The 115,343-nt window shown below is 68.2% G+C and carries 87 protein-coding genes and 2 pseudogenes (1 of these 89 running past the window's edge); 55 read left to right on the top strand and 34 right to left on the bottom strand.

The features are described from left to right. The 13 genes from VGB75_11710 to VGB75_11650 form a co-directional block, all read left to right on the top strand. Positions 1 to 917: the end of a CHAT domain-containing protein gene (locus VGB75_11710; protein ID HEY0167697.1), read on the top strand. It extends 2,785 nt beyond the left edge of the window; the window shows 917 of its 3,702 coding nt (coding positions 2,786–3,702); the start codon falls outside the window, past its left edge; the stop codon is at positions 915 to 917. A gap of 25 nt (positions 918 to 942) precedes the next feature. Then, the gene (locus VGB75_11705; GenBank protein ID HEY0167696.1) at positions 943 to 1,680 is read left to right on the top strand and encodes a hypothetical protein; all 738 of its coding nucleotides are present in this window, start codon (positions 943 to 945) and stop codon (positions 1,678 to 1,680) included. Between the two features lie 1,017 nt (positions 1,681 to 2,697). Further along, positions 2,698 to 3,174, top strand: a complete 477-nt coding sequence (locus VGB75_11700; protein ID HEY0167695.1) for an NUDIX domain-containing protein — start codon at positions 2,698 to 2,700, stop codon at positions 3,172 to 3,174. 223 nt (positions 3,175 to 3,397) lie between these two features. Further along, complete coding sequence (locus tag VGB75_11695; GenBank protein HEY0167694.1) at positions 3,398 to 4,105, top strand: class I SAM-dependent methyltransferase; 708 nt, start codon at positions 3,398 to 3,400, stop codon at positions 4,103 to 4,105. 102 nt (positions 4,106 to 4,207) lie between these two features. Next, positions 4,208 to 5,104, top strand: a complete 897-nt coding sequence (locus tag VGB75_11690; GenBank protein ID HEY0167693.1) for a sulfotransferase domain-containing protein — start codon at positions 4,208 to 4,210, stop codon at positions 5,102 to 5,104. Positions 5,105 to 5,117: 13 nt separating this feature from the next. Next, entirely contained in the window at positions 5,118 to 6,008 is an 891-nt protein-coding gene (locus tag VGB75_11685; GenBank protein ID HEY0167692.1) for an isocitrate lyase/phosphoenolpyruvate mutase family protein, read from the top strand. Then, positions 6,005 to 7,147 (top strand): phosphonopyruvate decarboxylase, encoded by a 1,143-nt coding sequence (aepY, locus tag VGB75_11680; GenBank protein HEY0167691.1) that lies wholly within the window; start codon positions 6,005 to 6,007, stop codon positions 7,145 to 7,147. Before VGB75_11685 ends, aepY begins: the two co-directional genes overlap by 4 nt. Before the next feature lie 17 nt (positions 7,148 to 7,164). After that, positions 7,165 to 8,235, top strand: coding sequence for a phosphonoacetaldehyde reductase (locus VGB75_11675; protein HEY0167690.1), 1,071 nt, complete (start codon positions 7,165 to 7,167; stop codon positions 8,233 to 8,235). Beyond that, a complete protein-coding gene (locus VGB75_11670; GenBank protein ID HEY0167689.1) occupies positions 8,235 to 8,966 on the top strand; it encodes a phosphocholine cytidylyltransferase family protein in 732 nt (243 codons plus the stop codon). Before VGB75_11675 ends, VGB75_11670 begins: the two co-directional genes overlap by 1 nt. Further along, positions 8,963 to 10,855, top strand: coding sequence for an MFS transporter (locus tag VGB75_11665; protein ID HEY0167688.1), 1,893 nt, complete (start codon positions 8,963 to 8,965; stop codon positions 10,853 to 10,855). Before VGB75_11670 ends, VGB75_11665 begins: the two co-directional genes overlap by 4 nt. Continuing rightward, positions 10,852 to 11,403: an adenylyl-sulfate kinase gene (locus tag VGB75_11660; GenBank protein HEY0167687.1), complete on the top strand. Its 552-nt coding sequence runs from the start codon at positions 10,852 to 10,854 to the stop codon at positions 11,401 to 11,403. Before VGB75_11665 ends, VGB75_11660 begins: the two co-directional genes overlap by 4 nt. Before the next feature lie 6 nt (positions 11,404 to 11,409). Beyond that, positions 11,410 to 12,279, top strand: a complete 870-nt coding sequence (locus VGB75_11655; GenBank protein HEY0167686.1) for a TauD/TfdA family dioxygenase — start codon at positions 11,410 to 11,412, stop codon at positions 12,277 to 12,279. Next, the gene (locus VGB75_11650; GenBank protein HEY0167685.1) at positions 12,276 to 13,139 is read left to right on the top strand and encodes an endonuclease/exonuclease/phosphatase family protein; all 864 of its coding nucleotides are present in this window, start codon (positions 12,276 to 12,278) and stop codon (positions 13,137 to 13,139) included. Before VGB75_11655 ends, VGB75_11650 begins: the two co-directional genes overlap by 4 nt. 181 nt (positions 13,140 to 13,320) lie before the next feature. Here VGB75_11650 and VGB75_11645 read toward each other — a convergent pair whose 3' ends face one another. From VGB75_11645 to VGB75_11630, 4 genes are all read right to left on the bottom strand, one after another. Further along, positions 13,321 to 13,572 carry a hypothetical protein gene (locus VGB75_11645; GenBank protein ID HEY0167684.1) on the bottom strand — a complete coding sequence of 84 codons (252 nt, stop codon included), beginning with the start codon at positions 13,570 to 13,572 and terminating at the stop codon, positions 13,321 to 13,323. A gap of 198 nt (positions 13,573 to 13,770) precedes the next feature. Beyond that, positions 13,771 to 15,000 (bottom strand): globin domain-containing protein, encoded by a 1,230-nt coding sequence (locus VGB75_11640; GenBank protein HEY0167683.1) that lies wholly within the window; start codon positions 14,998 to 15,000, stop codon positions 13,771 to 13,773. A gap of 143 nt (positions 15,001 to 15,143) precedes the next feature. Next, positions 15,144 to 15,344, bottom strand: coding sequence for a hypothetical protein (locus VGB75_11635; protein ID HEY0167682.1), 201 nt, complete (start codon positions 15,342 to 15,344; stop codon positions 15,144 to 15,146). A gap of 70 nt (positions 15,345 to 15,414) precedes the next feature. Continuing rightward, positions 15,415 to 16,416, bottom strand: a complete 1,002-nt coding sequence (locus VGB75_11630) for a universal stress protein (GenBank protein HEY0167681.1) — start codon at positions 16,414 to 16,416, stop codon at positions 15,415 to 15,417. 495 nt (positions 16,417 to 16,911) lie between these two features. On the opposite strand from VGB75_11630, the gene VGB75_11625 reads away from it, so the two are divergent. After that, positions 16,912 to 17,790 (top strand): universal stress protein, encoded by an 879-nt coding sequence (locus VGB75_11625; GenBank protein HEY0167680.1) that lies wholly within the window; start codon positions 16,912 to 16,914, stop codon positions 17,788 to 17,790. 455 nt (positions 17,791 to 18,245) lie between these two features. On the opposite strand, the gene VGB75_11620 is transcribed toward VGB75_11625, so the two are convergent. Beyond that, entirely contained in the window at positions 18,246 to 19,886 is a 1,641-nt protein-coding gene (locus tag VGB75_11620) for an MFS transporter (protein ID HEY0167679.1), read from the bottom strand. A 109-nt stretch (positions 19,887 to 19,995) separates the two neighbouring features. Next, on the bottom strand, positions 19,996 to 22,746 hold the full coding sequence (locus VGB75_11615) for an AAA family ATPase (protein HEY0167678.1): 2,751 nt from the start codon (positions 22,744 to 22,746) through the stop codon (positions 19,996 to 19,998). A 183-nt stretch (positions 22,747 to 22,929) separates the two neighbouring features. On the opposite strand from VGB75_11615, the gene VGB75_11610 reads away from it, so the two are divergent. From VGB75_11610 to VGB75_11590, 5 genes are all read left to right on the top strand, one after another. Continuing rightward, positions 22,930 to 24,339 (top strand): alpha/beta fold hydrolase, encoded by a 1,410-nt coding sequence (locus VGB75_11610; protein HEY0167677.1) that lies wholly within the window; start codon positions 22,930 to 22,932, stop codon positions 24,337 to 24,339. Positions 24,340 to 24,631: 292 nt separating this feature from the next. Then, complete coding sequence (locus tag VGB75_11605; protein HEY0167676.1) at positions 24,632 to 25,381, top strand: SDR family NAD(P)-dependent oxidoreductase; 750 nt, start codon at positions 24,632 to 24,634, stop codon at positions 25,379 to 25,381. Between the two features lie 51 nt (positions 25,382 to 25,432). Continuing rightward, on the top strand, positions 25,433 to 26,524 hold the full coding sequence (locus VGB75_11600) for an SIS domain-containing protein (protein ID HEY0167675.1): 1,092 nt from the start codon (positions 25,433 to 25,435) through the stop codon (positions 26,522 to 26,524). A gap of 63 nt (positions 26,525 to 26,587) precedes the next feature. Further along, positions 26,588 to 33,832, top strand: coding sequence for an amino acid adenylation domain-containing protein (locus tag VGB75_11595; protein HEY0167674.1), 7,245 nt, complete (start codon positions 26,588 to 26,590; stop codon positions 33,830 to 33,832). Next, the gene (locus VGB75_11590) at positions 33,829 to 35,025 is read left to right on the top strand and encodes an FAD-dependent monooxygenase (protein ID HEY0167673.1); all 1,197 of its coding nucleotides are present in this window, start codon (positions 33,829 to 33,831) and stop codon (positions 35,023 to 35,025) included. The genes VGB75_11595 and VGB75_11590 overlap by 4 nt, the downstream gene beginning before the upstream one ends. A gap of 340 nt (positions 35,026 to 35,365) precedes the next feature. On the opposite strand, the gene VGB75_11585 is transcribed toward VGB75_11590, so the two are convergent. From VGB75_11585 to VGB75_11575, 3 genes are all read right to left on the bottom strand, one after another. Next, positions 35,366 to 36,019 (bottom strand): ATP-dependent Clp protease proteolytic subunit, encoded by a 654-nt coding sequence (locus VGB75_11585; protein ID HEY0167672.1) that lies wholly within the window; start codon positions 36,017 to 36,019, stop codon positions 35,366 to 35,368. A 2-nt stretch (positions 36,020 to 36,021) separates the two neighbouring features. Then, a complete protein-coding gene (locus VGB75_11580) occupies positions 36,022 to 36,603 on the bottom strand; it encodes an ATP-dependent Clp protease proteolytic subunit (GenBank protein ID HEY0167671.1) in 582 nt (193 codons plus the stop codon). A gap of 366 nt (positions 36,604 to 36,969) precedes the next feature. Beyond that, positions 36,970 to 37,998, bottom strand: a complete 1,029-nt coding sequence (locus tag VGB75_11575; GenBank protein ID HEY0167670.1) for a methyltransferase — start codon at positions 37,996 to 37,998, stop codon at positions 36,970 to 36,972. A 282-nt stretch (positions 37,999 to 38,280) separates the two neighbouring features. Between VGB75_11575 and VGB75_11570 the strand changes: the two genes are divergently transcribed. Further along, positions 38,281 to 39,552, top strand: coding sequence for a cytochrome P450 (locus VGB75_11570; protein ID HEY0167669.1), 1,272 nt, complete (start codon positions 38,281 to 38,283; stop codon positions 39,550 to 39,552). 109 nt (positions 39,553 to 39,661) lie between these two features. Here VGB75_11570 and VGB75_11565 read toward each other — a convergent pair whose 3' ends face one another. Both VGB75_11565 and VGB75_11560 read right to left on the bottom strand, forming a co-directional pair. Beyond that, positions 39,662 to 41,053 (bottom strand): serine hydrolase domain-containing protein, encoded by a 1,392-nt coding sequence (locus VGB75_11565; protein HEY0167668.1) that lies wholly within the window; start codon positions 41,051 to 41,053, stop codon positions 39,662 to 39,664. Positions 41,054 to 41,139: 86 nt separating this feature from the next. Continuing rightward, on the bottom strand, positions 41,140 to 41,817 hold the full coding sequence (locus VGB75_11560; GenBank protein HEY0167667.1) for a hypothetical protein: 678 nt from the start codon (positions 41,815 to 41,817) through the stop codon (positions 41,140 to 41,142). Between VGB75_11560 and VGB75_11555 the strand changes: the two genes are divergently transcribed. Together VGB75_11555 and VGB75_11550 are read left to right on the top strand one after the other, a co-directional pair. Further along, positions 41,807 to 42,721 carry a beta-propeller fold lactonase family protein gene (locus VGB75_11555; GenBank protein HEY0167666.1) on the top strand — a complete coding sequence of 305 codons (915 nt, stop codon included), beginning with the start codon at positions 41,807 to 41,809 and terminating at the stop codon, positions 42,719 to 42,721. The genes VGB75_11560 and VGB75_11555 overlap by 11 nt on opposite strands. Before the next feature lie 288 nt (positions 42,722 to 43,009). After that, complete coding sequence (locus tag VGB75_11550) at positions 43,010 to 43,501, top strand: DUF3253 domain-containing protein (protein HEY0167665.1); 492 nt, start codon at positions 43,010 to 43,012, stop codon at positions 43,499 to 43,501. Positions 43,502 to 43,673: 172 nt separating this feature from the next. Here the strand turns inward: VGB75_11550 and VGB75_11545 are convergent, their stop codons facing one another. The 4 genes from VGB75_11545 to VGB75_11530 all read right to left on the bottom strand — a co-directional run bounded on the left by VGB75_11545 (position 43,674) and on the right by VGB75_11530 (position 49,052). Next, the gene (locus VGB75_11545) at positions 43,674 to 44,993 is read right to left on the bottom strand and encodes a hypothetical protein (GenBank protein ID HEY0167664.1); all 1,320 of its coding nucleotides are present in this window, start codon (positions 44,991 to 44,993) and stop codon (positions 43,674 to 43,676) included. Further along, a complete protein-coding gene (locus tag VGB75_11540; protein HEY0167663.1) occupies positions 44,990 to 46,357 on the bottom strand; it encodes a hypothetical protein in 1,368 nt (455 codons plus the stop codon). The genes VGB75_11545 and VGB75_11540 overlap by 4 nt, the downstream gene beginning before the upstream one ends. Beyond that, positions 46,354 to 47,655, bottom strand: coding sequence for an MFS transporter (locus VGB75_11535; GenBank protein ID HEY0167662.1), 1,302 nt, complete (start codon positions 47,653 to 47,655; stop codon positions 46,354 to 46,356). Before VGB75_11535 ends, VGB75_11540 begins: the two co-directional genes overlap by 4 nt. A gap of 143 nt (positions 47,656 to 47,798) precedes the next feature. Beyond that, on the bottom strand, positions 47,799 to 49,052 hold the full coding sequence (locus tag VGB75_11530) for an ATP-grasp domain-containing protein (GenBank protein ID HEY0167661.1): 1,254 nt from the start codon (positions 49,050 to 49,052) through the stop codon (positions 47,799 to 47,801). 626 nt (positions 49,053 to 49,678) lie between these two features. Here VGB75_11530 and VGB75_11525 point away from each other — a divergent pair. From VGB75_11525 to VGB75_11485, 9 genes are read left to right on the top strand one after another with little or no spacing between them, the layout of a single operon-like run. Beyond that, the gene (locus VGB75_11525; GenBank protein HEY0167660.1) at positions 49,679 to 50,671 is read left to right on the top strand and encodes an N-acetylneuraminate synthase family protein; all 993 of its coding nucleotides are present in this window, start codon (positions 49,679 to 49,681) and stop codon (positions 50,669 to 50,671) included. Next, positions 50,668 to 51,474 (top strand): SDR family oxidoreductase, encoded by an 807-nt coding sequence (locus VGB75_11520; protein HEY0167659.1) that lies wholly within the window; start codon positions 50,668 to 50,670, stop codon positions 51,472 to 51,474. Before VGB75_11525 ends, VGB75_11520 begins: the two co-directional genes overlap by 4 nt. A 25-nt stretch (positions 51,475 to 51,499) precedes the next feature. After that, complete coding sequence (locus VGB75_11515; protein HEY0167658.1) at positions 51,500 to 53,389, top strand: 1-deoxy-D-xylulose-5-phosphate synthase N-terminal domain-containing protein; 1,890 nt, start codon at positions 51,500 to 51,502, stop codon at positions 53,387 to 53,389. Positions 53,390 to 53,400: 11 nt separating this feature from the next. Next, positions 53,401 to 54,075 (top strand): hypothetical protein, encoded by a 675-nt coding sequence (locus VGB75_11510; GenBank protein ID HEY0167657.1) that lies wholly within the window; start codon positions 53,401 to 53,403, stop codon positions 54,073 to 54,075. Further along, positions 54,072 to 54,953 (top strand): dTDP-4-dehydrorhamnose reductase, encoded by an 882-nt coding sequence (gene rfbD, locus VGB75_11505; GenBank protein ID HEY0167656.1) that lies wholly within the window; start codon positions 54,072 to 54,074, stop codon positions 54,951 to 54,953. Before VGB75_11510 ends, rfbD begins: the two co-directional genes overlap by 4 nt. Next, positions 54,950 to 56,266 (top strand): D-arabinono-1,4-lactone oxidase, encoded by a 1,317-nt coding sequence (locus VGB75_11500; protein ID HEY0167655.1) that lies wholly within the window; start codon positions 54,950 to 54,952, stop codon positions 56,264 to 56,266. The genes rfbD and VGB75_11500 overlap by 4 nt, the downstream gene beginning before the upstream one ends. Beyond that, positions 56,263 to 56,988, top strand: a complete 726-nt coding sequence (locus VGB75_11495) for an HAD-IA family hydrolase (protein HEY0167654.1) — start codon at positions 56,263 to 56,265, stop codon at positions 56,986 to 56,988. The genes VGB75_11500 and VGB75_11495 overlap by 4 nt, the downstream gene beginning before the upstream one ends. Continuing rightward, positions 56,985 to 58,046: a branched-chain-amino-acid transaminase gene (ilvE, locus tag VGB75_11490; protein ID HEY0167653.1), complete on the top strand. Its 1,062-nt coding sequence runs from the start codon at positions 56,985 to 56,987 to the stop codon at positions 58,044 to 58,046. The genes VGB75_11495 and ilvE overlap by 4 nt, the downstream gene beginning before the upstream one ends. 1 nt (position 58,047) lies before the next feature. Beyond that, entirely contained in the window at positions 58,048 to 58,884 is an 837-nt protein-coding gene (locus tag VGB75_11485; GenBank protein ID HEY0167652.1) for an aldo/keto reductase, read from the top strand. Here the strand turns inward: VGB75_11485 and VGB75_11480 are convergent. Then, positions 58,854 to 59,798 carry a LysR substrate-binding domain-containing protein gene (locus VGB75_11480; protein ID HEY0167651.1) on the bottom strand — a complete coding sequence of 315 codons (945 nt, stop codon included), beginning with the start codon at positions 59,796 to 59,798 and terminating at the stop codon, positions 58,854 to 58,856. The genes VGB75_11485 and VGB75_11480 overlap by 31 nt on opposite strands. Before the next feature lie 1,228 nt (positions 59,799 to 61,026). On the opposite strand from VGB75_11480, the gene VGB75_11475 reads away from it, so the two are divergent. The 7 genes from VGB75_11475 (at position 61,027) to VGB75_11445 (ending at position 70,401) form a co-directional block, all read left to right on the top strand. Then, positions 61,027 to 61,845 carry a BTAD domain-containing putative transcriptional regulator gene (locus VGB75_11475; protein HEY0167650.1) on the top strand — a complete coding sequence of 273 codons (819 nt, stop codon included), beginning with the start codon at positions 61,027 to 61,029 and terminating at the stop codon, positions 61,843 to 61,845. Between the two features lie 381 nt (positions 61,846 to 62,226). Continuing rightward, a complete protein-coding gene (locus tag VGB75_11470; protein ID HEY0167649.1) occupies positions 62,227 to 64,686 on the top strand; it encodes a hypothetical protein in 2,460 nt (819 codons plus the stop codon). After that, entirely contained in the window at positions 64,679 to 65,929 is a 1,251-nt protein-coding gene (locus tag VGB75_11465; protein HEY0167648.1) for a hypothetical protein, read from the top strand. Before VGB75_11470 ends, VGB75_11465 begins: the two co-directional genes overlap by 8 nt. A 16-nt stretch (positions 65,930 to 65,945) precedes the next feature. Next, positions 65,946 to 66,431, top strand: coding sequence for a hypothetical protein (locus tag VGB75_11460; protein HEY0167647.1), 486 nt, complete (start codon positions 65,946 to 65,948; stop codon positions 66,429 to 66,431). Between the two features lie 10 nt (positions 66,432 to 66,441). Next, complete coding sequence (locus tag VGB75_11455; protein ID HEY0167646.1) at positions 66,442 to 67,758, top strand: hypothetical protein; 1,317 nt, start codon at positions 66,442 to 66,444, stop codon at positions 67,756 to 67,758. Between the two features lie 25 nt (positions 67,759 to 67,783). Next, on the top strand, positions 67,784 to 69,751 hold the full coding sequence (locus VGB75_11450; GenBank protein ID HEY0167645.1) for a hypothetical protein: 1,968 nt from the start codon (positions 67,784 to 67,786) through the stop codon (positions 69,749 to 69,751). Beyond that, complete coding sequence (locus VGB75_11445) at positions 69,637 to 70,401, top strand: glucosaminidase domain-containing protein (GenBank protein HEY0167644.1); 765 nt, start codon at positions 69,637 to 69,639, stop codon at positions 70,399 to 70,401. Before VGB75_11450 ends, VGB75_11445 begins: the two co-directional genes overlap by 115 nt. A 101-nt stretch (positions 70,402 to 70,502) precedes the next feature. Here VGB75_11445 and VGB75_11440 read toward each other — a convergent pair whose 3' ends face one another. After that, positions 70,503 to 72,233 carry a hypothetical protein gene (locus VGB75_11440; GenBank protein ID HEY0167643.1) on the bottom strand — a complete coding sequence of 577 codons (1,731 nt, stop codon included), beginning with the start codon at positions 72,231 to 72,233 and terminating at the stop codon, positions 70,503 to 70,505. Positions 72,234 to 72,718: 485 nt separating this feature from the next. Between VGB75_11440 and VGB75_11435 the strand changes: the two genes are divergently transcribed. Continuing rightward, positions 72,719 to 74,431, top strand: a complete 1,713-nt coding sequence (locus VGB75_11435) for a tyrosinase family protein (protein ID HEY0167642.1) — start codon at positions 72,719 to 72,721, stop codon at positions 74,429 to 74,431. A gap of 81 nt (positions 74,432 to 74,512) precedes the next feature. Further along, a complete protein-coding gene (locus VGB75_11430; GenBank protein ID HEY0167641.1) occupies positions 74,513 to 75,229 on the top strand; it encodes a DUF2182 domain-containing protein in 717 nt (238 codons plus the stop codon). 8 nt (positions 75,230 to 75,237) lie between these two features. On the opposite strand, the gene VGB75_11425 is transcribed toward VGB75_11430, so the two are convergent. Together VGB75_11425 and VGB75_11420 are read right to left on the bottom strand one after the other, a co-directional pair. Next, positions 75,238 to 76,581, bottom strand: coding sequence for a hypothetical protein (locus VGB75_11425; GenBank protein HEY0167640.1), 1,344 nt, complete (start codon positions 76,579 to 76,581; stop codon positions 75,238 to 75,240). Continuing rightward, positions 76,578 to 78,512 carry a hypothetical protein gene (locus VGB75_11420; GenBank protein ID HEY0167639.1) on the bottom strand — a complete coding sequence of 645 codons (1,935 nt, stop codon included), beginning with the start codon at positions 78,510 to 78,512 and terminating at the stop codon, positions 76,578 to 76,580. Before VGB75_11420 ends, VGB75_11425 begins: the two co-directional genes overlap by 4 nt. Before the next feature lie 355 nt (positions 78,513 to 78,867). Between VGB75_11420 and VGB75_11415 the strand changes: the two genes are divergently transcribed. Then, the gene (locus tag VGB75_11415) at positions 78,868 to 79,209 is read left to right on the top strand and encodes a VOC family protein (GenBank protein ID HEY0167638.1); all 342 of its coding nucleotides are present in this window, start codon (positions 78,868 to 78,870) and stop codon (positions 79,207 to 79,209) included. 296 nt (positions 79,210 to 79,505) lie between these two features. On the opposite strand, the gene VGB75_11410 is transcribed toward VGB75_11415, so the two are convergent. The 9 genes from VGB75_11410 to VGB75_11370 all read right to left on the bottom strand — a co-directional run bounded on the left by VGB75_11410 (position 79,506) and on the right by VGB75_11370 (position 93,823). Then, positions 79,506 to 82,874 carry a tetratricopeptide repeat protein gene (locus VGB75_11410; protein HEY0167637.1) on the bottom strand — a complete coding sequence of 1,123 codons (3,369 nt, stop codon included), beginning with the start codon at positions 82,872 to 82,874 and terminating at the stop codon, positions 79,506 to 79,508. After that, entirely contained in the window at positions 82,874 to 84,313 is a 1,440-nt protein-coding gene (locus VGB75_11405) for a hypothetical protein (GenBank protein HEY0167636.1), read from the bottom strand. Before VGB75_11405 ends, VGB75_11410 begins: the two co-directional genes overlap by 1 nt. A 6-nt stretch (positions 84,314 to 84,319) precedes the next feature. Continuing rightward, a complete protein-coding gene (locus VGB75_11400; GenBank protein ID HEY0167635.1) occupies positions 84,320 to 85,525 on the bottom strand; it encodes a hypothetical protein in 1,206 nt (401 codons plus the stop codon). A 1-nt stretch (position 85,526) separates the two neighbouring features. Then, complete coding sequence (locus tag VGB75_11395) at positions 85,527 to 86,600, bottom strand: hypothetical protein (GenBank protein HEY0167634.1); 1,074 nt, start codon at positions 86,598 to 86,600, stop codon at positions 85,527 to 85,529. Between the two features lie 471 nt (positions 86,601 to 87,071). Then, entirely contained in the window at positions 87,072 to 88,211 is a 1,140-nt protein-coding gene (locus VGB75_11390) for a geranylgeranyl reductase family protein (GenBank protein ID HEY0167633.1), read from the bottom strand. A 165-nt stretch (positions 88,212 to 88,376) separates the two neighbouring features. Beyond that, a complete protein-coding gene (locus VGB75_11385) occupies positions 88,377 to 89,345 on the bottom strand; it encodes an NAD-dependent epimerase/dehydratase family protein (GenBank protein HEY0167632.1) in 969 nt (322 codons plus the stop codon). Continuing rightward, positions 89,342 to 92,155 carry an alpha/beta fold hydrolase gene (locus VGB75_11380; GenBank protein HEY0167631.1) on the bottom strand — a complete coding sequence of 938 codons (2,814 nt, stop codon included), beginning with the start codon at positions 92,153 to 92,155 and terminating at the stop codon, positions 89,342 to 89,344. Before VGB75_11380 ends, VGB75_11385 begins: the two co-directional genes overlap by 4 nt. Before the next feature lie 28 nt (positions 92,156 to 92,183). Then, positions 92,184 to 93,209, bottom strand: coding sequence for a 3-oxoacyl-ACP synthase III (locus tag VGB75_11375; GenBank protein ID HEY0167630.1), 1,026 nt, complete (start codon positions 93,207 to 93,209; stop codon positions 92,184 to 92,186). A gap of 140 nt (positions 93,210 to 93,349) precedes the next feature. After that, on the bottom strand, positions 93,350 to 93,823 hold the full coding sequence (locus tag VGB75_11370; GenBank protein ID HEY0167629.1) for an SRPBCC family protein: 474 nt from the start codon (positions 93,821 to 93,823) through the stop codon (positions 93,350 to 93,352). A gap of 369 nt (positions 93,824 to 94,192) precedes the next feature. Between VGB75_11370 and VGB75_11365 the strand changes: the two genes are divergently transcribed. Continuing rightward, on the top strand, positions 94,193 to 95,170 hold the full coding sequence (locus VGB75_11365; protein ID HEY0167628.1) for a YihY/virulence factor BrkB family protein: 978 nt from the start codon (positions 94,193 to 94,195) through the stop codon (positions 95,168 to 95,170). Positions 95,171 to 95,193: 23 nt separating this feature from the next. Here VGB75_11365 and VGB75_11360 read toward each other — a convergent pair whose 3' ends face one another. After that, positions 95,194 to 95,700, bottom strand: coding sequence for a carbonic anhydrase (locus VGB75_11360; protein HEY0167627.1), 507 nt, complete (start codon positions 95,698 to 95,700; stop codon positions 95,194 to 95,196). 152 nt (positions 95,701 to 95,852) lie between these two features. On the opposite strand from VGB75_11360, the gene VGB75_11355 reads away from it, so the two are divergent. The 11 genes from VGB75_11355 to VGB75_11305 all read left to right on the top strand — a co-directional run bounded on the left by VGB75_11355 (position 95,853) and on the right by VGB75_11305 (position 107,383). Next, positions 95,853 to 97,034 (top strand): substrate-binding domain-containing protein, encoded by a 1,182-nt coding sequence (locus VGB75_11355; protein ID HEY0167626.1) that lies wholly within the window; start codon positions 95,853 to 95,855, stop codon positions 97,032 to 97,034. Beyond that, on the top strand, positions 97,031 to 97,789 hold the full coding sequence (locus VGB75_11350) for an ABC transporter ATP-binding protein (GenBank protein HEY0167625.1): 759 nt from the start codon (positions 97,031 to 97,033) through the stop codon (positions 97,787 to 97,789). Before VGB75_11355 ends, VGB75_11350 begins: the two co-directional genes overlap by 4 nt. Further along, positions 97,789 to 98,568 (top strand): ABC transporter ATP-binding protein, encoded by a 780-nt coding sequence (locus VGB75_11345; protein HEY0167624.1) that lies wholly within the window; start codon positions 97,789 to 97,791, stop codon positions 98,566 to 98,568. The genes VGB75_11350 and VGB75_11345 overlap by 1 nt, the downstream gene beginning before the upstream one ends. Continuing rightward, the gene (locus VGB75_11340; GenBank protein ID HEY0167623.1) at positions 98,565 to 99,458 is read left to right on the top strand and encodes a branched-chain amino acid ABC transporter permease; all 894 of its coding nucleotides are present in this window, start codon (positions 98,565 to 98,567) and stop codon (positions 99,456 to 99,458) included. The genes VGB75_11345 and VGB75_11340 overlap by 4 nt, the downstream gene beginning before the upstream one ends. Continuing rightward, on the top strand, positions 99,455 to 100,585 hold the full coding sequence (locus VGB75_11335; protein HEY0167622.1) for a branched-chain amino acid ABC transporter permease: 1,131 nt from the start codon (positions 99,455 to 99,457) through the stop codon (positions 100,583 to 100,585). Before VGB75_11340 ends, VGB75_11335 begins: the two co-directional genes overlap by 4 nt. Beyond that, entirely contained in the window at positions 100,582 to 102,102 is a 1,521-nt protein-coding gene (locus VGB75_11330) for an AMP-binding protein (protein HEY0167621.1), read from the top strand. The genes VGB75_11335 and VGB75_11330 overlap by 4 nt, the downstream gene beginning before the upstream one ends. Continuing rightward, entirely contained in the window at positions 102,099 to 102,737 is a 639-nt protein-coding gene (locus tag VGB75_11325; GenBank protein HEY0167620.1) for a TetR/AcrR family transcriptional regulator, read from the top strand. The genes VGB75_11330 and VGB75_11325 overlap by 4 nt, the downstream gene beginning before the upstream one ends. 2 nt (positions 102,738 to 102,739) lie before the next feature. Then, positions 102,740 to 103,495 (top strand): SDR family oxidoreductase, encoded by a 756-nt coding sequence (locus VGB75_11320; protein ID HEY0167619.1) that lies wholly within the window; start codon positions 102,740 to 102,742, stop codon positions 103,493 to 103,495. Next, positions 103,492 to 104,424, top strand: coding sequence for an alpha/beta hydrolase (locus tag VGB75_11315; protein ID HEY0167618.1), 933 nt, complete (start codon positions 103,492 to 103,494; stop codon positions 104,422 to 104,424). Before VGB75_11320 ends, VGB75_11315 begins: the two co-directional genes overlap by 4 nt. Before the next feature lie 45 nt (positions 104,425 to 104,469). Next, on the top strand, positions 104,470 to 105,705 hold the full coding sequence (locus VGB75_11310) for a PHB depolymerase family esterase (GenBank protein HEY0167617.1): 1,236 nt from the start codon (positions 104,470 to 104,472) through the stop codon (positions 105,703 to 105,705). Between the two features lie 193 nt (positions 105,706 to 105,898). After that, the gene (locus VGB75_11305) at positions 105,899 to 107,383 is read left to right on the top strand and encodes a DHA2 family efflux MFS transporter permease subunit (GenBank protein ID HEY0167616.1); all 1,485 of its coding nucleotides are present in this window, start codon (positions 105,899 to 105,901) and stop codon (positions 107,381 to 107,383) included. Between the two features lie 19 nt (positions 107,384 to 107,402). On the opposite strand, the gene VGB75_11300 is transcribed toward VGB75_11305, so the two are convergent. After that, positions 107,403 to 108,179, bottom strand: a complete 777-nt coding sequence (locus VGB75_11300) for a GAF and ANTAR domain-containing protein (protein HEY0167615.1) — start codon at positions 108,177 to 108,179, stop codon at positions 107,403 to 107,405. A gap of 197 nt (positions 108,180 to 108,376) precedes the next feature. On the opposite strand from VGB75_11300, the gene VGB75_11295 reads away from it, so the two are divergent. Together VGB75_11295 and VGB75_11290 are read left to right on the top strand one after the other, a co-directional pair. Further along, positions 108,377 to 110,407 carry an EAL domain-containing protein gene (locus VGB75_11295; GenBank protein ID HEY0167614.1) on the top strand — a complete coding sequence of 677 codons (2,031 nt, stop codon included), beginning with the start codon at positions 108,377 to 108,379 and terminating at the stop codon, positions 110,405 to 110,407. Between the two features lie 83 nt (positions 110,408 to 110,490). Next, complete coding sequence (locus VGB75_11290) at positions 110,491 to 112,791, top strand: EAL domain-containing protein (protein ID HEY0167613.1); 2,301 nt, start codon at positions 110,491 to 110,493, stop codon at positions 112,789 to 112,791. Between the two features lie 72 nt (positions 112,792 to 112,863). On the opposite strand, the gene VGB75_11285 is transcribed toward VGB75_11290, so the two are convergent. From VGB75_11285 to VGB75_11270, 4 genes and pseudogenes are all read right to left on the bottom strand, one after another. Continuing rightward, positions 112,864 to 113,595 carry a hypothetical protein gene (locus VGB75_11285; protein HEY0167612.1) on the bottom strand — a complete coding sequence of 244 codons (732 nt, stop codon included), beginning with the start codon at positions 113,593 to 113,595 and terminating at the stop codon, positions 112,864 to 112,866. Positions 113,596 to 113,689: 94 nt separating this feature from the next. Next, positions 113,690 to 113,890 (bottom strand): annotated as a pseudogene (locus VGB75_11280) (integrase core domain-containing protein). A gap of 7 nt (positions 113,891 to 113,897) precedes the next feature. After that, positions 113,898 to 114,980: an IS110 family transposase gene (locus VGB75_11275; protein HEY0167611.1), complete on the bottom strand. Its 1,083-nt coding sequence runs from the start codon at positions 114,978 to 114,980 to the stop codon at positions 113,898 to 113,900. Positions 114,981 to 115,202: 222 nt separating this feature from the next. Next, positions 115,203 to 115,343 (bottom strand): annotated as a pseudogene (locus tag VGB75_11270) (DDE-type integrase/transposase/recombinase).

Genomic DNA, 115,343 nt, shown 5'->3' with positions numbered 1-115,343 from the left:
TGTTCGTGTTCAAGGCGGGCTGGCAGGCGCCGGTTGCTGTCGTAGAACACGTGACGTGCGCCCACTGGGAGGACGTGAGGGAGCGTTTCCTTCGCGAGGTCGTTGCCTTCGACGGCACCGGACGCCGGGGCGAGACTTGGCTGCGCATTCCATTGCGGCTGGTTCAGCAGGTCCGCACGCTCGCCGGCGACGCCAGCCGCGTCCTGCTGGCACCGGACGGCCTAGCCCACGCCCTGCCATGGATCGCAGTTCTCCGACGCGCTGGCTGGAAGGTAGCCGAGAATGGCGCACCCGCGCTGACGACGGTGCCAGCACTAGGGCTCGTTCGCTTCCTGGGGCGCGGCCGGGTGTCCTCGACGCAGGCACTCGTGGTCGGCGATCCCAGCGGCGACCTGCCGTGCGCGCGCACTGAGGCACGCGCCGTCGCGGCCCTGTTAGGTACGAAGCCTCTAGTCGGTTCCGCTGCCAGTTGCGAGGTGGTGGGTGCCCGCCTCAGGACCGCGGGTACCGTCCACCTCGCCGCCCACGCCATCTTCGATGAGCGGTCGCCCTTGGATTCTCACATCGTGCTCAGCAACGGAGTCCATTCCGCTCGTGCCGTCCTTGAGGGGCGGCTCAATGCCGACCTCGTGACGCTGTCGGCATGTCAGTCCGGCTTGTCCGGACCGCTAGCCGGCGAAGAACTGACGGGCCTGGCGCACGCCTTTCTGTATGCGGGAGCAAGGACGCTGCTGGTGAGCCTGTGGCAGGTCGACGACACGACGACCGAAATTCTGATGCTTAGCTTCTACACGGCCTGGCTCAGAACGGGTGACAGGAGTGCCGCTCTGCAGACGGCCATCGACGAGGTCCTGGCTGAGCCTGCTCATGACCACACCTACTTCTGGGGTGCTTTCACACTGATAGGAGCACCGTGAGGATGAGACGCATATGAGGATCCCGGTGCCCACCGACGTCACGAACGCCCTCTGGGAGGGCTCGCTGGAACTGCCCCCGGACCTAAATACACACCGCCTGCGCAACGTGCGCGGTGGGGCGACTTCGGAGGTCGCGCTCCCCAATCCGCGCCAGCTCCCCCACGCCAGCGTCGGAAGACCCGAGACGTGGCGCCTGCAGGACGTTTACCGTCGCGCAGAGATGCCCGCCACACTGATCAGCAAGCTAGACGAGGCCGATTTCTACCTCGTTCGATTCTCCTGCTCCTTCCGTCCGCGCAGCGATGACACAAGCATCGAGTGGGCGCGGTTCGTCGTCTCTCTCCTTGCCGACGATGGAGAAGCGGAGCAGCCCACCGTGGCGGACCTCCACCCGATGGAAGTTCACCACGAGATTAAGCGGCAATCCCGCGTCAGCCTCAGCCCGACACTGCACTTTTACAACGTTGAGGCAAGCCTCGGCGAGGCCGCCTTCGAACTGGAGTACGCCGAATTGCAGCCGATCGTCACAGCAGCCGGGGCCGGTGAGTCGACTGCGGACTGGAGCTACAACGAGGCCAAGGGCCTAAAGATCCGCGGGAGCAAGTGGATGCACATGCTGGTCCGCTCTCCCAAGTCCTCGGACTCATGCACCGCGAAGATTGATCTCGTCGGAGACCTGATGCACCATGGCTGGCGAATCCCTGTTGCGCGGCCGCGTCGCGTGCACGAGCGGGTGGACCAGCTCGTTGTGCGGCTTTGGTAACGAAGTCTTCGACCCCTGAATGCACGTCACCTAAGAAGGGCTGCTGCGGCAGCCCTCGTCCTGCGAGGACGCCGGGCCACGTGGCCATGTACTTGATGCTGGCCAGCGACGCAGTCGCAGTCGGCCTCTGAAGGCAGGGCCGCACGCCGCCGGGCCGTTGCGCCGGACCGTGTCAGCAGACGCCGGGATGCCGGTGGAGCTGGTAGCGATAGGTGTGACGCCTCCCGCGCGGGCGGAGGTCTATGTCGCCAGTTCGCGCAGCGGGTCGGCCTCGCGCGGCGCACGGTGTGTGGCGCTGCCGCGCAGGTTCGTCGCCGACGTCATCACAGCCTGACCGATTTGCTGGGGCATGACTGGCATCGACGCCTGTGCGACGCCTGCGTCGAGACCGTCGGTGGTGCCGCGTCGGCCCGGGGCATCGTCCGACTGCGGCGCAGGCCGAAAAGTACGCACGAGACAAGGCTGCGGCCAGTGGGTCGAGGGTGGATCGTGCCCCCAGCACCACGGCTTCCCTGGTCCCTATGCTCGCGCCAATCACGTCGTCGGGACCGCTGACCAGGGTGGAGATCAGCCCGGACCTGAATGCTCGGTCAACTACGCAGGCGACAGCTTCGGCGAGTTCTACGGCGACACGCCTGCGGCACTTCCTGCCCGTCGGAGGAGTCCTACACGGCCCGGCCAACATCTTCTAGCCCGACCGCGAGCAACACGTAGTTCCGCCATCCGTTCGTCGAAAAATTTTTTAAGAACCCATCATCGATGGAGGGTGCCCCCAAAACATTTTGTCTGTCCCCCCGCTTGTCGACCGGGTTCAGGGGTTAAGCCCGCTGCGTAGTCGGTGGTGTTGAATTCTTACATTTTCTACATAAGCCGCCCCGGGTGTGGCGGAGTTGTAAAGCCACGGGAAGGTTCATCGCTTGGGGGTTTAGCAGCTCGCTCTGTCGTCGCCGTTGCCGCGCCCTATTAGGCTGCGAGCCTTTATGCGGATCAATTGTTCGGTGCTGTTACGGTCAAGTCATGCCTGATGTGCGAAAGGCGGTTCGGGTCGTGCTGATCGAACCGGCGGATCGGGTGCTGTTGCTATGGCACTCCCGACCACACGACGACGACCACTGGGCACCGCCAGGTGGCGGCGTGGAGCCCGGAGAGGATCTTCACCAAACGGCCTGCCGCGAACTGCGGGAGGAGATCGGGCTCACCGACATCGTGCTGCGGCGTCCGGTCTGGACTTGGCTGCATCGCTTCTCCTACAACGGAACGCCCACGTTGCAACACGAAACCATCTACGCGGTTCGGCTCGCTCGCGCGGTGGAGCCGAGGGGCGCCCCCGGCGAACTCGTCGCCGACGGGATCGTCTCGGCCCGATGGTGGTCACTGCGCGACCTCGCTCGGTGCCGCGACGACGTCTGGCCGCATGGCTTGGTCGCCCTTCTGCCTCAGCTCCTCCGGGGTGATCTCGACCCCGAACAGCCGGCCGACCTCGGTTACGAATAAGCCGATGATTGACACAGGCTGTTACGGAGCCGGAATAATGGCGGAGGCCTTCCCATTAACGATCTGATTTCCTATGCTTGTTTCGCGTCATCACAGTCGCCGACCCAGCAAGGGAAGCGATTCGCACGGAAGGATCACCGTGCCAACAGATGCGATGAGGCGAGGCGACTTCACTGGTCTCGCAGAGGACTATTCGAGATACCGAACCGGCTACGCGCCTTCTGTGCTGGCGGCACTGTTGGGGTTGTTTAGCCGGCCGCCAGCGGAACTTGACGCCGTCGACGTCGGCGCCGGCACGGGAATCTGGACACGGTGTCTCGCTGACGCGGGCTTTCGGTCGGTCACCGCGGTCGAGCCTAATGCGGACATGCGCCGGGCAGGAATCCGCGACTCCGTCGGCAGGTCCATCGTGTGGCGGGAAGGATCCGGAGAACACACGGGGCTGCCCGACGTGTCAGCCGACGTGCTGTGTATGGCCTCGTCCTTCCACTGGGTTGACTTGGGCTTGGGCCTGCGTGAGTTTCACCGGGTACTGCGGCCTGACGGTTGGTTCGTAGCCTTGTGGAGTACCCGGCTGCTCGAATGCACTCCTGTTCTGCAGGCCCTGGAAGACGAACTCAGGAATCTGCAACCGGATCTACGGCGTTCGGCTTTCGGGCCCGCTAGTCGCACGGATGGATTGACTGACCGGCTCGCGGACGCATCAGGTTTCGACGACGTGATCGCACTCGAAGGACGCCACACCACCCTGCAGAGCCCAGATCACTATCTGGGCAACTGGCGTTCGACAAACGATGTCCGCCATCGGATGGGCGAGGCGAAGTTCGCCGCGTTCCTCCAGCGAGCCGAGACCAGGCTGGCCGGGTTCGACAGCCTTGAGGTCACCTATGCGACTCGTGCCTGGGCCGTGCGCAGAACTGCTGCTGACTGACCCACTGGCACGCTCACTCTTCTCGAGTGATCCCTACCCGAGAGAGATCTTCACCAACCCCTTGAGCTAACCACCCTCAAGTCTGATCGGGAGGTTACGTCCATGCTGGACCGTCCCCACACTCGCGATCCACGGGTCAGCTCGCTCTACGCACGTAACGTCGCCAGAACCGGCCCGCGGGACATCGTGGTCGCTGGATACGGAGGCGCAGGCCAGTCGATCGTCGCCAACACGCTGCTTGAACTCGACCTGAACTACGTGGACCCGTACACCGAGATCGTCCATGAGGACGGATCGTCGACGCCGGTGCCCGAACACGCTGGCTTCCGTGGTCGGATGGCTGCGGTGAGCCAACGGGATGGGCGGAACTCCTGCGCGTCGGCTTCATGCTGGCCACGGTTCTTCAAGAGCCACCTTCCGCCTGAGATATTCACCGGCCGGCCGTTGGCCGGCGTCTGGCTCATCGTGCGCGATCCGCGGGATGCTCTGTACTCCTGGTATCGCTGGCGCGTCGCGTTCGGCGAGGAGCCGTGGGATCGGGTAGATGCTGATTGGGCCGAATGGCTCGCCGCACCAGATTACGCCGGTCGTCGGCCGGTCGAGGACTGGACCTATTTCTACGCCACTTGGCTGGACTGGGCGGCCGTACACCCGAGATGGGCCTGTACCCGGTTCGAAGACATCAAGGCCAACCCGGTGCTGACATTCAAAGCTGCCTTGCGTGCGCTTGGGATTCCGGTCGACGAGGCGCGGCTGGCCGAGGCCGTCGAGGCGAGCAGTTTCGAGGCGATGCGTTCGCACGAGGACCAGGCGGCCGGACAGGAGCCACACTCGGAGCAGTCCCGAATGATGCGCCGGGGCAAGGTCAATGAGTGGCTTGAGTGGATGACGCCTCAACTGGCGGCCCACTTCACGGCCCCCGATCTGGTCAAGGTCGCGCATCGTCTCGGCTACCGACTTGCCAGCAGCCCGGCGAATGATCCGCTGTCCACGATGTGATTTGGAGTCAGGCATGCAGCGACCAACCCGAGACCTCGCTGGACTGGGTTCGACCACTGTCCCGTACATCACCGAGCTTTACGCGACCAAACATCCGGTCCGAGCGGTCGGGGCGCACAACGCCTTGGGGGCTGCGCTGATCGAGATCGCCGGCTTGGACGCCGTCTGGGCGTCGAGCTTCGAGATCTCCGCCGCCCGGTGTCTGCCGGATGCCAGCCTACTGACGATGACCGACTACCTGGAGGCGACGGCCCAGATGCGGCGGGCGTGCGGACTGCCCATCGTGGCCGACGTGGACACCGGCTTTGGCGGCGCCATGAATGTCGTGCACATGGTCCGTGAGTACGAGCGCGAAGGCATCGGCGCGGTATGCATGGAGGACAAGGTCTTTCCCAAGATGAACAGCTTCGTAGCGGCAGAGCACTGTCTGCTTCCGGTCGAGGAGTTCTGCCACAAGATCGAGGTGGCGAAGGCGGCCCAGGCCAGCCCGGATTTCCACATCATCGCCCGGACCGAAGCGCTCATCAGCGGGCTGGGCGTCGACGCCGCACTGGAACGCTGCCACGCCTACGCCGATGCCGGCGCCGACTCGGTGCTGGTGCATTCGAAGCAGAAGTCCAACGCGCAGGTCCTGGAGTTCCTGGCCGCCTGGCAGAGCCGTCGGCCGGCGGTGGTGGTACCGACCACCTATCCGGACTGGCAAGCGGCCGACGCCTATGCTGCCGGCGTCTCGATGGTGATCTATGCCAACCAGGGCCTGCGGGCGGCGATCCAGTCGATGTCCTCGACGTTGCGGACGATCCAGCGCGAGGGCAGCACCTGCTCGGTCGAGGATCGCATCGCCACGATAGGCGAGGTGTTCGAACTCCAACGGCTGCGCCAATGGATCGAGGCGTCCGAATGATCAAGACCGCCCGACTGCTGGAGGCGCTGGAGAGCTACGACTTCGGGTTCTTCACCGGCGTGCCATGCTCCTATCTGGGCGGCCCGATCGCCGCCTTGACCCGCGCCGGCCGTTACCTGCCTGCCGCCAACGAGGGAGCGGCGGTGGCCATGGCCGCGGGAGCGTGCACATCCGGTCGCCGCCCGGTCGTCTTCGCGCAGAACTCCGGTTTCGGTAATCTGGTCAACCCGCTTACCTCGTTACTCCTGCCGTACCGCCTGCCGGTGCTCATTGTCATGAGCCTTCGCGGCTGGCCGGATCCGCTGGGTGACGAGCCGCAGCACGCGGTGATGGGTGCGACCACACATGCGCTGCTGGACACGCTGGGCATTCGGCACTGGACGCTGACCGCGGAGTCAATCGAAGCCGACCTGCGTCCCGTGCTGGCTGGCGCCGACGCCGAACTGCGGGCCGGCAGGCCTGCCTTTCTCCTGGTGGGAAAGGGATGCTTCGAGCCGGCCACGACCGCTGGCCGGACCGTAGGCCGGGTCGATCAGCTGCCGTCCAACCGTCACCGGCGGCCCAGCTCTGCCGAAACGATCAGCGCTGGCCTGGCGCGCTTCCCCGACTCCCTTGTCGTGTCCACCACCGGCTACATCTCGCGTGGGCTCTTCGCGGTGCACGACTCACCGAGTGCCTTCTACATGCAAGGCTCAATGGGCCACGCCTCGGCCTTCGCCTTGGGCGTCGCGCTGGCCATCCACGACGAGCGCACGGTACTGCTGCTCGACGGTGACGGGGCGGCGCTGATGCACCTTGGCAGCATGGCAAGTGTGGCCGTGGCCGCCCCGCGATCCTTGGTGCACCTACTAATCGACAATGGGACGTACGAGTCGACCGGCGGTCAGCCGACCAGCTTGCGATCGATCGACTTCGACAAGGTCGGCGCGGCGTTGGGGTACGCCTATGTCGCTCGTTGCGAGGATGTGGCTGCCCTCGACGAGGCTCTTCACCGCGCAGCCAGCCGACCCGGACCGGCCCTGATCGTGGTGCGAACGACAGTTGACGCCGCGCCGCTGCCACCTCGCGCCACCTCGTCGGTGACGGCGCCGGAGATCGCGGCACGGTTCGCCCTCCAGGCATGCGGGGCGCGCGCGTGAGTACCAGTGCCGTGCCGATGAGACAACGTGCGCAGATGGTCGGCGCCGGCGTCCGGCGGCGGTTGCCGGACGTGCTGGCCAGCGCCGAGCGCGTCCTGCTGGTGATCAGCACCCGAGTGCTCCGGCAGAGCAAGGTGGTGCCTGACCTCGGTGACCGGACCATCGGCACGTTCACCGAGTGGTCGCCGAATCCGTCCCTGGAGCAGGCACTACTGGCCAGTCGGGTACGGGAAGCCTTCGCCCCGGACGCGATCGTAGCGGTCGGCGGAGGCAGTGCGATCGACGTGGCGAAGATGGCCCGGTCACTGCCCTCGAATCGAACCGACGCCATGGCTGTGCTGCGCGGCGAGCGTGATCCCCTGCCGGTGAACCAGCCCTTGATCGCCCTGCCCACCACGGCCGGCAGCGGCAGCGAGATGACCCGATTCGCCACCGTCTATGTCGACCGGATCAAGCACTCGCTCGACCACGCCTCGGTGCGTCCGGATACGGCGTTGATAGATCCGGAGCTACTCGCGACCTGCCCACTGGCGTTGCGCTACAGCTGCGCCTTCGACGCGCTTTGCCATGCCGTCGAATCATTCTGGAGTACCCGAGCGACGCCGGAATCACAGGATCTGGCGCTGCGCGCGCTGCGCGCGGTCATCAGCGTTCTCGACGGCAGCATCCGAGCGCCCGGGCCGTCGGACTATCTGCAGCTCGCGATCGGCGCGACCACCGCCGGTCGCGCTATCGACCTGACCCGTACGACGGCAGCGCATGCCTTCTCCTATCGCCTGACTGCTGACTTCGGTGTCCCGCACGGCGTGGCGTGCCTGCTGAACCTGCGGTGGTTGCTCGACTACAACCTCGCAAGGGGAGATTTCCCCGAGCTCAGCATGCTGTTCCCGAGCGACGGCGTCGGCGCCGGGCAGTTGGCAGGGTGGCTCGCGGACGGCGGATTCGGGGTGCGGTTGGGTGACTACGGGGTACGCGCGGCCGACTTGGCGGACCTGGTCGCCGCCGGCCTGGGCAGCGGTCGTGTCGCCGGTAACCCCCGCCCCTTGGACCCCGTCGAGGTGACGGCGCAGCTGCGGAGGCTGCTCTGATGAAGGTTGTCGTGCCGGCGGCGGGCTTGGGTGAGCGCCTGCGTCCCTATACCGAGCAGCGGCCCAAGTGCCTGGTGGAGATCGCCGGGGTACCGATCATCGAGCGGCTGCTGGCGCAGCTGTGCGATCTCGAGGTCGAACTCGTGGTGTGCGTGCTGGGATACCGGTCGGAGATGGTCGTCGACTTCGTCACGGCGCTGTCGCGCCGGCCGCCGGTGGCCTTCGTGCTCAATCAGAGTTATCGGACCAGCAACAGCATCGTTTCGCTGCAAGCCTCCTTCGAGCATTGGACGCATGGCTTGGCCGTCGTGGATTCCGACATCCTCGTTGCGCCGCGACTGTTGCGGATGCTGCTCGGCAGCGAGTCGGACGCCATGGTTATCGACCGGGAGCGGACTCCGGAGGAGATCGATATGGCGGTGGAGCTACGCGACGGACGGGTGTGGCATCTGGACAAGCAGCTGCCGCCGGACCGGGTTTCGGGCGAGTTTTTCGGCCTGTCACATTGGACGGCCGATGGCGCCGCAGCCTTTCGAGCTGTGATTGAGGATATGATCGCCCAAGGTCAGACAGACGTCTGGTACCAGTTCGCGATTCGCCGGCTGGCAAAGCTCCGGACGATCCGGCCGCTGTGCGCTCGCCGCGACGAGTGGACCGAGATCGACACCCCGCATGACCTGAAGGTGGCTGACGCGGCGCAGCTGGCCGGCGCGCCGTGGGGGTGGCGGTGACTGACTCCTGCGTCACCGGTGACGCGCGACTGACCGGTGCGGGCGCCTCGGATGATCCGCTTCCCGACCGCGCGGCGGCCCGGCCGCTCGCCTGTGCCGTGGTTCTCGGTTCCGGTTTGTTCCTGGTGGTCTTCGACAGCCTGTCGGTCGCGACGGCGCTGCCGGCTATCCGCCGGGATCTGGGGTTGCAGGCCGGCCAGCTTCAGTGGGTCATCAACATGTATTCGCTGTCCATCGCCGGACTGCTGCTGGCCGGTGGGCGTGCCGCTGACATCTTCGGCCGCCGGCGAATGCTGCTCGCCAGCCTGGCAGTGCTGGCAGCTGGCACGACGGTGGCCGGCCTGTCGGCCGACCTGACGACGCTGTTGATCGGACGTGCCCTGCAGGGCGCCGCTGCCGCGTGTGCGCTGCCGGCCGCGCTTGCCCTGACCGGTTCGTTGTTTCCGACGGAGCCTTGGCGCAGTCGGGCATTCTCCGTCATGTCGGTGTCCGGCGGCACGGCAGGCCTGGCGGGCGCGGTGTTCGGCGGCCTGCTGACCGACGCGTTGGGCTGGCATTGGATCTTTCTGATGACGATCCCGTTGAACGCAGCCGCTGTGGTGGCCGCCGGCCACTACTTGCCTTCCGATCCGCAAGGTATCCGGCGGGGCCGGCGCCTGGACCTGTCCGCCGCTGCCCTCGGCACCACCGGTCTGGTGGCCGTCGTGTACGCGTTCGGACATGTCGAAACCGCGGGTGGCATCAATGACTACGGCGTGCTCGGTCCGTTAGTCGTTGGATTGCTGCTGCTGACGGGCTTCATCGTCTGGGAACGCCACGCGCCCGACCCGCTGGTCGACGTGCACCTGCTGCGGTCCCGCCGGCTGGCCGGGTGTTGCATCGGTATAGCCGCGCAATCCTCGGTGCATACGGCCGTGGTGGTCATCGGCAGCCTGCATCTGCAGAGCGTGCACAAACTGTCGGCAGCAGGGGCCGGGGCCGCACTGGCACCTGCGCTGATCGCCACCAGCATCGGCAGCGTGGTCGCCGGACGGGCACTGCCGCGACTCGGCGCCCGCCGGATCGGGGTCGGCACGTTGCTGGTGGCCGCCTTGTCGATGCTCGGACTTGCACTCATGTCAGGTTGGTCGAACTACCTGATCGCAGTGCTGCCGTGGTTCGTGTTGCAAGGCCTGTTCAACAGCGCCACCTATGTCGCGCTGAGCAGTGAGGCGGTCGGTGAAGCAGCCGAGGAAGCCTCCGACCGGGCGGTGGACGAGGCGATCGACGAGGCCGTGAGTGAGGCTGTCGTGGCAACCGCGGCAACGGCCCCCGAGCCGGTGGACATCGAGGTTGCGGCCAGCGTGGTCAGCACGATCGAGCAGGCCATCGACGAGGCCGTGGTGGAGACGGTGGGCAGCCCTTCCCAGGAGGCGCCGGTCCCCGCAGCCGAGCCGGAGGTTGTGGCTTCGATGGTCGAGGCGGTGCAGGAGTCGGTGGAGGGACTCGCCGACCATCCCGGCCCGAGTCTGCGTCCGGAGACGTTGACGATGTTGCTGGACAATGCGGAACGCGCCGCCGAGTCGGCTGCCGCCCGGGCCCGGGAGGCCGACGTGGCACACGGGGTAGCCGCCGGCCTTTTCGAGACCTCAACGCATGTCGGCGGCGCATTCGCGGTGGCGGTGCTGGTCTCGCTGGCGGGCTCGGGCGCCGGCTTCGCCGGTGCCTACACCGCCGCCGGTTGTCTGGTTGTAGCGGCCTGGATCGCGGTCCTGGTCCTGATACCCGGGCAGCGGGACCGGCGCAGCCGAGTGCGGGTTTGGAGCCTGCTCGTCCTGCGGCGCCGACAGCTCGTGGTCCGAGCAGCAGGCCGATGGCAGGCGCGCACGAGGCGTGGTGGTGGGAGATGACTGACCAGCACACTGCTGCCACGGCGCCGGGCGAGATTGTCGGCAGCGGCTGCGTCATCTGGATCACCGGCATGTCGGGTGCCGGAAAGACCACTCTCGCCCGCGAGTTGCTGGTCCGATTACGCTCCCGCGGAGTCACACCGATCCTGCTGGATGGCGACGAGCTCCGGTCGGCGCTAGGAGTCGTGGGCAGCTTCGACTATGGCGGCCGCCATGAGCTAGCTTTCGTCTACGCCCGGCTGTGCGGATTGCTCGCCGTGCAGGGCCATGTCGTCCTCTGCTCAACCATCGCCCTGTTCCACGACGTACAGCGGTGGAACCGGATGAACCTTCGTAACTACTTCGAGGTCTTCTTGGACGTGCCGGCAGCTGAGCTGGCGCGCCGCAACTCCAAGGGGCTGTACGACGGAGCCGGGCAGGACGTGGTGGGGGTGGGCGTGCCGGCGGAGTACCCGCTACGACCAGATCTCCGGGTGGCCAACCACGGAACGACGACACCTGCCGACGTCGCCGACCGGATCGTGAGCCTCTGCGCCTCAAGGATGTGAATGTGGATGAGAAATCTGCTGGACCTGCCGATCGCGGACTCGATCACGTACCAGGTGTCAGACATCGAGGTGGCCGACCTGCTGGCCGGCCGCCGGACGGCTACGCTGGAACAGCGGGTGCACGAGCTGGCCACCGCGCACTTGGACGGCGAGCCGGGCGTCTTCTTGCTGACGAGCATGGCCGACCTAACCGTGGACGAAGCCGGCACGGTGAGCCTGGCCGTGAGCCAGCTACTCGGACGTCCGCTGTCCCAGGATGGCCACGGCGCATTGCTGCGTCAGGTCATGGACCGAGGGTTGCGGCTGGGCGAGGGCGCCACCGGGCGCTATTCCGACTCCCGGGATGGCGGCAACCTGCATACCGACGGGCCGCACTACCCGTCACCGGTGCCGGACTGCTTCGCATTGTTCTGCTTGCATCAGGCCAGGACTGGAGGGGAACTGCGCATCGTGCATGCCGAGGTGCTGTTGGAACGGCTACCCGTCTGGGTCATCGAGGAGCTGCGACATGAGTTCCACTTCGACCGGCGCGACGCTGATGCCGATCCGCCCACCGTCGCACGCCCGATCCTCTCGCTGGCGCCATTGCGGATTTGCTATCTCCGCGAGTACGTCGAGATCGGCCATCGACACCCACACGTTCCGGCGCTGACGCCGCGCCAGGTCGCGGCGCTGGACGCGCTGGACGCGCTGCTGGATGATCCGGAGGTGCAGTCGAGTATCCGCCTGGAGCCGGGCCAGTTGATCGTGATCAACAATCGGTCTCTGCTGCATGGCCGCACCGCCTTCGTCGATGCGCCCGACGGTGGACCTAGACGACTGATGCTGCGCACCTGGATCCAGCGAACTGAACGGGCTGGGGAGGCGGCGATGTGACGTCAAGGAACGACACGCCGACGCCGACGGAGCCACGCCTCCGCGTTCTGCAACTCAACGTCTACGGGCTGGCCGACCCCTGGCCCCAGCGCCGAGAGATCCTGCGGCAGGGATTGCGCAGGATGGATGCCGATCTCGTGACGCTGGTGGAGACCGTGGTGACCGACGACGTCGACCAGGCTCGAGACCTGCTGGGGCCGGAGTACACGATCTGGCACCAGCGCGATCGGGCCGCCGACGGAACCGGATTGACGCTGGCCAGCCGGTTGCCGATGAGCGAGGTCCGCGAACTCGATCTGGTCAGCATCGGCCGTCCGGCCCGGTTCCCGGTGGCGGCGATGATCGCGGAGGTAACGGCGTCGGAGCCGATCGGCACGGTGCTGTTCGTCGGCTACACCCCGGCATGGCAGCGCGACTACGAATACGAACGCGAGGTCCAAGCCCTTACCACCGCGCGGGAGTTGGAGAAGCTTGCCGCCCGCGGTGATCGACATGTTGTTGTGGCGGGTGACTTCAACGGGAGCCCCGAGTCGGCCAGCGTGCGATTTTGGACGGGCATGCAATCGCTCGACCAGACCAGCGTCATGTACCGGGACGCCTGGACTGCCGTGCACGGAACCGCTGACGGGCACACCTTCGACCCGCGCAACGAACTCGTCCGGACCGGCGACACGCCGCTCGAGCTAGGCCGACGGCTGGACTATGTGATGGTTCGGGCCGCCGACCGAGACCCGACCCTGCGGGTGCTCAGCTGCGCCGTGGTCTTTGACGAGCCGGTCCGCGGTATCTGGGCCAGTGATCACTTCGGCGTGCTCGCCGAACTGGCGCCGCATCCTGATCGGGACGGCACTTTGCTGTGACGGACCTGCTGCGCGTGGCAATCCGGGATGGCTCCTGCACTAGGTCCGGCGTCAGTACCGGCCGCTCTCAGCGGATGATCACCCCCCCATCGACACCAGGACGTAGCCACGCGCAAGCTAATCTGTGGCCGCGATCCGTGGCTGCCCGCACACTTACTGCGTGAGCACCGACCGGCCCGAATCATGGCCCCATCGGGGTAGAGATCGATACCGATGATGCGTCGGAATTCATGTCCCGTGCTGCCGGCAGTCCGGCGGGGCCGATCAGCCAGAACTGGTGGTAGCTCACCACAACGAGTCCGATCCAATCGGCAACCGTTTCGACCTCCAAGCCGGCCGCTTTACGGATCGATCCGGACGTAACCGGGTCTACCTCGAAGATCCGTACAGTGACATGAATTGCTGCGGGCTTCCGTGCGTTGATTCTGATCACTGTTGATCATGCAGACGCTGTCACCGTCGGTGTCGCCGGCACGGGCTTCAGCGATCCAGGAATAGGTGTCCGCGCCTGTCGCCCTAGGTGTCGCCAGAGCGTGTTGGCTCCGTCAGCGCTGGCGAGCAGGCCTGTGAGGTGCTCTGCGCTTTCGTGCGGTGATCGGTCGTGAACTGGCGCTGAGGCCTTTCGAGGTGGCTACTGCGCTGCCCACAGGTCAGGCCCGAAGACTTCATAGCGGATGTGGTCAGAGGGAATGCCTCTGTTGAGCAACGTGGTCCGGACTTGGCGCATGAACGGCAGGGGGCCGCAGGTGAATGCGTGGACGTTATCGGGGAGCGGCACGGCGCCGAGGTCCATGAGCCCGGCTTGGGAGCGGTGGTCGTCGATGTCAACGCTTTCGTACCAGGTGTAGTGGGTGAAGTCGTCGATCTGACTTCCGGCGTGCAGCACCGTCTCTCGAAGGGCGTGGTCGCTGGCCGTCCGGTCGGCGTGAGCGACGATCACTGGTCGCTGAGGCTGGGTCCGCGCGATGTGCTCGACGATGGGGAGCACGGTGGTGATGCCGGCGCCGGCGGTGGCGAGCAGAAGCGGTGAATCTGAGGATGGCACGACGAGGTCACCGGCGGGAGCGCTGACATCAACGACGTCCCCGGCAACGACGTGGTCGTGCAGGTAGGACGAGACGCGACCGTCCGGCGCCCCACCGGTCCCGAGGACCTTACGGATGGTGACCTGAAGGCGAGTACCGACCGCGGTAGAAGACACCGTGTATTGCCGGGGCTGGCGGTCACCGCCGGGCAGGTCGACGAACAGCGAGACGTACTGGCCCGGCTCGATGTCGGGGACCGGCGCGCCATCGGCCGGTTCGAGTACGAGTGACACAACGTTGTCGGTCTCCTCGATGCGTCGCGCCACCCGGAAGGGGCGGGTCGGTGTGCTCGGGTCGACCCCCGCCCGGGCATAGAGCCGCGACTCCTCGGCAATCAGCTGGGTGGCGAACAACCAATACACCTCGCTCCACGCGTCGGCGACTTCGGCGGTCACAGCGTCGCCGAGCACTTCACCGACCGCAGCGAGCAGGTGATGTCCGACGATCGTGTACTGCTCGGGCCGAATACCCAACGAGGTGTGCTTGTGCGCGATGCGCGTCATGACGTGGGCGAACGACGGTGCGGACGGGTCGATGAGCTGAACCGCGTAGGCCACCACAGACGCGGCGAGCGCACGGCTTTGCTCACCGGTCGCCTGATTGGACAGGCTAAATACTCGCAGCAGTTCTGGGCGCTCGGCGAACATGCGCGGGTAGAAGCGGGCGGTGATCTGCTCCGCGTGCGCAGCGACCAGGCCGGCGGTCGCGGCGATGACGGCCTCCGATCTCGGGGACAGTAGCTGGACGGCGGGGCGGGCGGTCGCGGTCAGGGTCATGGTCGGGTCCTCGGGCTCTCGTTGAAGGCTGGTCCGCCGCGTCGCCTGGTGCGAGCCGCGCGGGCACGTGCCGCAGATCTAGCGGGCGGGGTGATCTCGCCACGACGGTGGGCTGGTACCTGGTGTTGGGTGGTCGGAGCCGATCACCAAAGGGCAGCCGTCGCTGCTTGCTCCATCAGCACCGAGCGCGGCCGGCCCGCGATCGCCTCGCCGGTCACGTGAATGCCGGGGTGCAGCTGTGCTGCCCTGTCGATCGCGGCGGCTACCAGGGAATGTGCGCGACTCCGCTCCAGCCGCCAGGCGTCGGCGCCAATGATCCGAACGCGCATGCTCCTGTAGATCATCGACGGCCGCCGTAGGCATGCACGATGTGCAGCGGCAGACCGTGTCTCAACGCTTGCGCGCACGCCAACCTCATGCAGGCGTCGGGGTCTGGGGGACGATCGATGCCCAGCACCACTCGACCCGGGAGACCGCGGTCGCGCCGCCCGGCGTGGTCACGGCGTGCTCACCAACAACCGAAAGTTCTCGAGTGGGCAACCCTCCGGTGGTCACCGGAGGGTTGCCCACGATCACCACCGGGCACCGGCTGACATGGACCAATCGGGCGGCCGTCGGCCCGAGCGGCCCGCCGGGGTGCCGGCAGCCCAGCACCAGCATGCTCGATCCTTCACTCGCATCGGCCAAGCTCCTGGCCACGGGATCCCCGGACACGCAGAGCTCCACCGCGATGTCCGGGTACTTCTGGCGCAGCGGGACGAGGATTGAAGCCAACCGGTTCTCATGATGAGCACGCACGGCCTGGCCGGTCCGGGGCAGCATCGCCAGCGCAGCTGCTTCTGACCAGTCGGCCTCAGCCCAGCTGTGCACAGCCTTGACGACAGACTCGCGTAGTGCCGCTTCCGCGAAGGCGAACTCCAGGGTCGCCGTGCACGTCGGGTTGGCGGTGACTCCCACGGTCACTGGCCGACGCTGGCCGGCATTCACCGAACCGGTTTCGCTGGGTGGCCAAGGGCCGATCACGGCCACCGAGCAGGGCGCGTGAGCCACCACACCGTATGCCACCGATCCGAGGGAGCTGCAGCAGGTGCGTGCCATTCCATGCGCGCCGACGACCAGCAGTTCGGCCCCCCTCCCCAATTCGCTGAGCAGGACAACCGCGGGCTGGTTCCGGCAGATCGTGTCGACCTCGCAGTGGAAACCGGCATCGGACACCAGCCTTCGAGAGGCGGCCAGCAGGGGGCCGCCCGAATGCGCAGCCGCGTACTTTAGCGGCAGCGGCATCAACTCTGCGTCTCCGGCGTAGGCGATCACCAACCGGGCGCTCCTGCGCTGGGCCTCGCCCGCTGCCCACAGCAGTGCGTTCTCGGCTGCCCGGGAGCCGTCGACTCCGACGATGACCCTTGGCTGGCTCATGTGAAACACCTCCGCTCCTACCAGCACAGTTCAGCAGGGGCCGCCAGAACCCGACAGAGGCGAACGTCCTCACCACAACCCTGAATAGGCAGGAGCTTGGGCCTTGGACGTCCATGGGCTCGACGGTGGGAGATTGGCAGGGTAACCAGCCCAGGGGGCGAGGAATCGCGATGCGCACGGTCTCACGGCAGGCCGGTCCTGCTGAGCAGCTCGCTACACCCGATGGCGTCACCCAGGTGCGAGTAGATCCTGGGGAAGGACGGACGCGTCCACCGGCGCTTTTCAAGTGTCCGCCAACCCAGCCATCACGGTCCCTCCTTGACACCAGTAAGCCTTCCCGCCCGCCGGCGGAAGGCAGGGACGAAGGGTCACAAGCACGACGCGGGGCGGTGATCAGGTACGGGACCAAAGGCTCTAAGACTTGCCCGGCAGATGCGACACCCTGAACTCAGCGAGAGCTCCGCTGTCAGCGCCTGAATGCCCTTGGAGGGTGAGATGAGTGTTGAACGTCGCATCATAGTCGGGGTCGACGGATCGGCCGGTGCCCAGGCAGCGGTGCACTGGGCTCTTGAGGAGGCCGGCAGCCGGCAAGCTGCCGTGCGGCTGATCTGCGCCTACCGGTTGATGCCCGCCTTCTACCAGGCCCCAGGCATCTACGCCGACTACTCTCTGGACGGCGACCGGATCCGCCAGAACGCGGCCAAGGTGATCTCCGATGCCCTCGCTGACGCGGCACAGACCGCTCCCGGCGTGCAGGTTTCCGGCGACACTGTGGACGGCAGCCCGGTACCGGCACTGATCGAGGCGTCCGAGGCAGCCTCCCTTCTGGTGCTCGGATCTCGACGGCGATCGGCCCTCGGCGCGACCATCCTCGGCTCGGTGAGCGCCGCGGTGGCGGCGCGGGCGAACTGTCCCGCCATCGTCCTGCGGGGCCCGTCCGGCCTGCCCGAAGAGCAGGCGGAGGTGGTGGTGGGAGTGGATGGCACCCAGGCGTCCCAGGCGCTGCTGGAGTTCGCATTCGACCACGCCAGCCGCCAGCGGACACGGCTGCGGGCCGTGCTGTGCTGGCATCCGGACCTGCTGGCCTCGATGCTGTGGCGCCCTGAACCGCCGGCGCCCACCCGCGCGGAAGCGTGGCTGGCCGAGACTATGGCTGGTTGGCAGGAGAAGTACCCGGACGTCGACGTGCGCAGCGGCGTCGTGCGCGAGCATCCCGCTGATGGGCTGGTGAGCGAATCGGTTACTGCGCAACTCCTGGTGGTAGGCAACCGCGGCCGGCACGCGCTGGCCGGCACGCTGCTCGGCTCGGTCAGCCAGGCGGTGCTGCACCACGCAACCTGCCCGGTCGCGGTGGTGCCCACCCAGTCGTTCTGAGATCGAGCCTGAGTGCCGGCGAGGCGTCGAATGCGGGCGTGACTCTGGATCGTTAACTGTGCTCGGTCGGCTAAACACCCTGGCCGTGCCCGGGAGTGGCAAGACCGGCCTGGTGCCGGTCAAGGGTTCAAAGACCGCAGGTTCACCGGCCGGTTTGGTCGGGCGTTTGGGAAGCCCGGGCGAACCCTGGCAGCAGGTCGATCCACCTAGGCAGCGCCAGTCGCTGGCTGATTCGGGAAGTCGATCTGCGAGAACGAGGTTTGTGTCTCCGTGTGGGGTCAGGTTGGCCTGCTCAGGCAACGGGCGGCGCGCAGGGCACCACCGATAAGGGAGTATGTGATGGCACCGGCGATGTGAGCACTTGACGTCGATCCGCACCTGAAGCTCAACATGTCACGCTCATTGTCATGCACCTGCATCGCGTGGCTCGCTGTGAGGTGGCCGGTGCGGCTTGGTCAGTGGTGCATGTGCATCGCGGTGCCTTCGGCTCGGCCGGCCGGCATCCGCAGGTACGCGAACACAGCCATCACGGCGGCGATGCCGGCGGCGGCGAGGAACCCGCGGGCGAACCCGTCGACGACGCCGGTCACGCTGGACAGGCTCCCGGCCGTGCTGGCGACCGCCGAGATGACGGCGACGCCGAGGGCGGCGCCGACCTCGTGTCCTGTCATGAGGAAGCCGGAGGCCATTCCAGCGTGCTGCGGCGGGATGCCGCCCATCGCGGTCACCGAGACCGGGACGAAGGTGATGCCCACGCCCAGGCCGATGACGGCCATTGCCGGAAGGACGTCGGTGGCGAAGCTCGCCCCCGTGGATGCCTGAGCGAGGAGGGCCGCGCCGCCGGCAACCAGGAGCAGGCCGATCGCGGCGATGGTGCGCGGTGCGCCATGGGCGAGGGCGTGCTTGGCCAGGACGGTGCCGACGGTGATGGCCAGAGCGAACGGGACGAATGCGAGGCCGGCGCGGATGGCGGAGTACCCCATCACGGTCTGGACGAAGATGGAGGTGAGGAAGACGGCGCCGACGAGGATGCCGGTGACGCCGAGCATGACGGTCGTGCCGGAGACGAGCGACTTCACCTTCCACGTGTGCGGCGGGACGAGCGGGTTCGCGGCGCGACGCTCCATGCGGATGAACGCGACGGCGAGCAGTGTGGAGGCGGCCGCGGCGACGATGACTCGCGGCGATAGCCACCCGTGCTGTTCGGTGGCGCCGAGGGCGTAGACGAGGGCGACGAGGCTGCCGATGACGGTGGCGGCGCCGGCTAGGTCGAGCTGGTTCAGCGAGACCCGCGGCGTCCTCACGGCGGGAATGACCTTGAGTCCGGCCAGGAGCGCGACGGCGCCGATGGGAGCGTTGATCCAGAAGATGGTCTGCCAGCCGGCCCAGGTGGTCAGGGCGCCGCCGAGCAGGACGCCGGCGGCGACGCCGAGAGAGCCGACGGCACCCCACAGGGCGAGGCCGGTGCGCCGCTGTGCGCCGGAGTAGGTGGTCATGATGATGGACAGTGCGGCTGGGGTCATCAGGGCGGCGGACAGCCCTTGGGCGGCGCGGGCGGTGACGAGCTCGGTCGCGCTGCCGGCGAACCCGCTGGCGATGGAGGCGATGGTGAACACAGCCAAGCCGGTCAGGAACACCCATTTGCGGGAGAGCAGGTCGGCGATGCGGCCGCCGAACAGCAGCCCTCCTCCGGACATCATCAGGTAGGCGGTGACGACCCACTGCATGTCTGACCCGTCCAGACCGAGGTCGCGCCCGATGGTCGGTAGGGCGGTGTTGACCACAGAGATGTCCAAGACGACGAGGATCTGCGCGGCGAGGGCAAGGGCCAGGACGACCCAGGACTTGCGCGGCCCGTTGTCGGTGTCCGTGCCGCCGTGGTGTGCATCTGCGTGCTGGGCGGAGGCATCAGCGTGGGTTGCGGCAGGCCCGTGACCGTCGGCGTCGACGTGGCGTGCGTGGATGGGGTGCGTGGCGGTGTCGACCGCGAGCGGTTCGGCGGCGGGCTTAGCGTGCATGACTACTCCTCGGCGAGGTGCTGGCTGGGTCGGTTTCCCGTGGTGGCACCGCTCGGGTGTGCTGTGGCGGTGTGCCATCTACCGTCGTCGAAACGTCAGCGGGTCGCGCCGGTCAAATGGCCGGGGTGTCAGCGGCCTTGAGACAAGGGCGTCATACGAGGTCGGCTGAAGGGGTCGGCTGAAGGGGTCAGCTGAGGTCGAGCTGGGCGAGTTCGGTCCGCGAGCTGACTCCGACCTTGGCAAACACGTTCCGCAGGTGGAACGCCACCGTTCGTGGGGACACCCAGCACTGGGCGGCGACGTCCTTGTTCGACAACCCGGTGCTGACCAGCTGGGCGACCTTGCGTTCCATCGGCGTCAGGTTCAACAGGGTGGACGGGTCGCGCTTACGGGCGGTCTCCCCGGAAGCTCGCAGTTCTTGTTCGGCGCGGGCGATGAGGGGGGCGACGGCCAGGTCGGTGAACGTCTCCAGCGCCGACCGCAGGTGGGTGCGGGCGTCGACGCGGCGGTTGGCGCGGCGCAGGAACTCTCCGTAGGCGAGCTGGGCCCGCGCCAGGTCGTAGGGGCGGCAGGCGTGCTGGTAGTGGCCCACCGCCCGCTCGAATGCCGCAGCCGCGTCGGCCGGGTCTGCCGCCGTCAAGGCCCGGCCCAGGTCGAGGGCGGCCAGCGCCCACGGGTGGTTGGTCGCGGCCGCGAACGGGGTGAGCTCCGCGACCCAGGCCACGGCCTGCTCTCTGTCTCCGGCGCGGACGGCTGCTTCGATGCGGTCGACTGTCGCCATCCGATGCAGAGCGGGGACTCGCATCCCGGACATGTGGTGCAGCGCCGCGGGGGCGTCCCCTTCGGCGGCGGCACGGGCGCCTTTGGCCCATCGGGTCACGTCGTGGACGGGGTCGGTCAGAATCCCCAGCGGGTGCCTGGCCACGATGTCTTCGACCTCTGCCAGGTGGCGGTCGAAGTCGTTGCTGCCGGTTAGAGCAGCCAGGAGGGTTAGCGATGCCAGGGGCGCCGCGGTCAGGGTGGGCTGGCCGACGCTGCGCGCCAAGGTCAGGGCTTCGTCGACGGAGCTTCGCATGGCGGTCCACGCACCAGCGGGGAGCTGGGCGAACGCGAGCCGTTCCAGCGCGTAGAGAACGACCATGCCGGCCCCGTGTTCGCGGGCGGTGGACACCATGGCGCAGTAGTAGAACCGGGCGCCCTCGTCGTGGCCCAGGTGGAGGGCGGCGTTGCCGAGGTTTCCCATCACGTCCAGGTCCTCGACGTGGCGTCCGGCCTCCAGCGCGTCCTCAAGGGTGGCGGCGGCGCGAGCCCAATCACCTTCGGCAGAGGCGGTCAGCGTGCCCAGCAGCAGCCGCAGGCAAGCGGTGCGCTGGGTGTCAGCGTCGGTCTGGGCCAGCAGGCGCGTCAGCACCCCAGCGGTCAGGGCGGCTCCGCTGTCGCTGCCGTAGGTTCGGTTCAGGGCGGCCGCGCATGCCATCTCCAACGACCGGCCGGCATCGAAGTCGGCGACAGTTCGCGCCGCCACGGTGAAGATCCGGTGGGCGTTGACGGCGGAGCCCACGTTGACCTCGATGCGAGCCCGGAGCCGGTCGATGTCGGCTCGTAGCAACGGGTCGGCAGCCAGCTCACGGGCTGAGCTGGCCAGCGCTCGGGCGCGTACTGCCTGCCCGGCCGCCCACGCGGTGCGCGCAGCCCCGAACAGTCGTGCCGCACGGGCTGGCTCGTTCGCCGTCAGGGAAGCGGTTCGTTCGTAGGCGTCGGCTGCGGCGACGTGCCCGCCGCGCTGTTCGGCGCGAACGGCTACCTCGTGCAGAGCGTCCGCGATGTCGGCGTCGGGTCCCTCGATTGCGGCGGCGCGGTGCCACGTCGCCCGGTCCGGGTCGTCTGGTCCGACCGCGTCCGCCAACGCGCGATGCACCTGGCGCCGTTCGAAGGTGGTGGCGGCCTGGTACACCGCGGACCGGACCAGGGGGTGCCGGACTGCGACGACATCACCGGTGAGAGTCAGCAGGCCGGACCGTTCGGCGTCCTGCCATGCGGGCTCCTGCACGCCCAGAACGCCGGCTGCCTGGCGCACGGTGCCCGCCCTGCCGGTGGCATCGGCTGCCGCGACCAGGAGCAGCGTCTGCACCTGTTCGTCGAGCCGTCTGCACCTGTCCAAGAACGCGCGCTCGACCCCGGTGGTCAACGCCAACTGTTGTGGCAACGGCGCCTCGCCGTGCAGCTGGGCAGGACTCAGCCCACTCGGCAGTTCCAGCAGGGCCAGGGGGTTCCCACCGGTGTCGCTCACAAGCCGGTCGGCGACCTCACTGGGCAGCCGGTCACCGCTGCGCTCATCGAGGAGTTGACGGGCTGCGTCGTCATCCAGGCCGCCGAGCTGCAGCACGGGAAGCCCTGCCGGGTTGAACGCTGCCGCTCCGGCCTCGCCGGTGCGGGCGGCGAAGACCATGGCGACGGGGTCTGCGGACAACTGGCGGGCGGCGAACAGCAACGCGTCCGCGGATGCCGAGTCCAGCCACTGCGCGTCGTCCACCACGCACAACAGGAGTCCGCCTACGTCGGCTGCCTCGGTCAGCACAGACAGGGTCGCGACCCCGACCAGGAACGGCTCAATGGGGGGACCGTCCTCAAGGCCGAACGCGACCCGCAACGCACGCGCTTGTGGGGCTGGCAGCCGGTCGAAGTTCGCTGCGGGACGCAGGAGGCGGTGCAGCGCGGCGTAGGGCAGCGGTGACTCGGACTCCACACCGGCAGTGCGAAGGACGCCTGCGCCTCCGCCCGCCGCAGCCTGCTGTGGGGAGGTGATCAGGTCGTGAAGGAGTGCGGTCTTGCCCACGCCGGGCTCTCCCAGCACAACCAGCACACCAGCGGTTCCGGCGCGCGCTTGCTCCACCAGGGCGCCAAGCTGCGCGCGTTCCCGCTCACGGCCGTGTAGCACCAGCCGACCGTACCGCTCGCCGCGACCGGAGCATGAGCCATCCACGCCTGGGCGAAGTCGTGCGGGGGGCGCCCCAACGCCTCGGCGGCAGCTCAGCCAGTCCCGGCTGGCATCGGCGCCTACCTGGTCAACCCCGGCCATGTGACCGGGGCGAGCACATCTCGTCACCGCGACAGTTGCTCCGTGGCCAACCGCACCGGGCGGCCAGGAATGGAAAACATCATGACCACCGCAACCGGCACACCGACATCCGTCCCGACCAGCGTGCCGGCCACGCCGACTGGCCCGGTCGGCCGCATCACCGCCGCATCCTTGGCGATCGGAGCTGTGGGCGCGGCAGCCCTGACGTTCGTCCTCCTGCCCAACGCGTCCGAGGCACGGCTCGTCGGCGGCGGCCTCGTCGCGTTCGCTGCTGGCTGGGCGATGCTCGCCTGGCTCACCACCCGCAGGACGACGTGCCCGCAGCGGTGGGCCTACGTCCCCGCCACCGTCATGGCCGCGTCGGGCGTGACACTGCTGGTGGTCAACCCGGGTGAGCCGGCCATGACCCGCCTTGCTTGGGCGTGGGCGCCAGCTTTGGTGATTCTGGCTGTGTGGACCGAGCGGTGCACCCGCCGGAACGTCCCCCGACGAAGCCGCCTGCTCATCTACCCGGTCACGCTCGTGATGCTGTTGGCTGGTCTCGGCGGCCTGTGCCAAGCCACGACAAAGGCGCCCGACGTCACCGCCGGCGCCATGCCGGGCCGACTTGTCGACGTCGGCGGGTATCGCCTGCACCTGGCCTGCACCGGCACTGGCGCACCCACCGTGGTGCTGCTCAACGGCCTTGGTGAGACGTCCCCGCTGTGGGCACGCATCAACCCGGCCATCGCCGTGACGACCCGCGTCTGCGCCTACGACCGCGCTGGACAGGGCTGGAGCGAGGACTCATCCAAGCCGGCCGATGCCACCAACGCTGCCACCGACCTGCACCGCCTGCTGGCCGCCGCCGGGGAGTCCGGCCCGTTCGTGCTGGCCGGTCACTCCAGTGGCGGCGTGCACGCCCTCACGTACACGCACCTGTACCCCCACGACGTGGCCGGAGTTGTCCTTCTCGACAGCGCCAGCCCGCACCAGATGGACCTGGTGACGCCGTTCAACGGCGAATACCAGCTCATGCGGCGCGTCCTGGCACCTGCGCCCACCTTGTTCCGGTTCGGTGCCGGTCACCTCATCGGTGCGTTGAGCACCCCGGTGCTGCCCGGTGCGGCCGGTGAGCAGGTGTCCGCGTTCGCGAACAGCCCTCGTGGCATGGCGAACATGCGGGCGGAGCAGGCCACACTGCCTGACACGTTCCGGCAGGCTCAGGCGCTCACCACGCTTGGCGCCACCCCGCTGGTCGTGCTCACCGCGAAGGACAACGTCGACCACAAGCCGGGATGGGGCACCGCTCAGGGCCAGCTCGCGGCCCTGTCGAGAAATACCCGTCACACAGTCGCGGACCTCGACCACGTGGCGTTCCTGGTGGACGCGGCAGGTTCGGCCCTGTCCATCACCGCCATCACCGACGTTGTCACTGCGGTCCGCACGCACACCCCGGTGCGCACGCCGTAGCACCACCGTCGCAGCGCCTTAGGAACACCGAGCGACCAGATCAGGCACCGGAGGCTTCGTGTCCTGGAGATTCGGTTTCCGGCCAGGTCTCCGGCGCGAGCCTCGATCGGTTCGCCGGGCGCGATGTTCTGGGCCGGTCCTCCCGGGTCGCAAGTCCGATTTGAACGCTTCGCCCTAGATAGGTGATTGCTCGCTTCTGCCCGTTACGCTAGTATTCTAACGACGCGACTCACGCCACCGTGCGGGGTCATTCGGCACGTTTCCCCCGACGTGCCCTGTCCATGGAGGACCTGTGCGCGATCACACGGCGAGGCTGGCCATCGTTACAGGTGGCACGAAAGGCCTGGGCTACGCATTCAGCGAACGCCTCGCCGACCTGGATTACCACGTGCTGGCGCTGTACCGGCAAGACCAGGCCGCTGCTGAGCTCGCCGGGAAGATGCTGGGCAACCGAGGGCAGGTTCGGCGAGTTGACATCTCCGACCGGGCCGCGCTGGTTGAGCTGACTCGCGAACTAGTCACCGAACACGGCGCACCAGCCGTATTGGTCAATAACGCGGGGCGGAATATCGATCGTCCGCTGCTCGAACTCAACGAAGCTGACTGGCAAACCGTTCTGGAGACCAACCTTTCGGCGCCGTTTCACCTCACCTCCCTGCTCGCTCCGGCGATGCTCGCCGCCGGCGGCGGCTCGATCGTGAACATCGGTGCGACCACCGGGATTCGGGCCCGGCGCAACGGAGCGAACTACTGCGCCAGTAAGGCTGGTTTGCTGCACTTGACCAAATGCATGGCCCTTGAACTTGCTCCGACTATCCGGGTCAATTGCTTGATTCCTGGGATGATCGACACAGAGGAGATGCGTGACCGGTACCGCTATGCCGATCCGGACGCACGCCGCAGCCTGCTCGATGAGATCCCGCAGGGCCGCATTGGCACGCCGGCTGAACTAGCCGATGCGCTGGAATTCTTGGTCAGCGACCGCTCCCGATATTTCACCGGACAGAAATTGATCATCGATGGCGGCCAGTTCATGTGGTGAGCCACCGCTAGTCGCTTACAGCCTCATCCTGCGATCACTTGGAGCAAAGCCATGCCTTCTCGGCTCGAACGATACGAACAATTCCTCTCCACTGAGTACCGGTCCGCCTTCGTCAAGTCCTCCGAATACAGCATCGACGAGATCACCGACCAGTTGCGCGACCGGATGGCCAACGGCGAGTTCCGGCAGATCGTGTTCAGCGGCATGGGCTGCTCGGCCATCGTCTCCGACGTGATCCGGACCTACCTGGGCACCTTCGACAGCGGCCTGGAGATCTTCGTCTTCAACGACTACGACTTCCAGTTCTTGGTGCCCCGTTCAGTGATCGAAGATCCATCGACGCTCATCATCCTGAGTTCCTACAGCGGTCACTCCAACGAGCCGATCCGAGCCTTCCACGACATGAAGGAGATGCATGACCGGGTGCTGCTGCTCACCTCGGGCGGCCGGCTGGCACAGTTGGGCAGCGAGTTCGGAGTGTCGATTGCCCGCTGGCAATTGAGCAATCCGGATCGGGAGTACCCGCTCTTCCACGTTGGGCAGTACTTCGCGATCCTGATCAAGATGTTTTCCGAATTGGGCCTGCTCCAGCAGGACCGCAGTGCCGAGGTGCGCGCGCTGGTCGACCAGTTGGCCACCGACTTCGATGCCGAGCTGGAACGGGCTGCGATCGACGCCGCGCACCGCGCGCAGGACGCGAACATCATCATGATCGCATCGCCGAAGTGGCATGAAAGCTTGCTGAAACTGGCGAAGATGCACTTCAACGAGATCGCGATGGTGCCCGCCACCAGGAACTACTTCCACGAGTTCTGCCACAGCGAGGTCGCCACCCTGTCCGACCCCGATCGCCGTCACCTGGTGCTGATCTTCTGTGACGATGAGGAAGACGCATACACGGTCCAGAAGCGAGAGAACCTGGTTTCACTCCTGCAGAGCCCGTTGCCACAGAACCGCAACGTCGAGGTGGTTCAGGTCCGGCTCGACCAGCCGAGCTTCATGCGCAAGTACTTCACAGCGCTGGAATTCGTCCAGCGCGTGACTCTCGAGCTCGGCAAGTTCTACCAGACGCAGTCGCGCGACCTGATCTCCGAGGCCGCCGGCAACCCCTGGTACCACTCCACGGTGGTCGCGCTCGGCTGAGCAGCTTCGGGATCTCGTTCAGCCAGTGGACACCACTTCAGTGCACTCAAGGGATACCGGCAGATGACTTCGACGTACCAGCTGACTGCCTGCCAACGTGACGTGTGGGTGGCCAATTCGCTCTTTCCGGAACTACCGCAGTTCAACGTCTTCATCTATGACCGCATTGTCGGCGCCAGCTCCGATGCCGAGCTCCAGGCATGCCTGGCTCGGGCGGCCGAGCGCAATGACGCGCTGCGGATGCGGATCGACGAACGGGACGGCGTTCCGTACCAGTGGCTGGCCGAAACACCACCTACGGTGGAGCTCGTCGACCTGTCCGGTGCGGCCGATCCCCGGCAGGCCAGTGCGGACTGGTTGCGCGAGGCGTTCGACACGCCGTTCAAGCCGCTTCGATCGCAACTCGTGCAACTGGCCGTCATTCGAGAGTCACCCCAGGTCGCCTATGTGTATGTCCGCTCGCTACACATCCTGAACGATGCCTGGAGCCTCAACCTGATCATGGCCCAGTTCCGCCGGGACCTGGCCACCCTGCAGGAAACCGGGAAGCTGCCCGACCGGCCGGCGCCGTCGTACCGGACGGCGATCGAGCTCGATCAGGGATTCCGCGCATCGTTGGGGCATTCCAGCGCGCAGGAGCACTTCCGTGCCGAACTGGCCGGTCTGGAGCCCGCGCTCTACCAACGCCGGGAACCCGCCGGCAGCCGGCGCAGCGCGCGCCACCACTTCACCGTGGAACGCGAGCTGATCGATCGGATACGTGGCCAGGGCCATTCGGTTTTCGCTTTCATGACCGGTGTGTTGGGCCTCTATCTGAGCCGGGTGCACCGTACCGATGACGTGTGCGTCGGGGTGCCCCTGCTGAACCGGCCCAGCACTACCGAGCAGCAGATGGTCGGGCACTTCGCCAACACGCTGCCGCTTCGGCTGACCATCGGCGCCGAGCAGACCTTCACCGAGCTGGTGACCGCCGTACGTGCCGGCACCCGCGGATTGAAGGCTCATGAGAGGCTGGCTGTCGGTGATCTGCTGGCGGCTCTGCCGAACAGCGGCCAGGGCCCCAAGAGGCTGTTCGACGTGACCATCGCCTACCTGCAATGGCCGAGTCCACCCACCATTCCCGGTTTGCGTTACGACACCGTGGTACAGGCCCGTGCGCATGACGACGACGCGCTCGGCATCGTGGTCAACGAGTTGGACGATGTCAGCGATGTGCAGGTCGACCTCGACTACGGCTGCGACGTGTTCGATGACGACTACCGGATCGAGGACTTCGTCCGCCACCTGCAGACGCTGCTTCGTAGTGCGCTGGACGAGCCGGACCGGCAGGCGCAGCAGCTGCCGATGCTCGATCCGGCCGAACTGGAGGCGGTATCCCGGCAGGTCAACCGGACCCGATTCCCGTTCGATGAGCAGACCACCCTGGCGGCCCAATTCCAGGCCCAGGCGGCCCGAACGCCGGACGCAGTCGCGGTGCTGGATGACCAGAGCAAGCGGCAACTCACCTACCGGGAGCTCGATGCCGAGTCCGACGCGCTGGCGGCGGTACTACATGCCGACGGCCTAACGGTCGAAGAGCCGGTGGCCATCCTGCTCGAACGCAGTCCGGCGATGATCATCGCGATCCTGGCGGTGCTCAAGGCCGGCGGGGCCTACCTGCCCATCGATCTCGGCTATCCAGCCAACCGGATCGAGTTCATCCTGCGCGACAGCGGCGCCCGGATCGTGCTGCATGACGGCCGGATCGATCAGGAGGTCGACTGGGGCGCGGCGATCCGGCACGATCTCAGCCGGGGACTGCCCAGCTGCCCGCAGCCGGCGGAGCCGGCGGCGGTCACCGGCGACAACCTCGCCTACATCATTTACACCTCAGGGTCGACCGGCCGTCCTAAAGGCGCGCTCATCGAGCACCGGTCAGTGATAAACCGACTGCGCTGGATGGACAGACGCTATCCGCTCGGCCCGGACGACGTGCTCATCCAGAAGACTCCGATCTCCTTCGATGTCTCGGTCTGGGAACTGTTCTGGTGGATGCTGGCCGGTGCACGGGTGGTGCTCCTGGCGCCCGGGCACGAGAAGGACCCGCGGCAACTGGCTCGGGCGGTGGCCGAGTACGGGGTGACCGTCGCGCACTTCGTGCCGTCGATGCTCGACCCGTTTCTCGACCTCGCCGAGGAGGAGCAGCGCAACCCCGATCGCCCGGCCAACCCGCTGGGCAGCCTGCGGCGAGTGTTCTGCAGTGGCGAGGCGCTGCTACCGCAGCAAGTCCGGCGGTTCGCCACGCTCGCATCGCACAGTGCCGAGCCGGCCAGGCTGGTGAACCTGTACGGCCCCACCGAGGCGACCGTCGATGTCAGCTACTACGACTGCCCGGCCGACCCGGACCTGGAACTGAGCCGGGTGCCCATCGGCCGTCCGATCGACAACATCGAACTCTTCGTGATGGATCGGCACGGGCTGGTGCAACCGGTCGGGCTGGCCGGCGAGCTGTACATCGCGGGGGTCGGCGTCGGCCGCGGATACCTCAACCGCCCGGAGCTGACCGCGGAGAAATTCGTCGCCAACCCGGCGATCGGCTCGCTGTCGGACTATCCGACGCTGTATCGCACCGGTGACCTGGTGACCCGTGCCGCCGATGGCGAGATCAGCTTCTTGGGACGCATCGACGGGCAGTTGAAGATCCGGGGCAACCGGGTTGAACTCGGCGAGGTCGAGTCCGCGCTCACCGAGATCGACGGGGTTCGTGCGGCGGTGGCCGCCGGTCAGCCGGGCCCGACCGGGTCGCTGATGCTCGTCGCCTACTACGTCGGCGATCCGAGCCTGACCCCGGCCGTGTTGCGGCAGGAGCTGCAACGCCGGCTGCCCGACTATCTGGTGCCGTCGGTGTTCCAGCTCATCGAGTCGATTCCCCTGAGCCCCAACGGTAAGGCCGACCGCGCGGCGCTTTCGCTGCTGCTGGAGGGCCAACCGGCCAGCGTCGACCCGCCGCGCACCGAACTGGAGGCCTCGATCGCGGCCATCTGGCGCAGCGTGCTCAAGGTCGAGGCGATCGGGGTGCACGACAACTACTTCACCGTCGGCGGTGACTCGATCACCATGCTGCAGATCCGCGCAGCCGCGGAGAAGGAAGGCATCTACTTCGAACTGGCCGACCTGATCCGCCGGCCGACGGTTGCCGGCCTGGCCGAGCGCGCTTCGAGCAGCCCATCAGCTCAGGCCGATGAGCCGTTGGCGCCGTTCGAACTGCTCCGTCCGGCCGACGCGGCGATGCTCACTCGGCCGAACCCGGTCCTCGGCGCCGTGGACGGCTATCCGGCGACTGACCTTCAACTCGGTCTGCTCTACCACAGCGCCGAGCACGAACGTTCGGCCGTCTATCACGACGTGTTCCGCTACTCGCTGCGCATCCGGCGGGACGAGGATCGCTTCGTTGCCGACTTCACCCGTGCGTTCGAGCTTGTGAAGCGCCGGCATCCGGTGCTGCGGTCATGGTTCGACCTGGGTAGCTTCAGCGAGCCGGTGCAGCTGGTCGCCGCGGAGGTGGCCGGTGGCCTGGAGTTCCGGGACCTGCGGTCCGTCGCCGCGGAGGATGCGGAGGCGGCGATCGAGAACCATGTCGCCGATCGCCGCTTCCACCGTTATGTCTTCGACGCCGCGCCGCTGTACCTCTTCCGGGTCCATCTGCTGCCGGACACTGTGGAGTTGGTGTTCAGCTTCCACCACGCGATTCTGGACGGCTGGAGCGTGGCGACTCTGGTCGGCGAGCTTTTGCAGGACTACCTCCACCTGGCCGGCGCCTCGATCGACCCGGTGGGGCTGACCGAGCGGCCGTCTCCCGGGTATCACGTCCGGGCTGTGCGGCAGGCCGAGGCTGATCCGGAATCACGCCATTATTGGCAGCAGAAACTCGACCAGGTCGAGCCGATCCAGCTGACCGGATCGCGGCCGCACGTACGACCGGACAGCGGCGAGCTGATCGCGCTGCGGGTCGAGTTGCCGGCCGGCCTAGAGGCCCGGGCCCGGGACCTGGCGCGAGAGCACGAGCTGCCGCTGAAATCGGTGCTGTTCGCGGCCTACTTCGGGCTGCTGCGGCTGCTCACCGGGGCCGATGACATCACCATCGGCCTGGTCACGGGTGGCCGGCCGGAACGTAGCGATGCCGAACGGGTCACCGGCCTGTTCCTGGGCACGCTACCGGTACGGCTGCGCTCGGTCACCGGCTCATGGCTGGCCATCGCCCAGGCGTTGTACGCGGCCGATCAGGACAATCACCAGCACCGCCGCTACCCGCTCAGCGCAATCCAGCGTGATCTCGGCGGCCGGTTGCCGTTCGACACCGCCTTCAACTTCGTCCACCTGCGGGTGCTCAACGACCTGCTAAAGCACGATGAGGTGGACCTCATCGACTTTCAGACGTGGGAAGAAACCAACTTCGCCCTGCTTCTGAACGCGGTGCTGGACCCGGCCGACGACCGGCTGTGGCTGCGCTTCGACCTGGACGGCCGGACGTTCGGCCGGGCCCAGGCCGAACAGCTGGCCGCGAGTTACCTCGATATCCTCGACCACCTGGTCACGCATCCCACCGAGCCGGTCGGCTTGGAGTTCCTGCCCACCACGCTGCCGGAACCGACGACCCATCCGGCGCCGCACACGGTGATCGATCGATTGGACCGCCACGCCCGGCAGCGACCGTCGGCAATCGCGGTCGCCCACCACGACGTCCGGTGGAGTTATCAGCAGCTGTGGCAGGCATCGGAGCGCATCGCACGCCGTTTGATCGCGCTGGGGGCCCGTCCCGGTAGCCACATCGGCATCGCGATGCACCGCTCACCGGAGGCGATCGCCGTGATCATCGGCGTCGCCAGGGCCGGTTGCGCGTGCGTGCCGCTGGACGTGACCTACCCACCGGATCGGATAGCCAGAATGGTCGAACGGTCACAGCCGGCCGTGGTGGTCACGTCCCAGGCCGGTGACCAACCCGGCGTCGACCCGTCGCTGGTGGTTGCGGTCGAGCAACTGCTGGCCGAACCGGCCGGCGATGCCGCCGCGGCGGCAAGCCTGCCCCGGCTGGATCCGGACAGCGTCGCCTACGTGCTGTTCACCTCCGGCTCGACCGGCTTGCCGAAGGGGGTGCAAATCCCACACCGGGTGCTGGCCAACTACGCGAGCTGGCAGGAGCAAGCCGTGAGCGGCCGGACCGCTCGGGTCACCCTGCAGTTCGCCCCGCTCAGCTTCGACGTCGCCTTCCAGGAGATTCTCTCGACGCTGTACGCCGGCGGCCAGTTGCAGCTGATCGACGAGAGCCACCGGCATGACATGCCTGAGCTGCTCAGGCTGCTCGAATCAAGCGGCGTGGAAAGGGTGTTCCTGCCCTACGTCGCATTGCAGCAGCTGGCCGAGGCATCCGTCACGCTCGGGCTGCGGCCGTCTCGGCTGTCGACGATCATCTCCTCCGGCGAGCAGTTGCGGGTCACCGAGCAGATTCGGCAGTTCTGTGCCGCGCTACCGGGCACCGTGCTGGAGAATCAGTACGGGCCTACCGAAACGCATCTGCTGACCAGTTTCCCGATGACCGGTGACCCACAACTGTTTCCCGAGTTACCGCCGATCGGGCGGCCGATCACCGGCGTTGAGCTACTCCTGCTGGATGACCAGCTTCGGCATGTGCCGGACGGCGGCAGAGGCGAGTTGTACGCCCAAGGGCTATGTCTGGCCGATGGCTACCTCGGCCAGCCGGAATTGACTGCCGAACGGTTCAGCTATCGCGAAGGTGTGCGGATCTACCGCACCGGTGATCTAGCGACCAGGCTGCCCGGCGGCGAGCTTGTCTGGCTCGGCCGAGCGGATTCCCAAGTCAAGGTACGAGGATTCCGGGTCGAACTGGCCGAGGTCGAATTGGCTATCCGGGCCGCGGGCCGAAAGAATCCGGCGCTGGTTGACGTCGCGGTGATCGCGCGTAGCCGGGCCGCCGGTGCTGACGCGTTCCTGGTGGCCTACCTGACCGGTGATCCGGCCGAGCTGGACATCGAGGAGCTGCGCGGCTACCTGCATGGCGCGCTGCCCGGTTACATGGTGCCGAGCTATTTCGAGTGGATCTCGGCATTCCCGCGCACGGCCAGCGGCAAACGGGACGACGCGGCACTGGCTGAGCTGCCGCTTGCCTCCGGACGGATCTCCTCGGGCCGACCGGCCCGGGATAGTTGGGAAGGCGGCGTGCTCGAGCTGGTGCGTCAGGTGCTCGAGTCCGACCAGATCGGCATCGAGGACAACTTCTTCGAGGCCGGCGGGACGTCGCTGTCGGCGATGCGGCTGACGGTGCTGATCGAGAAACGGTTCGGTGCCCCAATGCCGGTGTCGGCTCTGATCACGGCGCCCTCCGTAGCGGCGCTGGCAGCTCGGCTGCGGTCGGCGCCGGACCGGGGAACCTTCGACCCAGTGGTGCCGATGCGCTCGACCGGGTCGCGACGGCCGCTGTTCCTGGTCCATCCGCTTGGCGGCAACGTCTTGTGCTACCGAGGCTTGACCGAGCGCCTAGGCGCTGATCAGCCGGTGTACGCACTGCAAGCGCCGGGCAGCGTCGGCGGCAGCGAACCGCTTGGATCGGTTCCTGAACTCGCGGCACTGTACGTAGCAGCGATCCGCCGGATACAGCCGAGCGGGCCGTACAACATCGGTGGCTGGTCCTTCGGCGGCTTCATCGCATTCGAGATGGCCCGTCAGATCACCGCCGTCGAGCCAGCCGGGGTGGCCCAACTGATCCTCATCGACCCGATCGCAATCGAGCAGGGCCAACGTCCGGAGATCGCCGACCGTTCGCTGTTGGAGTGGTTCTTCTGGGAGATGCTCTGGGCCGAGCACGGCGGCCTGACCGAGGTGGAGGCGGTGCCGGCCGACCTCGATGCCGACCGGGCGTTCGACTTCGTCGCCGATCGTGCTGCGGCAGCCGGGGTGTTGGCCGACACCGGCTCCGCCGAACAGGTGCGTCGGCTGTTCTCGATGTTCAAGGCGCACTGGCAGGCGCTGTTGACCTATCAGCCTGAACCGGCGCCGCAGGATCTGCTGTTGCTGCGCGCCACCGCGCAACTGCCAGCGGTATTGCAGCCGATGCACGGTGCTGCCCGAAGCCTGCACACCGACTCCACCAACGGCTGGTCGGCGATGACCACCGGCCGGATCGAAGTCGTCGATGTCGACGGCGATCACCTGGTGCTGCTGGATGAACCATACGTGGAAGGGATCGCCGACACGATCAATCGCGTCTTGCGGTCGAACCCATCCGACATTGCGACAGATAGGAAGCGAGCATGACCGAGAACCGCGCGAAGAAGGCGATCATCGTCGGTGGCGGCATCGGCGGCCTGGCAGCCGCCGCTACCCTGCGCAAGGTCGGGCTGGAGGTGGAGATTTGGGAGCGTGCCCGCGAGCTCAGGGCGGGCGCCACCGCGGTCTCGTTCATGTGTAACGCAGTATCGGCGCTGCACACCCTCGACATTCACCTCGAAGAGGAATTGGCTGCCCGCGGCCGCGTCTTCGAAAGCCTGGATTTCCGTACCCGCAAGGGTCGGCTCATCCGCTCGATGGACTTCAGGGAGTTCGCCCGCAAGCAGGACGCACCCAGCTTCGCAGTTCACCGGGCCGATCTGCAGGCAGCCTTGCTGGCCGCGGCCGGCTCTGATCTGCGGATCGAGCTTGGCGCGGTGGCAACCGGTTTCCGGGTCACCGACACCGGCGTGCAGGTTGACTTCACCGACGGGCGGCAGGCAACCGGTGACCTGCTGATCGGTGCTGATGGTTTCAATTCCGCGATCCGCAAGCAGGTGATCGGCACTGAAGAGGTCCGGGACGGCGGCTACGTCTGCTGGCTGGCTACCGTGCCGTTCGAGCACCCGAAGTTCGTGCCCGGCTTTGCCGCTCACTACTGGGGCGCCGGCGAAAGATTCGGGCTGGCCGATATCGGCAACGGCCGCGCGTACTGGTGGGGCACCAAGAACACCGCGCCGGGCCAGCCCGCCGGCGCCGACGTGAAGGCCGAGGTAGAACGGGTGTTCGCGGGCTGGGCGCCTGAGGTGCCAGAGGTGATTCGCAGGACACCGGCGGAGAGCATCGTGACGGTACGTGCCCAGGACCGGCCGTTCCGCGACACCTGGGGGCAGGGTCCAGTCACCCTGCTCGGCGACGCGGCCCATCCCATGCTGGTCAGCCTCGGCCAGGGTGCGGCGATGGCCGTGGAGGATGCGGTGGTGTTGGCCCAGCAATTGGCCGCCCAGCCCGGCGTCGAGCCGGGCTTGCGCGGCTATGAGGCGGTGCGGATCCCGCGCACTCAGATCATGGTCGAAGCCTCGTATGCGCTCAGTCAGGTCGAGCAGCTAGAGGGCCCCATCAAGCATCGGATGCGGGCGCTGTACTTCAAGTTCACCCGGGAATCGAAGTTCGCCGAGCAGAACGCCAGCGTTCTGCTGTTCCCGGCGACTGAGCCGGCTGTCTTGGCCTCGGTCCGATGACCGGATCGCCACGGGTGGCGTGCTGATCCGACAGGTGAACCGTGATGATGTCGTACGCGGCGCTGGGCCGCGACGAGCACAGCCACGGTCGGAGCGCCCCGGGGTTTCGAGTTGACCGAGCGCGGCCGACACCTGTCCTTCGGCTTCGGCTTGGGAGCGCACTACTGCATCGGCGCGCTCGCCATCTCCCAGATGGCGTCTGGATGCAGGAGCTGCCCGATCAGGGCAGTGTCCGCAGCACCGACCGCGGCGGCAGCTGACGGACCAGTTCAGGGTTGTTCGTCGATGCGTTCCTTCGGTGTCAAAGGTGAGGCACGGGGAGGGTTCAGCGCGGAGCCTGCTAAGCCGGTGCTGCGGCGAGCGCCCGAGATTGAATCACACCGTCGATAAGGCCATAGTCGACCGCTTCTTCAGCGGTGAGGAACCTGTCGCGCTCGATGTCCTCGCGGATCTGGGCGATCGACCGGCCGGTGTGCTTGGCCAAGATCTCCTCGAGCTGATCGCGCAGGCGCGACATCTCCTCGGCGTGAATCTGCAGATCTGAGACCTGGCCTTGGATGCCACCGCTGGATGGCTGATGGATCAGCACTCGGGCGTTGGGCAGCGCGAACCGCTTGCCCTTGGTGCCGGCGCCCAAGAGCACCGCCGCCGCCGAATTGGCCTGGCCCATGCACACGGTCTGGATCAGGGGCCGAATGAACTGCATGGTGTCGTAGATCGCCATGAGCGAATCCAGCGCCCCGCCGGGGGAGTTGATGTAGATCGTGATCTCGCGGTCCGGGTCCACCGACTCCAAGCAGAGCAGCTGCACGATGACGTCATTGGCGGTGATGTCATCGATGACCGTGCCGATGAAGACGATCCGCTCCTCATACAGCTTGGAGAACGGGTCGTAGTCCCGCGTGCCGGACGAGGTCTGTTCGACAAATCGAGGCAGGAACGAGCGGGCAGCCGGAGCGGCGTTGAGCTGCCTGCCGGCGCTGCGATACGTCATGCCTACCGGCCTTCCACGCCAGTCCCGCCGCCGCCCGGGATCAGCTCGGTCGAGCCGATCACGTCGTCGATCAGGCCATACTCCTTGGCCTCGTGAGCGGTGAACCAGCGATCCCGATCCGAGTCCCGGGTGATGGTCTCGAAGGTCTGGCCGGAATGATCGGCGATCAGCTGGGCCATCTCCCTCTTGGTCTTGACCAACTGCTCGGCGTAGATGCGGATATCGGTCGCGGTGCCGGCGAGGCCTGCGGATGGTTGGTGCATCAGGATCTTGGTGTGCGGCAGCGCGAATCGCTTACCCTTAGCGCCGGCCGTGAGCAAGAACTGTCCCATCGACGCGCAGAAGCCCATCGCGATCGTCACGACATCGTTTTTGATGTAGTTCATCGTGTCGTACACGGCCATCCCGGCGGTGACGGATCCGCCGGGCGAGTTGATGTAGAGGTAAATGTCCTTATCCGGATCCGCGGCGAGCGTGAGCAACTGCGCGGTGATCTTGTTGGAGATCTCGTCGTCTACCTGCTGGCCGAGGAAAATGATTCGATCCCGCAGCAAGCCTTCATAAACGGAGTCGCTGAAGGCCATCCCCCCACCAGAAGCCAATCTGGGGTTGAAGGGCGGAAGGTCGAAGTTCGGCATGGCTGATTGTCTCCTCGCTCGTTCGTCCAATGCCCGACCGACGGGTCGGAATTAGCGGTACTCGACACCTTACTCGCGAATCGGGCAGCTGCTGAGCAGGCGCCGTTCGCTGGTAGCGGACGGGCAGGTCGCAGGCGCTGGAGAGGCTCACGCACCGATGGGATCATCGCTCAAACCCAGGGCGGCCGCACCATCGGCTTCACCCGCGATCTGACTCAGACCGCGTTCTCGACATTACCGACACTGCTGGGGTAACCAGCGCCAACCACTACGCGGACAGCGGTGACCGGCCCGACGGCGAGTCCACCGGACTTATCCGGCGATGGGCTTGCGGGCACGCAGGATGACGTCGAAGCGGCCCGGGTACTGGCGGTCCATCGGCTCGAAGCCCGCTTCGGTGTACCACTGCTCGAATTCCTGGGCCGTGTAGATACGGCCCTCGGGTGAGGCGATCGTCTGGACGTACCCGGCCATGAACGCGGCGTGGGTGGGTCCGGTCTCGTCGTCGTCCTGGGCGCACGCGACGATCACCATGTGACCGCCCGGCTCCAGCGCGCGGTACGTCTTCGCGAAAAGGTCGCGGACCTGATCGGGCGACCAGATCTCAAGAAAACGGGAGTAGACGACGCAGTCGTGGGACGAGGGGAACTCGTCCTTCCAGATGTCGGTCCCCACCGCGTTGATGCGCTCGGAGAGGCCCGCCTCGGCGATGCGGGCGGCGGCCATCTCCGCCACGTTGGGCAGTTCGAGGATGGTTGCCTGAAGATGCGGCCAGCGCTGCACGAAACCGATGGAGTTGGTCCCGGTGCCTCCGCCGACGTCCAGCACCTTCTTGTACGACGAGAAGTCCACGGCGTTGACGAGGTCCTCGACCACTGAGCGACTCTGGTGCTCCATCATGGCCATGAAGACCTGCTCCAGGTTCTTGTCCTCGCCGAGGAGCTCGTAGAGCGTTGTCGCCGGGGTATCGGCGAGCAGTTCGCGATGCAGCCCCTCGTTCTTGTTGTTCACCAGCGACTCGTGGAGCCAGCCCATCGGCTGGTACAGCATCTCGTGGGTATAGCGGACGATCACGGGCATGAACGCGTCCTGATCGCCGGCCAGCAGGTCGGTGGCCGCGGTGTTGTGGTAGCCGTCGCCCTCCTTGCGCACGAGGCCGAACGCACAGCAACCGAGGAGCAGCACGTGTCCGGCACGTTCCTGCAGCCCGAGTTCAGCGGTGATCTCGTCAAGCCTGCAGCCCGGCCGGTTCTTGAGCAGGGTGAAGAGTTCAAGACGCAGAGCGGCGTGCATGAACGGGAACCTGAAGCTGGTGTACACCAGCTTCCACAGCTCGTCCAAGGCCGTCTCCGAAGAGTCCTTCATAGTGTGCCCTCCACGTTTCTTGCAGGTCGCGAGCAAACTCTCGGCCATGTGATAGCCAAGTTGCGCAACGTCCTGCTTTGTCCGGGTTTGTAGCGTATCAGATTGCCGCAGTCACCACCAAAGCCGGACAATCTCCGATGATCTATGGATCAATGGGGCAAATAGTTGCGCGAGTGGGGGTGCGGCACTAGCGTGAGTGGCTGTGCTTGGACTGGTCGGCGGGGCCAGCAACCCGGGCTTGAGGAAGGGAATCTCGTCGTGACCGAGACCGAGAATGCCGTCGCCGATCCCGCGATAGCCGACAGAACCGACCGGCCCGACAGCGCCGACGGGATCGAGGTGCTCGCCTCGCTCAGCCCCGACTTCGTCGCCGACCCGTACACCGCCTACGCGCGGCTGCGCGAGGGCGGCGGTCCGGTGCGCCAGGTGATGACGCCCGATCAAGGCCTGGTGTGGCTCGTGATCGGGTACGAGGCCGCGCGCGAGGCCTTCAGCTCCCCCAAGCTCAGCCGGGACTGGCACCGCGAGTGGCGGCAGGAAGGCTGGGAACCGCCGTACGCCCTGGACATGCTCGGCAACACCAACATGCTGATGAGCGACCCGCCCCATCACACCCGGCTGCGGAAGCTGGTGTCGCAGGAGTTCACGGCCCGACGCGTCGAGAAGATGCGGGGGCGCGTCCAGGAGATCACCGACGAGCTGCTGGACCGCATGACGGCGGACGGAGCGCGCCACGCCGACCTCATCGACGCGTTCGCCTCCCCGCTGCCCATGATCGTCATCTGCGAACTGCTCGGCGTCCCCGGCTTGGACCGCGCCTCCTTCCACCACTGGTCCAACGAGACCCTCGCGCCCACCAGCCCCGAGGCGGAGAAGGAGGCGTACGAGCAGATCATGCCGTATCTCGGAGGGCTCATCGCCGCCAAGCGCGAGAACCCCGGGGAGGACCTGCTCAGCGCCCTCGTCCACACGGCCGACGAGGGTGGAGACCGGCTCACCGAGGAGGAGCTGATCTCGTTGGCCTTCCTGCTGCTGGTCGCCGGGCACGAGACGACGGTCAACACGATCGGCAACGCGGTGCGCATGCTCTTCGCGCACCCCGACCAGCTGGCGGCCGTACGGGCCGATCCGGCGGGGCTGGCGGAGGGGCTGGTGGAGGAGACGTTGCGCTACGAAGGGCCGGTGCCGACCACCACGCCGCGCATCGCTCTGGAGGACACCGAGATCGGCGGCGTGCTGGTGCCGCGCGGTGGCATGGTGCTGGTCGACATGGCGGCCGCGGACCGCGACCCGGCGCGCTACTCCGATCCGGATCGCTTCGACGTACGGCGCGAGGACGCCCGGACCCATCTGTCCTTCGGATACGGGACCCGCTTCTGCCTGGGCGCCCCGCTCGCCCGCCTCGAGGGCGAGGTGGCGCTGCGCACGCTGCTGGAGCGCTGCCCGGACCTGGAGCCGGACGGGGAGCCGGGCGAGTGGCTCCCGGGGATACTGCTCCGGGGGGTGCGGTCGCTGCCGGTGCGGTGGTGATATGCCCGCCGCGGGCGAGCTGACCTTTGAAGAGAACGGCTAGCAGGTCGGCATCGGCGATGGGCAGCTTGAGCAGGACGAGTCCGGCGGGTAATGGGTGCCGCGACCTTTAGGCTGGCTCGGAAGCCGGCTCTGCACGGGTGGCCAGTCGGCCACCGAAGTGGAAGCCATCCACCGCGCCCCGGGCGTCACGCGTGAAATAACCGCGCATCCCTTTGGCCGGACCGTCGCAGACGACGAAAGGGTCCCCCTCGCCGGCGACGAGGGCCAGCGGGGTCTTCCTCTGGGCGTCCTCCTCTTCCCCGCCGCCCGTGATCTCGGCTACCCCCGCCTTCGGTCGACCCACCACCACCAGACGGCCCTGCTCCACGGTGACTGCGGCAACGACGGCGATGGTGTGATATTCGCCGGCGAAGACCGCGAGCTCGTCGTCGCCAACGACGAGCGGCTCAGGCCTGACGTCCTCCAGCTCCAGGTAGTGTCGTAGCGCCCACTTGGTGAGTTCGTCGTTCAGCTGTGGACCGTTAGGGCCGCTGTTGGTCATGCTGATCAGCGCGAACCCGCGCTGCGGCGCCATCGTGAAGTTGGAGTACTGACCATTTGTGCTGCCCCCGTGGCCGACCAGCCGCGTCCCGCCGATGTCGCGAAGTAGCCAGCTGAGGCCGACATAGTCGCCGTGCGTGCTGCCGCGCATGTCGACGGTGGGTTCCTGCATACGGCGCAGCAATGTGGCCGGCAGCAGCCGAGCGCCATCCGGCGCTGTGCCGTCACCCAGGTGAAAGCGGGCCCAAGCGAGCTGATCGGCCGCGTTCGCCGACAGGCCGCCTGCCGGAGCGGCGCTGCGAGGCACGGCCCACGGCCGGTTGACCGTGACGCGCCCGTCCTCGCGGCAGGTGTGGCCGACAGCGAACCGCCGGGTCATCACGTCCGCGGGGAAGAACCAAGTGTTCTCAAGCCCGAGCGGGGTGAGCAGAAGCTCGCGCAGCGCCTGCTCGTAGGTCGCGCCGCTCACCTTCTCGATCACCCGGCCCGCCAGTGACAGCGAGGCGTTGTTATAGCTGACCGGTCCGCCCAGCGGCGTCACCTGCTCGAGGTCGGCCATCAGCTCGACGTAACGCGCCAGGCTGTCGTCACCGTTGCCGGTGTCGGCGAACAGATCGCCGTCCCAGCCGGCCGTGTGGTTGAGCAGGTGGAGGACCGTCACCTGTTCGCCGACCTCGGGCTGCTTGGTCCGGAACTCCGGCACGTAGCTGCGTACCGGATCGTCCAGGCCAACCAGGCCCTGGTCGACAAGGCGCAGAAGCGCGGTCGCCGTGAACGTCTTTGTCGTCGAGCCCACCTGGAACAACGTGTTCGCCTCGACCGGGAGCGGATTCTCCACGCTGGTCACCCCAGAGAACGCATACCTCTCCTGCCCGTCGACCAGAACGCCCGCGGCGACACCGATGACGCCGAGCTCGCAGACCAGTCCGTCCAGCTTGTCCTGCAGCTCATCACTCACAAGCACTCCTCGGTGATCCGGTGGGGTACGGCGATCTCGGCGCGGGAGAGACTGCGTTCTAGGACTTCGCGCGCTCGCCGTAGACCTCACCACGCGGGTACCGTCGCTGCCAGTGTAAATCCCCCAAGTGGCTCGAAATCAAAGTTTCGGACAGCCGATCGCGGTGATCCATCAGGTGCCGGGCTACCAATGCGATCACCACCCGGCAGCTCCGGCGAGGCAGGGACGGGCGCAGCTTCGTCGATAAACCCGGCCGACGCGACCATGACCTCGACTTCGGCCATGGTCGGGGCCTCCAACCGGAAGGGGCGGAAAACGCTCACCGTTCGTGGGTTACGGTCGGGTCCTCCATCCACATCGAACCGATCGGGGACGATGAACATCCGTACCGAACCCGCGTTCGTGCGCCCGCGCCGCGGCGCCGTGGCGTGCGCCGTTGCCTTTGCCGTGCTCTCGACCGCCTCGGCCTGCGACCGGGCACGAGAGGACTCGCCGCCGGCCGCTGGTGGCGTCACCTCTCCCACGAAGACGCCGGCCAGCGCCACGAAGACGCCGACGGCCAGCGCCACGAAGACGCCGACACTCACAGCGTCGCCCACCTCGACGCAATCGCCGACCCCGAAGCCCGCCGACCAGCCGGTGTCCTTGCCACCGGCGGACACCACGGACTTCACCCGGCTGGATCGGCTGACCGGCCGGATGAGCCCGAAGTCGGTGGTCGCGGGTCCCGGCGGCATCATCACCGCACAGAACATGATGTACACGCACACGATCTCGGTGTTCGACCCGAGCGGAAAGTTGATCAAGACCATCCCGGACTCGGTCGAGCTGGCGGACTTCGGGATCAAGGGCCACCCGGGCACCTCGCAGGGCGCCCCGGTCGAGGCGGCGTTCACGCACGACGGCAAGTACGTCTACGTGTCGAACTACTCCATGTACGGCCAGAACTTCGGGCCAGAGGGCAGTGACTCGTGCACGCCGGCGTCGCAGCCGGACAAGAGCTTCCTGTACCGCATCGACACCGCGACGCTGAAGATCGACCAGGTGATCCCCGTGGGATCCGTGCCCAAGTACGTCGCGGTCACTCCGGACGACAAGACCGTCTTGGTGACCAACTGGTGTTCGTGGGACCTGTCGGTGGTCGACGTCGCCAGTGGCAAGGTCCGCAAGACGATTCCGCTGAACGGCAGCTACCCGCGCGGGATCGCCGTGGCGCCCGACAGCCGAACGGCGTTCGTCGCGATCATGGGCGCGGCGCGGATCGACAAGGTCGACCTGTCCGCAGGCGAGGTCTCGGTGTTCGCCGAGCCCGGGAGCGGCCCGCGTCACCTGGCGATCTCGCCGGACGGCAAGCACCTCTACTCCACCAACAACGGCTCGGGCACGGTCAGCAAGATCGACGCGTCCAGCGGCCGGGTGATCAAGTCGGTGTTCACGGGCAGCCAGCCCAGGTCGATGGCGATCTCCTCCGACGGCAAGGCCGTGTACGTCGTGAACTACGAGTCGTCTACGGTCAGCAAGCTGCGCACGTCCGACATGAGGGAGATCGCGGAGGAGCCCACCGATCACCACCCGATCGGCATCACCTACGAACCGAAGAACGGGACCGTGTGGGTCGCCTGCTACGTCGGCAGCATCATCGTGTTCGACGACAGCAAGGCCAGCTAGCCCACCAGCTAGAACCGCTGCGGCGTCGGGTGTGTCCGCCGCCGCTGGGCGAGCAGCGCCAGCCGGGTGGCCTGGACGCTGTCGTCGAGATCGGGTTCCGGTGAGTCCCCGCCAGCAGCGCGTCGAACACCGCCTGTGCTGCGCGCGGCGGTGGCGTCAGAGCCATCTCACCCGGAGGCCGGTCGTGGGCCACTGCCACTCCTACGCGGGTAACTGGTCGAGACGTGTCGATGTGGTGGGTGCCGGGAGGGATCGGGGCTGAGCCCGCCGGTGGCGGATAATGACTGTATGACGGAGGCCGCGCGTGGTGAGGTGACCGCGGACGGCCGGCACATCATCGTGGGTGGCCGGCGGTGGCGGGCCAGCGATCCGGCCATTCCGGAGTCGCTTCGCAAGGAGTTGGTGGCCGAGCTGATGGCCGCGCGCCGAGACGTCCGCAGCGACCCAGGGACCGCGCGTCCGCGGGTCCAGGACGCCAAGGTGGCGCTGGGGGAGCGGGGAGATCTGTGGTGGGAGCCCACGCCTGAGGGTCAACGGTTGCGGTTGGCCGCGGCGATGCGCGCGCTGCTGCGGCATCGAAGCCCTGAGGCGACGATCTGTCCCAGTGACGCGGCTCGGGTCGTGGGCGGGACGTCGTGGCGGGATCTGATGGACATGGCGCGCGAGGTCGCCCAAGGCCTGGCTGACGACGAGATCGTCGTGGTCCGTCAGCATGGGGTGGACGTCGACCTGTCCACGGCGGTCGGCCCGGTGCGACTGGCTCGTGGCCGCCGATGGTGACACCGCCGGGTCACCGACCAGATCATGCGGTTCTACCACGGCGCCACCTGCTGCGCACCCGGCAACGCCAGCACCGATCCTCGCCGGCTCGGCTCTGACTCCGGGAAGGTCCTCTCGGGTTTGCGACGGCCTGTGCTGATGTCGGCCATGATCGCGGCTGAAATCCTCGTCGTCAGGCCGGTGGCGGGTAGCACAAGATGCCGGTCGTCCGCGCAGCCTTGGTGGCCCCCATGCCGATCACCGCGCCGCCCCCGGCGGGGAGCGCGCGGATATGCGAGCCCGCGTATCCCTCGGGCGTGAGGAAGCAGTCCCACACCGCATGCCAGTCGCGCGACTCACCGGTGTCGGGGTCGAGCACGGGTTCGCCTCGCGGCACGACCCGCCGCTGCACGATCGCGCCGTCGTTGATCGCGGCGGCCAGCGCGTCCTTCCAGTCCTGTTCGTCGAGCAGCCAGCCCGCGACGATGCCTTGGCCGCCGAAGCTCGCGCCCGGCTTGAGGATGAGGTTCTCCCGGTGCACCCGGCAGTGCTCCATGAGGTCGGGCGACATAATCCTGGTCCACGGCAGCACCCGGTCGATCAATGCCACCTCCTGTTCGGACAGCTTGTCCCGCAGGTGCTCAAGCAGGGCAAGGGAGCTCTTGTTGTTGAACAGCTCGCCGGACAACGACGTGTACAGCACCACGGTCCCGTCCGCCTCGGCGCGGAGCAGGTCGTCGACGACCCGGCGACCGTCCGGGTCGTCCACGAAGTCGCCGATGCTGAAGTACCGCAGCACCAGGTCGACCGGGCGGCCGTGCACGCTCACCCGGTTCGAGGTGAACGCCACATCGCCCAACGTGGCCAAGAGAACCTCGATGCCCAACCCTGCGAGCATCTCCTGGAACGAGGTCGCCAGGTGCAGGTAGGTCGCCATCTTCTCGTGGCTGTCCACGAACGCGACCACGGGAGCGCGCTCACCGCACACCGGTGCGGCCGCGGCGCGAAGCGCGCGGTCGACTCGGACACCGGTGTTGACGTAGTCGAGCTCGAATTCAGCGGCGAACGACCCGAAGGCGGGCACCTCAAGAAGCGCGGCGGAGATCTGCGCACGGTCCAAGCCGCCGAGCGCGCTGCCGACGTTGAACTCCAGCAGCCGCAACGACTCACCGTCGTGGTAGAGGTCGGCGCGGCCATAGAGCTCCGGCTTGTCGGTGAACTGGGACAGATAGGCCGCTTGCCGCGGGTTCATCCCGACCGCGCGCGCGTACCGCTCGCGGTCGCCGCCGAAGAACCGGTCGGGCACCGCCACCAGCAGGTCAAACAGCGTGATCACCTGCTCGCTGAAGCCAAGGATCACCGACTTGTCGATGAACATCGGCCGCGGCAGGAACCGCCCTCGCATCGACGCGACCAGCGCGGCGGGTAGTCGGGCCGCCGACATCGCCTCGAGCAGGCCGCGATCGCCGGCCGAGCAGCGGCGGTTGAACTCGGCGGTGACCGGGTCGCTCATGCCGCCCCCGCCGGGAACTGGAAGACGGCGGCCCTCCGCCGATCCGGCGTGTGCCTGGCGATCTCGTCGTCGATGGGCATCGCGCGCAGGCTGGTCCCGGCGTAGCCGTGTGGGGTGATGAACACGCCCCAGGTCGCGGCGTACTCGTCTACCTCGCCGGTCTCCGGGTGCACGACCCGCTCGGCGCGGCGGATCACCCGGCGCTGCACCAACGCGCTCTGCTCGATTCCGTCGGCCAGCGCGTCGGCCCAGTCGGCGTCGCTGGTGTCCCACCCGGCGACGATGCCCTCCGCCCGGAAGCTGCGCTGCTGCTTGATGATCAGCTCCGCCCGGTGCTCGCGGCAGTAGCCGATCAGGTCCACGGTCTGCCCATCGACCTCGGTCTGGGTGTTGGCGAGCAGCCTCGTCCACGGCAGCACCCGGTCGACCAGCTCGGCCTCTTCGGCGGTGAACGCCTGGCGCATGCGGGAGTCCGACAGCAGGGTCAGCGCCGCCTTGTTGTGGTAGAGCGAGCTGTGCAGCGAAGTCCATTGCACGACCCTGCCCTCGTCGTGCGCGCGGAAGACCCGCTCGGCGGCTTCGGCCACACCGGGCTCGGTGACCATCTCGTTCTCGGTGTAGTGCCGTTGGATCAGGTCGATTCGCCTGCCGTGTAGGTAAAGCCGCCCGTCGCGCTCGGTGATCTGGCCGATGGTGCCCATCACGACTTCGAGTCCCTGAGAGGCCATCATCTCGATATAGGATTTGACCGCGTTCTCGTACCCCCCGAACCCGGAGTCAGACTCGACGAAGCCCACGACCGGGTCGGCGCCGCCGGTCAGCTCCTTGGCCGCCTCCCGGTACAGATTCGCGACCTTCTCCCCGGTGTGGACGTGCACCAGGCCGTGTTCGGCGGCGAACTCGGCGAACGCGTCGACTTGCAGCAACATCCGCCCGATCTCGGACCGGTCGATGCCACCCTGTGCGCTGCCGATGTTGAACTCCAGCAACCGCAATGACTCGCCGTCGTGGTAGGCGTCGACCCTGCCGTACTTGGTCGGCTTGCCTGGGTACCGGCTCAGGATCGCCGCCCGTTGTCTCTCCATGCCCAGAGCCGCGCAGTACGCGGCGACGTCGCCGTCGAACATGCGTTGCGGCAGGGAGGTCAGCAGGTCGAAGAACCCGGACAGGTCGGCGCTGAACCGGCTGATCGTCGCCTCGGCGATGAACAGTGGCCGCGGCAACAGCTGGTTGGCGTTGGCGGCGAGGAACACCTCGCTGAAGGGCGCGTTGGCGATTGCGTCCAACAGCCCGCGGTCACCGTCAAGGCATCGGCGCAGGTAGGCGTCGGTGACTGGGTCGGTCATGGTGTCGATGTCGGTCATGGCGACTCGGTTCTCTCGGACCCGGGCGCGCCCGGGTACTGGCTGTCGAAGCTCGTCATGGAGCGCAGCGGGGAGAACAGGACGGGCAGCCACGCCACCGCCAGCCCGATCGCGGCGATCCACATCACCGTCCGCACCCCGAGGAAGGTGATGAGCACGCCCGCCATGGCGGCGGCGACCGCCTCCATGCCGTTCATGACGAACCGCATGGTCGCGTTCATCCTGCTCAGCAGCCGGTCCGGCGTGACTTGCTGCCGGAAGCTGACCAGTACCACGTTGTTGTGCCCGACCCGGAAAATGATCACTGTCCAGGCCGCCGAGGCGACCCACTGCCACCAGCCGACATTCATCATCGGCACCAGGAAGCCGAACGGGATTCCGATGATGCCCAGCTTCCACAGCGACTGCCCGGATCCGAGCCGCTTGCACACCCGGGTCGCGGTGGAGACACCCAGCAGCACGCCGAGACCGCCGAAGGTGAAGAACAAACCCACCGCTGCGCCGCCGAGCCCGAGTTCGCGGACGAGCAGTAGAGGCACCGCGACGATGGCGAAGGTTAGGAACAGGTTCGTCAACGCTCCGGCGATGACTATCGGGCGCAGCAATGGATGCCGCCACACGAACTTCGTTCCCTCCCCGATCTCCTTGAACAAGCTGGGCTGGTCGCGCCGCTCGGGCTCGGGCTCGGGCTGCCGCACACGGAAAAGCCATAGCGCGGACCAGACGAAGCTGATCGCGTCGATCAGGATCGCGATCGGCGAGGCGAAGAACTGCACGATGTAGCCGGCCACGCTCGGGCCCGCCAGCGCGCTCGTCGCGTTCGCGCTGCCCAGCCTGGAGTTCGCCGCCAGCAGATATTGCCTGCCGACTACCGCCGGAAGGTAACTGCGCGCGGCCACGTCGAAAAACACGTTCCCGACGCCGGACAGCAGGGACACGATGTAGAGCTGCTGGATGGTCAGCACGTCCATGGCCCACGCGAGCGGGATCGATCCCAGCACCACGGCCCTGCCTAGGTCCGATGTCACCATGACCCAACGCTTCTTGGTGCGGTCCAGCAGCGCCCCGGCCGGCAATCCAACGGTCAGGAACGCGACAAACCTGAGCATCCACAACACCCCGACCTCGGCCGGGGAGGCGTTGATCACGATGACCGCGACCAGCGGCAGGGCCACGAACGTGATCTGCGAGCCCATGTCGCTTATCGCCGCCGCGGCGAACAGTCTGCGGAAGCTCTGATTGCGCCACAGCGGGTCGGGTGCCTTCTCCTCCACGTTGCCCGTGGTCGCCGCGGTCATGCGGTGTGCCCCCTCACTGTGCCCAGCACCGTTCGATCGCCGCGGTCGAGTCGGCGGCGATTGCCTTGTGCGCCGCGTATTCAACGGCGTGCAGGCGCGCCCAACTGGCTACCCGTGGCATGTGGCCGCTCTTCTCCTTTGTCTCACATGGGTTCGGTCTGCAGGCGGACCAGATCGGTAAGCTCGTAGAAGGCGCCGTCGAGTTCGTCGACCGACGGCGCGAGGAACATCAGGTGGCCATGGCCCTGGAAGGTCTGCGGCGGCATCGCGAGCAGCTCGCCCGGCTCACGGTAGATGTCCAGCTCGACCACCCGCTCGTCGGCGCGGGCCTGCTCGACGCCGTGCGCGGCGACGAACCGACCCGCCCGCTCCGGGAAGATGTTCCAGAAGCCGACGGCGATCGGCCGCTCGCGCGGTTGGATCACCGGCGTGCGGCCGGTGGCCAGGTCCAGCGCCGCGGCGACCATGTCCACCCCGGTGCTGAGCAGCACCGACCGGTAGATCGGGCCGCCGCCCAGCCGGGCCGCCGCTTCCAGCAGCACTGGCTCGGTCCCATGGCGCAACCTGAACTCGACGTGCGTGCCGCCTACCTCGATTCTCAGCGCCGCGTGCACGTCGGCCGCCGCCTTGGCCACGGCTTCGACGACATCGCCCCGCAGCCGGGTGGGGGTGCACGCGTACACCTCCTCGAAGGTCGGGCCGGTGGGCAGCGGCTTGTCGTGGATGGCCACCATGTGGGGGGCGCCGTCCACCACCAGCGACTCGACGCTGATCTCCGGGCCGGGCACGAACTCCTCCAGTAGCAGCGCTCCGCCGTACTCGGCCATCGCGGCGTGGTGCAGCGGGTCCGTGGTGAACCGGTCCCACGCGCTCGCACGGAAGAACTCGAACAGCTCGGTCAGCTCGGCGGGGTCGGCAACGCTGCGCACGAACATGCTGCCCGTGCCCAGCACCGGTTTGAGCACGAGCGGGAACCCCACCCGCTCGGCCACGCTCAGCGCCTCGTCGAGGTCGCGGGCCAGCCCGAATCGGGGCTGGGGCACGCCGTGCGCATGCGCGGCCTCGCGCATCCGGTACTTGTCCCGGGTCAGCTGCGCGGTGCGCTCGCTCACCCAGGGCAGGCCGAGCTCGGCGGCGACCCTGGCCACCGTGGGCACCAGCGCCTCGGCGAAGGTGATCACACCGGACACCGGCGCGGTCTCCGCCTTCACCGCGGCGAGCACGCTGTCAATATCGCTGGTGTCCACCGGCACCACCCGGTCGGCTAGGCCCGACTCCCAGGTGGCGTCCCGCATCAGCAGCACCAGCTCCTCGCCGTGCTCGGCGGCGTACTGCGCGGCCCGTGTCAGGTGCTGTCGACGGCTCAGGTTGGTTTTGTGCACGATCAGGATGCTCATCAAGACTCCAGTGACTAGGTTTCCCCCTGCGAATGCACGTCCAGCCAGCGGTCGTCGGCGGCGTTCCGACTCCCGTTGTGCACGCTAAATCTCCCTTGTCACATGACATGCGCGAGCACATCCCCAGCGAGTGGTATCCGCCTGATGCAGCTCATTGAAGGCCAGTTTGCCTTAAGCGCGAGCGTTTTGCTCTCAATAATTCTTGAAATGTTCTTCACAATACAGTTAAGCGTTGCTACGCGACGGGCATTCATTCGCGCAATCGCTCTAGGTGGCCCACCACCTTTGCGTGAGCTGGATCGAGGAACGGCAGCTAGTGGCCGTAACCTGCTTATTTGGAAGCGCAACAGCCTTAGTTCGAGCTTGGGCAGAAGCGGTCTTGACAGACATGCCTGCTGACTGTTAAACCCAATCAGGTAAATTCCTCGGGGAGTCAAAAGGAAATTTCCCTGAGAGAAAGTCAGCCTTTCTCATGCGAGAGTGACGCGTATTGCATCGCGTATTGCATCGCGTATCGCCCCGCATGTCATTGCTGCCCGTAATAAATCGCCAAGACGACGGGGAACACGAACGTGGGGATTTTAACCATCGCCGGAAAGCGAATCGACGATTCGAGTGATCCATACGTGATCGCGGAAATCGGACACAATCATGAGGGGCGCCTGGCCACCGCCGAGGAACTCGTCCGCCAGGCGGCGGCTGCAGGGGCCAGCGCCGCCAAGCTGCAGAAGCGCGACAACCGGGCGCTCTACACGCGGGCCATGTACGACGAGCCCTACACCGGGCGCAACAGCTACGGCCCGACCTACGGCGCGCACCGCGAGGCGCTGGAGTTCGGCGAGACCGAGTACCGGCACCTGGCCGGGGTCGCCGCCGAAGTCGGCATCGACTTCATCTCCACCGCCTTCGACTTTGGCAGCGTCGACTTCCTGGTGAATCTGGGCGTCCCGGCGATCAAGATGGCGTCCGGAGACCTGACCAACATCCCCCTGCTCATCTACGCGGCCAAGGCCGGCATTCCGCTGATTATCAGCACCGGCGCGGCCGACATGCACGACGTGCGCCGGGCGGTCGATGCGATCCTGCCGATCAACGCGAATTTGGCCGTGCTGCAGTGCACCGCGCTCTATCCAACCCAGCCCGCCGACCTCAACCTGTCGGTGATCCACACCTATCGTCGCGAGCTGCCCGATGTGGTCGTCGGCTACTCCGGCCATGACCTCGACATCGAGACCAGCTACATCGCCTACTCGCTGGGCGCCAGGGTGATCGAAAAGCACTTCACTCTCGATCGCGGTAGGCCCGGTAGCGACCACCACTTCTCGCTGGAGCCGCCGATGCTGGCCGAGTTGGTCGCAGGCCTGCGCCGCACGCGAGAGCAGATGGGCTCGCCGGTCAAGAGGATGGATCTCAGGGAGCGTCCCGCGCTGCGCAAGATGGGCAAGAAGCTGGTCGCCGCGCGGCCGCTGCCCCAGGGGCACGTCCTCGGTGAGGTCGACATCCTGATCAAGTCCCCGGGCGACGGCACTCCGCCGCACCTGCTCGATCAGATTGTCGGCCGGTCGCTGAATGTCCCGCTTGACGCCGAGGCGGATATCACCCTCAACCTCCTGGCATGACGGCGGCAGACCTGACCGACCTGGCTGGCCGGGTCGCGGTGGTGACCGGCGCATGTGGGCGACTGGGTCCGGCATGGGTCGACGCGCTGCTCGGCTCGGGGGCCACCGTGATCGGGCTGGACCGGGCCGCCGAACCCGACAGCGCGCTGCGCGAGGTGCTGGATGCGCACGGCGACAAGCAGTTCGACTTCCACGTCGCCGACGTCACCGACCGGACCACGCTCGAACGGGTGCTCGCGGCCTGCCCCGGCCCGCCACAGGTGTTGGTGAACAGCGCGGGCATCGACTCGCCGCCGTCGGCGCTCGGCGGCGGCGCACGCTTCGGCGACCTGCCTAAGGAGCTCTCGGGCACGGTGCTGGACGTCAACGCGTTGGGCACCTTGCAGTGCTGCCAGGTGTTCGGCACGGCGATGGCCGCCGGCGGTGGCGGGTCGATCGTCAACATCGGCTCGCTGTATGCGGGCCTGGCCCCGGATCCGCGGCTGTATGAGCACATCCAGGTCGACCCGCCATTCCTCAAGCCACCCGCGTACGGCATGTCCAAGGCCGCGGTCGCCGCGCTGACCCGCTACCTCGCCGCGCTGTGGGGCCCAGCCGGGGTGCGGGTGAACACCCTGTCGCCCGGCGGGGTGCGTGGCGACCAGGACGCCGAGTTCGTCGCCAAATTCACCGCCAGAGTGCCGCTGGGCCGGATGGCGCTCGCCGCCGACCTGCGCGGCCCGCTGCTGTTCCTCGCCTCGGCGCAGAGCGGCTACGTGACCGGAACCGAGCTGATGGTCGACGGTGGCTTCGGCTGCTGGTGACCGTCCAACTGACTGGAGCACTGCCTTGCTGCCGCTGACCTGGCTGCCGACCGCGGAGTTTGACCGAGTCCGCGACGGCATCGCCGACCCGCACCGCAGGTGCCGCGCGTTCGCGACCATGAGCAGGATCAACACCCTCTACATGATCGCCAAGGCGGGCTCGGGGCACCTTGGCTCCAGCTTCAGCGCCGCCGACGTGGTGTCGTGGTTGCTGCTGGAGGAGATGGAGGACGACGATGTCTACTTCTCCTCCAAGGGCCACGATGCGCCGGGGCTCTATGCCGCGTTGATCGGGCTCGGGCGACTCGAGGAGGACCTGGTGCACCGGCTGCGCCGGCTCGGCGGGCTGCCGGGCCATCCCGACGTGCGCACGCCGCACATGCCGTTCAACACCGGCTCGCTGGGCATGGGCATCTCCAAGGCGAAGGGCCTGGTGCTGGGTAACCGGATGACCGGGCGGCGTCAGCGGGTGTTCGTGCTCCTCGGCGACGGCGAGCTGCAGGAAGGCCAGAACTACGAGGCGCTGGCAGGCGCCGTGCACGCCGGTATGGGCGAGCTGACCGTCGTGGTGGATCACAACAAGATCCAGTCCGACACCTGGGTGAGGGATGTGAGCGACCTCGGCGACCTGGCCGCGCGGTTCGCCGGGTTCGGCTGGGGCGTGCTGCGCTGCGACGGCAACGACCCCGCCGCGCTCGACACCGCGTTGCGCGAGCGGCGAAAGTGCCTGGACCGCCCCGTGGTGATCATCGCCGACACCGTCAAGGGCGCGGGGTGTGCCCGCTTCGCCGCGACCTCAATGGCCGAGGGGGAGTGGCGCTACCGGTTCCACTCCGGGGCGCCCGCGCCGCAGGACTACGCCGCGGCGCACGCGGAGCTGACCGCGTCGGCCGACGCGCTGCTCGCAGGGGCGGGGTTGGCGCCGCTGGCCCTGGCCCCGGCCCCCGACCGGCCGCTCCCGCCCGTGCCGGTGCCGGTGCCGGTGACCCTGCCACCGGTCTACGGACAGGCGCTGACCGAGCTGGCCGCACGCGACCGGCGGGTAGTGGCGATGGACGCGGACCTGGTGCTGGACACCGGGCTGATCCCGTTCCGCGAGGCCCACCCCGACCGGTTCGTCGAGTGCGGCATCGCCGAGCAGGACATGGTGTCGATGGCGGGCGGGCTAGCCGCGCGGGGGCTGGTGCCGTTCGTGCACTCGTTCTCCTGTTTCCTGCACTCTCGGCCGAACGAGCAGATCTACAACAACGCCAGCGAAGGCCGCAAGGTCGTCTACGTCGGCTCGCTCGCGGGCGTGCTGCCCGCTGCCCCTGGCCATTCGCATCAGGCGGTGCGCGACGTGAGCGCCATCGGCGCGGTCCCGGATCTGGTGGTGCTCGAACCGGCGAACCCGGCGCAGACGCGCGCGGCCGTCGACTACTGCGCCACAGTCAAGGACAGCGTGTACCTGCGGCTGGTGAGCGCGCCCTGCCCGGCCGAGGTGCTCGACCTGCCGGCGGGTCCACTGGTGACCGGGCGCGGCGAGGTGGTCAGGGCGGGCGGGAGGACCGTGGCCATCGGCGCTGGGCCGATCGTCCTCGCGCAGCTGCTCGCGGCCGCGCCCGCGCTGGACCTGACCGTGGTGAACCTGCCTTGGCTCAACCGGATCGATCCGGCGTGGCTGGCCGAGCTGGTCGTGGGCGCCGAGTCAGTGGTGGTCGTGGACAACCACTACACCCGGGGCGCGCAGGCCGACCTGGTTGCCCGCGCGCTGCTGGAGGCAGGCCTGCCGCGCCTTCCTGTGTTCCTCGGCATCGGTCTGACCGAGTTGCCGGTGTGCGGCGCCCCGCACGAGACGCTCGACTTTCACGGCCTGAGTGCGCGCAGGCTCGTGGACACCATCGCCGCCCGCAGCCCCCAAACCAGCAACGCCTGAAAGGACCGGTAGTGGAGACCATCTACAACGACATGATCCGCCCACCGCGCGAACTGCTGGACGGCTTCCGCGCCGTGCTCGACGAGTACAGCCCGAGCTGCCTGGTGACCGACGCGCGCAAACGGGTCGGCGCGATCGGCGGGCTGCTGCCCGTCCTGCACCACCACAAGATCACCGGGCCCGCATTGACGGTGAACCTGTCCATCGACGACCTGGTCGACTGCATGCCGGTGCTGGCGCGGGCGCAGCCGGGGGACGTGATCGTGCTCGCCGCGCACGGCTGCACCCGCACGGCCATGTGGGGCGGGCTGATGTCGACGCTGTCGAAGAAGGCGGGCATCGCCGCGGGCATCGTGGACGGCGCGATCCGCGATGTCGACGAGATCCGAGACCTGCAGTTCCCGGTCTGGTATCGCGGCACCGTTCCCCGGCCCTCGCCGACCGCGGTGCACGACCGCACGGAGCCGGTGCAGGTCAACGTGCCGGTGGTGGTCAACGGCGAGGTGATCAACCCGGGCGACATCGTGGTGGCCGACGAGAACGGCATCGCCGTGGTGCCGCAGTCGATCGCCGAGGAGGTGCTGGCAGGCGCGAAGATGAACATCAACAAGGAGCGAGTGATCCGCGACAAGATCAGCTCGGGCGCCACGGTGAACGAGCTGCTGGCCGAGTTCGGTCACCTGTGAGGCGGCTCTACCTCACCGGCGCCGACGGCATGCTCGGCTCGGCGCTGACCGACGTGCTAGCCACCGATCCCCGCACCGCGGACTGGGTGACGCACGGGGTGTCCCGCGAGGATTTCGACATCGCCGACCGCGCCGCGGTGACCGAGTCGATCACCGCGTTCGGACCGGATCTGGTCGTGCACGCCGCCGCGCACGCCATCGTGGACGACTGCGAGGCGGACCCGCGGCTGGCCATGCGGGTCAACGTCACGGGCACGCACAACGTGGCCGCCGCCTGCCGCCTCAGCGCCGCCCGGTTGGTGTACCTGTCCAGCGACTACGTGTTCGACGGCGCGACGCCACCGGTGGGCGGCTACCGGGAGGCCGACACGCCGAGCCCGCTGTCGGTGTACGGGCTGACCAAGCTGGCGGGTGAGCGGATCAGCCAGAGCGTGCCCGAGCACTTGGTCGTCCGCACGTCCTGGCTGTTCGGTGGCGCCGACGAGTGCACGGACACGGTCCTGGCCACCATCCACCAGGCGCTGCAAGGAGCGACCAGCGAGCTGATCGAGGACCAGTTCAGCTGCCCGACCTACACCAGGGACCTGGCCGGGGCGCTGGTGTTCCTGTTCGCGCGCGGGGTCGCGGGCACTGTGCACGTGGCCAACGCGGGCACCGCGAGCTGGTACCAGGTGGCGCGGGTGGCGCTGGAGGCCTACGACGCGACGCTGCCTGCTGATGTGACGCCGGTCGCGCTGGCCGACATGCCGTTCCTGGGCGGGCGCCCGCGCGACTCGAGCTTGAACACGGGGCTACTCGCCTCGCTCGGCCACGTCATGCCGCATTGGACCGACGCGGTCGCCCGGTTCAGCCGCCAGCTGCGGACTCTGCACTCATGAGCACCGAATGGCGCACCTGGTCGCGAGCCAGCCGTTGCCGCCCGCAGCGCATCGCCAGGCCGCGCGATGAGAGCGAGGTGGTCGCCGAGCTCGGGCGCGCTGCCGCGGCCGGGCAGACCGTGCGCGCGGTCGGCGCCGGGCACTCGTTCAACAGTCTGGTCTGCACCGACGGCACGCTGCTCGACATGTCATCGTGCGCGGGTGTCGAGCGGATCGACCCGGACGCGAGCACGGTGACCGTGCGGGCGGGCACGTCGCTGGCGGCGTTGAACACCGCACTGCACCGCGCGGGCATGGCGCTGCCCAACGCCGGCACGATCACCTCGCAGACCGTGGCAGGCGCACTGGCCACCGGCAACCACGGCACCGGCCTGGCGCATGGGCCGTTCGCCGGGCTGGCGGTGGCGCTGCGGCTGGTCACCGCCGACGGCACGGTCCGAGACTGCGACGAGCGGAGCGACCCGGAGCTGTTGCGGTGCGCGCGCACCTCGCTCGGCGCGCTGGGCGTGGTCACCAGGGTGACGGTGCGCGTCGTGCCCGCGTTCCGACTGCGCTCGGCGCCGGGCAGCCGCCCGCTCGAGGAGCTGCTCGACGGGTTCGATGAGTGGGCGGGCAGCGCCGACCACGTGTCGGCGACGTGGCTTCCGTGGCTGGACAACGCATCGACGCGGGCGCTGCACCGTACCGAGGACCGGGCCGACCGCGGCGCGCGGCTGCGGCCATTGCTGTCCAGTGTGGAGGAAGTGCGGTGCGGACTTGCCGGGCTGGCGAGCAGGCTGGGACCGGGCATGGTGCGCTGGGTGAGCCAGACGCTGCCGCCGTACAGACCCCCGGCCTCCTATGTGGACTCCAGTTTCCAGGCGTTCAGCTTTCCACAGCCGGTGCGGTTCTTCGCGCTGGAGCATGCCCTTGCGCTTGCTGGTGTTCCGGACGCGGTGCGAGAGCTGCGCGGGGCGTTGCGCCGCTTCGGGCTGTACTCGCCGTACGCCCTGCTGATGCGGGTCGGCGCCGCCGATGACGCCCCGCTCTCGCCCGCCTACGGCCGCGCCACCGGGTACGTGAACCTGACGGTGCCACGCAGCGCCCGCTACGTCGAGCTGCTGCGCATGGTCGAGCACGTGCTGCGCGAGCACGGCGCGCGCCCGCACTGGGGCAAGGCGCACACCGCCACCGCGGAGATCCTGCGGCCGCGGTACCCGGAGTGGGACACGTTCGCCAGGATGCGCGCCGAACTCGATCCCGACGGCCGGTTCACCAACGACCACCTGGCCAGGCTGCTGGGGGAGCCCGCACGGATGAGGGCAGGGAGATGAAAGCGCTGTTCTTGGACTTCGATGGCCTGATCTGCGACACCGAGTCCGCGGCGCGGCGCTCGTGGGAGCTGCTCTATGCCCGTCTCGACCACGAACTGCCCGCACGGGTGTGGTCGGCGATGGCGGGCGACTCATCCGGCCACGTCACCGCCGCCGCCGACCTCGGCGCCCGGCTGGGACGTCCGGTGACCGCGGAGGAGCTGTCATGGCGGGCCGCCTGCAAGGCTGAGCTGGCCGATGCCCAGCCGCTGCGGCCAGGGGTGGTCGCGCTGCTCGACGCGGCGCGTGAGCGCGGGCTGGGGCTGGCGGTCGTGTCCAGTTCCGCCGCCCACTGGGTGCGCGGGCACCTGGCCCGGCTGGGCGTGCTCGACCGGTTCGGCGCCGTGGTCACCGGCGACGACGTGCCGGTGCACAAGCCGGCGCCGGACCTGTACCTGCACGCGCTCGCCGTGACCGGGCTGACCGCGGCGCACGTGGTGGCCTTCGAGGACTCCCCGGCCGGGGTGGCCGCGGCGACCGCGGCCGGACTGCTCTGCGTTGGAGTGCCCAACGGCGCCGGTGACCCGGCCGCGCTGGGCGCTGCGACGCTGGTCGTGCCGAGCCTGGCCGGGTTGGACCTCGACGTGCTGGCGGGGCAGGTCGTGAGCGAGCTTGCCAGCGGCCCATCCACCACAGCTGCGCGGCGAGCGTCGATGACGACCGTCGGCGAGGAGCAGGAGTGAGCGCGCTAGCCGACCAGACGCCGCCGCCGCGGTGGATCTGGCGCGACGGCGCGATCCGGCCGTGGGCGCAGGCCACCGTGCACGTCAACGCGGTCGGGCACGCGTCCGTGGCCGCGGTGTTCGAGGGGATCAAGGCCTACCGCGCCGCTGACAGCGAGCGGCTGCTGGTGTTCCGACTCGACGAGCACCTCGACCGGTTGCTCGACTCGGCTCGGTTGTGCCGTCTGCACCTGCCGCACACCCGCGACGAGCTGCGTCAGGCTTGCTTGGATCTGTTGGCCGCCAACGACTACCGTGCCGACACCTACCTGCGGCCGTGGGTGTTCGCGCGCGGGCTGATCCGCGAGCAGATGGTTCCGGCGGGCGCGGAGTGCGAGACAGTGATCGACAGCTGGCCATTCACCAGCCAGCTGCGCACCGGCGCCGGCTGCCGGGCGGCGGTCAGCTCGTGGATCCGGGTGCCGGCCGCCGCGATGCCGCCGCGGGCAAAGGCGTTCGCGAACTATCACAACGGGCGGCTCGCGCTGATCGAGGCGCGGGAGAACGGGCACGACTGGCCGGTCATGCTCAACGACCGGCACCAGGTCGCCGAGGGCGCGGCGGCGTGCGTCGCGCTGGTCATCGACGGCGTGCTGGTCACCCCGTCGCTGGCCAGCGGAGCGCTTGCCGGGATCACCCGCGACAGCCTGCTCGCGCTCGCGCGCGAACAGGGCGTGCCGGTGCAGGAGCGCGAGGTGGACAGGAGCGAGCTCTACCTGGCCGAGGAGATCTTCTTCATGGGCACCGCGTGGGAGATCCTGCCGGTGGTGGCCATCGACGGACTGCGGGTAGGCGATGGCACACAGGGGCCGGTCGCGGCGCTGCTGGAGCGGGAGTACTCGGCCATCGTCCGCGGCCAGTCCGACCGACGCCCGCAGTGGCTGACCCCGGTCGAGATCGGTGGTCCGACAGCGGTGCTGAACAGTACTGTCCACAAGGTTTCAGCGGTCGAGCCGCCGATTCTCGCTAGATTGGGCGACAGCGAGGCGCCCGATCAGCCCGTCAAAGGAGCTCTGTGACATGTCGTCCATTCTGCTCGGTGGGGACCTGCCTTTGAACCGACTCGGGTTCGGCGCGATGCACCTCACCGGACCGGACGTGTGGGGGCCGCCCGCCGATCTGCCCGGCGCCATCGCCCTCGCCCGGCGGGCCGTGGAACTCGGCGTGAACTTCATCGACACCGCGGACTCCTATGGCCCCGGCAGCAGCGAGGAGGTGCTGGCCGAGGCGCTACACCCCTACCGCGACGGCCTGGTCATCGGCACCAAGGCAGGGCAGACCCGCCCGTCGCGCAAGGAATGGCGCCCCGTGGGCCGGCCGGAGTACCTGCGCCAGCAGGCGGAACTGAGCCTGCGCAAGCTCAAGGTGGAGCGCCTGGACCTGTTCCAGTTGCACCGCATCGACCCGAAGGTGCCCGCCGAGGAGCAGTTCGGCGCGCTCAAGCAGTTGCAGGACCAGGGCAAGATCCGCCACATCGGGCTGTCCGAAGTCACCGTCGAGCAGATCGAGCAGGCGCGCACGCAGATCGACGTGGTGAGCGTGCAGAATCTGTACAACCTTCGCCAGCGCCGCCACGACGCGGTCGTGGCCTACTGCGAGCGGGAGAACCTGGTGTTCATTCCGTGGGTCCCGATCGCCAGCGGCGACCTAGCCGGGTGGGACGGCCCGCTCGGTCGGGTGGCCAAGGAGCTCGAGGCCACCCCGGCCCAGGTCGCGCTGGCATGGCTGCTGCGCCGCTCGCCGGTGATCGTGCCGATCCCAGGCACCAGCTCGATCGCGCATCTGGAGGAGAACCTGGCCGCCGCGTCGCTGACACTGTCTGATGCTCAGTACGCCGAGTTGACCTCCGCGGCCTGAATCGCAGGCTCGTCAGACAGCTGCGTCGTGGTCGCGATCAAGGCGTCGATGGTCGCGCGCAGGGCGGGCCGGTGCGTGGTCTCGGCCCGCCACACCGCGTACACCTGCCTGGTCAGCGCGGGTGTGACGGCGACCATGCGTACCCCGGCCGGCACTGTGGAGCGACCGAGCCTTGGGATCAGCGCGACCCCGAAACCGGCGGCCACCATGGCCAGTTGGGTCGGGTACTCGGCGACCGCGTGCTCGATGCGTGGCTCGACGCCGAGGCCGCGCAGCCGGTGCCGCAGCCAGTCGCCGCACACGGTGCCGCGGGGCCAGCTCACCCACGGGTCGCGGGCAACGTCCTCGATGGCCACGCAGGCGTGATCGGACAGCGGGTGGGTGAGGGGCAGGGCGAGATCCATCCCGTCGTCGAGCAGGTACGCCCGCTCAAGGTCTCCGGTGAACTCCAGCGGCGCGTTGTACCAGTCCTGCACAATCGCCACGTCCACGTCACCGCGCACCACGAGTGGCACCGACACCATCGGGTCCTGCTCGTGCAGTACCGGATGCAGCTGCGGGTAGTCGGCGCGCAACATCCGCATCGTATGCGGCAGCAGGCCGCGCGCCGCGGTCGGGAACGCCGCGATCGACAGCCTGCCGACCACCGCACCCCGGTGGCCCTCCAGCGCGGTCTCCGCCGCGTCGACCCGCGAAAGGATCTGCTCGGCATGGTCGACGAGTAGTTTGGCGGCGTCGGTGAGCCGCACTCCCCGGCCGTGCCGTTCGAGCATCACCTGCCCGACGTCGCGTTCCAGCTTCGCCAGCCGCTGTGACACGGCCGAGTTCGTGACGTGCAGCGCGTCGGCGGCTGCGTTGATCGACCCGCCGGTCGCCACCGCGTGCAGCGCGCGCAGTAGGCCAATCTCAAGCATGCGGGCCCCCCATATTCGACAAGCCGGACCTCGGAACCATTTTCCACTATAGGTGATACGTCCGTCTGCCCCCAGCTATGCAGTCGAGTTAGTCCCGTTGCTCGACACCTGAGATAGGCCTTCATGACGCATGACCAGCTCGGCGCTTAACGACGTCATCTTAGAAGTCCTTGGCTCTGCTGCAACCGGGATCGAACTCACATCCGTGGGTGCGCTGCCGGTGCGGCTTCTCACTGCTCACCGGCGGCGGCGGTTGGCCCGGCTCCACCGTTACGCGTTCGTAGTTCGTGGTGTGTGGTTGTTCAGGGCTCATTGGTGATCTCCTCTCTTATTGCGTCTGCTTCGTCGGGCGGGGTTCCAGGCCGCCGCTCTGCTCGGTCCGCGACCCGGGCTCTGGTACGGCGAGGCTGGCAGGCGACGGCCGACCCACCGCCGGGGGAGAAGCCGCCCCCTGGGCCATGGAAAGCCACACCGACCGGCTGACCGCCCACCCCTGGGCCGCGCTCGGCCCAGCCGAGCAGAGCCGGCTGGCGCAACTGCTGGCGCCGCTGTCCGGGGCCGCTGACGGGGTCCTCCCTTGTCCCAACCCGATCGGCCTGCCCCGCCCGGCGCGGGAAGGATGCCTCAGCGGGGGAGGGGACTTGCCAGCGCCGCTGCCTGCTCGCGCAGGTGCTCCCGACAGTCGGGTAGGTCGCGGGAGGCGATGAGCTCGCTGAAGTTGTAACAGCGCAGGGCACCGCCGAACCGCCGTCCGATAGGGCGATGACGCTGCCGTGGCGGACGCTGGTAGATCCGCTTCATGCCCAGCTAGCGCCCGTAGAACTCGGCCAACGGGCCCGGGTCAGTGGTGTCCAGCGAGGTGGAAACCAGCTTGCCTCCGGCAACCGAACCGGGGGAGGGCTGGGCCGCGGTGGTCATATCGCTCGTCGGTCGGTGCCCACCCCGTCCGGACTTCAATGGAACAGGTATCACCCAGCGATGGACCTTTATCGGCAAAAGGTGGACTGTAGAGAGCCAGCCTAGGCGCAACCTCTGAGGAGGCGAGCGACACGATGACCCGATTGCGGCCAACCGCGCCGGGATGACGAACCGTTGACGAACCGTTGACAGAGTCCGAAGGCTTCCAACGGAGTCTGATACCCACGCGCGGGAGCGCCAGGACGTAGCGCGATCACATTTCACATGGGGGCGGCCCGGCGGTGGCCACAAGAGGACCAGGAAGAGTTCCATGATCGATTCAGATAACCACCTCGTCCTTTCACTGCTCGGTGGGTTCTCCCTTCGGATCGCGGGCCAATACGTAGCACTTCCCATGCACTCGCGGCGGGTGCTTGCCTGGCTGTCGTTGGACAAGACGATCGGTCAGTGGTGCGACCGGGGCGTACTCGCCGAACGCCTGTGGCCCGATGCGACCACAGAGCGGTCGCGGGCCAGCCTGCGCACTGCACTGTGGCGGATACGCCGCGCCAGCTCACATCTCGTTCTGGTCGAGGTCGACCACGTCGTGCTCAGCTCCGACATCCAGGTGGATCTGCACCACTTTCGTTCAGTGGCGAGCAAGATGATCGCCGGCAACGAGGACCTGACTGGCGAGATCACAAGCCTGGTCGCGAACAAGGTGGAGTTGTTGCCTGGCTGGGATGAGACATGGCTGCTCTTGGCCCGCGAGCAACTTCGGCAGATGCGGCTGCACGCCCTCGAAGGCAACGCACGCCGGCTGCAGAAACAGGCGTGCTTCCCGGAAGCGATCGATGCGATGCTCGCAGTCGTCGCCGAAGAACCCCTGCGGGAGTCTTCGCAGACCACCCTGATTCAAACCCATTTGCGGTCAGGCAACCGCGGCGAAGCACGCCGGCAGTTCGACCTGTTCACCGATCTGTTGTGGAGTGAGCTGCGCTTGCGGCCCGCGCCCGATCTGTACCGGCTCGTCGGTGTTCCCGTGCCGGTAGCACCAGCCAGGGTGGTGCGACCGGCAGGGGTGCAGCCGGCCCGATCCAGGTCCTCCAATGACTGGCATGATGGCCGTCGAGTCACCCAAGGCAGTTGAGGCTGAGCGTTGCTGCGGGACTCGATTCTCCGGCGCACCATCTGCCACAACGCATCGTTGACGATGACGAGGACATCCACTGGGCAGACTGCCCGACGTGGCACACGCTGACAGTCGAGTAGTGATTATCCGGGTGTGGCGAGACTCGGGCAGGACGATCATCCGGGTGATCGTCGGCGCCGGTGGCACCACGACGCCGACGGCCGAGTGGGTCTTCGCCGAGGTCGACCAGGCGTGTGCGCAATTGGCCGAGGTACTCCATGACTTCGCTGGATCCCGATCGCCGGCGCCAACGCCGCGCGATACAAGGCGTTGACGTGAGATGACAAGCCCGTCCCGATCATCGTCGCTACGAAGGCATCTGACCGCGGAGGTAGACCGGTGACACTTGACGAACATGTGGGGTACCGCAGCGACGAGGAAACCTACTCTTCGCCGTTCGCAGGACTGGCATCCTTCTCGGAGCCAACCGCAGAACACGAGAAAAGCCCGACGGATTCCGGCGAATCTCCGTTCGAGGCGGTGTACTTCGCTGAGTCACCGTTCTCAGCCGAGTCCTACAGCGAGGCCGATGAACAGGCGGCATTCGCGGAGGATTTCCTCGAGGCGCTGCACGACGAGCAGTTCGAGGATGCGCTCGACGAGTTGATGAACGAAGGGGCAGCGCGCGTCCTCGCGGATGCGCAGCAATGGTCGGCCACTCCGTCGGAGTCCGAGGTCAGCGCTTCTCTTGACGAGTGGATCGGTCCTCTGGTCACCGAGTGGGAACGACTGATCGACGGGTTCTCGGCCGGGCTGGAGAACACGAGCTTCGAGGGGATGCCGGAGCACGAACTCGACGAGCTCCTGGAGTCCTTGGAGACCTACGGCCCGCTCGAATCCGAGATCTTCGGCAAGATCGTCCGGGGCCTCGCGAACAAGGCAAAGAGCCTGATCAAACACGCAGTCCAATTCGCCAAAAACCCGATCAAGGGCGTTGTGAACATTGCCAAGGCCGGTTTGGGAACGATAGCCGACGGGCTGAAGGGCCTTGGCAAGGGTTTGCTCGGCCCGCTGCTTCAGAAGCTCAAGCGCGCGGGCCTGTCACTGCTGAAGGGCGTGCTCAAGAAGCTGATGAAGCCGCTGAGCCAGATGCTGCCCAGCGCCGTGCGTCCGTTCATCCCCATCCTGATGAACAAGCTCGGGCTGGGCGAAGCCGACGAGACGACGTTCGGTGAGGATCACGAGTCCGAGCTGGGCGTCGCCAGCGCGCTCGCGGAGGCGTTCGACCATGAGGTCATGGCGCTGCTGACCATGCCTGAGGCGGACGAGGATTCGGGATACGGCGCCGAGCAGTCCTATCTTGCCTATCAAGCCTCGACCGAGTCTCCCTACGAGACGGGGTACGAGTACACCGGTGAATACCCCAACGAAGAGAACCAACTCGCAGCACTCGATGACGCACGTGCCCGGCTGGCCGTTCAACTGAGTGAGCACAACGGCGCACAACCACCGATCGCCGAGATCGAACAGTTCATACCGGTGGTCTTGGCGATCAGGCCGTTGTTGAAACTCGGGCTTAAACTGACCGGCAAACGCGATGCGTTGATCAACCTCATCGCCAGGCCGCTGGCGGGTCTTATCAAGGCAGCCATCGGGCCGGCCAATGCGCGCCAGATCGCCAGAGTCATCGGTCAGGAGCCCGACAAGTTGATCGCCCGCACCGTGGTCGGCCTGGGATTTACCACGATCGGCCTTGAGACGGCGACCAGCGCCGAAAGCGCGATTCCCGGTGAAGCGTTGGCCTCCACCGTGGAAGCCACCGTGATGCGGGTGCTCGAGGAACTGGCTCCCGAAGCCCAGTCTGATGCGTTGCAGGTCAGCGCCGCAGTGCAACGCGCCTTCAGTGAATCAGCCGCTGCCTACCTGCCGGACCGCATGTTGCGCGAGGATCTGCCCGAGCGCGAAACATCGCACGAAGCCGGCTTCTGGATCATGATGCCCAGGTCGACTGCGCCGCAGTACCGATTCCGTAAGTACACCAGGATTTTCGCGGTTCCGATCACGCGGCAGGCGGCACGGGCCATCCGTTGGTCCGACGGTGGCACTCTGGAAACCTACCTGCTCGACCGGGGCGTTCCCGGGTGGCCGGTCCAGGCTGAGGTGGACCTCTACGAGACGATGCCAGGAACCTTCGTGGGTCAACTGACCCGGGACGAAACTCTCCCGGCCGGCGAGAACCCGTTGGCAGAGGATTTTCAGCCGTTGACACCGGAGGTGGCCGGACTGCTGCTGTCCCAACCCGCTCTGGGACGCTCTCGGAACACCGTGACCCTGTCGCCCGGCTCCTACCGACCGTTGCCGGGCCAGCGATACTTCCGGGTGCGGGTAGCGCAGTTTCCGGCTCGCCGGGTCCGCCGGCCACGCCGGCTGGTCAGCGTCCGGTGGAACCCTTCGGACAAGCGACTGCGTATCGCCATACGGCTGTCGGAGCGACGCGCTCGCCTGCTCCAGGCGAAGATTCAGCGATCTGCGCCAGCGGGCCAGCGGGACCTGCCCTCGGTGTTGGCCGTCCTCCGCGAGATCTTGTTGCCTCGACTCCAACACCAGATCGCCCGCAGGCTGGCCAGGTCCGCAGCGCTTGATCCGGCCGCCGCGTCGGCGCTCGCCGGCACGATCGCAGCGGCCACCTCGACCGGCATCTCGACGTACCTCGTACAGCGGAGCGCGCAACTGGCAGCAGCCGTCGCAGATCCCGCCGAGGGCGTCACTATCACTGTGACCTTCAAGGGACTCGTGCTCAGCTCCAAAACCGTGCCGGCGCCCGAGGTCGTGACCCATCCGGGCTGGCTCGATGCCTGACATGCTGAGTCTCGAAACCGCGGCTCTCGGCTCGGAGGCGCGTCACTGGCGACGAGCCTGCGTCGGGCTCGGCGAGCTGGACGTCGCAGCGTCTCCGGGCGCGTGGGCGGAACTCGAGTCCTACCTCGGCCTGAGCGTGCGAAGCAACCTCATAGCTCAATCGAAGAGACTGACTGCCCAAGCCGATCAACTCATGTACGCGCTACGGGCGGCCGAGAAGGTGGCAGACCTTGATCAGGTCCGTGCTGATCTCCTCAGCCTACGGCGGCGCTATCTGCGCGCAGAAGCGACTGTCGACTTCTTCGGCGATGCGGTGAACACGAGAACCAATGCAACGACGGCGGCAATCATGCGCGGCCTAGATGCTCTCGCGGTGCACAGCATGGATCAGGTGCTGCGTCCACTCGGAATCGACGCACCTCCGGTACTCACCTATCTCGACAAGGGAATGGGAGCCTCAATACTCCGGTCGGGAGCTCGCCTCTGGGACGCATCCCTCTCACCCGCTGCTGCCATTAAGGTCACCCGCCACAATCTGTGGCAGCCGACCTCGCTGCTGCACGAGACCGGTCACCAGGTGGCGCATCTCACCGGGTGGATTCCGGAGCTGGCCGCCGCGCTGCATCGCGCCGTCCTTCCGCACAGTGAGCTGGCCGCTGACGCCTGGAGCTCATGGGCCAGCGAAGTAGCCGCCGATGTCTATGCGTTCTCGCTGCTCGGCTACGCACCAGTGCCGGCACTTGCGACGGTCGTGGACGGGCCATCGGCCGCGGTGTACCGCATGCCGTTCGGCGATCCGCATCCGATCGCTGCACTACGCGTGCACTTCAACACCGCACTCTGCCGCACCTGGTTCGGACCCGGGCCCTGGGATGAGCTGAGCGAGCGATGGCTCGCACGGCATCCCTTGAGCGCTGCGCCGAAGGACGCCGCTGAGATCGTGGCGGCGAGCATGCCCTTGCTCGAACGGCTCGCTGACGTCTGCACCCGAACCCGCATGCAGGCGTTCAACGGGACCTACCTGGCAAAGCTCGCCGACCCCCGACGGGTTGCGCCTGGCGAACTGAAACGCCTCGCCGATCGCGCCGGCGCATCCCTGTACACGTCGACGTATCTACAGCGCGTGGAGCCGATGAGAATCCTCTCGCTCACAGTATTGCGTGGACTCGACTCGGTGGATCCGCCGATCGCAATGAGGAACTGGCTTCTACGTCTGGGCGGCGATCGCTCAGTTGCCGCGTAACGAGAAAGGAAGCGACATGACGGATATGACCAGAGCAGTGGGGACGAGCGACGGGTCGGGGAGGGAGGACAGCGATGCGATCGATCGCCTCGTCAGAGCGCTGAACAGAACCACCCAGCTCAGTCGTCCTCAAGAGCAGGCCATCCTTCAGTTCCGTTTGATCAGGAACGGGCTGGGAAACTTCGGCCGTCATGACGATCCCGATGTGGTTCTGCTCAAGTTGAGCCAGAGTCACATCAAGGAAGACCAGAGCAGGCTCACGTTCGACGGGGCGGCGCCTAAGCACACGGCAAGACTCACGCTGAAGTATCGCAAGCCCCACCAGCATTATGGATCAGACGATGAGTTCGACGTTGAGACAGTTCCGTTCGGAGGCCGCCCCATCGTCTGCGATCGGCGTCGGATCGCGCTCGTCGAGGCAGGGGACGCATACGGCGAAGTGCTTGGCGTAGGGATCCCGACCCAGATCCCGTTGACGGATCCGACGCAGACGGCCAGTTAGGAGACTTGAAATGTTTCGCACTCTTGTAGGGGCCATCACGCCACCAGGGACGCTACCGGATGCGGCCGGCGCCAACGCAGTCCTCGCCGTTCATCCGCTGCAACTGAGCCGTTGGCTGGAGGAGGTATGGTCCAAAGGCGGGATTGGAGGCGCGGCCTGGACGACGATATTGGGTGGCGCGGCGGCCTCACCGTTCGGTGACATGAGCAAGACGCGGGTTCCCGACGCCTTGCTCAGCACGCTGCTTTCGGGTGTGAAGCCGGTAGCAACGGCCCCGACACCCCAGCAGCCCTATAGCGGCGCGGCTGGCATCGGGCTCACGCCACCACCGATATGGGAGCATCTGCTTTACGCCTACCTGATCGAATCAACCGGCATCTTCGAGATCCTCGGTGAGGTCGCTCGTCGATACGTCGCTGGCGAGACCCTGCCTGCGCCGACCTTCGACACGATGGCGTGGGTTCGGTCAACGGAGGATCTGTTCTTCCGCGACTCGCCACTGTTCAGCACGGGTGGTCCACTGGTCAGCCAGCTGCGCCCGGACACGACCGTCAACCGAAGGAACGCCTACTGGCGGATGTTCGGACTCGACCTTCCGCACCCGGCTCCCCGGCACATCGTCGGGCAGTCGTGGAAACAGGACGCGGGGCCCACTGCGAACGTGCGCTTCCTGGAGTTGTGGCATGAGTTACTCCGGCAGATCTGGCTCGGGTTCGAGAACGACACGAACAGCTCAGGCGCGAAGGCCACCGATGACAGCTACATCGGCTACATCTGCCAGACCCTGGGCGAGATGCTGCAACTCCGGCGCCAAGGAGGAATGCTTGCTCGCGAGGAGTTCGGATATGTGACGATGCTGAGCTGGTTTCACCTCACCGTCGAGTACGACACCGCGTTGGTCCTCGACCTCTCCGCGAACGCTGGCGCCAGGGGAAATCCAGCTGATCGGCTCGCTGCGATCGGTACACGCGTCGGAATGGCGCCCTCTCGGCAAGCGCGTGAGCTCTTCGAATTGGCAGACCTCGTGTCCCCACTGATGTGGGCAATCGAACTCGGCCTCTTCAACACGCCCTCAACGGCGCAGATCCTGTACAAGCACACCAACCTCGCGCCAGGAACCTCCCCGGCGGTCGCCAACACTATGAACCGGGTCATCGACCTTTGGCAGTCGGCAACCGGCGAACGGATCAAGGATCTCGCCGTCACAACACGACGACCGGTGGCTGACAGACGATCGGCCCAGCCGACCAGGCTGCTGCCAGGTTCTCTGGTCCCGACGGTTGCGCCGCCGAGTAACGGTCATCGCACACCGGCTGCACGTACCTGATGGCGACTGATGAGGAAGTGCCACGATGAACGGACATTCTGAATCGACGGTCTTTGCCTCACTCGATGAGACCCAGTTCGAAGTCGACACCACCTGGCCGGTGCACGAGGGGATCTTCGCCGAGAATCTCGGCGGCGGCTCCGACCGTGCTGAGCATTCGCAGGAAGCCGATTCCACGGAACTCGGAAGCGAAGTGGACGAGACCTTCGGCTACCGTGCCGAGGCTGATCAGGAGGCGCATGACTTGGAGGCCCGCGACTTGGCCTACGGCGGCGAGGCTGAGCACGAGGCGCATGACTTGGAGGCCCAGGACTTGGCCTACGGCGGCGAGGCTGAGCACGAGGCGCATGACTTGGCCTACGGCGGCGAGGCTGAGCACGAGGCGCACGACTTCGAGGCCCGCGATTTGGCCTACGGCGGCGAGGCTGAGCGCGAGGCGCACGACTTCGAGGCCCGCGACTTGGCCTACGGTGAGTATGGCGGCGGATGGACTTCCGAGCAGCTCGGTGAAGCCTGGGCGAATGGAGGTCACTCAGCGGCGCTCAGTTTCCAGGACACCGCGGAGAACACCGGCGCGGAACACGATTTTGCCGTCGGTGAGTACGTCGGCGAGTGGAGCGGCGAAATGCTCGCCGAAGAATGGGCGGCTGGTGGAGAAGGCTTCGTCGTCGGCGATTCCAACGGCGCCGTCGCCGAGTTCGGGCAGGAAGACGGCGGGCCGCAGGTCGCCTCCGGTCAGTTCGTTCTGCAGCGGCATCCCGTCCTCACCAAACATCGAGGCACACCGCCGGACCTGATTTTGCGGTGGAACACCATGTCGAAGTCGACGAGTGTCATCGACGTTGTCATCCATCTGCACGGCTACAGCAGCAACGGCCCGCGCATGCGATTGGCGGACAAGGCTGCCATCAGCGGACTGGACCTCGCGCCGCCCGGAGCGCGTACCGGCGGACCGACACGACCGATCCTCGGGCTCGTCCCGCGCGGGAACTTCTTCGGTGGTGGTCGCGGCGATGCGTACAACTTCCCAGAACTGGTGAAGCCCGGAGCGATCCTTGAACTGGTCGGCAGCGGCTTGGAGATCCTTCGGCTACAGACCGGCGTCAGCGCCAAGCTCGGTCGGCTCATTCTCACAGGCCACTCCGGTGGCGGCGCGCCCGTCAATGCCATCGTCCGGCACACCGACCCGGACGAGGTGCACATCTTCGACGGCACCTACGGCGACATGTCACACGTGGTTGCCTGGGCAAAGCGCCGGATCGCACGAGGCACCGCCGATTCGGCACTTCGCATCCTCTACCGACCCGGAAGCGGTACAGCCAAGAACGCCCTCCTCGTCGCGAACGCGATCTGTGGCGAACTGTCGGCTAGTCCCAGCTCAGCTGTCCTGCGCCGGCTGTTCCGCGTCGAGGCCACGTCGGTGGAGCACATTCCCATGCCGCGGACCTTCGGATGGCGGCTGCTTGTCGACCCCGCAGCCGACCTGCCCGGAGCGACACCGCACACCTGCGCGCACGGCCGGTCGGTTCCAGCCGCTCCCTCGGGAAGCCGGCCGGCGGCTCCACAGCCGGCTACGTCGACCCCGCTACCGGTGGGCGGTAGGACGCAGACCCCAGATCGAATCGCCGGACGGGTACGCCGCGGTTCGTTCTCCAAATGCGCGACCGGCGAGCAAAAGGGCGCGGGCGCGCTGCGCAGGCAATGGACGCGCCTCACCGGGCGCAAGGCGGGGACCTTCAATTGCAGATCGACAGCATCCGGCAGCCCGTCGTTGCATGGCGAAGGCCGTTCGATCGATTGCTATGCGAAGGCGGCGATCCCAAGCAGGCAGCCGAGGCGGCGGCCTACATCACCTGGCTCATACAAAATGCGGTCGAACTGCAGGTCGCGGTCATCATCTGGAACAGGCGAATTTGGGCTTGGCACCTGCGCGCTGCCGGGTGGCGTCCATACAAGCTCAACCCCCATACCGACCACATCCACGTCGATCTGAGCTGGGAAGGCGCGCTCCACCCGAGCCCGCTGTTCGCAGGACCGGTACCTGGGCTTGGCGGCCCAGGCTCAGTTCCGCTACCTCCGTCGTCGGCCGCTTCGCCGAAACCTGGCGGCGCCGCGCCGAAGCAATCCGGCGAGACTCGGAGGCCGGCCGAGTTCGTCAGGCGGTACGGTGCCTTCGCCAAGGCCAGCCAGGCCCAGACCGGAGTGCCGGGTCTGGTCACCTTGGCTCAGGCGGCGTTGGAATCGGGCTGGGGAGTCAAGGCAGCCGGCAACAACTTCTTCGGGATCAAGGCGAAGGCCACCGAGGACCCGTCGACCCGGCAGTTGTGGCGGACCCGTGAGGTCCTGTCCCGTCCTGACGTGCGCACCTTCCCGGAAATCATCTCGATCACGCCACGGCCTGATGGCAGGTACGACTACGTCGTCCGGGACTGGTTCCGAGTGTTTCCCTCCGCAGCACAGGCGTTCATCGGCCATGGCGAGTTCCTTCGTCGCAACAAGCGCTACCAACCGGCGTTCCAGTTCGCGAACGATCCATATCGCTTCGCGGCTGAAGTCGCCCGCGCCGGGTACGCGACCGATCCCCGCTACACGCAGGCATTGCATTCAGTGATACGGCTTCTGGAACGCAACGGCTGGTCCTGAGATCCGGATGAGGCCAAGGGCAGGCGGCGGCCTGGCGCCCAACGGAGAGCCTTACCCTGCATACGCGCGATGTGCCGCGAACATGATGGCAGCGACGTGCGTTACGGCGCCGGGCGACCTGACGACTGAACCCGGCGATCACCGATCGCGCGAATGGCGACTTTTGGCCGGCCCGCTCGGGCATGCAGCGTTGCGGCCAGCATCTGTGGCGCGCTGGATGCTCCGGCGCCGGCCTGCCACTCCGCGGAGACGATCCGGGTCTCGCCCGGTCGCAGGTCAAATCCCGGTGCGGCAGCGATCCCTGCCAGGTAGCGCGTGCCGGATGGCGTCGCCAGCGTCGTCGGACTGATGGTGAACAGAACGAGGAAGTGACGGCAGATCTCGGCAGACCTGGGGTTGCTTACGCGCGCATAGACCCAGTTCCGCGTATGCCGCGACGGTACCTGGTGGATGTCGAGGCCATCATTCTGGCGCCGAATCCAGGTGTCGGCCAGAGACCCCGTCGCGTCACCGAAGGTGATCTCAGGCAGCGATGGGGGGTCTGCAAATCCGTAGACGAACCTGTGGAACGCATCCACCAGCAGCGGATCTCCCGATGCTGCCACCAGGTACGCCTCCAGCGAGGCCGTCGACAGGGGAAGCCGATTCCTGATCCGGTAGAGGTCGCTCATCACTGCGCGAAGCCGGCCGGCGCCGATCGCTGCGGCCACTCCACGGAAGAAGCGAGCCCCGTCGCTATAGGCATTGGCGGCCGTACGGCGCTGAAAGGAGGCGCGAGAGCACAGTTCCATCGGTGGCTCGGCGAAGTCGAATGGCTCTGTCGCCATCGCGCCGTCGTCGTGGAATCGCGTGAATGCCTCGTCCCACCATCCGTCCGCGTGCGAGGCGGGGGTGATGCCGCGCGCGAACCACGAATGGAAGATCTCGTGCTCAAGCGCATCCGCGGACGTCGTCGTCGCGTTCGCATATTCCATGCCGCCGGCAGCGCCGTGCAACAGACACACGAATCGATCACCATCGAAGGCGCCATAGTCGCGCTCGTTCGAGGCGAGGAGCCGTTCGGTTCTTTTCAGCTGCGCCGGAAGGCGCTCGGATCCACCGCGTTCCTGCCACATTTCGATGGAGATTGTGCGACCAGACACCGGTAGCAGCACGGAGGCCGCGGCTCGCTCCATCGAGTCGCTCGGTCGTAGCTCCACGAGCGACGACATCGTCGTCGACCAGGCAGGAAACTCAGCCGTCCAGCGGTTGTCACCGGTTGCCCTCAGGGTGGCGTTAGTGATCACCGAATGAGCGACCTGCGTGCCGGTCATCCGCAGATCGAGCCGAAATGGAAATTGGTCGAACGGCAGATTGGCGGGAAACCACGCTTCAAGGTGCCGTCCGGCATAGAGGTCCGCCAGTCCGAACGACCATCGCAGCCGACCACCGTCAGACCAGTGGAGCACCGGGGGGTAGTCGCCGCCAAGCTCAGCGCGCGGAGTGGCCAGGCGATAGGCAAGCCGGAGCCGGTGGACCGAGTTGGCGGTCTGAACTCTGTCGATCATCCGGACGGTGCTGAAGGCGCCGGCGCCCACGTCTCTGTCGGAGACCAGATCCGGGTGTGCCTCCAGGCCGTCCAGCCAGCAACGATCGATGTGCTGTCTCAAGTCGAACAGCGGACATCCTGAGGTGGGCCCGACCAGGTACTCCAGCTCTGCACGGACCGAACACGTCGACGTCCAGGCGTCCATGGCCACCGCTGCACGGAGGCCGAGGATGTGAACCGGAACGCCCAGCCGTCCGTCGATGGGTATCGGAGCTGGCGCGTCGCGAAAGGGGTTCGACGTCACAGTTCGTGCGCTGGTCCGTTCTGTCTGGTGACGACCGGGAGTCGTGCCTGGTTGTCGCGCACTGTGGCATCAGGGCATCGCGCGGAGCGTCAATCGTTCGTAGTGTGGTCACGGGAGCTCTAGGTCTTGGGTGAGTCTCGCCTACGCGTTCGGATCTGACGCCTTCGCTGCCCGCCCCGTCCTTGCTCGCCTTCCTCATGCTCGCCGGCCAGGGTCGACTTCCACGGCGTGGTTCTGTCGCAGCGAGGCGAGCGCCTGTCCACCTAGCCGTCTACGGCGGCGCCAACAGCGGCTGCAGCCGCGCGGCCCGATTCCGCGACAGGGTCGACGATCGGAGACATATGCATCCGGCCAATTTAACCGGCGGATACCTGCCTGATCCTCCACGGCAAGCCACCTGCGTTCGGGCTGTCCTGATCGAGGCCGTCGCCACAGTCTCGCGCGGGCGGATGCGATCGCCGAGCCAGTGGTCATGACGTCCTCGGTTGACCTGCGCGACCCTTGACCTCCTCGGGCGCCGGGCGAACAATGCCAAGACAGGTCTTGCTCACCAGAATACGGGGGGATGGGCTATGACTGTTGTCCGTCGGGCTGCCTGGAGCACCGAAGCGGGGCAGGCGGGTGGGTGGCCGACGAGCCTGACCTGGTATGCCGTCGCCATCCGTGAGATGAAAAAGCTGACGCCGCGGCTGGAGGAGTTCTCACCGCTGGCGATGGAGGCGAATGCCCTCGGCAATCGTGAACGGCCTACCCGGGCCGATCAGCAGCGGTACCGGGATCTGGTGCAGGCGATGACACCGATCCTCCAGGGGTGGAGCGATCCGCGTGGTCTGGGCTACCAGTCGCAGGTGCACGACTCGTTTCTGCCGCCTCGGGCGTGGCCGCGGCACGGCGGCGCGCTGGTGATCTGGAGCGAGTGCGCCCATGGGAACTGGTTCTTCCTGCCGTGGCACCGGGCGTATCTGCTTGAGTTCGAGCAGGTGGCGCGCGCGCACGTTGTCCGGCTGGGCGGCCCGGCCGACTGGGCGCTGCCGTACTGGAACTCCTCCGACTACCGTCGTGACCCCCAGGCCGCGTCGCTGCCGCTGGCGGTCCGCGACCCGCTGCTGCCTGACGGGCTCGACCTGGCGACCGAGAACGGCCAGCCGGATCCCGACCGCGGCAACCCGCTGTATGAGCCGAGCCGTATCGGGCCGGAAGACCTCCTCGGCCCACCGTCGGCCGAGGATTGGTGCGACGCCAGCGGGGCACTCACCCGTCACCATTACGCCAACTCCGAGGACACGCAACGGATCTCTTTCGCGGGCGGCTACCTAGAGGACCTGACGCAGTTCCATTTCTCCGGCGAGATGGGTCAGGTGGACGCCCAGCCGCACGGTCTCGGCCACACGCACACGGGAGGCCTGATGGCCGCCTTCTCGACCGCGGGCCTGGACCCTCTCTTCTGGATGCACCACGCCAACGTCGATCGACTGTGGGAGACCTACGCTCATGACCTGGGCCACGGCTACCCCTTCCCGGATGGCCGCCCCGCCCAGCCGGGGCTGAACCAGGAGGCCTACGACTCCTGGGCTGGCCGGGAGTTCCGCTTCCTGCGCGCCGATGGCGCCGTCGGCACGTGGAAGGCGCCAGGGGTGACCGACACCAAGGCACTCGGCTATGAGTACGACACCGTCGCGCGTCCCGTGTTCAACGACTTGATGTGGGTGCCGTCCGGGCAGGATGTCGACGCGTTCGGTGTCGTCCGGGGGCGGCGGAGGTTCACGGCTGTGGCGGCAGCGATCGACGTTCGGATCTCGCAGCGGGTCACGGTCTTGCTCACCAGCGGCGAGCCGGGCGAGGACGGCAGTGGCCTCGTCGGCCCCACGACCTTGTGGAACGTGCGGTTCGACGGCCTTCGCTGTCATGCTCCGGCCCAGACGTCCTACGCCGTCTACATCGATCTGGACGACGGCGTGGAGCGCGATCCCGCGCGCTTGATCGGGGTGCTCTCGCTCTTCGGTGTCTTCGAGGCGAGTCTGGAGGCCAACGGCGACGTCGGCCGCACTAGGCTGCTCGAGGCGACCGGGGTGGTGCGCGCCCTTCCTTCGTTCGACCCCTTCTCGGCCCGATTGACGCTGATCCCGGCCAATCCTGACCGCGACCTGGCGGCCGTAGCGCTCACGGCTGAGCGGATCTCGCTCGAGGTTGCCGAGTAGCCCGTGCCGGCGGTCAGCCTCCAGACCCGTGCCTGGCTACGTACGGTCGGCCGCGCCGGGCCCGAGCGTTGGGTGTGGGCTGTGTCGGCGTTGGGCTGGCTGGGGCTCACAGCCCCGCTGTGGGCTCCGGTGCTGGGCTCGGGGCAGCATCACAGCGGCAGGCCGGACAGCGGGATGCGCATGCCGATGGGCGAGACGGTGTCGGGCGTGGACGGCATGTCCTGGTGGCCCCAACTCGGCGACCACCTGGTCATGTGGACCGCGATGGTGCTCGCCATCATGCTTCCCCTGGTGGCGTGGAATCTGCGCCAGGTCGGCATGCGCAGCCCGCGTGCCCGCCGGACAAGGGCCACGGTCGAGGTGGCGGCCGGCTGGGCCGCCGTCTGGCTCGGAGCCGGAGCCGTGGTGTCGGTGGTGGCCCTGACCGCGACGCGCGCCGCCTCGCCGACGTTGCTCGTGGCCGCGAGCGTGGCGATCACGGTCGGCTGGCAGTTCATGGGTGCACGGCAGGTGGCCGTCGCCCGCTGCCACCGTACGTTCGCTCCTCCGCTGGGACGAGCCGCGCAGCGCGCATGCGTGCGGTTCGGCGGATCGCTGGGCCGCGACTGCTTGGTCAGTTGCTGGGCGGGCATGGTGATGATGACCGCCGCCAACCACCGGCTCTTCGTGGTGTTGCCCATCGCGTGGTTGTCCTGGCGGGACCGCCGGCGGCCGCACGACCGGCCGGGGACGGCGGTGTCCGTTCCCGTCGTGGTGCTAACCGGGCTCGTCGCCGTCCTCTTTCCGGGATCTTGGTGACGGCTGGCTTATGACGGCCGGCTTATGACGGGGCCCGGGGCGAAGCTCCAGGTCTGCGCCTTCCCCATCGCCGAAGCGCTCACGTCAAACCACCACACGCCCGCCGGTAGTTCGTCGGTGCTGTGGACCGGACCGAGCTCCTTGAGCGCGTCGACGAGCTCCTTCTTCGGCACGGCGCCCTGGACGGTCTGGTGGAAGACACCGTGCCTGGTCGAGAGCACCGAGCACAGTTCGCGCTCCCTCCCCGCCGACTTCCAGAGGCCGACGAGCCGGCGCGGAGTGGCGTTGCGACTGCCGTGGTGGCCGACCTTGTAGAGCTCGACCGAGGCGAGCGCCTGGCTGAGCTCGGGCTCGGCCGTGCGGCCATTCTCCCCGAGAGCCCGGTCGAGTGGGTAGCTCCAGTTCTCCACCTGGGCGTCGCCCGTCAGCAGAAGGCTCCGGTCCCCGACCGTGACCAGGAGCACCACGCTGGTGTTGTTGAGGACCTGGTCGAAACCGGCCACGATCTCCAGCGCCTGCCGGGTCCCGGCTCGGTGCATCTTGTCGACCAGCCACCCCGCGGACCCGAGACCGGCCGGGGGAGCCACCTCTTGCCTGGCTGCTCGGGCATCATCGGCAGGGACTGTTGTCAACTCGGGGGCGAGGGCGCCCTCGCGGGTCATCGCCAGCCAGTATTCCGACGAAGCCGAGGCGTAACTCATGCGGGGCACCTGCTTGAGAGTGGGCGGCCCGAGCACCCGGATGTCGACACCGGGCAGCAGCGTCGCGGTGTCGAGCTGGTCGTCGGCCCTCACCCATACCGTCGCGTCCGGAGCGGTCCACGTCCCGAGCATGTCCAGCGCGTCCTGGTTGACAACGCCGAGCTCGGCGAGCTGTCCGACGCGCCCTGCCGCGGTACGCCCGTCGAGGCCGAACTCTTTCACCACGCGCGCGCCGAGTCCGCCGACAGAATCCAGGAGCGCGAGGAAGTCCCGCGACGAGGCGTCGAGTTCATGGCCGCTCGCAGACGCCGTCTGGGCCGGCCCGTCGGTCCAGGGCCGGATGATCAAGCTCGGCCGGAGCGGGAGGAGGTGCTTCTTAGCCGCGGCGTCGCCGAAACCGCGCACATGGTCGGCGTGCCGGTGGGTCGCCACGACCACGTCGAGGCGCCCGCCGCAGTGCTCGGCGATCCTGGGCGCCAGCTTCGCGAGGGTCGGGCCACCAGGGGCCTGCGCCTTCGTGCCGAAATCGATGAGGAGGTGCCGCTCGGATCGCCCGTCGGGCAAGGGGCCCGAGTACCCGATGGTCAGCAGCAGACAGTCTCCGAATCCGACCTGGTAGGCACGCAGCCGCACTGTCGCCGGCGCGCTCACCACGAGTCCTCCGACCGCATCTCGTGCAGCAGCGCGAAGCGTTCGCCTGGAGGGGTGCCGTCGGTGGTGCCGTAACCGCCTTTGGAGTCGTGGATGGCGCGGGCGACCAGGTTATCCAGGCGGGCCTGCTGCCGCCTCGTGTCGAGCACCGGCTTGCGCTGCTGCAGCCGGAACCTGCCGAACTGGTCGAACACCAGCACCCCGCCGCCCCACATCTCGACCTTGACGTCCTCGGGTAGGCCGTCGGGTCGGTGCATGCCGGCGGGCAGCTCACCGGCGGTAGTGCCGATCCACTGCGTGTAGTCGGCGAGGATCTCGGTGACGATGAGGCCGTCCGCGCCGACGCGAGTCGTCGTGATGACCCGGTCGACGCGGGTCGCCAGTCGGACATCAATCCCCAGCGCCGCGGAGTTGTTCCAGATGAATGAGAACACCTCTTCCGGACTCGTGCGCAGGGCGATGAGGTTCAGGTGCTCGTAGCGGATCCGGTCCGGCGGGTTGTCCGGGTCCTCGGACGGCTGCTGCCCGCCCGGTTCTGGGGCCACCTGACCGTCCACGTCCAGCATGTGGTGTGGTGAGGGCTGGATACCGAAGTCCGCAAAGGCCTGCTTCAGCGTGTCGCGGTAGTTGAAATCGTCGTCAGGGGTCAGCCGGGTATCGGCCGTGATGATGCAGTCGATGACATCGGCGAACTCGAGCTCGACCGGCGGCAGGTAATCCAGCGACTGCAACACCATGCGCAGCAGGTGGCCGGCGGCACGCACCCCTTCCTCGGCCACGCGGTCGGCGTCCAACCCGCCTCGTGGGTCCAGCGCATCGATCCGCGACGCCCACATGCCCGCCAGGGTCCGCATCACGGCGGCCACCAACACCTCGGCGCGGCGGTGCGCCTCTTGATACTCGGGCTTTTCCAGGATCGTGTCGTCCGGCTCGAGATCGACTGACCGCCTCAGCGGCATATCGCCGGCGCCGAGGTCAGGCTGCTGGTCCCGCAGCGCGCGAGCCCGGCCGAGCTGTTCGCCCAGGCCGAGGAGCGCGGTCTTGGTGAGCAGGTCGCGGCGCCCGGCGATCCGCGCGTTCTTGCGTTGATTCGGGTCTGCGATGGCCTCGGCTGCGCCGTCTGAGCAAAAGCTGATCCGGGTGCTCTTCTTCTCGCCCATGAGCAGACGCTTCGCGACGCCCGCGAGCTCGAATACCGACAGCATCGCCACCACATCGGCCAGGCCCTCATGAAACGCCAATTGGTCCGGCAGCCCGGGCTCGACGTAACGCGGGCGCAACCCGTCCAGGATCGCGTGCGTCACCTCATGAGCGATGACGTCATAGGACAGACAGGCATAGACGGGGTCGTGGCCGTCGAGCGCCGGCAGGTACCCGAACACCACGGCCTGCCGATCCGGCATGTACGCCGCGTTGCCACCGAGCATCCCCTTCGCCACCAGGAACAGATGTGGCCAGCCGGAGCGCCACGGCACCCGGCGCCCGAGGCGGCGCTCGAACAGCGCGAGGGTGTGCGCGGCGATCGCGAACACGTTCTGCGCGCGGAACTCCCGCTGCCTGGCGAGGTCGCCCGAGGCCCGTCCGCTCCACTCATCCACGTAGGTCCACGGGTGGCCGGGCTCATGCAGTCCAACAGGCGGCTGGGCGGGAGCGCCGCGGGCGCCGACGTCCACGACATGGAAACGATGGTTGGCCGGGCCCGGTTGGAGCCGCCCGGCGGGCACCGGGATCTGCACTGTGATGGGCTGGTCGGCCTCGATGATTTCCGGATCCTGGGCAAGAACAGTCATCGGCGCCGTGTCCAGCTTCAGCAGATCGAAGTGCCCAGGTTTGCTGAAGGACGGGCTTTCGCGCCCGCGATAATCCAGCTCGTCCGACCGTTCGATGATCTCGGCCTGCGTGTCAACCTTGATCTCGTCGATTCCAGGCATGAGATGCACCCCCCGGTGTCGTCATGCTCCAGTGATAAGCAGTGTGAACCCGTATTCAGCACATGTCGAGCCCGGACGGCACTGTCGTGTTGGTCGATCACATGCGTCCGTGACACGCCTTTCGGGCAAGCGCTGGCGCAGCAGCCCGATGGTGTTTCGCCCGTGCCAGCCTGGAGAGTGGACTGATATCCCGAGCTTGCGGTAGAGGTGGTCCACCGGTTCGACGTAGGTCTCCTATACCCACCCGCGATGTGCTGTTCGAGATCGTCAGGACGATGACGGCGTCGGTTGACCGAGGGGAGTTCCGGCGAACTTGACGACAGTGGGCTTGTTCTGCGCAGTAGTGTCGCTAGCTATGGATGTCGTGGGTTTGGGCTGGGCCGGAACGCGCACTGAGCGGGCGCCGGAGTTAGCTCGCTTCTATCAGGACGTGTTGGGCCTGCGATGCGTGCATACCGAGCCGGGCTTCTGGGTGTTCGAACTGCCGGACGGACGCCATGTGGAGGTCTTCGGCGCCGACTATCCCGGCAAGTCCCATTTCGACAGCGGACCGGTCGTCGGCTTCGCGGTGAGGGACCTGGAGCAGGCAGTGCAGCAGTTGCGCGACGCGGGTGTGGAGCTGCTCGGCGAACCAGGCCCGACTTGGCAACACTTCCGGGGCCCGGACGGCAACGTCTATGAGGTTGTCTCCGCCTGAGCCGCCGAATAACGCCGGTGAACACTGAGAGCCAGCACTGCGAGACTCTCACTGGAAGTGGCGCTTGGTGACCGGTTATGGGCCGGGACTGACGAAGACCCCGAGTCTTTTGCTTATATGTGACATGCTCCGACCGCGCTAAATAAATGTCCGGGTGCGGTCGCACGCCGAGGAACCATTCCGGAGTCGTCACGTGTCAAGTCTCGCTGGTCCTACGCCCGATCGCCCCTCGACGGCGCCGGTCGCGATATCGACGACGTTCCAGCGGCTGTCAGCTCCGCGAAGCGAAGTCCAGCCTAGCCAGTCAGATGGCCCAGCGTCGCGATAGGTGGCGGTGCTGGAACCTTGGCAACGGCGTAGTCCATCCGTTGCAAGATTCGATCAACCTCGACGTTATCCGTCAGCTCCCCGTAACGTGTGCGGGCTTCGCGCAGATCGTTGCGGGCAACAAGAAGCAGCCCGCGCGCGCGTTGCGGATGACAGGCAGGCGGTGGAAGAAGTGCTTCGTACGCGCGGATTCCACGCTGGATGCGCCCGGCGCACACGTGCACGAGCGCCAGATCGAAATGATCGCTTCCGGTGTTGACCTGGCCGCTTGTCGACTCGTAGAGCCATCGTGCCGCGGCGTCCAGGTTGCCGAGCTGGTATGCGCACCACGCCGCGAGGCTGAAGTATTCCGCGCTCCTGGAAAGTTGCGCCAACGCCTCGGTCTGGACCTCCGAGTACAACTGCACAGCCTTGTGGGTGTCCCCTTGCAGGTGTTGCACGTCGGCAAGGTTCTTGCGACTCCACAATCCGTCGTTCAAATCGGCGGCGCGTTCGCACGCTGCTCGTGCAGCTGGCAGGTCGGGCGGATCCGTGTGCATCAGGCACCAGCCGAGACCGTGGTGTGCCTCTGCGCTTTCGGGCGAGGCCTCGATCGCCATCCGGTACACCTGGGCAGCGGCATCGAAGACTCCGATGGTCGTGAGCACATCGCCAAGATGCGCCACGACCCAGGCCGTGGTGGGCGCCGACGCGGCCGCGTCGTCCAAAAGCGCGATCGCGCGATCGAACTCGTCGATCTCGGGGACGGACAGAGCATCACCGAGCCGTGCCTTGGCGAGCGGGTCGTTTCTGTAGATCATCAGAGCCCGCTCGAAGTCCTCGGCGGCAAGCTTTGCCTCCCCGGCGTCGAGGTGCGCAAGCCCGCGCGAGGCGAGACCCTCGTAGTGACTGGGGAATATGTCGAGACATGCCTGCGTCTCTGTGATCGCCTCGGCAGGATTTCCGCTGAGCCGGCATGTCTCGGCGTGCAGCGCCAGCAAGTCGGCATTCTTGTGCCAGTCCGTGATCGCTTCGATCGATTCGCGTGCCGCCTCGACGTCGCCGAGGTCGAGTTCCAGGCGTGCCTTGCCCAGGACGACTGCGATGCTGTCCGGATGGCGGGCAGCGAGGTCGGCCAGAACATCCGCGGCTGCGCGGGGATCATCCACGGCGAGCATCTCGGCTCGCAGCAGGTTCACGCGAGGGTCGGCTGCCCAGCGTGTGTCGATGTCGGCGAGCTTGGCCACACCGGCAGCAGGGTCGAGCCAGTACCAAGACCTGGCCTGCTCCAGCATGACGTCGAGGTCGTTGGGGGCGAGTTCGGCGGCCCGGTCCGCGAAGTCCCGAGCAGCCTCCACCTCTCCGGCGAGGCGGGCTGTGATGGACTGCTCGATCAGCACCTCTGTGCGGTTCGGCGCGAGAGCACTCGCTTGCGCGAGATCGTCCTGCGCCTCGCTGATCATTGTGAGCGATCGGCGCAAGTCCGCGCGAAGCAACAGATGATCGACTCTTGAGGCATTGCTGAGCCATTCCAGTTCCGGACGGTTCACCACCTCCAAGGCCTCCGTCAGCTGCCCACGACGGGCGAGCACACGGGCAAGATCGACGGCGCCGTCGCCGTAGCTCGGATCCTGTTTGATCAGTTCCGACGCCGATCGCTCGGCCTTATCGAGATCGTTGTCGGCCAGGTGGATGCGCGTGGCAAGACGGCGCGCGTCGCGGTGCCGCCAGTCACGTCTGATCACTTCCTCGACGGCCGCCAGCGCACCGGGCGCATCACCGGTCGCGTCCAGCACGAATGCTCTGATCCACCACGGTTCAGCCCAGTCGGGTGCGAGATCGGCGCTGCGCGCTGCCGCCTGCAATGCTTCGGCGGCTGTCTCGGGCGGCCAGGGCTGGTCAGCGCACACGAGCGCGACGGCGAGGAGGAGGTGCGCACTGGCCTGTTCCGGATACCGCGTCAGCAGGCTGCGAGACAGTTCGAGAGCCGCGACGCACTGCCCGCCGTTGAGCAGCACCTCGCCTTCCAGCAACTCGAGGTAGAAGTCCTGAGGCCACTCCTGGCGCCCGCGGCGGATGATCGATAACGCGCCTGTCCAGTCGTCGTCGTCGGCGCGCATGCTCGCGTATTTGTAGATGTCGCTCGTTTCGGCCACCCCGTGGTCGTACATGTAGGCGAGGACCGTGAGCGCGTCCTCGCGATCGCCGTCGAGCAGCGCCAGCTGCCATCGCAGCCGGAGAAGGCTCGTTCGCCCACCTCCGTACGGTCCGGCGCGGAGCGTGAGCGCGTGCGCGGCCGACACATTCCCCATCTCGTATGACACGGCGGCTACGATCTCGAGCGCACGCGGGCTCGTGGGGTCGTGTCGCAGTACGCGCTTGGCGTAGTGATCCGCGCGGTCGAGATCATGGGCTGTCTGCGCGATCTCTGCCGCAGCGACGAGCACCTCAGGCTCGTCTGGCGCCTGTCGCAGGGCGAGCCCGATGTCGGTCCTCGCCCGTTCGAGGTCGCCCAGCAGGGCAAGGGTCGCCGCCCGTTGCGCCAGGACGACGGGGTCTTGCGGCTCGATGGACAGGGCGCGGTCGAAGTCGACGAGCGCCGCGGCCGGTTCGCCGAGCCGACGCCGAGCCTCGCCGCGTAGGGCGATGCTCGTCGTCATGGCGGGATCGGCTTCGATCGCGGTGCTGAGCGCCGCCACCGCTTCGCCGGGGCGACCGGCGTGGAGGAACAGCCGGCCGGCTTGCTCGAACTGCAGGCGCGCGTCATCATCGCGACCCTGCGCCCTCAGCACGCGAGCCTGCAGACAGTGCAGGTCAGGATCGCCGGGCATCGCCGCCAGTGCGAGCTGGATCAGCGGTCCGGCTTTGGCCGGCTTCTGCTGATCGAGGTAGGACTTGGCGAGCTCACGCATGACCTCGGGCGGCGCGGTCTCGCCTTGAATAGCCAGTTTCAGTTCCGCGCGCGCCCGCTTCGCCTCGCCGACGGCGGCGAGAGCGATGCCGAAGTCGCCGTGGTCGCGTTTGTTCAGCTCCTGCGGCGCGAGCGCGGCGAATCGGCGCGTCGCTTCGCCGAACAACTGCTCGGCGCGCACGTTGGCGCCACGGGCTCGCGCCGCCTGGCCGGACACGGAGAGCAGCACGGCGTCGAGAACGGGAATGCCGGGGGGGACACCGACCTTCTCTTGTGCCGTGGCGAGCGATCGCTCGCATTTCTCGATGTCGCCGAGTCGCAGTTCGATACGCGCGCGCTCGATCTCGGCCCTGACGGTCACCTCCACGAAGGTGGCGGACGCGCGATCGACGACGGCGCGGCCGAGCAGCTTGATGTGCCGTCCGAAGGCACTCGTCGCGCGGGCCATCACTGGCCTCGGGCATTCGACGCTTGGCTGGGCTCTCGGCTCCCACTGGCGCCGCTCGCGATGAGCTTCGCCCGCTTGTAGATGATGGCCGCCTTGTCAGGATGGGCGAGGCGGCCCAGCCACATCGCGCAGATAAGTTGGCGCAGCGAGTTGCTGAATCCCGACAGTCCCTGGACAACGGTCTGGTCACTTAGGTTTTCGTTCGCGAGCTGGGAGGCCGCGTCCTTGACTTCGGGCAGGCCGCTGACCGGGTACTCACTGTCCGGGTACTCCTTGCGTAGCGTCTGGAGGAATCGGTCGGCCTCAAATCGCAATTCCTCGTCGAGGACTGGGTCGTCACCGTCGAAGGCAGACCGTGCCACCCGCCATTCCCGGTCGACGTTCTTAACGGTCGTCGATAGGTGGCCCTCGAACTTTCCACCCCCGAGCGCAGGCAGACGCTCGAGCAGCGTCTGCAAGCGCAGGGCGTCTGCGGGCACCTCAGGCCGCACCGCTTGAGGGTTCGGGTCGAAGTCGAGGAACGTCGCGGCAACGACGTAGCTTGGGCCGAGAACAAACTGCGCGTAGAGGTCCGCGCACAGCAGCCGCGTCCTGGGCGTGACGCTGTCACCCAGGCAGACGCCGACGAATTCTTCGCCCACCGAGCGTCCGACGAGCGGCAGCGCCCACAAGCTCCACTCCGGGTAGCCGAGCGGAAGGTGGCGTTTGCCGAGCGAGCCCATCAGCGTCAACGGGGAACGCCGGCCGGACCCACGCGGCATGTCGAGGTCCTCGATCGGCTTGCGGAGCTGGTCTATGAGGCGGTTGACGTCGGCCATGATGCGCGCGTCGAGCCCGAAGCCGCGCACCGCCATCCCGGCCACAAGCTCGAGGTATTGGTCGAAGAGCTGGTAACCCTGGCGCGGGATCTCAGCCTCGTAACGGCGCCAGGGGTGCTCGTCCGCGCGAATCTGCTCTATCGACTTCTTGTAGTCCTGCGCCGCCTGGCCGGTCTCGCTGCGCTGGAGGCCGGCGATCGACCACCGACGGACGTCCTGGAACGACTCCCACGCCCTCCTGCGGGCCTCGGTGAGTGCGTTGATCTCCGCTGTGGCTCTCGCGATTCGATCCGCGGCTTCTTCAAGAGGGGATGGCGTCTGACCGGGGTGTGGGCTGCGCTCGGGTTCACCGGCCATCCGCCGCGGGCGCGCCTCGGGCAGATCGCGCATGTCGCGCAGTGCCACGTTGAGGCGAGTGTCTGCATCGCCCATGTGCGTCATGAGCTGACCCTCGACCTTCCACAGCGTCCCGTTGTGCGACAGGAACTCCTCCACGCATCTCAGGCGATCGTTCAGTTCAGTCATCGCCTTAGACACCTGGTTCACTTCTTCGACGGCTTGGGCGAGCAGGGTGAGCCGCGTGTCGAGGATCAGGTCGACCTTGCTCCCGTTAGTAGGCATCGCGCATCACTCATTCCTCTGAGCCGTCCTGCAGATCGCCTCGCGTGCGCGCGTCTCGAGTCCCTCGGCGAGTCCGCAGTTCGTTTGCCAGGCTTCGACGCGGCTCAACCAAGCTGCGTTCAAGACCTCGCGAATCGTGGCGCGCGGCGCGGAGCCGGCTGTCGGCTGCTGGCCCTCCAGATGCTTGCGGACCTCTTGGATCGTCATGCTCGGCCAATGAAATTGAGCAGGCTCTAGCCAACGCGCAAGATCATTGTGAGCGCGGCGCGTCCTCATCGTGAGCGATAGGTGGTCATCGTCTGAGAGCCGCAACGATGCCGGCGACTGCGCCTGTAGGGACGCCCATGCCGCGGTGAGATATTGATGCAGTAACGGCACGCGGGTCTCTGAGGTCTCTTCGACGGCCAGGCGGCCGAGCGCCTCGAGCACGACGACAGCGCGGGCGGCGTCCGGCGGGTGCGTGCCCGACGAGGCGGGCGCGGTCTGCTCGGCTGGGTCGAGACGGTGCAGGACGAGCGCTGCGGCGTAGGCCGGGCCGAGCACGAACGTGGCGAAGGCGTCGCAGAACAACTCCTCGCTCGGAGCGCGGGGGTATGCGGCCCATCCCTCTTCGACCATCGACTGCATGTCGATCTTGGCGTCGTTGGTGGTGTCCCATCGCTGGTGATGCGCGACGAGCACATGCCCGAACTCGTGGGCCATGACCGCCAGATCCCAGACACCGTTGTCCGGCAGGCGTCGCCGGATGACGTCGACGCCGCGGTGCAAGAATTCCTCTTCGCCGGGAACGGTCGGACGGGCCAAGCTGGGGTTGATCAGCGACGCGAGTTCTGCGATGAACTCGTCTGCCTCGCGACAGGCATCGCCGTCGAGGCCGGCTTTACGGGTGAGGACGCCTGCGGCGAGCGCGAAGCACTCGCCGACGACACGGTCGGTGGCGGTCCTCAGCATCGCGAACCTTTCCAGTCGGGTGTCGGTCAGCCCCCGCCGGTCTATCCGCTCGGCGAGTTCCGCCAGCGCCTGATCGGTCTCCCTGAGCGCCGCTTTCAGGGCGGCTCGTGTCACGTGGCCGAACGCGGGGATCTCGTCGGCTACCCGGTCAGCTGCGGCGCCCGCCGCCAGCAGCCGGTCGCGCTGGAGCGCGACCCGGCCGAGGAAAATCTGTGTCGGCGCACGCTCAAGAAGCTCCGGCGCGGCTTCGTTATCGGCCATGTTAGGGGCCGACGGTCGTCGCGAGGATCGACCGGACGCCGGCCACCCGCGCGAATGGCACTTCGCTGTCCAGGTAGTCGCGGCCCACCCAGATCGCGATACCTGCCGCTGCCAAGAGGCCGCTGCCCCCGGAGACGTAGATCCATGCGGCGGCGGCCGGGAACAGAGCCGCCAGCGGACCCAGCGCCTGGCCGAGCGCTGACACGATCCGCTCGATCGTCTTCGCGAGCCTGGCATGCCGCTCGTCCAGCGCAGCAAGTTCGTCGCTGCCGCCCTGCAATCTCTCGGCGCGCGGCAGCTGGCCTCCGGGGCGGAACACGCCGGCGATCTCGCGGTCGAGCGCGTCCACGGACAACGCCCTTCGCACCGCGGCGTCAATCTGCTCGGCGCCGTGCGCGCCCCACCACTTCTTCGCCCAGTCGCCGACCGTGGAGTGAAGGGCGTCCGGGACGAGCCGGGTCAATTTGTCCACGGCTCTGCGGACCGCCCTCAGGCCGGCTTGGATGAGGGCGCCCAGATCCGGCATGGCGGACGCGACCCCCCTAAGCACTGACTGCACCTGGGAGGCCGGGATCCCGCCGAGCCCGCTGAGCGCGTGCTTGACGACCCCGGTCGTGCGAGCCACGACGTCGGCCTCGAATTGTGAAAGCGCGACGAAGAAGTCCTGCGGCGATTTGGTGTCTTTACCTTTGAAGGCGCGAATTGTGGACGATGGCTGCGGGCCGGCCGCCTGGCGAGCGGCCGCCAGCCCGTCGACTGCGTTGGCGAGCGCGGCGCTTCCAGCAGGCTCCGCCGTTTCCGTGACCGCCGATCCGGCGAGCAGCACGTTGCCGATTTCCAGCTCGACCAGCGCTTCGGAGAGTTCGTCCTCGAGGATCTCCTCGCTCGATCGCGCCTTCTCGTCGTCGCTCGCCTCGAATCCGGCGACAACTCCGCCGGCTTCCCACGCGAGCGCGGCGTTGAGCAGTTGTTGCTGATAGGTGGCAATGCCTTCTTCGCCCGCTGAGACGGCCTCATCAAGTTCGCGACCGGCTAGCAGTATTCCGCGACTCTCTTGAAACACCCCGAGGCTCACGGGTACCGCCCCCACCCAGATCCCGCTGGACAATTCGAACCGCGCCACACCTACCTGCCGTACGGCTGTCCATCCCACATCATTCGCCCACCGCCGGCCGATTGCAATAACTCGCAGGCGTTGGCCACCCTGCTCGTGCAAAACCTGCATTGCTGCTAACGCAGCAATAACGCAACTAACGCAGCAACGCGGCGCCGGCGAGCTGGTGTCGTGGGCCTAACAGGACAGGGCGTCGCCCTCCGATGTGGAACGCGATCTAGCGCTCTGCCTCGGCGATAAGTACGACCAGAATCGTCCCAAGGTGAACCCACCTGAGTTGCTTAACTTTGCTGCATCAAGTGCCTTCTTCATCGAGATAGTGGCTTTGATCCTCGATCTTGTGAGTAGGTGAACCATGCCGGACGATCCGCCACCCTCGCCTCGCAGGCCAGAGCCCAAGCTTCCCGACGCCAGGCCAAGCAACTCACACGCTCAGCCGCGAAACCGCAACCGGCTGAGCAGCCGGGGAGTGAGCAGCCCGTCGGCCAGGCCGAAGCGCACCAGGTCGTCGAAGGCGCGCTGATCGGCACGCCCGGCGCGCAGGCCGGCGTCGACCAGCGCTGGCCACCCGCCGAGCCGCGCCAGCGCGGAGGTGTGCCGCAGGTGCCGGCCCAGCCGGCGGCAGGTCGCCGCCCGGTACAGCAGACCGGGGTTCCCGCCGCCGGTCAGGGCCTGCGCCGCGGCCCGGCCGGCCAGCTCACCGGAGACCACCGCGTAGAAGATTCCCTCGCCGGTGAAAGGGTTGATCATCGACTGCGCGTCACCGGCCAACAGCACCGGCCCGTCCGGAATGGGCGGCCGCCCGGACGACAGCGGCAACCGGTGAGCCCTGAGGTCTGAGGGCGTGGCCAGGCCGGGCATCAACCCATGCATGCCGGCGATCAGATCGGCCCGGCTCAACGGCCGGTCACCCAGCAGCTCGCCGTAGCCGACGTTGGCCCGGCCGTCGCCGATCGGAAAGCTCCAGGCGTAGGCAGGCCAATGCCGATCGGTCATCGTGATGTATTGGGCGCCGGCGAGCTCCGGCAACTCCGGGGCGTATCCGCGGATCGCCAGCGCCACCCGGCCTGGCCGCGGCCTGGCGGCAGCCCGGCGGACCACGGACTCCGCGCCGTCGGCCCCGATCACCACCCGGGCACGCAACGAGTCCAGCCGCACCCCGTCAGCCGTCACCTCGACCGTGCGCGCCGAGTGCCGCCGGACCTCGATCCCGCAGCGGCGCACCTCGTCCACCAGCCGGGCGTCGAAGATCCGCCGTGGCGCCACATGCACCCGATGACGCATCTGCCGGCGCACCTGCACTCCGCTGGGTGAGCGCAGCGCCAGCTCGCCGATTTCGGCGGCGCCGTCGAAGACCCGCTCGACGTCGAAATCCAGATCTGACAGCACCTGAGTGACCTCGTGGGCGATGCCGTCGCCGCACGGCTTGTCCCGCGGGAAGTCAGCTCGATCCACCACCAGCACCGACAACTGCGGCGCTTCCTGCGCCAGCGCCGCCGCGGCCGCGCACCCTGCCGGGCCGGCGCCCACCACGATCACGTCGTAGTCAGCGTGAGGTGCGGGGCGGCCCATCCCGCCACAGTAAGCGCTCAGGCAGTCAGCGCTCGGGCAGTCAGCGCTCGGGCAGTCAGCGCTCGGACAGTAAACGCTCAGAAGTGAAGTGCTCAGGCAGTAAGCGTTCAGACCCGGAGGCCTTGAGCCGGGGTCGGCTCAAGGTGGCTCATCGCTGGATAGCCATCACGGGCGCGCGTAGTGCGTGGCCAGCCTGGTGAAGCCCTCATCCAGGCTCACCCGGGGACGCCACCGCAGGGCCTGGCGGGTCCGGCGCTGGTCGAACCAGTGCGCGGTCGCCAGCTGCTCGGCCAAAAAGCGATTCAGCGGTGGAGTGTCGCGGCGACCCGTCGCCGCCCAGCCGGCCTCGATCACCGCGCCGAGGACGTTGGCCACCGCGAAGGGCACCCGGCCGCGCGGCCCGGGCGTCCCGGCCGCACGGCAGACCCGCCGAAGGATTTCGGCGACCGGCCGCGGCTCGCCGTTGGACACCACCAGCGCCTCGCCGTGGACCTCGCCGCAGGCAGCCAGCGCGGCCAGCAGCGCCTCGACGGCGTTGTCGACGTAGGTCGTGTCGATCAGCGCCGCCCCCGACCCGATCAGCGGCAGCCGACCGGCCTGCGCCCGCTCCACGATGGGCGCCACCAACTGGGTGTCACCGGGACCCCACACCAGGTGCGGCCGGATCGCCAGGACCGCCAGCTCGGAAGAATCGGCCTGCAACGCAAGGGTCTCTGCCATCGCCTTGGATCGCGCGTAGTGCCCCCTGGCGCGTTGCGGGTCAGCGGCCCCGGCGCCGGCGCCGACCAGCGACCGTCCGGCATGGGCCACCGCGGGGGTGGAGACGTGCACCAGGACGGGCACCCGGTGCTGCCGGCACGCCTCGATCACCGCGCTCGTCCCGCCGACGTTGACGCGCTCGTACTCCGCCCACGGCCCGACCACGTCCACCTTGGCAGCCAGGTGCAGCACCGCGTCCTGTCCCTCGGCGGCGTGCCGCACCGCTGCCGGGTCGCTGACGTCGGCCAGCACCTCCCGGCAGGCCAAGCCGCTCGGGCGCCGTTGCAGCACCGTCAGCTCGGCGCCCTCAGCCAGCAACGCCAGCGCCGTGGCCCTGCCGAGCATGCCGCTCGCGCCGGTCAGCAGGACCCTCACGACCGGCCGGCCAGCGCCTTCTGAGCCCACGCGGCCAGCGCCGTGCGGTCGACCTTGGACGCGTGCCGGATGTCGACCGGAAGCGCGCCGATCAGCAACACCGCCGCGACCGGGACGTCGACCGCTGACCGGACGGCGTCGGCCAGCTCGATGCCGGCCACCGAGACCTTGTGCCCCAGCGCTCCCCGGCCCAGCGCTCCCTGGCCCAGCGCTCGCCCGCCCAACGCTCGCCGGACCAGCTTCCGTCCGCGCTGCTCAGGCCCGTCGGCGACGACGATGGCCACCAGCTGCTGGATTCCGACCGGTCCCACGCCGACGACCGCCGCGGCCGAGACCCCGGCCACCGCCTCGATCCGCTGCTCCAGGCCGACCGGAGTCAGCAGGCCCTCTGCTGTGGTGATCAGATGCTGAAGCCGGCCCTGCACCCACAGCCGGCCGGCGTCGTCGAGGCGCCCGACGTCACCGGTGCGGTGCCAGCCGGCGTCGCGTGAGCTCACCCGCTCGGTGGCCCACAACGCGTCGTAACGGAGCTTGGCGTGGGCGGCTCGCACGCAGATCTCGCCGACCACGTCCGGCTCGGCGCTCAGCTTGCCGACGTCCTGGCCCAGCGCGTCCAGAGCGCTGATCTCGATCTCCACGCCGGCGACTGGCCGCCCGACGCAGACGCCGTCGCCAGGTCCGGCCTGCTCCAGCTCGGGCAGTGACACGTCGGTGACCGGCAGCACCTCGGTCATGCCGTAGGGGGTGTGGGCCTCGGCTGCCGGCAGCAGCTCGCCCAGCCGGCGCAGCAGCTCCACCGGCACCGGAGCGCCGGCCGACATCAGCAGCCGGACCCGGGCCAGCGCCGCGCGTTGGCCGGAGTCCAGAGCGCCGGCGGTGGCTGCCACGGTCCGCAACGCCGCGGGCGAGGCGAACACCACGCTGGCTCCGATCGCCTGGGCAGCGTCGGCCAGGGCGGCGGCGGTCAGCGTCGCGGGCTTGGTGACGTCGGTCGCCGGCACCGCCGAGCCGACGCCCAACGCCGGGCCCAGCAGCGCGAACGGCGCGAACCCGGCGACGATCCGGTCGTGCTCGGTGAGCCGGTAGGTCTGGCGCACCACGTTCAGCTGCGCCTGGACCTGGCGGTGCAGGTACAGCACGCCCTTGGCTGGGCCGGTCGCTCCGGAGGTGAACACGACCGCGGCCTCGGCGTGGTCAGCCACTTCCGGCAGCGAGGGCGCCCCGGCCTGTGTGGTCACCTCGGTCAGCCAGGCGCGGTCGCCGACGGCGCCGGGCACGGCGGACAGGTCGCCGGCCACCTTCAGGACCCGGCGTTGAGCGTCGGTCGCCGGCCCGGCCAGCCAGCGCTTTCCGGGCAGCCGCATAGCGGCCGCGGCGGCCAAGCCCGGGGTGGCGCCGACCACGTGGTGCAGGTTCGCGCCGCGCAGCGCGCGCCCCATGCCGCGCAGCCCCAGGCCCTTGTCGGCCACCACGAGAACCGCGCCGGCCCGCCACCCGGCGTACACGGCCACGGTCAGCTCGATCGAGGGAGGGACGAGCAGCGCCAGTCGCTGGCCCGGCCGCACGCCGCCGGCGACCAGGGCCGCCGCGGCCTGGCGGACCCGCTGCTCCAGCTCGGCCCAGCTGATGCTCGCGCCGCCGACCTCGGCGATCGCCGTCTCGTGCGGGGTGCTCGAGGCGCGGTCGGTCAGCGCCTGCCAGACCGGGATCGAGCCGCCTCCGGCGGGCGGGGCCTGCTCGGCGGCCACGGCACTCGGCGCGGCCGCGGGCAGCTCGCCCACCGCGGCCGCGGTCTGCCTGCCGATGTCGAGCTGACGCAACCAGTCCGCGACGTGCTCGGCGTAGCGGGGGGCGTCCTCGGGCAGCAGGTGCGAGGCGCTGGCGTAGCGGTGCAGATCCGCATGTGGCAGCCGGGTCATCAGATCGCGCAGGTACTGCTCGCCGAAGACCGGATCACGCGGCCCCCACAACAGCAACGCGGGCACCTGCCACCCGGTCATGCCGGAGCTGATGGCCTCCAGCGCGGGGTGGCTCGGGTCTGTCGCCGCGAACGGGATGTCGGCGACGAACTCTCCGATCGCCCGTCGCCGGCCAGCCCCGCGGTACGGGGCGGCGAAGGCGGCCCGGACCTCGCGGTCCAGTGGCGGCCAGGACAGGGCCGTGGCGCTGCGCAGGAACACCGGCGTCCGGACGCACAGCAGGTCACGCAGCGCCGACAGGTGCGCCAGCCGGATCAGCGCCGGTGGCCGGGAGTCCTCGGGCTGGTGCACCGCGGTGTTGGTCAGCACGACGGCTTTGACCTGGTCGCGATGCTCCAGCGCCCAGCCGAGGGAGATGATGCCGCCCCAGTCATGGGCCAGTGTCACCACAGGGCCGGTGACGCCCATCGCGGCTGTCAGCTCGCCCAGCTGGCGGACCCGGTCGGCCAGGGTGCTGGCGGTGTCGGGCCGTTCGGAATAGCCCATGCCCAGCTGGTCGGGGGCGATGACCCGCCAGCCGCGTGGCGCGGCCACCAGCATCCGTCGCCACAGGTAGGACCAGGTGGGGTTGCCGTGCAGGCAGAGCAACGTCGGGCGTTGCGCCGCCGAGCCAGCCCCGAAGACTGAGCCGGCCTCGGAGGCCGAGCCGGCCCCAAAGACTGAGCCGGCCTCGGAGGCCGAGCCGGTCCCGTGCTCCGAGTCGGCCTCCGGCGCCGAGTCCAGCACGTGCCAGCGCCGGCGCCGGCCGTCGGCGCCGGCCACCTCGACCGTGCGCGACCAGGCCGGGTCAAGGCCCGGCAGCCGCGGGGGCCGCGTCGGGTCCGAGGTCACCGCCGTGGCGCCCGGGACGCGGCGCCGATCACCATTCCAGCTCGAGGCAGCACGCGTTCAGGCCCGAGCCGACCCCCATCAGCAGCACCTTCGCCCCGCGCGTGAGCGAGTCCATCTCGGCGGCCAGGGTGAAGGGCACCGAGGCCGGCCCGATGTTGCCGTGGGTCGGAAACGTCGTGGGAACCAGCGCCGGGTCGATGCCCAGGGCCGCGCTGATCGCGTCGGTGTGCACCTGCGAGATCTGGTGGATGACGTAGCGGTCAGCGCCACTGGCCCAGCCGAACTCCGGCTGGGCGTCGCGCCAGAGCCCGGTGCACAGCTCGAGCCCGTGCTTGAGCAGGTTCTTGCTGTCCGTGCGCATCAGCTCGACGTCACCGACGCAGAGCTGGTGATGTGAGGTCGAGGACCGGGTGGCGCCGCCGACCAGCCGGTGGGCGTGCGGGTTGCGGTCGGCCGGGCCCAGCAGCATCGCGACCGCGCCCGAGCCGAGGGTGAGCGTGGCGAACTCGGCGATCACGTCCTTCGATGTCGAGACCTGTCCACCCAGCCGCCGCAGCGCCGCCTGGTGCGCCGGCCGGGCGTCCTCGCCGTTGACGATCAGCGCGTACTCGATCTGACCGGAGTCGATCATGGCGGCAGCCAGCTGCATGCCATTGAGAAAACCCAGGCACGCGTTGGTGATGTCGAGGCTCTGGCACGAGCTGGGCAACCCGATCGCGTCGTGGACCGAGGCGGCGGTGGCCGGTTCCAGGTGCGCCCTGCTGACGGAGGTGTTGAGGAGCAGGCCGATGTCATCGACGCTGACGCCGGACTCGGCGATCGCCTTTCCTCCGGCCATCGCCGCGCCGTCGGCGAAAGTGGTTCCTTCGGCCCACCAGCGGCGGGTCTGGATGCCGGCCAGCCGCTGGAGCAGCCCCGGCCGCAGACCGACCCGCTGGTAGGTCTTGCTCAGCTGGGCGTCGATCTCGGCCGAGGTCACCACGACCGGCGCGTCGATCGACGCTACGGCCAACACGCCCACGTTGCGAAAGCGAAACTCTGAGTTACCCGGCATGTCCCACCTTTGGCAAAGCGACACCGGGTGTGCTGCTCCCGCGTCGGGGGTTCCCGCTGCGGCGTCTTCGCAGCTACCTTTCCCCTTCAGTGTGCCATTTGCCGTGGCGACCGGCGTGCCGAGCGCTGGCCGGGCAGCCCTCAGGCCGACAGCGGGAAGGCGCGGTGCTCCACCCGGTCGGCCAGCCGCCGCAGGGTCTCGCGGTTGCGCAGCCGCAGCACGAGCCTGAGCAGCGGGTTGTCCAGCCACTGGCCGGGCCCGGCGCTGGGGGCCTCTCTGATGGTCACCTCGGTCAGCGCCGGTGAGCGCTCCTCAAGCGTGATCTCGATGGTGGCCTCGCCCAGCGGCCAACCGCGCGCCCGCAGCAGCAACCTGCGATCGGGCTCACAGGCCAGCGACTCAGTGAAGTCGGACACATCGACCGGCCAGGCCCCCACCTTGTGATGGATCTTGCTGCCGACTTCGGGCCAGTTGGCGTCGACGTCTCTGATGTGCGAGGCGCCGACTACCCAGCCGACGTAGGCCCAGCCGTCGGCCAGCTCGGCGAAGACGCGCGCGGCGTCGGCGCGCATCGTCGCGTGTACCTCGGTCATCCGCTTCTGCTCGCCAGGCATGGCTTCTCCTCGGTAGGCGCGTCCAGGGCGCGCGGGGGCTGGTGCTGAGCCCGGCCTAGACCGTATCGCAAGGCGCATTGCGCCCAGGCGTGCCGGCTCGGCAGGCGCGGGACCCGTTCGCCCGTCGCGCGGCCGCGGCCGACACCCCGGCGAGGTGGTTGCACGCGGCTCGAGGAACGGCTTACTTTGAAACGCGCAACGCATGAGATCTCCACCCGTGGTTGAACCGCCAGCCGCTTGCGGTGAGCCGTACCGCCTGGCCAGGGGGCGCGCCTGAGGGCGCGCCGGCAGCCACCGACCGGCCGCCAGCTGCCTGCCGGTCCACAGCCGGTCCTAGGCAGGCGCATAGCCCAGAACCGGAGCACCTTGATGACCAGCAAGACCGACCGCGCGCCCGATGAGTTGACCGACCTGAGCGACACCTCCTGGAAGGGCGTGTTCAAGCGCTCGGTCAAGGAGTTCAAGAACGACAACCTCTCCGACTGGGCCGCGGCGCTGACCTACCGCAGCGTCCTGACGCTGGCCCCGGGGCTGCTGGTGATGGTCTCGATGCTCGGCCTGCTCGGCGAGTCCACGACCGACAAGCTCGTGGAGAACATCTCCCAGCTCACACCCGGCGGGGTGCGCTCGGTGCTGCAGCAGGTCCTGGACAGCGTCCAGGCGCGCGAGAGCGCCGGGCTGGCCGCGGTGATCGGCCTGGCGGTCGCCTGGTGGTCAGCTTCGAGCTACATCGCCGCGTTCATGCGGGCCTCGAACGCGATTTATGAGATGGGAGAGGGGCGCCCGATCTGGAAGACGGTCCCGCTCCGGCTGCTGATCACCCTGGCGATGGCTGTGCTGGGCGTGCTGGCCGCGGTGATCGTGGTGTTCAGCGGCCCGCTGGCCGACCGGGTCGGCAACGCGATCGGCGTCGGTGACACCGGCCTGCTGATCTGGAGCATCGTCAAGTGGCCGGTGCTGATCATCATCGTCAGCGTGATGCTGGCAGTGCTCTACTACGCCGCGCCCAACGTCAAGCAGCCCGGGATCCAGTGGGTCAGCCCGGGCGGGGTGCTCGCCGTCCTGATCTGGATCATCGCCTCGGCCGGGTTCGCCTTCTACGTGGCGAACTTCGGGTCCTACAACAAGACCTACGGCTCACTCGCCAGTGTGATCATCTTCCTGATCTGGCTGTGGATCACCAACATCGCGATCCTGCTCGGCGCGGAGTTCAACGCCGAGTTGCAGCACGCGCGCGCCATCGAGGCCGGCCAGCCCGCTGACCAGACGCCCTTCGCCGAGCCGCGCGACACCAGCAAGCTGACCCCCGACAAGCAGAAGCAGGCGACCGGGCTGGAGGTCGACTAGCCGACAGCCGGCCTTGGCGGCGCTCAGTCGTCGCCGGCCACCACGCTCAGCCCGCCGGTCCGGATGTCGTAGAGGCAGCCGATCACCGCGAGGTCTTCGGGCAGGTAGGGCGAGCTCCGGATCTTCAGCACGTCACCGGCCAGCACGGCCTGCTGGTCGGCGATGGTGCCGAAATCCAGGCTGCGGGTGTCCACGCCGGAGTTGGCCAGGATGTCGGCATGCACCTGCTCGTCGGTGACCGTGGTCATCCGGCAGTCGGTGTGCGCGACGACCATCACCCGCCGCACCGCGAGCAGGTGCACCGCCAGCACCAGCGTGCGCAGGACGTCGTCGGTGACCCGCGCCCCCGCGTTGCGCAGGATCTTGGCATCGCCCTTGCTCAGGCCGAGCATGGCCAGCGGCTCGATGCGGGAATCCATGCAGGTGACCACCCCCAGGCCGCGGGCGGCCCGTCCTTGCAGGCCTGGGTCGCGATAGCCGGCGACGTAGGTCTGGTTGGCGGTGAGCACATCGGTGAACGCCTCGATCATGGCTCCATTTCAGCAGAAGCGTGATCGCGAGCTCGCAGCGCTACCCCCGTAGGCCGAAACCAGACAGAACCAGCCCTGCCAGGCGTTGACACCGGCGTGCCCGCGCGTCATGATCTGAGACCTGAATCGGCTGTCATGTTTGGAGTCCGTCCGTGAAGAAGTCACCCGCCGTCGCCGTGGCCCTGCTGGTGCTGGCCGCCCTGCCAGGTTGCGCGTCCGAGGCCAAGCAAGCGCAGAGCTCGGACGCCCCGGTCAAGGTGGCGGTGATCTACAGCAAGACCGGCCTGCTCTCGGCCTACGGCCAGCAGTACGTGCAGGGCTTCAACGCCGGGATCGAGTACGCCACCAAGGGCACCTCGACGGTGGCCGGGCACAAGCTCGACATCGCCTTCGTCGATGACACCGGCAACCCCTCGACAGCGGTCGCCGCGGCCAAGCAGCGCATCGGGCAGGGTTACAAGATCATCGCCGGCACCACCGACTCCGGCATCGCCAACCAACTGGCGCCGCTGGCCGAGCAGAACAAGGTGCTCTACATCGACGGGCCGGCTGCCACCGACAAGATCACCGGCAGCAACAAGTTCACCTTCCGCTCAGGGCGCCAGAGCTACCAGGACGTGGCGACCGCGGGCACCTTCGTGGGCGACCCCAAGGGCAAGAAGGTGCTGGTGTTCGCCCAGGACACCACCTTCGGGCAGGGCAACGCCGCAGCGGTGAAGCAGATTCTGGGCGGCAAGGGCGCCGTGGTGAGCGACCTGCTGGTGCCGGCCTCGACCACCGACTTCACTCCGTTCGCGCGCCAGGCGGCTCAGGCCAGACCCGACCTGGTCTTCGTGGCGTGGGCCGGGGCCACCACCGCGACGATGTGGCAGGCGCTGGACCAGCAGAAAGTGCTCAGCTCCACCACAGTGGTGACCGGCCTTGCCAACACCGCGTCCTACGGTGCTTACGGACCGGCGTCGGCGAAGATCAACTTCTTGAGCCACTACTTCCCGGACGCGACCGACAACGCGGTCAACACCGCGATGAAGGCCGCGATCACCAAGGCAGGCGGGACGCCGGACCTGTTCTCACCCGACGGCTTCGTCGCGGCCCAGATGATCGTGCGGGCCGTGGAGAAGGCCGACGGCGACGACGTCGCGGCCATGATCGCCGGCCTGGAGGGCTGGACGTTCGAGGCGCCCAAGGGCTCGCAGACCATCCGCGCCGAGGACCACGCCATGCTGCAGCCGATGTTCCGCGCGAAGCTGACCGGTTCGGCCCCGTCCTGGACCCCGCAATTGGTCGCCACCGTCGCCGCCAGCGACACCGCGCCGGTCACCGCCTCCGGATGAGCGAGGAGCACGTGCTGCGTGCCAGCGGGCTGCGGCTGTCCATCGGCGGGGCCAGCATCCTCGACGGCATCGACCTCGAGGTCAGCGCCGGTGAGCTGATCGGCGTGATCGGCCCGAACGGGGCGGGCAAGACCACTCTGTTCAACGTGCTCAGCGGCATCGTGACGCCGACGGCGGGCCGGGTCTGGCTGCACGGCCACGACGTCACGTCCCGGTCCGTTGTCCAGCGGGCCCGCGCCGGCCTGGGGCGCTCGTTCCAGACCTCGAACCTGTTTCCGGAGCTGACGGCGCTGGAGAACGTCCGGATCGCGGCGCAGGCCGCCCTCGGTGGCAGCCTGAGCCTGCTGACCCGGCCGAGGTCGGCGGACGCCGCGACGGCGGCTGCCCGGCAGCGGTTGGCAGAGGTGGGCCTGGCCGACCGGGCAGGCAGCCCGGTGGCGGCTCTGGCGCATGGCGAGCAACGCAAGGTCGAGATAGCGATGCTGCTCGCCCTGGACACCAAGGTCATCCTGCTGGACGAGCCGATGGCCGGGGTGGCCACCGGTGACGTGGCCGGCCTGGTCGAGCTGATCAGGTTGGTGCACCGCGAGCAGGGACGCACCGTCCTGATGGTGGAGCACCACATCGACGTGGTCCTCGGCCTGGCCGACCGGGTCGCGGTGCTGCATCACGGGCGGTTGCTGGCCTGCGCCTCGCCAGCGGAGGTGATGGCCGATCCGCTGGTGCAGAAGGCCTATCTGGGCCGGGCCGCGTGATGGCCCTGGACCAGCGGGACCGCCCGGCAGCCGAGCCGGAGGCCGCCGTGCTGAGCGTTGTCTGCCTCGACGCCTGGATCGGCGCCCAGCAGATCCTGCACGGCGTCAGCTTCGAGGTCCCCGCCGGCGGTGTGACGGCGCTGCTGGGCCGCAACGGGGTGGGCAAGACCACCACTATTCGCGCGCTGCTCGGACTGGTGCGCCGGGCCGGGGTGGTGCGCCTGGCCGGCGAGCGGATCGACACCGAGCCCACCCACCGCATCGTCCGGCGCGGAATCGGCTACGTGCCGGAAAACCGCGAGGTGTTCGGGAGTCTGAGCGTCGCCGAGAACCTCGAGCTGGCCCGCCGCGGCGAGCGGGGGCGAACCGGCTCCAGCCACGATCAGCTGGTGGACGAGCTGTTTCCGGACCTGCTGGCCCGCCGCTCGCAAGCGGCTGGCACCCTGTCCGGCGGTCAGCAGCAGATGCTGTCCCTGGCGCGAGCGTTGCTCAATGACAACGTGGCGTTGCTGGTCGACGAGCCCACCAAGGGACTGGCCCCGCAGGTCGTCGACGAGGTCGCCGACGCGCTGCAGGCCGCTGCCCGGCGGGTGCCCATCCTGCTGGTCGAGCAGGACCTGTCCGTGGTGTCCCGGCTGGCCGACCGGGTGGTGGTGATGGCCGAGGGCCGGATCGCGCACACCGATGACACCCAGCGCTTCCTCGCTGATCCGGCTGCGGTGCGGGCGCTGCTGGGAGTCAGCGGCAGCGGGTCCGCGCAGGCGGGACAGGCTCCGTGAGCACCGTGGTCCTGCTGGCGGTCACCGGCCTGGGACTGGGGGCGCTGTACTTCCTGGTCGCCTCCGGGCTGTCGCTGATCTACGGCGTGATGCGCGTGCTCAACTTCGCGCACGGGGCCTTTCTGAGCGTCGGGGGCTATCTCGGCTACGAGGCCGCGATGCACACCGGCGCGCACTCGCGCTCGTGGCCGGTGTTCGCACTGGCGCTGCTGGTCGGCGCGGTGTCGGGGGCGGTTCTGGCGCTGCTGGTCGAGCTGCTGCTGATCAGGCGGCTGTATCAACGTGAGATCGAGCAGGTGCTGGTGACCGTCGGTCTCGGACTGGCGACGGTGGCGCTGGTGACCGGCGTCTGGGGCGCTGACGCCCGGCCGTTCCCCTCACCTGCCTGGATGGCGCAGACCACCTCGGTCTTCGGCGCCGCCATCCCGAACCTGCGCTTCGTCTGCATCCTGGCCGCGGCGGCGGTGTTGCTGGGTCTGCGGTTGCTGCTTGACAAGACCCGGTACGGCTTGATCATCCGAGCCGGCGTCGAGAACCGGTCGATGGTCTCGGCGCTGGGCATCGACGTCCGCCGGACCTTCACGGCGGTGTTCACCCTGGGCGGCGCGCTGGCCGGGTTCGGCGGGGTGCTGACAGCGCTCTACAACAGCACGGTCAGCCCGACCATGGGTGACTCGCTGCTGATCTTCGCCTTCATCGTGGTGGTCATCGGCGGCCTCGGCTCGGTGACCGGCTCGGCGGTCGCGGCGGCCGGAGTGGCTCTGCTGCAGCAGTTCGCCAACTACTACACCACCAGCGGCGTCGGCGACCTCACCGTGGTCGCGGCGCTGGCCGTGGTGCTGCTGGTCCGTCCGGGTGGCTTCATCGGACGGCAGGTGAGGCTGGCGTGACCGCGACCGACCATCCGGTGCGAGCCCCGGAGCGCGCGAAGACCACAACCGCCGGCGGCCGGGCCCGACGGCTGCTGCGGCCGCTGGCCCTGCTGGCGCTGGCGGTCCTGGCCGTGCTGCTGCCCCAGCTGCAGCTGTCGGCGCCGGGGGTGCTTCCCGGCCCGACCTGGACGGCGGGATCCCTGCAGCTGCTGGCGGTCTGCCTGCTGATCGGCGCGCTGGCCGTCACCTACAACCTGGTGTTCGCGGTGACCGGCATGCTCTCGTTCGGTCATGCCCTGTACTTCGCGCTCGGCTGCTACGTCTTCGCGCTGCTGCTCGAGCACGGCCGGCTGCCGATCCTGGCAGCCGCGCTGGTGACCCTGCTGATCGGAGCGGCGGCCGCGTTGGCGGTCGGCCTGATCAGCCTGCGGGTCAACGGCATCGCCTTCGCGATGGTCACTCTGGCCTTCGCGCAGGCCGGCTCGGTGCTGGTGCTGCGCAACGTGGGCGGCCTCACCGGGGGCGAGGAAGGCCTCGGCCTGGTCTCGGCCCGGCTTCCTGACTTCCTGGTCGGGGTGGACAACACCCAGAACCTGTACTGGCTGTCCCTGGCCGTGGCCGCTCTGGTGCTGGCCGCGGTCGGCTGGATCGTCGCCTCGCGGGCCGGTCACCTGATGATGGCCGTGCGGGAGAACGAGCTGCGTGTGCGGGTGCTGGGCATCCAGCCCTACCTGGTGCGGCTGATCTCGTTCACCGCCGCCGGAGTCCTGGCGACCTTGCTCGGAATCGTCTACCTGCTGGTGCAAGGCGGCGCCAGCCCGCAGGTCACCACCTCGAGCTTCACGCTGACCCTGCTAGTGATGGTGGTCGTCGGCGGGCTGGGCAGTCGCTGGGGGGCCATGCTGGGCGGTGTGACCTACACCCTGCTCGACCAACGCCTCGGCGTGCTGGCAGCGTCAGAGAACGTCGCGACGCTGCCGTCCCTGCTGCAGGTTCCGCTTTCCCAGCCCACCTTCCTGCTCGGCGCGCTGTTCATCGTGGTGGTGCTGTTCCTGCCCGGTGGCCTGACCGGCGTCCTGACCCGGCTGACCGGCCGCTCGGACGCGGTGCTGCTCAGCGAGCTCTCCCGGGAGGAAGCGCAGTGACCGCCGGACTGCACACCGTGGGGCGATGGACGCGTGACCGGGCCAGGGCCGACAGCTCCGCTGTCGCAGTCGATGACCGGGGGGTGGCGCTGAGCTACCGCGAACTCGATGATCGCAGCGTCGTGCTGGCCGAGCGGCTGCTGGCTTCCGGTCATCGGCCGGGGGACCGGATCGCCACCCTGACCGGCAACAGCGCCGATCAGGTGGTGCTCTTCTTCGCCTGCGCCCATGCCGGCCTGGTGCTGGTTCCGCTGTCCTGGCGGCTGGCCCCGTCCGAGCTGGCCTCTCAACTCGCCGACGCCGAGCCGGCCCTGCTGTGCGTCGAAGAGGAGTTCGAGGTCACCGCGCGGGCCGCGCTTGCCCAACTGCGCACGCCGGTGGCCACCAGCAGGCTGGGGGCGGCCGGCATCGAGAGCGAGCTGCCGTCGGTGCGCCCGCCCGTCCCGGCCCGGCCGGTGGCCGACGACGACCCGCTCCTGATGATCTACACCTCCGGCACCATGCGCAGCCCGCGCGGCGCGGTGCTCAGCCACGCCAACTGCTTCTGGACCAGCCTGTCACTCTCACGCACCCTGGAGTTGAGCAGGCACGACGTGGTGCTCTCGGTGCTGCCGCAATATCACGTCGGCGGCTGGACGATCCAGGCGTTGCTGGCCTGGTGGACCGGCGCCTGCGTGGTGCTCGAGCGGACCTTCGACGCCGGCCGGGTGTTGCGCCTGATCCGGGAGAAGCGGATCACCACCATGATGGGGGTGCCGGCCAATTACTTGTTCCTGGCACAGCATCCGCAGTTCGCCGAGGCGGACCTGTCGAGCCTGCGCTATGCCGTGGTGGGCGGCGCGCCGATGCCCGAGCCGTTGCTGCGCACCTGGCTGGCGCGCGACGTCCGGCTCGCGCAGGGCTACGGTCTGACCGAGGCTTCACCGAACGTCTTGTGTCTGATGCCCGAAGACGCCGGGCAACGGCTGGGATGGGCCGGCACGCCGTACCCGCATGTCGAGGTGGCCGTGGCCGACCCGGTGTCCGGAGAGTTGTTGGAGGGCCCCGCCGAAGGCGAGCTGCTGGTCCGGGGGCCGAACGTGTTCAGCGGTTACTGGCGCGATCCGGAGGCCACCGCGTTCGTCCTGCGTGGTGGCTGGCTGCACACCGGCGACCTGGTTCACCGTGCCGGTGACGGCTATTTCCGCATTCTGGACCGGGTCGACGACATCTACATCACCGGCGGTGAGAACGTCTCGCCGATCGAGGTCGAGAGCGTGCTGTTCGAGCACCGGGCCGTCGCCGACGCCGCCGTGGTCGGCCGGTCCGACAGCCGCTGGGGCGAGGTCGGCCTGGCCTATGTGGTGATGCGGCCGGGCAGCCACACCGACGCCGAGGAGCTGCAGGCCCACTGCCGAGCCCGGCTTGCCGGTTACAAGGCGCCGCACGAGGTGGTGTTCGTCGACGAGCTGCCGCGGTCGGCGGTGGGCAAGGTGCTTCGCCGAACCTTGCGCGAGCGGCAGGAGGCGCCCCGATGAGCGAGCGCGCGAAGGGTGAGTCGACCCGTACCGAGCGGGGCAACCGAACCCGGGCCAAGCTCATCGAGGCGGCCGAGAAAGTGTTCGCCGAACTCGGCTACCACGATGCCTCCATCGTCAAGCTCACCGAGGCCGCTGGTGTCGCCCAGGGGACGTTCTACCTCTATTTTCAGAGCAAACAGCAGATCTTCGACGAGCTGGTCCAAGACCTCAACCGCCGGGTGCGCCACGCCATGAGCGAGGCTTCGGCCGGTGGCGTCAACCGTATCGAGTCCGAACGACTCGGTTTTCACGCCTTCTTCCGCTTCACCGCCGAGCACCCGGCGCTGTACCGGATCATCCGGCAGGCCGAGTTCGTGTCGCCGGCCGCGCTGCGCCTGCATTACACCCGCATCGTCGAGGGCTACGTCGACGGCCTGGACAAGGCCAAGAGCAACGGCGAGATCACCGACCTCGACACCACCGTGGCCGCGTGGGCGTTGATGGGCATCGGCGAGCTGATCGGCATGCGCTGGGTGCTCTGGGATGACAGCAACGACTCCCTGCCTGAGCCGGTGTTCGACGAGGTGATGGCCTTGATCCAGCGAGCACTCGGCGCCCGGGTCCTGGACAGCGACACGGGTGAGGTGACGTGAGGATGGGAGCTGACGCGATGCTCGCGGAGCGACGTGCCCTGGTGACCGGAGGCGGCAGCGGGATCGGAGCGGCCACGGCCCGCGCCCTGGCGGCGGCCGGCGCGACGGTCACGGTGGCCGACATCGACGTCCACGCGGCCGGCCGGATAGCCGATGAGATCGGCGGTCATGCCTGGGGCGTCGACCTCAGCGACACGGCGTCGCTGGAAGGGCTCAGCCTGGATTACCACATCCTGGTCAACAACGCCGGCGTCCAGCACGTCGCGCCGGTCGAGCACTTTCCGCCCGAGAAGTTCCGGCTGATCATGGCCCTGATGCTGGAGGCGCCGTTCCTGTTGGCCCGTGCCGTCCTGCCGTGGATGTACGCCGCCGGCTTCGGCCGGATCGTCAACATCACCTCGGTGCACGGGCTGCGCGCCTCGCCCTTCAAGGCCGCTTATGTCGCTGCCAAGCACGGCTTGGAAGGGCTGTCCAAGGTGATCGCCCTGGAAGCCGGCGGTCGCGGGGTGACGAGCACCTGCGTGAGTCCCGGCTACGTGCGAACGCCCCTGGTAGACGACCAGATCGCCGATCAGGCGCGCATCCACGGAATCAGCGAGCAGGAGGTCGTCGAACGGGTGTTCCTGGCCGAGACCGCGGTGAAGCGGCTCGCTGAGCCCGAGGAGGTCGCCGACCTGGTTCGCTGGCTCTGCTCCGACAAGGCGGGACTGGCCAACGGGTCCAGTTTCACCCTCGACGGTGGCTGGACTGCCCGGTGACCGGCTACCGGCTTCACGATGTGGCCGTCCGCGGCGGGACCTTGCGGGTCGGCTCCTGGCGTAGCCAGAGCCTCGCCGACGGCGTGCCTGAGCGGGTGGTGCTGGCGGTGCACGGCATCACCGCCTCGCATCTGGCCTGGCCGCTGGTCGCGCGCCGGCTCACCGAGGCGCCGGGCACCCTGGTGCTGGCCCCCGATCTGCGCGGCCGGGGCCGCAGCTCCGGCCTGCCGGGCCCGTGGGGGATGGCCCAACACGCCGAAGACCTGGCCGCGGTTCTGGACGAGCTCGCGCCGGGCAGCCAGGCAGTCGTCACCGGACATTCCATGGGCGCCTTCGTGGCGGTGACGCTGGCGGCGCGCCGCCCCGAGCTGGTCGCCTCGCTGGTGCTGGTCGACGGCGGGGTGCCGCTGGTGCTGCCCGAGGGCTGGACCCTGCAAGCCGCCGTGGCGGGTCTGGGCCCGGCGGCTGACCGGCTGTCGATGACCTTCGCCGACCGGGCCGCCTACCGGGACTTCTGGCGCGAGCATCCAGCGTTCGGCGAGGGATTCTCGGCCACGGTGCGCGACTACGTGGACTATGACCTTGACCCCGACGGCCCACCGTGGCGCAGTGGTTGCCGGGTCGAGGCGATGACCGCCGATCACGCCGAGCTGTTCGCCGACGGCCCGGTGGACCTGGCCTGGCCGCGGCTGAGAACCGCTGTGACCTTTCTGCGGGCGCCACGAGGACTGTTCGACGAGCCGGGCGGGCTGTACCCCCGGCAGGGCCTGGAGCACTGGCGCTCGCGCTACCCCCAGCTCGCCGTCCGGGAGGTCGACGGGGTGAATCACTACACGGTCACGCTCGGCGAGCTCGGCGCCGCCGCGGTCAGCGACAGCGTCGCCGAGCAGTTCGACTCCACCAGGCCTGGGATCCCTCAAGCCGGCTGACAACTCGACCGAGGCCTCTCGGTCGATCGGAAAGGACCGCCGCTCATGCCTGGATCCCGCGTGACCCTCGCCCATGGGGCCGCCGCCCTGCTCGCGGTGCTGCTGTCGGCCCTGCTGGCGGTGACCGCGCTTCGCACCGCGAGACCGGCCGCGGCGGCCGCCGGCCCCCTGGTGCAGGTCAGCTCGTTCGGCTCGAATCCCGGGGCGCTGGCGATGTACACCTACACGCCGGCGAACCTGCCCGCCGGAGCTGCCCTGGTAGTGGCGCTGCACGGCTGCACGCAGACCGCCCATGACTACTTCACCCATTCAGGCTGGGCCGAACTGGCCGACCGGCACCACTTCGCGGTGGTGTTCGCCCAGCAGTCCAGTGCGAACCACAGCTCGCTGTGCTTCAACTGGTACACCCCCGCCGAGGACAGCCGCGGAGTCGGTGAGGCTGCTTCGGTGAAGTCGATGGTCGATCACCAGAAGTCGCACCTGAGCATCGACCCCGCGCGGGTCTTCGTGACCGGGCTGTCCGCCGGTGGCGCGATGACTGCCAACCTGTTGGCCGACTACCCGGACGTCTTCGCGGCCGGCGCCACCGACTCGGGGCTGCCCACCCAGTGCGCCACCACTTTGACGCAGGCCACCAGCTGCCAGCGGAACAACCAGAACCTGACGCCGTCGCAGTGGGCGGCCAAGGTCAAGAACTCCTATCCCGGCTACACCGGCCGCTATCCCCGGATCGCCATCTGGCAGGGCAGCGCCGACTACACCGTCTACCCGGTGAACGGCGCCGAGCTCAGGGACCAGTGGACGGCCGTGCACGGACTGAGCCAGACACCCTCGCAGACCCTGACGCTGGGTGGCGGCGCCACCGAGACGATCTACCGGGACGGCGCCGGGACCGCGCAGGTCGCGCTGTTCTCGATCGCCGGGATGGGGCACGGCACGGCCGTGGACCCGGGGGCCGGCCCCGATCAGTGCGGATCGACCGGGGCCTACTTCCTCGACTACATCTGCTCCTCGTATCACACCGCGCAGTTCTGGGGCCTGATCGGGACGGGGTCGCCCACACCGACCTCGACGGCGCCGACGCCCACCCCGACTCCGACCGGACCCTGCGTGACGGCCAGCAACTACGCTCACACGAGCGCCGGACGCGCGCACCAGCTCAGCGGCAAGGCCTATGCCAACGGCTCGAACCAGGACATGGGCCTGTGGAACACCTACATCACCCACACCCTGCGCCAGACCGGCGCCGACTACTGGGTGATCGCCGACGGTCAGTGCTGAGCGCGCCGACCCGCGAGCAACCGGAGCTCCGCCGGCGCCGCTGAGCACTCACGGCCCGCCCGAGCTGGTCCGGCACCTGGGCGTTGATGCCAGACTGGGCCGAGCGCGGGCGCCCCCGCGGCCCAGCGCAGTGTCGTAGGAGGAACGCAGTGCCCGCGAAGCCCTCGGCCGGTCCGTCTCCTGGCCCGCTGCGGTGACCGCGCCGGACAGCCAGCTGACGCTGAAGTCCAGCGCCGGCCGGTGGGTGCTGGCGGCCACCGTGCTGGGCAGCGGGATGGCCGCTCTGGACGCGACCGTGGTCAACGTGGCGCTGCCCCGGATCGGCGCCGACCTCGACGCCGGTTTGACCAGCCTGCAGTGGACGCTCAACGCCTACACCCTCACCCTCTCTGGGCTGCTGTTGCTCGGCGGGTCCCTCGGCGACCGGTTGGGCAGGCGTCGGATCTTTCTGCTGGGCGTGCTGTGGTTCGCGATCGCCTCGGCCGGCTGCGCCGCGGCGCCGACGGCGCAGGTGCTGATCGGCATGCGCGGGTTGCAGGGGGTCGCGGCGGCGTTGCTGACGCCGGGGTCGCTGGCGATCCTGGAGGCGGTGTTCCGCCGCGAGGACCGGGCCGCGGCGGTCGGGGCGTGGTCGGGCCTGGGCGGCGTCGCCGTCGCCATCGGGCCGGTGGTCGGCGGGCTGTTGGCCGGAATGGCGCCGTGGGGGTGGCGGCTGGCGTTTCTGCTGAACCTCCCGCTTGCGGTGGCGGTCATCATCGTCACCCGCAAGTGGGTGCCCGAGACCCGGGACGAGCAGGCCAGCGGCAAGCTCGACCTGATCGGCGCCGGATACGCCGCGCTCGGTCTGGGCGCCTTGGTCTACGCGCTCACCGAGGGGCCGGTGCGCGGCTGGCCGGCGTCCCTGGGGGTGACTGCGGCTGCCGGGGTGCTGCTGCTGGTGGCATTCGGAGTCAACGAGCACCGTCGGCGCCATCCGATGATGCCGCTGTCGCTGTTTAGGTCCCGGCAGTTCAGCGCGGCCAACCTGGTCACCTTCCTGGTCTACGCGGCGCTGGCCGGGGCGCTGTTCCTGCTGCCGGTGCAATTGCAGCTGGTGACCGGTTTCACGCCGGTCGCCGCGGGCAGCTCGCTGCTGCCGGTGACCGCGGTGATGCTGGCGCTGTCGGCCCGGATGGGCCGGCTCGCGCAGCGCATCGGCCCGCGCCGGCCGATGGCCTTCGGCCCGGTGGTGGCCGGGATCGGTCTGGCCATGCTGTCCCGGCTGGGGGAGGGCTCGGACTACCTCACCGGTGTGCTGCCCGCCGTCCTGGTCTTCGCCCTCGGCCTGACCGGCACCGTCGCGCCGCTGACCGCCACCGTGCTGGCGGCCGCCCCCGAGCGCCAGGTCGGCATCGCCTCGGCGGTCAACAACGCGGTGGCCAGGACCGCCGGGCTGCTGGCCGTCGCGGTGCTGCCGGCGCTGGCCGGCATCACCCCCGCGGCCCTGGCCGACCCGGTGGCGCTGTCGCACGGATACCAGCAGGCCGTGTCGATCGCTGCGGCGTTGTGCGTCGCCGGTGGGCTGCTGGCCGGGCTCACCATCTCAGACGACGTGCTGGCGGGCGCGCCCGAGCCTGCCGCGGCGACCCCGACCGGCGTCCACCCGGCGTTGGAGCCGCCACCGTCGCCCGAGCGCTGAACCGCGGGGACGGCGCCTCTCAGCCGCTGGAGACCTCGACCGGGACGCCGTCGGCGCTGGCGCTCAGCTCGCTGACCTTGGCCGGCTTGGACGACGCCGGCAGGTCGGGCAGCGTGCCGGTCTCGACCACCTCGGCGGCCACGACGCGCAGCTTGCGGTGCAGGTTCTGACTGGCCACCCGCAGCAGCGTGAACGCCTGTTCCTGGGTCACCTTGCGAGCCGACATCAGGACGCCGAGCGCCACCCCGATAGTCCGGCTGCTCTCCAGCGCGGCCTCCAGGTTGGCCGCCTGATCCTCGGCCTCGTTGAGCGCGATCAGGTTGGAGGCGTGCGCGGCGAAAATGGTGGCCGTGTCGATCGCCTCGGAGCTGAACGCTCCCGGCTGCTCGCCATACAGGTTCAGCGCCACCTCCCGGCCGGCGGTGAGCTGGAAGGCCAGCACGCTGCGGATCGGGGTCTGGGCGGCGGCTGCCTTGGCGAACTGCGGCCAGCGCTGGTCATCCTCGACGTCGAAGAGCAGGTAGTTGGAGGCGTTCTCGGCAGCGGCCATGCAGGGCCCCTCAGCGAAGCGGTACTGCAGCTCGTCGACTTGCTGGGCGACCTGGTCTGAGACAGCCACGCTCTGGCCCTGCCCGCCGCGGATCGCGGTGATGCTGGCCCAACCGCAGCCTTCGACATGCTTGACCGCCAGCTCCACGATCCGGCGCAGGGCAGCCTGGTTGTCACCGTCGCCATGCAATTCGGCGCCAAGAGCAGCGAACTCCTGCGAAAGCTCGAGCATCTCGTTGGTGTCCATCTGCCCCCACCTCTACACGTCTGTCTGCTGCGCGCAGAGATTCGACCTGAGCATCTTGCATGATCATGAGCCTGTTTGCCACCTAACACCCTTCACGCGCCAAACTTGCTTGACGGACTCCTAATCTTTTGTCCGGTTCCGCCGATAGGAGCTTCATGGTCGGGGAGCCGGGCGGTACCGGGGGTGGTCGCCCCTCTTTGCGCGCCCTCTCGATGTTCACCGCTTTCTGGTATCCCTCGGTGCTGTTGGGCTGGGCCGCGCTTGCGGTGGCGATCCACTCCGTCGCGGGCTCGAACCTGCGTGAGGCCGGCGCGCCCCTGGCCATGACGGCGGTGCTGCTGGTCCTGTTGGAGCTGCGACCGCTGATCCAGGGCCGCGGCCACGACCCGCAGGGCGTGGTGATGTCGACCGCGTTCGCCTGCGCGATCCTGTTCCTGTGGGGCCCCTGGCCGGCCATCGTGGTGGTCAGCATCGCCTCGGCCGCTGCCGACCGGCGGGTCCGCAAGCCGGCCTGGAAAGTGGTCTTCAACGTCGGCCAGTACAACCTGTCGATCTGCGCCGCCTGGATCGTCATGGGGTTCAGCTCTCGCGCCCCGTCCGTGGAGCAGCCGCTCAGCGCGTTGACCGGGGCCGACCTGCCCTGGATGGTCGCCGCCTGCATCGCCTACTTCTGCACCAACCTGGTCCTGGTCTCCGGAGCGCTTGCCTGGACCAGCTCGTTCTGGCGCTTCATGCTCAACGATTTCGTGCACTACACCGTGACGACCTTCTCGGTGCTGGCGCTGTCGCCGCTGATCGTGACGGTGGCCAGCACCGCCTGGGAGCTGCTGCCGCTGCTCCTCATTCCGCTGGGGCTGGTCTACAAGACGGCCCAGATGTCGGTGGAGAAGGAGCATCAGGCCGGGCATGACGCGCTGACCGGCCTGCCCAACCGCACTCACCTGCAGGCGTCGCTGGCCGCTGAGCTGGCCCAGTCCAAGAGGGACGGCCGGCCCTTCGGGTTGTTGCTGATCGACCTCGACCACTTCAAAGAGGTCAATGACACGCTGGGCCACCACGTCGGCGACCAGCTGCTGATCCACTTCGCCGAACGGCTGAGCAACTCGGTGCGCCCCACCGATCACGTGGCCCGGCTCGGCGGTGACGAATTCGCCGTCATCGTCCCCAACGCCGACGAGGCCGAGGTCTTCGGCGTGGCCGAACGGATTCGGGCGTCACTGGAGAACCCGGTGTCGCTGGAAGGGATGCGGCTGGAGATCGAGGCCTCGATCGGCCTGGCCATGCATCCCGAGCACGCCCTGCTCGCCGAGGACCTGCTGCGGCTGTCCGACGTGGCGATGTACGTGGCCAAGGAGTCCCGCTCCGGAGTGGCGACGTACTCATCGCATCGGGACCGCAACTCCGCCGACCGGTTGACCCTGCTGGCAGAGCTGCGCCAGGCCCTGGACTGCGACGCCCTGAGCTTGCAGTACCAGCCCAAGGTCTCGCTGCGCGACTGCTCGCTGCTGGGCGTCGAGGCGCTGATCCGCTGGCAGCACCCGCAACGCGGCTTCGTGCCGCCGGAGGAGTTCCTGCCACTGGCCGAACGCTCCGGCCTGATGCACCTGGTGACCGACCGGCTGGTGACGCGCGCTCTGTCGCAGGTGGCGGACTGGCGGCTGCTCGGCCTGTCGGCGCCGGTGACCGTGAACATCGGGCTGAGCGACCTGCTCGACGACCGGCTGGCCGAGCTGGTGCGGACCGGACTGGAGCGCTTCGACCTGCAGCCCGGCATGCTCCAACTCCAGATCGACGACCGGGTGCTGACCCAGCCCAGCGATGAGCTCAACAAGGTGCTGCGTGACCTGGACGCGATGGGCGTGACGCTGAGCCTGGAGGACTTCGGCACCGGTTACTCCTCGTTGCTGCGGCTGGAGACGCTCCCGGTGAGCGAGATCAAGATCGACCGGGCGTTCGTGTGCCGGATCGGTGAGAGCCGCTCGGCGGCCGGGATCGTCCGGGCGGTCGCCGAGCTGGCACACGCCCTGGGGATGCGGGCCGTCGCCGAAGGCGTGCAGACCGAAGCCGAAGCGCGGTTGTTGCGCGAGCTCGGCTGCGACGGCGCCCAGGGCCGGCACATCGCCGCTCCGATGCCGCCCGTCCAGGCGACCGAGTGGCTGCTGGCCCATCAGGGCAAGCGCCTGCCCGACCGCGGGGACCGGATCATCCGGGCCGAGGTGGTCTTGTGAGCTCGGTGACCGAACTCAGATCGTTTTCCAAAGTGCCGATGAGCAGGCATGGTGTCCGCGGCGAGCGCGGGAACGGGGGTGATATGTCCAGCGGGATGGAGCGGCGTGACGCCTGGGCCGTCCGCGCCGTCCGACTGCTGGGCATCGCCATCTGGATAGTCATCTCGGTCGGCTTCACCCTGAACCTGGTGGGCGCCAACGGTCCCAGTGACATGGTGCGAACCGCTCACATGCTGACCCTGGCGGTCTTCTTCGTCCTGATCCTGCTGCGCATCGCACTCGCGGCCGTCGCCCGGCGGCGGCGGCGCAGAGCGCTGTGGGTGCTGTTCGCCGCGCTCACCCTGTGGGCTGCCGGTTCCGTGGTGCTCAACGCCAGTGCCTCCGAGCCCGACCTCACGCAGTTTCCCGCGCCCGGTGAGTGGCTGTTCCTGGCCTCTTACGTCGGCATCGCCGGCTACCTGATCATCGACACCGCGCACCGCCTGACCGCGGCTGTGGACGGCTGGCTCGAGGCCATCGTGGTGTGTGGCGGCACCGCCTGCCTTGCCGGCAGCCCGCTGCTGGTGCAGGTGGGCGGCGCGGTCGGTGGCCACGGGGTGCCGCTGCTGCTGGCGATTCTGTACCCGATGATCGATGTCGCCCTCGTGCTGCTGGTGGTCGGCCAGGTGATGCTGCGGGTGCGCCGCAGCCTGGTGAAGTCGGCGATGCTGTGCCTGGGTCTGGCGCTGTTCGCGATCGCGGACCTCAACTTCGTGCTCAACCTGTCCGACGGCACTTATGGCTTCAACCTGGTGGACGGGCTGCTCTGGGCCTCGGGCTTCGCGCTGATCGTCGAGGCGGCCTGCCGGCCACGGGCCGAGGTGCTCAAGGCACTGCCCCGGCGCCCGGGAGCTCTGCTGATGGTCGGTCCGGCCTTCATCGCGATCGCGGTGCTGGCGGTGCGCCCGAACAGCGGCCTGGGCCCGTACCTCACCTGGCCGGCGGTGCTCACCCTGCTGGCCGCCGGTGGCCGGTTGGTGCTGGCGCTGCGTGAGGCCAAGGGCGCCGCCGAGGCCTTCGCGCTCTCACGCACCGATGACCTCACCCTGCTGCCCAACCGGCGCTCGGTGATCGCCAAGCTGGACGCCGAGCTGGCCTCTGACCGGCCCCTGGCGTTGATGCTGCTCGACCTCGACGGGTTCAAGGATGTCAACGACACCCTCGGACACGCCGCCGGAGACTCGGTCCTGCAGCTTGCGGCGCACCGGATGCGACAGGCGCTGCCGGCCTCGGTGATGATCGGCAGGCTCGGGGGTGACGAGTACGCGATCGTGATGGCCAGCGACGACGCCCTGGTCCTGTTGGAGACCGCTCGGCTGATCCTCGAGGTGCTGCTGCAGCCGACCCTGGTCGAGGGCATCGAGTTGAGCACCAACGCCTCGATCGGGATCACGGTGCGCTCGGAGAACGACTCCCAGAGCGTGGAACTGCTGCGCCGGGCCGACGTGGCGATGTACCAGGCGAAGGCGACCCGGGCCGGCGCGGTTCTCTACGACGTGCACAGTGACGACTTCTCCCGCAAGAAGCTGCAGCTGGCCGAGGAGCTGCGCAAGGCGATCCCCGAAGGCCAGCTGGTGTTGCACTACCAGCCGCAGATCGACGCCGCGACCCAGCGGGTCTGCGGGCTGGAGGCCCTGGTTCGCTGGCAGCACCCGCAGCGGGGCCTGCTGCACCCGATCGCCTTTCTGGCCGCTGCCCGCAGGGAGGGGTTGATGCTGCCGCTGTCGCTGGCCGTCGGCCGGATGGTGGTGGAGGACCTGCGTCGCTGGCGGGTCAATGGCCTCGAGCCGCGGGTCTCGCTCAACTGCGCGCCACCGGAACTGCTCAGCGGGGTCTTCCTGCCGCAGCTGTACGAGGCGATCGCCCAGGCCAAGGTGCCGGCCGAAAGCCTGGTCATCGAGGTCACCGAGGACTGCTTCATCGCCGAGCCCGCCCGCGCCCGCACCATCCTGCGAGACATCCGGGCACACCGGGTGCAGATCGCGATCGACGACTACGGCACCGGCTTCTCCTCGCTGTCATACCTGCGCGACCTGCCAGTGCAGGAGCTGAAGATGGACCGGTCCTTCATCGCCGCCATGAACACCGACACCCGCAGCCGGATGATCGTGGCCTCCACGTTCCAGATGGCCCAGGCGCTCGGGTTGCGGACGGTGGCTGAGGGTGTGGAGAACGCCGCGACGGCCGCTGACCTGATCGCGATGGGCGTCGACGTCCTGCAGGGCTACCACGTGGCCAAGCCGATGCCGGCCGCCGACGTCGAGTTCTGGATCAGGGATCGGACCACGGTGTCTGACGGCGGGTTCGACTCGCTGCCGGTGGACGGTCAGCGACGGGACTCCTGAAGGCTGCAGGCCGATCGGCGCAGACGCCGGCCGCCCGGCGCCGGCAGCCCGTAGTGCGACCCGCCGGCCCGGTCAGGCCGAGGCGCCGACTGCCAGCGCGGAGCCGACGCCCACGGTGGACCGCTCGATGAACCGGAATTGCTCAAGAGGCGGCACCTGGATGCCGTCGAGCCCGATTCCCTGGGTGTACAGCCGGTGCGCCTCTGGATTGGTGATGCGCTGCTGGTCGAAGGCCTCGTCGCAGTGCCGGTACACCGGCGTGCTGGCCGCTGAGCCGAGGTAGCGGGCCGGTCGGGCGCCGGGCAGCGTGTGCCCGGTCATGCCGGCCGAGGCCAGCAGGGCCCGCACCCGCTCGTCGATGATCATCACCGCGGTCTGGATCTGATTCGCCCGGACCGCCTGCACCAGCGCGTGGAACAGCGCCGCCGAGGCCAGCTTGCCCGCGCCCTTGAGCCCTCGGCGGCAGCCCAGCGTCGCCACGTCCCAGGTCTGCGTCGGGTCCAGCCGAGCGGCCCGAACCGACCGGGCCACGTCGAGGGACCACGGCGGACGGGCCGCGTCGTCCAGGCTCTTCAGGCCGAGTCCGGTGGGGCGGATCAGCCGGCAGGCGCCGAGCACGTCACCGCGGTCATCGGCCAGAGCGATGAACACCGAGGCCTGCTCGTAGGGCCCGTACTCGTCCTCGAGTTGCTGTCGGGTGTTGCCGTAGGCCCGGAGGAAGACCTCGGCTTCGCAGTCCCGGGTGGCCGCGAGCAGGTCCGCCTCCGGGTTGAACCGCAAGCTCAGTAAGGCGGCGCTGTCCATGCGGATCCTCTCGGCCGTGCCCTGCTCATCACGCGCATTCCCGGCAAGCGTAACTGCTGACACCGATAATCGGGCGAAACCGGCGCCAGCTGTGCTAGGTGTGATGCCCAGGCAGGTTGGTCAGGCGGCTGATGGGCGGTAGGGCTCCGATTGCGCTGTGGGCTCGGTGGTGATTGTAGAAGTGCAGCCATGCTGGGAGTGCTTGGCGGCGGGCTGTCTCGGAGTCGTAGTAGCGGGCGTATGCCCAGCCGTCGGCGAGGGTGCGGTGGAAGCGTTCGATCTTGCCGAAGCTCCTATGGTCGTCAAGTGGCGAGGGGGTGGTTGGTCGCGGGTGGCTGCGAGGGCACGAGCAGGTGGTAGATCTCTCTCGCGATGTGGCGTTTGAGGCAGCGGATGATTTCCTTGCCGGTCTTGCCCTCGCGGCGGCGTTTGGCGGCGTAGGCGCGGGTGCGGGGGTCCCAGGCCAGCCGGGTGACGGCGAGGATGTAGAGCGCGTAGTTCGCTTGCCTGTCGCCGCCGCGGTTGAGGCGGTGTCTGGTGGTCTTTCCCGATGATGCCGGGACGGGGGCGACGCCGCAGAGGTGGGCGAAGGCTGACTCGCTGCGCATCCGGTCGGGGTTGTCGCCGACGGCGACCAGCAGGGCAGCGCAGGTGACGGGGCCCAGGCCTTTAACCGCTATCAAGTCGGGGGCGGCCTGACGGACCAGCCGGTCCAGATGCGCGTCGAGGTCGCGGATCTCATCGGCGAGCTGTTCGTGGCGGCGGGCCAGGCTGCGCATGGCGTGCTTGGTCACGGCCAGGTGTGTGTCGGGTTCGGAACCGGTCCGCCAGCGGGCAGCGATGCGCACCAGCTCGGTGATGCCCACGGTGCGCAGCCCGTCACGGAGGTGACCGGGGGCGGTGACGAGCAGAGCGCGCAGTTGGTTGGCTGCCTGCGAGCGCGCCTTCTGTGCGCTGCGACGTGCGACCTGGAGCGCGCGGATCATCTCGACCTCGCCGTCGCCGGCTTTCGGAATCGAGCTTGCGGTTCCGGCGAGGACCGCGCGGGCAGCGGCCTCGGCGTCGACCGGGTCGCTCTTGCCGTGCCGGCGGCGGGTGCTGCGATCGGGCCGGTTGACCTCGATGATGTGATGTCCGCTGGTTCGCAGGTGCCGAGCCAACCCGGCGCCCCAGCTGCCAGTCCCTTCGACACCAAAACTCACCACCGTGCCGAGTTGCCTGGACCACCGCTCCAGGGCGGCATAGCCGTCTTGGCTAGCCTGGAAGGTCTCAACGCCCAGACGTCGACCAAGATGGTCGAGCCCGACCGCGACGTGGATGTCGCTGTGGGTGTCGACGCCGATGATGATGCCCTGCGGCGGGGGTGCGACCGTGGATGCTGTCACTGCTGCTGCTCCTTGCTCTGGCGGTGATGCACGCCGGGTTGAGCTGGGCGGACAGAACTGCGATCGGGCCTCTGGCCAGGCTCCTATCAGGTCACGCGGCTCACCCGGCGTGGCGGGAAACGTGCTGCTCCACGCCGTCGACAGTTCGGCAACAAGGCACCAGATGCGGGCCGGTTGGTCTATGAGTCAGACCGCGGGGAGCAGCACAACACCAGCCTCGCAGTTTGTCTGTGGTCGGTAGGGGCGGGTGCGTTTGTGGATGATGCCTAGCCGAGTGCAGGCATCACGCCAGGCGTGTGAGCGGTAAGACGAGCCGTTGTCGGATAGCACGCGTTCGACGGTGACGCCGCGGTCGGCGAACCA

Origin of the sequence: Jatrophihabitans sp. (assembly GCA_036399055.1) — a bacterium.
Classification (GTDB): domain Bacteria; phylum Actinomycetota; class Actinomycetes; order Mycobacteriales; family Jatrophihabitantaceae; genus Jatrophihabitans_A.
The sequence above is the reverse complement of the archived record's forward strand: the minus strand, read 5'-3'. Positions and strand labels throughout refer to the sequence as shown.

Excerpts from the sequence above, each read along its gene's own strand:
- VGB75_11700 (HEY0167695.1), top strand. The coding sequence starts at position 2,698 with ATGCCTGATGTGCGAAAGGCGGTTCGGGTCGTGCTGATCGAACCGGCG.
- VGB75_11690 (HEY0167693.1), top strand. The coding sequence starts at position 4,208 with ATGCTGGACCGTCCCCACACTCGCGATCCACGGGTCAGCTCGCTCTAC.
- VGB75_11685 (HEY0167692.1), top strand. The coding sequence starts at position 5,118 with ATGCAGCGACCAACCCGAGACCTCGCTGGACTGGGTTCGACCACTGTC.
- aepY (HEY0167691.1), top strand. The coding sequence starts at position 6,005 with ATGATCAAGACCGCCCGACTGCTGGAGGCGCTGGAGAGCTACGACTTC.
- VGB75_11675 (HEY0167690.1), top strand. The coding sequence starts at position 7,165 with ATGAGACAACGTGCGCAGATGGTCGGCGCCGGCGTCCGGCGGCGGTTG.
- VGB75_11670 (HEY0167689.1), top strand. The coding sequence starts at position 8,235 with ATGAAGGTTGTCGTGCCGGCGGCGGGCTTGGGTGAGCGCCTGCGTCCC.
- VGB75_11660 (HEY0167687.1), top strand. The coding sequence starts at position 10,852 with ATGACTGACCAGCACACTGCTGCCACGGCGCCGGGCGAGATTGTCGGC.
- VGB75_11655 (HEY0167686.1), top strand. The coding sequence starts at position 11,410 with ATGAGAAATCTGCTGGACCTGCCGATCGCGGACTCGATCACGTACCAG.
- VGB75_11640 (HEY0167683.1), bottom strand. The coding sequence starts at position 15,000 with ATGACCCTGACCGCGACCGCCCGCCCCGCCGTCCAGCTACTGTCCCCG.
- VGB75_11635 (HEY0167682.1), bottom strand. The coding sequence starts at position 15,344 with ATGATCTACAGGAGCATGCGCGTTCGGATCATTGGCGCCGACGCCTGG.
- VGB75_11630 (HEY0167681.1), bottom strand. The coding sequence starts at position 16,416 with ATGAGCCAGCCAAGGGTCATCGTCGGAGTCGACGGCTCCCGGGCAGCC.
- VGB75_11625 (HEY0167680.1), top strand. The coding sequence starts at position 16,912 with ATGAGTGTTGAACGTCGCATCATAGTCGGGGTCGACGGATCGGCCGGT.
- VGB75_11620 (HEY0167679.1), bottom strand. The coding sequence starts at position 19,886 with ATGGCACACCGCCACAGCACACCCGAGCGGTGCCACCACGGGAAACCG.
- VGB75_11600 (HEY0167675.1), top strand. The coding sequence starts at position 25,433 with ATGCCTTCTCGGCTCGAACGATACGAACAATTCCTCTCCACTGAGTAC.
- VGB75_11595 (HEY0167674.1), top strand. The coding sequence starts at position 26,588 with ATGACTTCGACGTACCAGCTGACTGCCTGCCAACGTGACGTGTGGGTG.
- VGB75_11590 (HEY0167673.1), top strand. The coding sequence starts at position 33,829 with ATGACCGAGAACCGCGCGAAGAAGGCGATCATCGTCGGTGGCGGCATC.
- VGB75_11585 (HEY0167672.1), bottom strand. The coding sequence starts at position 36,019 with ATGACGTATCGCAGCGCCGGCAGGCAGCTCAACGCCGCTCCGGCTGCC.
- VGB75_11580 (HEY0167671.1), bottom strand. The coding sequence starts at position 36,603 with ATGGCCTTCAGCGACTCCGTTTATGAAGGCTTGCTGCGGGATCGAATC.
- VGB75_11555 (HEY0167666.1), top strand. The coding sequence starts at position 41,807 with ATGATGTACACGCACACGATCTCGGTGTTCGACCCGAGCGGAAAGTTG.
- VGB75_11550 (HEY0167665.1), top strand. The coding sequence starts at position 43,010 with ATGACGGAGGCCGCGCGTGGTGAGGTGACCGCGGACGGCCGGCACATC.
- VGB75_11545 (HEY0167664.1), bottom strand. The coding sequence starts at position 44,993 with ATGAGCGACCCGGTCACCGCCGAGTTCAACCGCCGCTGCTCGGCCGGC.
- VGB75_11540 (HEY0167663.1), bottom strand. The coding sequence starts at position 46,357 with ATGACCGACATCGACACCATGACCGACCCAGTCACCGACGCCTACCTG.
- VGB75_11535 (HEY0167662.1), bottom strand. The coding sequence starts at position 47,655 with ATGACCGCGGCGACCACGGGCAACGTGGAGGAGAAGGCACCCGACCCG.
- VGB75_11530 (HEY0167661.1), bottom strand. The coding sequence starts at position 49,052 with ATGAGCATCCTGATCGTGCACAAAACCAACCTGAGCCGTCGACAGCAC.
- VGB75_11520 (HEY0167659.1), top strand. The coding sequence starts at position 50,668 with ATGACGGCGGCAGACCTGACCGACCTGGCTGGCCGGGTCGCGGTGGTG.
- VGB75_11500 (HEY0167655.1), top strand. The coding sequence starts at position 54,950 with ATGAGCACCGAATGGCGCACCTGGTCGCGAGCCAGCCGTTGCCGCCCG.
- VGB75_11495 (HEY0167654.1), top strand. The coding sequence starts at position 56,263 with ATGAAAGCGCTGTTCTTGGACTTCGATGGCCTGATCTGCGACACCGAG.
- VGB75_11485 (HEY0167652.1), top strand. The coding sequence starts at position 58,048 with ATGTCGTCCATTCTGCTCGGTGGGGACCTGCCTTTGAACCGACTCGGG.
- VGB75_11480 (HEY0167651.1), bottom strand. The coding sequence starts at position 59,798 with ATGCTTGAGATTGGCCTACTGCGCGCGCTGCACGCGGTGGCGACCGGC.
- VGB75_11475 (HEY0167650.1), top strand. The coding sequence starts at position 61,027 with ATGATCGATTCAGATAACCACCTCGTCCTTTCACTGCTCGGTGGGTTC.
- VGB75_11465 (HEY0167648.1), top strand. The coding sequence starts at position 64,679 with ATGCCTGACATGCTGAGTCTCGAAACCGCGGCTCTCGGCTCGGAGGCG.
- VGB75_11460 (HEY0167647.1), top strand. The coding sequence starts at position 65,946 with ATGACGGATATGACCAGAGCAGTGGGGACGAGCGACGGGTCGGGGAGG.
- VGB75_11455 (HEY0167646.1), top strand. The coding sequence starts at position 66,442 with ATGTTTCGCACTCTTGTAGGGGCCATCACGCCACCAGGGACGCTACCG.
- VGB75_11450 (HEY0167645.1), top strand. The coding sequence starts at position 67,784 with ATGAACGGACATTCTGAATCGACGGTCTTTGCCTCACTCGATGAGACC.
- VGB75_11420 (HEY0167639.1), bottom strand. The coding sequence starts at position 78,512 with ATGCCTGGAATCGACGAGATCAAGGTTGACACGCAGGCCGAGATCATC.
- VGB75_11415 (HEY0167638.1), top strand. The coding sequence starts at position 78,868 with ATGGATGTCGTGGGTTTGGGCTGGGCCGGAACGCGCACTGAGCGGGCG.
- VGB75_11410 (HEY0167637.1), bottom strand. The coding sequence starts at position 82,874 with ATGGCCCGCGCGACGAGTGCCTTCGGACGGCACATCAAGCTGCTCGGC.
- VGB75_11405 (HEY0167636.1), bottom strand. The coding sequence starts at position 84,313 with ATGCCTACTAACGGGAGCAAGGTCGACCTGATCCTCGACACGCGGCTC.
- VGB75_11400 (HEY0167635.1), bottom strand. The coding sequence starts at position 85,525 with ATGGCCGATAACGAAGCCGCGCCGGAGCTTCTTGAGCGTGCGCCGACA.
- VGB75_11390 (HEY0167633.1), bottom strand. The coding sequence starts at position 88,211 with ATGGGCCGCCCCGCACCTCACGCTGACTACGACGTGATCGTGGTGGGC.
- VGB75_11375 (HEY0167630.1), bottom strand. The coding sequence starts at position 93,209 with ATGCCGGGTAACTCAGAGTTTCGCTTTCGCAACGTGGGCGTGTTGGCC.
- VGB75_11370 (HEY0167629.1), bottom strand. The coding sequence starts at position 93,823 with ATGCCTGGCGAGCAGAAGCGGATGACCGAGGTACACGCGACGATGCGC.
- VGB75_11365 (HEY0167628.1), top strand. The coding sequence starts at position 94,193 with ATGACCAGCAAGACCGACCGCGCGCCCGATGAGTTGACCGACCTGAGC.
- VGB75_11360 (HEY0167627.1), bottom strand. The coding sequence starts at position 95,700 with ATGATCGAGGCGTTCACCGATGTGCTCACCGCCAACCAGACCTACGTC.
- VGB75_11350 (HEY0167625.1), top strand. The coding sequence starts at position 97,031 with ATGAGCGAGGAGCACGTGCTGCGTGCCAGCGGGCTGCGGCTGTCCATC.
- VGB75_11345 (HEY0167624.1), top strand. The coding sequence starts at position 97,789 with ATGGCCCTGGACCAGCGGGACCGCCCGGCAGCCGAGCCGGAGGCCGCC.
- VGB75_11325 (HEY0167620.1), top strand. The coding sequence starts at position 102,099 with ATGAGCGAGCGCGCGAAGGGTGAGTCGACCCGTACCGAGCGGGGCAAC.
- VGB75_11320 (HEY0167619.1), top strand. The coding sequence starts at position 102,740 with ATGGGAGCTGACGCGATGCTCGCGGAGCGACGTGCCCTGGTGACCGGA.
- VGB75_11310 (HEY0167617.1), top strand. The coding sequence starts at position 104,470 with ATGCCTGGATCCCGCGTGACCCTCGCCCATGGGGCCGCCGCCCTGCTC.
- VGB75_11300 (HEY0167615.1), bottom strand. The coding sequence starts at position 108,179 with ATGGACACCAACGAGATGCTCGAGCTTTCGCAGGAGTTCGCTGCTCTT.
- VGB75_11290 (HEY0167613.1), top strand. The coding sequence starts at position 110,491 with ATGTCCAGCGGGATGGAGCGGCGTGACGCCTGGGCCGTCCGCGCCGTC.
- VGB75_11285 (HEY0167612.1), bottom strand. The coding sequence starts at position 113,595 with ATGGACAGCGCCGCCTTACTGAGCTTGCGGTTCAACCCGGAGGCGGAC.